At 62.8% G+C, this 111,281-nt stretch carries 111 protein-coding genes and 2 tRNA genes (2 of these 113 cut by a window edge); 63 read left to right on the top strand and 50 right to left on the bottom strand.

What is annotated here, in order from left to right; genetic code table 11:
• The 7 genes from I2H36_RS06845 to I2H36_RS06815 form a co-directional block, all read left to right on the top strand.
• On the top strand, positions 1–1,782 hold the 3' portion of the coding sequence (locus tag I2H36_RS06845; protein ID WP_196263104.1) for an acyl-CoA dehydrogenase C-terminal domain-containing protein. It extends 12 nt beyond the left edge of the window; the window shows 1,782 of its 1,794 coding nt (coding positions 13–1,794); its start codon lies off the left edge, out of view; it ends in the stop codon at positions 1,780–1,782.
• Positions 1,783–1,901: 119 nt separating this feature from the next.
• Positions 1,902–3,110, top strand: a complete 1,209-nt coding sequence (locus tag I2H36_RS06840; protein ID WP_196263103.1) for an acetyl-CoA C-acetyltransferase — start codon at positions 1,902–1,904, stop codon at positions 3,108–3,110.
• Between the two features lie 124 nt (positions 3,111–3,234).
• Positions 3,235–5,442, top strand: a complete 2,208-nt coding sequence (locus I2H36_RS06835) for an FAD-dependent oxidoreductase (RefSeq protein WP_196263102.1) — start codon at positions 3,235–3,237, stop codon at positions 5,440–5,442.
• A gap of 156 nt (positions 5,443–5,598) precedes the next feature.
• Positions 5,599–6,108 carry a DinB family protein gene (locus I2H36_RS06830; protein WP_196263101.1) on the top strand — a complete coding sequence of 170 codons (510 nt, stop codon included), beginning with the start codon at positions 5,599–5,601 and terminating at the stop codon, positions 6,106–6,108.
• Positions 6,105–6,653 carry an acyl-CoA thioesterase gene (locus I2H36_RS06825; protein WP_196263100.1) on the top strand — a complete coding sequence of 183 codons (549 nt, stop codon included), beginning with the start codon at positions 6,105–6,107 and terminating at the stop codon, positions 6,651–6,653. The genes I2H36_RS06830 and I2H36_RS06825 overlap by 4 nt, the downstream gene beginning before the upstream one ends.
• Before the next feature lie 54 nt (positions 6,654–6,707).
• Positions 6,708–7,331, top strand: coding sequence for a 2-hydroxychromene-2-carboxylate isomerase (locus I2H36_RS06820; protein ID WP_196263099.1), 624 nt, complete (start codon positions 6,708–6,710; stop codon positions 7,329–7,331).
• A 9-nt stretch (positions 7,332–7,340) separates the two neighbouring features.
• On the top strand, positions 7,341–8,039 hold the full coding sequence (locus tag I2H36_RS06815; protein WP_196263098.1) for an aspartate/glutamate racemase family protein: 699 nt from the start codon (positions 7,341–7,343) through the stop codon (positions 8,037–8,039).
• 106 nt (positions 8,040–8,145) lie between these two features.
• Here I2H36_RS06815 and I2H36_RS06810 read toward each other — a convergent pair whose 3' ends face one another.
• A complete protein-coding gene (locus I2H36_RS06810) occupies positions 8,146–11,655 on the bottom strand; it encodes a PAS domain-containing hybrid sensor histidine kinase/response regulator (RefSeq protein ID WP_196263097.1) in 3,510 nt (1,169 codons plus the stop codon).
• Positions 11,656–11,727: 72 nt separating this feature from the next.
• A complete protein-coding gene (locus tag I2H36_RS06805; RefSeq protein WP_196263096.1) occupies positions 11,728–12,642 on the bottom strand; it encodes a LysR family transcriptional regulator in 915 nt (304 codons plus the stop codon).
• A 100-nt stretch (positions 12,643–12,742) separates the two neighbouring features.
• Here I2H36_RS06805 and I2H36_RS06800 point away from each other — a divergent pair, with 100 nt between their 5' ends.
• From I2H36_RS06800 to I2H36_RS06780, 5 genes are all read left to right on the top strand, one after another.
• The gene (locus I2H36_RS06800) at positions 12,743–13,177 is read left to right on the top strand and encodes a DoxX family protein (protein WP_196263095.1); all 435 of its coding nucleotides are present in this window, start codon (positions 12,743–12,745) and stop codon (positions 13,175–13,177) included.
• A gap of 23 nt (positions 13,178–13,200) precedes the next feature.
• Positions 13,201–13,713, top strand: coding sequence for a VOC family protein (locus tag I2H36_RS06795; protein WP_246718675.1), 513 nt, complete (start codon positions 13,201–13,203; stop codon positions 13,711–13,713).
• 57 nt (positions 13,714–13,770) lie between these two features.
• Positions 13,771–14,205 (top strand): large conductance mechanosensitive channel protein MscL, encoded by a 435-nt coding sequence (mscL, locus tag I2H36_RS06790; RefSeq protein WP_196263093.1) that lies wholly within the window; start codon positions 13,771–13,773, stop codon positions 14,203–14,205.
• 114 nt (positions 14,206–14,319) lie between these two features.
• Positions 14,320–15,522 (top strand): pyridoxal phosphate-dependent aminotransferase, encoded by a 1,203-nt coding sequence (locus I2H36_RS06785; RefSeq protein ID WP_196263092.1) that lies wholly within the window; start codon positions 14,320–14,322, stop codon positions 15,520–15,522.
• A gap of 127 nt (positions 15,523–15,649) precedes the next feature.
• Positions 15,650–16,699: an AbrB family transcriptional regulator gene (locus I2H36_RS06780; protein ID WP_196263091.1), complete on the top strand. Its 1,050-nt coding sequence runs from the start codon at positions 15,650–15,652 to the stop codon at positions 16,697–16,699.
• A 3-nt stretch (positions 16,700–16,702) separates the two neighbouring features.
• Here I2H36_RS06780 and I2H36_RS06775 read toward each other — a convergent pair whose 3' ends face one another.
• Positions 16,703–17,590: a MurR/RpiR family transcriptional regulator gene (locus I2H36_RS06775; RefSeq protein WP_343234408.1), complete on the bottom strand. Its 888-nt coding sequence runs from the start codon at positions 17,588–17,590 to the stop codon at positions 16,703–16,705.
• A gap of 125 nt (positions 17,591–17,715) precedes the next feature.
• On the opposite strand from I2H36_RS06775, the gene I2H36_RS06770 reads away from it, so the two are divergent.
• The 5 genes from I2H36_RS06770 to I2H36_RS06750 all read left to right on the top strand — a co-directional run bounded on the left by I2H36_RS06770 (position 17,716) and on the right by I2H36_RS06750 (position 24,170).
• Positions 17,716–18,504: an N-formylglutamate amidohydrolase gene (locus tag I2H36_RS06770; RefSeq protein WP_196263090.1), complete on the top strand. Its 789-nt coding sequence runs from the start codon at positions 17,716–17,718 to the stop codon at positions 18,502–18,504.
• Between the two features lie 64 nt (positions 18,505–18,568).
• Positions 18,569–20,101 (top strand): amino acid permease, encoded by a 1,533-nt coding sequence (locus I2H36_RS06765; protein WP_196263089.1) that lies wholly within the window; start codon positions 18,569–18,571, stop codon positions 20,099–20,101.
• Between the two features lie 59 nt (positions 20,102–20,160).
• Complete coding sequence (locus I2H36_RS06760; RefSeq protein ID WP_196263088.1) at positions 20,161–21,531, top strand: glutamine synthetase family protein; 1,371 nt, start codon at positions 20,161–20,163, stop codon at positions 21,529–21,531.
• Between the two features lie 72 nt (positions 21,532–21,603).
• A complete protein-coding gene (locus I2H36_RS06755) occupies positions 21,604–22,995 on the top strand; it encodes an aldehyde dehydrogenase family protein (protein ID WP_196263087.1) in 1,392 nt (463 codons plus the stop codon).
• Positions 22,996–23,006: 11 nt separating this feature from the next.
• Positions 23,007–24,170: an iron-containing alcohol dehydrogenase gene (locus tag I2H36_RS06750; protein WP_196263086.1), complete on the top strand. Its 1,164-nt coding sequence runs from the start codon at positions 23,007–23,009 to the stop codon at positions 24,168–24,170.
• Here I2H36_RS06750 and I2H36_RS06745 read toward each other — a convergent pair.
• Both I2H36_RS06745 and I2H36_RS06740 read right to left on the bottom strand, forming a co-directional pair.
• On the bottom strand, positions 24,167–24,538 hold the full coding sequence (locus I2H36_RS06745; RefSeq protein WP_196263085.1) for an MmcQ/YjbR family DNA-binding protein: 372 nt from the start codon (positions 24,536–24,538) through the stop codon (positions 24,167–24,169). The genes I2H36_RS06750 and I2H36_RS06745 overlap by 4 nt on opposite strands.
• Positions 24,539–24,689: 151 nt before the next feature.
• Positions 24,690–25,286: an NADPH-dependent FMN reductase gene (locus tag I2H36_RS06740; RefSeq protein ID WP_196263084.1), complete on the bottom strand. Its 597-nt coding sequence runs from the start codon at positions 25,284–25,286 to the stop codon at positions 24,690–24,692.
• 103 nt (positions 25,287–25,389) lie between these two features.
• On the opposite strand from I2H36_RS06740, the gene I2H36_RS06735 reads away from it, so the two are divergent.
• Positions 25,390–25,788 (top strand): winged helix-turn-helix transcriptional regulator, encoded by a 399-nt coding sequence (locus I2H36_RS06735; protein WP_196263083.1) that lies wholly within the window; start codon positions 25,390–25,392, stop codon positions 25,786–25,788.
• Between the two features lie 3 nt (positions 25,789–25,791).
• Here I2H36_RS06735 and I2H36_RS06730 read toward each other — a convergent pair whose 3' ends face one another.
• Positions 25,792–26,451 carry an HAD family hydrolase gene (locus I2H36_RS06730; protein ID WP_196263082.1) on the bottom strand — a complete coding sequence of 220 codons (660 nt, stop codon included), beginning with the start codon at positions 26,449–26,451 and terminating at the stop codon, positions 25,792–25,794.
• 177 nt (positions 26,452–26,628) lie between these two features.
• On the opposite strand from I2H36_RS06730, the gene I2H36_RS06725 reads away from it, so the two are divergent.
• Positions 26,629–27,396, top strand: a complete 768-nt coding sequence (locus I2H36_RS06725; protein ID WP_196263081.1) for a potassium channel family protein — start codon at positions 26,629–26,631, stop codon at positions 27,394–27,396.
• A 5-nt stretch (positions 27,397–27,401) separates the two neighbouring features.
• On the opposite strand, the gene I2H36_RS06720 is transcribed toward I2H36_RS06725, so the two are convergent.
• The 4 genes from I2H36_RS06720 to I2H36_RS06705 form a co-directional block, all read right to left on the bottom strand.
• A complete protein-coding gene (locus tag I2H36_RS06720) occupies positions 27,402–28,505 on the bottom strand; it encodes an ABC transporter ATP-binding protein (RefSeq protein ID WP_196263179.1) in 1,104 nt (367 codons plus the stop codon).
• 5 nt (positions 28,506–28,510) lie between these two features.
• The gene (locus I2H36_RS06715; protein WP_196263080.1) at positions 28,511–30,697 is read right to left on the bottom strand and encodes an ABC transporter permease; all 2,187 of its coding nucleotides are present in this window, start codon (positions 30,695–30,697) and stop codon (positions 28,511–28,513) included.
• 104 nt (positions 30,698–30,801) lie between these two features.
• Positions 30,802–31,854 carry an ABC transporter substrate-binding protein gene (locus I2H36_RS06710; protein WP_196263079.1) on the bottom strand — a complete coding sequence of 351 codons (1,053 nt, stop codon included), beginning with the start codon at positions 31,852–31,854 and terminating at the stop codon, positions 30,802–30,804.
• 116 nt (positions 31,855–31,970) lie between these two features.
• Complete coding sequence (locus I2H36_RS06705; protein ID WP_196263078.1) at positions 31,971–32,765, bottom strand: inositol monophosphatase family protein; 795 nt, start codon at positions 32,763–32,765, stop codon at positions 31,971–31,973.
• A gap of 269 nt (positions 32,766–33,034) precedes the next feature.
• Here I2H36_RS06705 and I2H36_RS06700 point away from each other — a divergent pair, with 269 nt between their 5' ends.
• The 8 genes from I2H36_RS06700 (at position 33,035) to I2H36_RS06665 (ending at position 40,282) form a co-directional block, all read left to right on the top strand.
• The gene (locus tag I2H36_RS06700; protein WP_343234407.1) at positions 33,035–33,406 is read left to right on the top strand and encodes an NUDIX hydrolase; all 372 of its coding nucleotides are present in this window, start codon (positions 33,035–33,037) and stop codon (positions 33,404–33,406) included.
• A 115-nt stretch (positions 33,407–33,521) separates the two neighbouring features.
• Entirely contained in the window at positions 33,522–34,694 is a 1,173-nt protein-coding gene (locus tag I2H36_RS06695; RefSeq protein ID WP_196263076.1) for a zinc-dependent alcohol dehydrogenase, read from the top strand.
• 11 nt (positions 34,695–34,705) lie between these two features.
• The gene (locus I2H36_RS06690) at positions 34,706–35,281 is read left to right on the top strand and encodes a cyclase dehydrase (protein ID WP_196263075.1); all 576 of its coding nucleotides are present in this window, start codon (positions 34,706–34,708) and stop codon (positions 35,279–35,281) included.
• Between the two features lie 8 nt (positions 35,282–35,289).
• On the top strand, positions 35,290–35,739 hold the full coding sequence (locus tag I2H36_RS06685) for a DUF488 domain-containing protein (protein WP_196263074.1): 450 nt from the start codon (positions 35,290–35,292) through the stop codon (positions 35,737–35,739).
• Between the two features lie 38 nt (positions 35,740–35,777).
• The gene (locus I2H36_RS06680; protein ID WP_196263073.1) at positions 35,778–36,320 is read left to right on the top strand and encodes an MOSC domain-containing protein; all 543 of its coding nucleotides are present in this window, start codon (positions 35,778–35,780) and stop codon (positions 36,318–36,320) included.
• 308 nt (positions 36,321–36,628) lie between these two features.
• Positions 36,629–38,440 (top strand): ABC transporter ATP-binding protein, encoded by a 1,812-nt coding sequence (locus I2H36_RS06675; protein WP_196263178.1) that lies wholly within the window; start codon positions 36,629–36,631, stop codon positions 38,438–38,440.
• Positions 38,441–38,483: 43 nt separating this feature from the next.
• Positions 38,484–38,981, top strand: coding sequence for a GAF domain-containing protein (locus tag I2H36_RS06670; RefSeq protein ID WP_196263072.1), 498 nt, complete (start codon positions 38,484–38,486; stop codon positions 38,979–38,981).
• 11 nt (positions 38,982–38,992) lie between these two features.
• On the top strand, positions 38,993–40,282 hold the full coding sequence (locus tag I2H36_RS06665; RefSeq protein ID WP_196263071.1) for an NAD(P)/FAD-dependent oxidoreductase: 1,290 nt from the start codon (positions 38,993–38,995) through the stop codon (positions 40,280–40,282).
• 303 nt (positions 40,283–40,585) lie between these two features.
• On the opposite strand, the gene I2H36_RS06660 is transcribed toward I2H36_RS06665, so the two are convergent.
• The 4 genes from I2H36_RS06660 to hemA form a co-directional block, all read right to left on the bottom strand.
• The gene (locus tag I2H36_RS06660) at positions 40,586–42,265 is read right to left on the bottom strand and encodes a M10 family metallopeptidase (protein WP_196263070.1); all 1,680 of its coding nucleotides are present in this window, start codon (positions 42,263–42,265) and stop codon (positions 40,586–40,588) included.
• Between the two features lie 442 nt (positions 42,266–42,707).
• The gene (locus I2H36_RS06655) at positions 42,708–43,022 is read right to left on the bottom strand and encodes a hypothetical protein (protein ID WP_196263069.1); all 315 of its coding nucleotides are present in this window, start codon (positions 43,020–43,022) and stop codon (positions 42,708–42,710) included.
• A 185-nt stretch (positions 43,023–43,207) separates the two neighbouring features.
• Positions 43,208–43,282 (bottom strand) — tRNA-Thr (locus I2H36_RS06650).
• Between the two features lie 64 nt (positions 43,283–43,346).
• On the bottom strand, positions 43,347–44,573 hold the full coding sequence (gene hemA / locus I2H36_RS06645) for a 5-aminolevulinate synthase (RefSeq protein ID WP_196263177.1): 1,227 nt from the start codon (positions 44,571–44,573) through the stop codon (positions 43,347–43,349).
• A 156-nt stretch (positions 44,574–44,729) separates the two neighbouring features.
• On the opposite strand from hemA, the gene I2H36_RS06640 reads away from it, so the two are divergent.
• From I2H36_RS06640 to I2H36_RS06615, 6 genes are all read left to right on the top strand, one after another.
• A complete protein-coding gene (locus I2H36_RS06640; RefSeq protein ID WP_196263068.1) occupies positions 44,730–44,897 on the top strand; it encodes a hypothetical protein in 168 nt (55 codons plus the stop codon).
• Positions 44,898–44,958: 61 nt separating this feature from the next.
• Positions 44,959–46,248 carry a UDP-N-acetylglucosamine 1-carboxyvinyltransferase gene (gene murA, locus I2H36_RS06635; RefSeq protein WP_196263067.1) on the top strand — a complete coding sequence of 430 codons (1,290 nt, stop codon included), beginning with the start codon at positions 44,959–44,961 and terminating at the stop codon, positions 46,246–46,248.
• Positions 46,249–46,378: 130 nt separating this feature from the next.
• Positions 46,379–46,819 (top strand): DUF2948 family protein, encoded by a 441-nt coding sequence (locus I2H36_RS06630; RefSeq protein WP_196263066.1) that lies wholly within the window; start codon positions 46,379–46,381, stop codon positions 46,817–46,819.
• A complete protein-coding gene (gene hisD / locus I2H36_RS06625) occupies positions 46,820–48,112 on the top strand; it encodes a histidinol dehydrogenase (RefSeq protein WP_196263065.1) in 1,293 nt (430 codons plus the stop codon).
• Positions 48,113–48,245: 133 nt separating this feature from the next.
• Complete coding sequence (locus I2H36_RS06620; RefSeq protein ID WP_196263064.1) at positions 48,246–48,731, top strand: UPF0262 family protein; 486 nt, start codon at positions 48,246–48,248, stop codon at positions 48,729–48,731.
• A gap of 3 nt (positions 48,732–48,734) precedes the next feature.
• Positions 48,735–49,241 (top strand): arsenate-mycothiol transferase ArsC, encoded by a 507-nt coding sequence (locus tag I2H36_RS06615; protein ID WP_425523277.1) that lies wholly within the window; start codon positions 48,735–48,737, stop codon positions 49,239–49,241.
• Here I2H36_RS06615 and I2H36_RS06610 read toward each other — a convergent pair.
• From I2H36_RS06610 to I2H36_RS06600, 3 genes are all read right to left on the bottom strand, one after another.
• The gene (locus I2H36_RS06610; protein WP_196263063.1) at positions 49,206–49,529 is read right to left on the bottom strand and encodes an AzlD family protein; all 324 of its coding nucleotides are present in this window, start codon (positions 49,527–49,529) and stop codon (positions 49,206–49,208) included. The two genes, I2H36_RS06615 and I2H36_RS06610, sit on opposite strands and share 36 nt — an antisense overlap.
• Complete coding sequence (locus I2H36_RS06605) at positions 49,526–50,236, bottom strand: AzlC family ABC transporter permease (protein WP_246718674.1); 711 nt, start codon at positions 50,234–50,236, stop codon at positions 49,526–49,528. The genes I2H36_RS06610 and I2H36_RS06605 overlap by 4 nt, the downstream gene beginning before the upstream one ends.
• Positions 50,237–50,301: 65 nt before the next feature.
• Positions 50,302–50,973: a TerC family protein gene (locus tag I2H36_RS06600; RefSeq protein ID WP_196263062.1), complete on the bottom strand. Its 672-nt coding sequence runs from the start codon at positions 50,971–50,973 to the stop codon at positions 50,302–50,304.
• Between the two features lie 434 nt (positions 50,974–51,407).
• On the opposite strand from I2H36_RS06600, the gene I2H36_RS06595 reads away from it, so the two are divergent.
• The 5 genes from I2H36_RS06595 (at position 51,408) to rarD (ending at position 55,924) form a co-directional block, all read left to right on the top strand.
• Positions 51,408–52,076 (top strand): tripartite tricarboxylate transporter TctB family protein, encoded by a 669-nt coding sequence (locus I2H36_RS06595; protein ID WP_196263061.1) that lies wholly within the window; start codon positions 51,408–51,410, stop codon positions 52,074–52,076.
• Positions 52,076–53,578, top strand: a complete 1,503-nt coding sequence (locus tag I2H36_RS06590; protein WP_196263060.1) for a tripartite tricarboxylate transporter permease — start codon at positions 52,076–52,078, stop codon at positions 53,576–53,578. Before I2H36_RS06595 ends, I2H36_RS06590 begins: the two co-directional genes overlap by 1 nt.
• Positions 53,579–53,640: 62 nt before the next feature.
• Complete coding sequence (locus tag I2H36_RS06585; RefSeq protein WP_196263059.1) at positions 53,641–54,615, top strand: tripartite tricarboxylate transporter substrate-binding protein; 975 nt, start codon at positions 53,641–53,643, stop codon at positions 54,613–54,615.
• A 122-nt stretch (positions 54,616–54,737) separates the two neighbouring features.
• A tRNA-His gene (locus tag I2H36_RS06580) sits at positions 54,738–54,814 on the top strand.
• Between the two features lie 198 nt (positions 54,815–55,012).
• Positions 55,013–55,924 (top strand): EamA family transporter RarD, encoded by a 912-nt coding sequence (gene rarD, locus I2H36_RS06575; protein WP_196263058.1) that lies wholly within the window; start codon positions 55,013–55,015, stop codon positions 55,922–55,924.
• A 126-nt stretch (positions 55,925–56,050) separates the two neighbouring features.
• Here the strand turns inward: rarD and I2H36_RS06570 are convergent, their stop codons facing one another.
• From I2H36_RS06570 to I2H36_RS06550, 5 genes are all read right to left on the bottom strand, one after another.
• Positions 56,051–57,631, bottom strand: a complete 1,581-nt coding sequence (locus I2H36_RS06570) for a polysaccharide lyase family 7 protein (protein WP_196263057.1) — start codon at positions 57,629–57,631, stop codon at positions 56,051–56,053.
• A gap of 756 nt (positions 57,632–58,387) precedes the next feature.
• On the bottom strand, positions 58,388–58,639 hold the full coding sequence (locus tag I2H36_RS06565) for a hypothetical protein (protein ID WP_196263056.1): 252 nt from the start codon (positions 58,637–58,639) through the stop codon (positions 58,388–58,390).
• Positions 58,640–58,860: 221 nt separating this feature from the next.
• Positions 58,861–59,646: a phasin family protein gene (locus tag I2H36_RS06560; RefSeq protein WP_196263055.1), complete on the bottom strand. Its 786-nt coding sequence runs from the start codon at positions 59,644–59,646 to the stop codon at positions 58,861–58,863.
• A gap of 421 nt (positions 59,647–60,067) precedes the next feature.
• A complete protein-coding gene (locus I2H36_RS06555; RefSeq protein ID WP_196263054.1) occupies positions 60,068–60,376 on the bottom strand; it encodes a hypothetical protein in 309 nt (102 codons plus the stop codon).
• Between the two features lie 215 nt (positions 60,377–60,591).
• The gene (locus I2H36_RS06550; RefSeq protein ID WP_196263053.1) at positions 60,592–60,765 is read right to left on the bottom strand and encodes a hypothetical protein; all 174 of its coding nucleotides are present in this window, start codon (positions 60,763–60,765) and stop codon (positions 60,592–60,594) included.
• A 345-nt stretch (positions 60,766–61,110) separates the two neighbouring features.
• Here I2H36_RS06550 and I2H36_RS06545 point away from each other — a divergent pair, with 345 nt between their 5' ends.
• Positions 61,111–61,332, top strand: a complete 222-nt coding sequence (locus I2H36_RS06545; protein ID WP_196263052.1) for a hypothetical protein — start codon at positions 61,111–61,113, stop codon at positions 61,330–61,332.
• A gap of 78 nt (positions 61,333–61,410) precedes the next feature.
• Here the strand turns inward: I2H36_RS06545 and I2H36_RS06540 are convergent, their stop codons facing one another.
• From I2H36_RS06540 to I2H36_RS06525, 4 genes are all read right to left on the bottom strand, one after another.
• The gene (locus tag I2H36_RS06540; RefSeq protein WP_196263051.1) at positions 61,411–62,118 is read right to left on the bottom strand and encodes an outer membrane protein; all 708 of its coding nucleotides are present in this window, start codon (positions 62,116–62,118) and stop codon (positions 61,411–61,413) included.
• Between the two features lie 318 nt (positions 62,119–62,436).
• Positions 62,437–62,868 (bottom strand): NUDIX hydrolase, encoded by a 432-nt coding sequence (locus I2H36_RS06535; RefSeq protein ID WP_196263050.1) that lies wholly within the window; start codon positions 62,866–62,868, stop codon positions 62,437–62,439.
• 61 nt (positions 62,869–62,929) lie between these two features.
• Entirely contained in the window at positions 62,930–63,433 is a 504-nt protein-coding gene (locus I2H36_RS06530) for a phasin family protein (RefSeq protein WP_196263049.1), read from the bottom strand.
• 33 nt (positions 63,434–63,466) lie between these two features.
• On the bottom strand, positions 63,467–63,847 hold the full coding sequence (locus I2H36_RS06525; RefSeq protein ID WP_196263048.1) for a phasin: 381 nt from the start codon (positions 63,845–63,847) through the stop codon (positions 63,467–63,469).
• Positions 63,848–64,046: 199 nt separating this feature from the next.
• Here I2H36_RS06525 and I2H36_RS06520 point away from each other — a divergent pair, with 199 nt between their 5' ends.
• The 3 genes from I2H36_RS06520 to I2H36_RS06510 all read left to right on the top strand — a co-directional run bounded on the left by I2H36_RS06520 (position 64,047) and on the right by I2H36_RS06510 (position 70,044).
• Positions 64,047–66,746 (top strand): sensor histidine kinase, encoded by a 2,700-nt coding sequence (locus I2H36_RS06520; RefSeq protein WP_196263047.1) that lies wholly within the window; start codon positions 64,047–64,049, stop codon positions 66,744–66,746.
• Positions 66,746–67,213: a GNAT family N-acetyltransferase gene (locus I2H36_RS06515; protein ID WP_210330960.1), complete on the top strand. Its 468-nt coding sequence runs from the start codon at positions 66,746–66,748 to the stop codon at positions 67,211–67,213. Before I2H36_RS06520 ends, I2H36_RS06515 begins: the two co-directional genes overlap by 1 nt.
• A 107-nt stretch (positions 67,214–67,320) precedes the next feature.
• Positions 67,321–70,044 (top strand): bifunctional acetate--CoA ligase family protein/GNAT family N-acetyltransferase, encoded by a 2,724-nt coding sequence (locus tag I2H36_RS06510; protein ID WP_196263046.1) that lies wholly within the window; start codon positions 67,321–67,323, stop codon positions 70,042–70,044.
• A 193-nt stretch (positions 70,045–70,237) separates the two neighbouring features.
• On the opposite strand, the gene bfr is transcribed toward I2H36_RS06510, so the two are convergent.
• The 7 genes from bfr to I2H36_RS06475 form a co-directional block, all read right to left on the bottom strand.
• Positions 70,238–70,723, bottom strand: coding sequence for a bacterioferritin (bfr, locus tag I2H36_RS06505; protein WP_196263173.1), 486 nt, complete (start codon positions 70,721–70,723; stop codon positions 70,238–70,240).
• Positions 70,724–70,941: 218 nt separating this feature from the next.
• Positions 70,942–71,199 (bottom strand): (2Fe-2S)-binding protein, encoded by a 258-nt coding sequence (locus tag I2H36_RS06500; protein WP_196263045.1) that lies wholly within the window; start codon positions 71,197–71,199, stop codon positions 70,942–70,944.
• 118 nt (positions 71,200–71,317) lie between these two features.
• Positions 71,318–71,887 carry a putative glycolipid-binding domain-containing protein gene (locus I2H36_RS06495; RefSeq protein WP_196263044.1) on the bottom strand — a complete coding sequence of 190 codons (570 nt, stop codon included), beginning with the start codon at positions 71,885–71,887 and terminating at the stop codon, positions 71,318–71,320.
• A 77-nt stretch (positions 71,888–71,964) separates the two neighbouring features.
• On the bottom strand, positions 71,965–72,636 hold the full coding sequence (locus tag I2H36_RS06490) for a LutC/YkgG family protein (protein WP_196263043.1): 672 nt from the start codon (positions 72,634–72,636) through the stop codon (positions 71,965–71,967).
• Positions 72,633–74,066 (bottom strand): LutB/LldF family L-lactate oxidation iron-sulfur protein, encoded by a 1,434-nt coding sequence (locus tag I2H36_RS06485; RefSeq protein WP_196263042.1) that lies wholly within the window; start codon positions 74,064–74,066, stop codon positions 72,633–72,635. Before I2H36_RS06485 ends, I2H36_RS06490 begins: the two co-directional genes overlap by 4 nt.
• Before the next feature lie 9 nt (positions 74,067–74,075).
• Positions 74,076–74,873: a (Fe-S)-binding protein gene (locus I2H36_RS06480; protein WP_196263041.1), complete on the bottom strand. Its 798-nt coding sequence runs from the start codon at positions 74,871–74,873 to the stop codon at positions 74,076–74,078.
• A complete protein-coding gene (locus I2H36_RS06475) occupies positions 74,870–75,259 on the bottom strand; it encodes a c-type cytochrome (RefSeq protein ID WP_196263040.1) in 390 nt (129 codons plus the stop codon). The genes I2H36_RS06480 and I2H36_RS06475 overlap by 4 nt, the downstream gene beginning before the upstream one ends.
• A gap of 135 nt (positions 75,260–75,394) precedes the next feature.
• Between I2H36_RS06475 and I2H36_RS06470 the strand changes: the two genes are divergently transcribed.
• The 8 genes from I2H36_RS06470 to I2H36_RS06435 all read left to right on the top strand — a co-directional run bounded on the left by I2H36_RS06470 (position 75,395) and on the right by I2H36_RS06435 (position 83,990).
• Positions 75,395–76,828, top strand: coding sequence for an FAD-linked oxidase C-terminal domain-containing protein (locus tag I2H36_RS06470; RefSeq protein WP_196263039.1), 1,434 nt, complete (start codon positions 75,395–75,397; stop codon positions 76,826–76,828).
• Positions 76,825–78,009 (top strand): glycolate oxidase subunit GlcE, encoded by a 1,185-nt coding sequence (gene glcE / locus I2H36_RS06465; protein ID WP_196263038.1) that lies wholly within the window; start codon positions 76,825–76,827, stop codon positions 78,007–78,009. The genes I2H36_RS06470 and glcE overlap by 4 nt, the downstream gene beginning before the upstream one ends.
• Before the next feature lies 1 nt (position 78,010).
• Positions 78,011–78,628, top strand: coding sequence for a DUF2585 domain-containing protein (locus tag I2H36_RS06460; RefSeq protein ID WP_196263037.1), 618 nt, complete (start codon positions 78,011–78,013; stop codon positions 78,626–78,628).
• A gap of 9 nt (positions 78,629–78,637) precedes the next feature.
• Positions 78,638–79,993: a glycolate oxidase subunit GlcF gene (gene glcF, locus I2H36_RS06455; RefSeq protein ID WP_196263036.1), complete on the top strand. Its 1,356-nt coding sequence runs from the start codon at positions 78,638–78,640 to the stop codon at positions 79,991–79,993.
• Positions 79,994–80,093: 100 nt separating this feature from the next.
• The gene (locus I2H36_RS06450) at positions 80,094–81,614 is read left to right on the top strand and encodes a chromosome partitioning protein ParA (RefSeq protein ID WP_196263035.1); all 1,521 of its coding nucleotides are present in this window, start codon (positions 80,094–80,096) and stop codon (positions 81,612–81,614) included.
• A gap of 161 nt (positions 81,615–81,775) precedes the next feature.
• Entirely contained in the window at positions 81,776–82,627 is an 852-nt protein-coding gene (locus I2H36_RS06445; RefSeq protein ID WP_196263034.1) for an SDR family NAD(P)-dependent oxidoreductase, read from the top strand.
• A 6-nt stretch (positions 82,628–82,633) separates the two neighbouring features.
• Complete coding sequence (locus I2H36_RS06440) at positions 82,634–83,230, top strand: NUDIX hydrolase (protein WP_210330959.1); 597 nt, start codon at positions 82,634–82,636, stop codon at positions 83,228–83,230.
• Between the two features lie 55 nt (positions 83,231–83,285).
• The gene (locus I2H36_RS06435; RefSeq protein ID WP_196263033.1) at positions 83,286–83,990 is read left to right on the top strand and encodes a DUF2076 domain-containing protein; all 705 of its coding nucleotides are present in this window, start codon (positions 83,286–83,288) and stop codon (positions 83,988–83,990) included.
• 100 nt (positions 83,991–84,090) lie between these two features.
• On the opposite strand, the gene I2H36_RS06430 is transcribed toward I2H36_RS06435, so the two are convergent.
• Positions 84,091–84,825 (bottom strand): L,D-transpeptidase, encoded by a 735-nt coding sequence (locus tag I2H36_RS06430; RefSeq protein ID WP_246718672.1) that lies wholly within the window; start codon positions 84,823–84,825, stop codon positions 84,091–84,093.
• A 237-nt stretch (positions 84,826–85,062) separates the two neighbouring features.
• On the opposite strand from I2H36_RS06430, the gene I2H36_RS06425 reads away from it, so the two are divergent.
• Entirely contained in the window at positions 85,063–85,908 is an 846-nt protein-coding gene (locus tag I2H36_RS06425; RefSeq protein WP_196263032.1) for a DMT family transporter, read from the top strand.
• Here I2H36_RS06425 and I2H36_RS06420 read toward each other — a convergent pair.
• The gene (locus I2H36_RS06420; RefSeq protein ID WP_246718671.1) at positions 85,905–86,393 is read right to left on the bottom strand and encodes a PaaI family thioesterase; all 489 of its coding nucleotides are present in this window, start codon (positions 86,391–86,393) and stop codon (positions 85,905–85,907) included. The genes I2H36_RS06425 and I2H36_RS06420 overlap by 4 nt on opposite strands.
• 60 nt (positions 86,394–86,453) lie before the next feature.
• Complete coding sequence (locus I2H36_RS06415; protein ID WP_196263030.1) at positions 86,454–86,888, bottom strand: MarR family winged helix-turn-helix transcriptional regulator; 435 nt, start codon at positions 86,886–86,888, stop codon at positions 86,454–86,456.
• A 194-nt stretch (positions 86,889–87,082) separates the two neighbouring features.
• Between I2H36_RS06415 and groES the strand changes: the two genes are divergently transcribed.
• Positions 87,083–87,370, top strand: coding sequence for a co-chaperone GroES (gene groES / locus I2H36_RS06410; RefSeq protein WP_196263029.1), 288 nt, complete (start codon positions 87,083–87,085; stop codon positions 87,368–87,370).
• Positions 87,371–87,422: 52 nt separating this feature from the next.
• Positions 87,423–89,072: a chaperonin GroEL gene (groL, locus tag I2H36_RS06405; RefSeq protein WP_196263028.1), complete on the top strand. Its 1,650-nt coding sequence runs from the start codon at positions 87,423–87,425 to the stop codon at positions 89,070–89,072.
• 88 nt (positions 89,073–89,160) lie between these two features.
• Here groL and gstA read toward each other — a convergent pair whose 3' ends face one another.
• Together gstA and I2H36_RS06395 are read right to left on the bottom strand one after the other, a co-directional pair.
• Entirely contained in the window at positions 89,161–89,778 is a 618-nt protein-coding gene (gene gstA, locus I2H36_RS06400; RefSeq protein WP_196263027.1) for a glutathione transferase GstA, read from the bottom strand.
• Positions 89,779–89,804: 26 nt separating this feature from the next.
• Positions 89,805–90,254 (bottom strand): DoxX family protein, encoded by a 450-nt coding sequence (locus I2H36_RS06395; protein ID WP_196263026.1) that lies wholly within the window; start codon positions 90,252–90,254, stop codon positions 89,805–89,807.
• Positions 90,255–90,350: 96 nt separating this feature from the next.
• On the opposite strand from I2H36_RS06395, the gene I2H36_RS06390 reads away from it, so the two are divergent.
• From I2H36_RS06390 to I2H36_RS06370, 5 genes are all read left to right on the top strand, one after another.
• Positions 90,351–90,812: a MarR family winged helix-turn-helix transcriptional regulator gene (locus tag I2H36_RS06390; RefSeq protein WP_196263025.1), complete on the top strand. Its 462-nt coding sequence runs from the start codon at positions 90,351–90,353 to the stop codon at positions 90,810–90,812.
• A 96-nt stretch (positions 90,813–90,908) separates the two neighbouring features.
• On the top strand, positions 90,909–91,439 hold the full coding sequence (locus I2H36_RS06385; RefSeq protein WP_196263024.1) for a VOC family protein: 531 nt from the start codon (positions 90,909–90,911) through the stop codon (positions 91,437–91,439).
• A gap of 90 nt (positions 91,440–91,529) precedes the next feature.
• A complete protein-coding gene (locus tag I2H36_RS06380) occupies positions 91,530–91,916 on the top strand; it encodes a COG4315 family predicted lipoprotein (RefSeq protein WP_196263023.1) in 387 nt (128 codons plus the stop codon).
• Positions 91,917–91,972: 56 nt separating this feature from the next.
• Positions 91,973–92,482, top strand: coding sequence for an RNA polymerase sigma factor (locus I2H36_RS06375; protein ID WP_196263022.1), 510 nt, complete (start codon positions 91,973–91,975; stop codon positions 92,480–92,482).
• Positions 92,479–93,282: an anti-sigma factor gene (locus I2H36_RS06370; RefSeq protein WP_196263021.1), complete on the top strand. Its 804-nt coding sequence runs from the start codon at positions 92,479–92,481 to the stop codon at positions 93,280–93,282. The genes I2H36_RS06375 and I2H36_RS06370 overlap by 4 nt, the downstream gene beginning before the upstream one ends.
• Positions 93,283–93,298: 16 nt before the next feature.
• Here the strand turns inward: I2H36_RS06370 and I2H36_RS06365 are convergent, their stop codons facing one another.
• Positions 93,299–94,126 (bottom strand): aldo/keto reductase, encoded by an 828-nt coding sequence (locus tag I2H36_RS06365; protein ID WP_196263020.1) that lies wholly within the window; start codon positions 94,124–94,126, stop codon positions 93,299–93,301.
• Between the two features lie 125 nt (positions 94,127–94,251).
• On the opposite strand from I2H36_RS06365, the gene I2H36_RS06360 reads away from it, so the two are divergent.
• Complete coding sequence (locus I2H36_RS06360) at positions 94,252–95,355, top strand: flavodoxin family protein (RefSeq protein WP_196263019.1); 1,104 nt, start codon at positions 94,252–94,254, stop codon at positions 95,353–95,355.
• 62 nt (positions 95,356–95,417) lie between these two features.
• On the opposite strand, the gene I2H36_RS06355 is transcribed toward I2H36_RS06360, so the two are convergent.
• The 4 genes from I2H36_RS06355 to I2H36_RS06340 all read right to left on the bottom strand — a co-directional run bounded on the left by I2H36_RS06355 (position 95,418) and on the right by I2H36_RS06340 (position 99,184).
• A complete protein-coding gene (locus tag I2H36_RS06355) occupies positions 95,418–96,446 on the bottom strand; it encodes an ABC transporter substrate-binding protein (protein WP_196263018.1) in 1,029 nt (342 codons plus the stop codon).
• 166 nt (positions 96,447–96,612) lie between these two features.
• Entirely contained in the window at positions 96,613–97,401 is a 789-nt protein-coding gene (locus tag I2H36_RS06350) for a MetQ/NlpA family ABC transporter substrate-binding protein (protein WP_196263017.1), read from the bottom strand.
• Between the two features lie 33 nt (positions 97,402–97,434).
• Positions 97,435–98,100 (bottom strand): methionine ABC transporter permease, encoded by a 666-nt coding sequence (locus I2H36_RS06345; RefSeq protein WP_196263016.1) that lies wholly within the window; start codon positions 98,098–98,100, stop codon positions 97,435–97,437.
• The gene (locus tag I2H36_RS06340) at positions 98,090–99,184 is read right to left on the bottom strand and encodes a methionine ABC transporter ATP-binding protein (RefSeq protein ID WP_246718670.1); all 1,095 of its coding nucleotides are present in this window, start codon (positions 99,182–99,184) and stop codon (positions 98,090–98,092) included. Before I2H36_RS06340 ends, I2H36_RS06345 begins: the two co-directional genes overlap by 11 nt.
• 260 nt (positions 99,185–99,444) lie before the next feature.
• Between I2H36_RS06340 and I2H36_RS06335 the strand changes: the two genes are divergently transcribed.
• A complete protein-coding gene (locus I2H36_RS06335; RefSeq protein WP_196263015.1) occupies positions 99,445–101,541 on the top strand; it encodes an ABC transporter ATP-binding protein/permease in 2,097 nt (698 codons plus the stop codon).
• Between the two features lie 70 nt (positions 101,542–101,611).
• Here the strand turns inward: I2H36_RS06335 and I2H36_RS06330 are convergent, their stop codons facing one another.
• The 6 genes from I2H36_RS06330 to aptA all read right to left on the bottom strand — a co-directional run bounded on the left by I2H36_RS06330 (position 101,612) and on the right by aptA (position 108,814).
• Positions 101,612–102,094, bottom strand: coding sequence for an META domain-containing protein (locus I2H36_RS06330; RefSeq protein ID WP_196263014.1), 483 nt, complete (start codon positions 102,092–102,094; stop codon positions 101,612–101,614).
• 112 nt (positions 102,095–102,206) lie between these two features.
• Complete coding sequence (gene hisG / locus I2H36_RS06325) at positions 102,207–103,181, bottom strand: ATP phosphoribosyltransferase (protein ID WP_196263013.1); 975 nt, start codon at positions 103,179–103,181, stop codon at positions 102,207–102,209.
• Positions 103,181–104,275 carry an ATP phosphoribosyltransferase regulatory subunit gene (locus tag I2H36_RS06320; RefSeq protein WP_196263012.1) on the bottom strand — a complete coding sequence of 365 codons (1,095 nt, stop codon included), beginning with the start codon at positions 104,273–104,275 and terminating at the stop codon, positions 103,181–103,183. Before I2H36_RS06320 ends, hisG begins: the two co-directional genes overlap by 1 nt.
• 756 nt (positions 104,276–105,031) lie before the next feature.
• Complete coding sequence (locus I2H36_RS06315; protein ID WP_196263011.1) at positions 105,032–105,481, bottom strand: hypothetical protein; 450 nt, start codon at positions 105,479–105,481, stop codon at positions 105,032–105,034.
• Positions 105,482–105,551: 70 nt separating this feature from the next.
• The gene (gene hisS / locus I2H36_RS06310) at positions 105,552–107,138 is read right to left on the bottom strand and encodes a histidine--tRNA ligase (protein ID WP_196263010.1); all 1,587 of its coding nucleotides are present in this window, start codon (positions 107,136–107,138) and stop codon (positions 105,552–105,554) included.
• A gap of 338 nt (positions 107,139–107,476) precedes the next feature.
• Positions 107,477–108,814 (bottom strand): omega-aminotransferase AptA, encoded by a 1,338-nt coding sequence (gene aptA, locus I2H36_RS06305; protein WP_425523285.1) that lies wholly within the window; start codon positions 108,812–108,814, stop codon positions 107,477–107,479.
• On the opposite strand from aptA, the gene I2H36_RS20480 reads away from it, so the two are divergent.
• On the top strand, positions 108,784–108,861 hold the full coding sequence (locus I2H36_RS20480) for a KxYKxGKxW signal peptide domain-containing protein (RefSeq protein WP_425523284.1): 78 nt from the start codon (positions 108,784–108,786) through the stop codon (positions 108,859–108,861). The genes aptA and I2H36_RS20480 overlap by 31 nt on opposite strands.
• A 66-nt stretch (positions 108,862–108,927) precedes the next feature.
• Here the strand turns inward: I2H36_RS20480 and I2H36_RS06300 are convergent, their stop codons facing one another.
• Entirely contained in the window at positions 108,928–109,149 is a 222-nt protein-coding gene (locus I2H36_RS06300; protein WP_196263008.1) for a heavy-metal-associated domain-containing protein, read from the bottom strand.
• Positions 109,150–109,317: 168 nt separating this feature from the next.
• Here I2H36_RS06300 and I2H36_RS06295 point away from each other — a divergent pair, with 168 nt between their 5' ends.
• Together I2H36_RS06295 and I2H36_RS06290 are read left to right on the top strand one after the other, a co-directional pair.
• Positions 109,318–110,589, top strand: a complete 1,272-nt coding sequence (locus I2H36_RS06295; protein ID WP_196263007.1) for an EAL domain-containing protein — start codon at positions 109,318–109,320, stop codon at positions 110,587–110,589.
• A 50-nt stretch (positions 110,590–110,639) separates the two neighbouring features.
• Positions 110,640–111,281, top strand: the 5' portion of a protein-coding gene (locus I2H36_RS06290; protein WP_196263006.1) for a TIGR01459 family HAD-type hydrolase. Its footprint extends 234 nt past the window's final position; the window shows 642 of its 876 coding nt (coding positions 1–642); the start codon lies at positions 110,640–110,642; its stop codon lies beyond the right edge, outside the window.

Here is a 111,281-nt window from a genome sequence, read left to right as displayed (position 1 = left end):
AAGGCCCCCGTCGAAGACGTCATGTTCCTTTTGAACGACGTGTTCCCGATTGAGCGCCACAACAACCTTCCTGGTTTCGCCGATGCGACGCCCGATACGGTGGAGGCGATCCTGGCCGAGGGCGCCAAGCTCTGCGAGGAGGTGTTCGCGCCCCTGAACCTTTCCGGCGATCAGGAGGGCTGCACCCGCAATCCGGACGGATCGGTCACTACGCCCAAGGGCTTCAGGGAAGCTTACGAGGCCTACGCTGCCGGCGGCTGGATGGGTCTTGCCGCGCCTGAGGAGTTCGGCGGCCAGGGCCTGCCGTCCGTCCTCAACACGATCATGCAGGAATTCGTCTCCTCGTCGAACCTGGCGCTCGGCATGTATCCAGGCCTGACTCAAGGGGCCATCGCGGCGCTGATCGAGCATGGCACCGAGGAGCAGAAGCGCACCTACCTGCCTAAGATGATCGAGGGTACATGGACCGGCACCATGAACCTCACCGAGCCTCATTGCGGCACGGATCTGGGCCTGCTCAAGACCAAGGCCGTGCCGAACGGCGACGGCTCCTATGCCATCTCCGGCACCAAGATCTTCATCTCCGCCGGCGAGCACGACATGGCGGAGAACATCGTCCACCTGGTGCTCGCCCGCATCGACGGGGCGCCCGCCGGCACCAAGGGCATCTCGCTCTTCGTGGTGCCGAAGTTCCTCGTGAAAGAGGACGGATCGCTGGGTGAGCGCAACGGCGTGTCCTGCGGCTCGCTCGAGCACAAGATGGGCATCCACGGCAACGCCACTGCCGTCATGAACTACGACGGCGCCAGGGGCTGGCTCGTGGGTGAGGCGAACCGCGGGCTCAACGCCATGTTCGTGATGATGAACGAGGCGCGTCTTGCCGTGGGCGTGCAGGGACTGGCGCAGTCCGAGGTCGCCTACCAGAATGCGGTGGCCTATGCGAAGGACCGCCTCCAGGGCCGTTCGCTCACCGGCGCGAAGTTCCCCGACAAGCCCGCCGATCCGATCATCGTGCACCCGGACGTGCGCCGCACGCTCCTGTCCATCAAGGCGTTCAATGAGGCGGGCCGCGCCTTCATCGTCTGGACGGGGCTGAACAACGACATCGCGCACCGCTCCTCAGACGAGGCGCAGCGCCAAGTCGCCGAGGATTACATGGGCCTCATGACGCCGGTGGCGAAGGGCGTGCTCACCGATCTCGGCTTCGACAACGCCGTCAAGGCGCAGCAGATGTTCGGCGGCCACGGCTATATCGAGGAATGGGGCATGTCGCAGTTCGTGCGCGATGCCCGCATCGCCATGATCTATGAAGGCGCCAACGGCATCCAGGCCATGGACCTCGTCGGCCGCAAGCTCGGCAAGGATGGCGGCCGCGCCGTCATGACCTTCTTCAACGAGGTCGGCGCCTTCTGCCAGGAAAATGCCGGCGACGAGAGTCTCAAGGCTTACATCGCGCCCCTGCAACAGGGCCTCGGTCATCTGCAGCAGGCCACCATGTGGTTCATGCAGAACGCCATGGCAAAGCCCGACAACGCGGGCGCCGGCGCCACCGACTACATGCACCTCTTCGGCCTCGTGGTTCTGGGCTATATGTGGGCGAGGATGGCGAAGGCCGCGCAAGTGAAGAAGGCGGAAGGCAACGGCGTCGCCGAGAAGATGGACGCCAAGCTCCTGACAGGGCGCTTCTTCATGGAGCGCATGATGCCCGAGACCGCCACGCGCCTCGCCCTCATCACGACGGGTGCGGATACGACCATGGCGATGCCGGTGGAAGCGTTCTGATTGTACTAAGCGTCATCCCGGCCGAAAAGCCGGGATCGCATGACGAGTGAAGCACTCTATTCTGATAACGGTCCCGGATCGCTTTCAGCGTCCGGGATGACAGAGACCAGGAGGCCTCCATGGCTGAAGCCTATATCTACGATGCCGTCCGCACCCCGCGCGGACGCGGCAAGCCGGATGGTTCGCTGCACGAGGTTCCTGCGGTGGACCTCGCCGTGACCGCGCTCGACGCCATCCGCCGCCGCAACAACCTCGACCCGAAGCTAGTGGAAGACGTGGTGCTCGGCTGCGTCGACCCGGTCGGTGAGGCCGGTGGCGACATCGCGCGTGCGGCGGCGTTGAAGGCGGGCTTCGGCAAGGAAGTGCCGGGCGTGCAAATAAACCGCTTCTGCGCCTCGGGGCTCGATGCGGTGGCGCTTGCAGCCGCGCAGGTCATGTCGGGCATGAAGGACATCACCATCGGGGGCGGCGTCGAATCCATGAGCCGCGTCGGCATGGGCGCATCCGGGGGCGCGTGGCCGGTCGATCCGGGCATCGCCATCGACAACTACTTCCTGCCCCAGGGCATCTCGGCGGATCTCATCGCCACCAAGTATGGCTTCTCGCGTGACGACGTCGACGCCTATGCGGTCGAGTCGCAGAAGCGTGCCGGGAAGGCCTGGGACGAAGGACGGTTCACCAAGTCCGTGGTGCCGGTGAAGGACATCAACGGCCTCACAATCCTCGCCAAGGACGAGCATATGCGGCCGCAGACCGACATGCAGTCGCTCGGCCAGCTCAAGGCCGCCTTCGTGCAGATGGGTGAGATGGGCGGCTTCGACGCGGTGGCGATTGCAGCCCACCCGGACGTGGAGTTCGTCAACCACGTGCATCACGCGGGCAACTCCTCGGGCATTGTCGACGGCGCGGCTGCCGTGCTCGTCGGCAACAAGGAGGGCGGCACGAAGGCGGGCTTGAAGCCGCGTGCGCGCATCAAGGGCTTCGCCTCCATCGGGTCCGATCTCGCGCTTATGCTCACCGGTCCCATCGACGTGTCGGAGCTGGCGCTTCGCAAGGCCGGCATGACCAAGGACGACATCGACCTCTTCGAGATCAACGAGGCCTTCTCGTCGGTCGTGCTGCGCTACATCCAGGCCATGGATCTCGATCCGGCGAAGGTCAACGTGAATGGCGGCGCCATCGCCATGGGCCATCCGCTCGGCGCTACCGGCGCCATGATTCTGGGCACGGTGCTCGACGAGTTGGAGCGTACGAACAAGCAGACGGCTCTCGTGACGCTGTGCGTGGCTGCCGGCATGGGTACGGCCGCGATCATCGAGCGGGTTTGATCTTTCACTGTCATCCCGGGGCCGCGGAGCGGAACCCGGGATCGTAAGACCAGAAATCGGATAGCGATCCCGGCTCTTCGCTTCGCTGCGGCCGGGATGACGGGAACCCTCCCGGGAGGACACCATGACGAACTTCACCAATTTCCGCTTCGAGACCGACGCCGACGGCATTGCGCTCGTCACATGGGATATGCCGGGCCGCTCCATGAACGTGATCACCCCCGAGGTGATGGGCGAACTGGAGCGTATCATCGAGACGGTCGTGGGCGACGAGGCCATCAAGGGCTGTGTCATCACCTCGGGCAAGGAGGCCTTCTCGGGCGGCGCGGACCTCACCATGCTCCAGGGGCTGGGCAGCGAGTATGCCAAGCTCGCGAAGGAGAAGGGCGAGGAGGCTGCCATGCAGTTCTTCTTCGACGAGTCGCGCAAGCTCTCGCTGCTCTATCGCCGGCTCGAGACCTGCGGCAAGCCGTTCGCCGCGGCCGTACATGGCGTGTGTCTCGGCGGTGCCTTCGAGCTCGCGCTCGCCTGCCATTTCCGCGTGCTGTCGGACGTGGACTCCACCCGCGTCGGCCTACCCGAGGTGAAGGTCGGGCTCTTCCCCGGCGCCGGCGGCACGCAGCGCGTGGCGCGTCTCATGCAGACAGGCGATGCCCTGCAGATGCTGTTCAAGGGCGAACAGATCCGTCCGCTCATGGCGCGCAACATGGGTCTCGTGCACACCGTAGCGCCGCGTGACGGGATCGTGCAGGCGGCCAAGGATTGGATCAAGCAAGGCGGATCGGCCGTCGCGCCCTGGGACCAGAAGGGTTACAAGCTGCCCTCCAACAAGGTGTTCTCCGCTGCCGGCATGCAGATCTGGCCGCCGGCGAATGCCATCTACCGCCGCGAGACGCAGGACAACTACCCGGCGATCCGTGCCATTCTCGAATCTGTTTATCAGGGCCTTCAGCTGCCGATGGATCTGGCCCTCAAGGTGGAGTCGCGCTGGTTCGCCAAGATCCTGCGCTCGAAGGAGGCAGCGGCGATGATCCGCACGCTCTTCATCTCCATGCAGGATCTCAACAAGGGCGCGCGCCGTCCAAAGGATGTGCCGGCCACAAGCCTGAAGAAGGTGGGCGTCATCGGCGCAGGCTTCATGGGTGCGAGCGTCGCCTATGTCACGGCGAATGCCGGCCTCGAGGTCGTGCTCATCGACCGCGATGTGGAAGCGGCCGAGAAGGGCAAGGCGCATTCGCACAAGCTCATGAGCGACCAGATCATGAAGGGCCGCGCCAAGACGGCGGATCGCGATGCGCTGCTTGCACGCATCACCGCGTCTGCCGACTACAATGATCTGAAGGATTGCGATCTCGTCATCGAGGCGGTGTTCGAGGACCCGAAGGTCAAGGCCGAGGTAATCCGACAAGTCGAGGCGGCGATCCGGCCCGATTGCATCTTCGCTTCCAACACCTCGACCCTGCCGATTTCAGGATTGGCCCAGCAATCGAAGAACGCCGCACAATTCATCGGCATCCACTTCTTCTCGCCGGTCGAGAAGATGATGCTGGTCGAGATCATCATGGGCAAGGAGACGGGCGACAAGGCGCTCGCCACCGCGCTCGACTATGTGCGCCTGATTAAGAAGACACCGATTGTCGTCAATGATTCCCGCGGCTTCTTCGCCAATCGCTGCGTGCTGGCCTATATCCTCGAAGGTCATCTCATGCTGACGGCTGGCGTGCCGGCACCGATGATCGAGCAGGCGGGCAAGCAGGTCGGCATGCCGGTCGGTCCGCTTTCGCTCAACGACGAGGTCGGCGTCGATCTCGGCCTCAAGATCTTGCGCGCCACCAAGGCGCAGCTGGGCGATGCCGTGATCATTCCGGAGCAGGAGCAACTGCTCACCACGCTGGTGGAGAAGGAGGGCCGCTTCGGCCGCAAGAACCGGAAAGGGTTCTATGATTATCCGGAAGGTGCTCCGAAGCGTCTCTGGCCGGGCCTGAAGGACCTGCAGGTGAATCCGGCTGCGGCCGAGCTCATCGACATGGACGAGTTGAAGCAGCGTCTGCTCGTCACGCAGGCTCTGGAGGCTGCGCGCACCGTCGAGGAGGGCGTGGTCACCGATCCGCGCGAGGCGGATGTGGGCTCGATCCTCGGCTTCGGTTTCGCGCCCTATACGGGCGGTGCGCTTTCCTACATCGACTTCATGGGCGCGAAAGCCTTCGTGGAATTGTGCCGGAAGCTTCAGGCCAAACACGGCGACCGCTTCGCACCGCCGAACCTTCTTCTCGACATGGCGTCAAGCGGCGAGACGTTCTATGGACGCGCTGCGGCGAAGAAAGCGGCTTAGGATCAGCAGTCATCCCGGGGCTGCGGAGCAGAACCCGGGATCGTCTGACGAGAAGAGTGCCATATTCTTGGAACGATCTCGGATCTCCGCTGCGCTTCGTCCGGGATGACGCTAGTGTGCCGGTGTTACGAATCGCGCCGACCTGAAGGGAACTCCATGAAACAGCACTTCGCCATGATGGCGGGCTACAACGCCTGGTGCAACGAGCGCCTTTATGATGCGGCCGCGCAATTGTCCGATCCGGATTACCGCGCCGATCGCGGTGCGTTCTTCAAGTCGGTGCACGGTACGCTCAACCACATTCTCGTGGCCGACCGCATCTGGATGAGGCGGTTCACGGGAGAAGGGGAGGCGCCGAACCGGCTGGATGCTATTCTCTTCGAGGGCTTCGATCAACTTCGAGCTGCGCGCCAGAAGGAAGACGAGCGGATCGTCGCCTATTTCGACAGTCTGTCCGAAGCCGATCTCGCGGGGCGTTTCCGCTTTCGGACCATCACGAATCCCATCGATGTCGAGCAGTCTTTGGCGCCGGCGCTGCTGCATTTCTTCAATCACCAGACCCACCACCGCGGCCAGGTTCACTGCCTACTGACGGGCTTCGGCCGTGAAGCGCCCTCTCTCGATCTTATGCTGTTCCAGCGCCAGACCGGGATCGGCCTCACATGAATCTCTGGCTGCGCCTGCTGCACCTGATCATCGCCTCGTTTGTGCGGCCGAAGCTCGATCCGGTGCGGGACGTCTCGCGTCTGACGTTCCGCGTGTGGCCGCACGATCTCGATACGTCGCTGCACTTGAACAATGGGCGCTACTGGACGCTCATGGATCTCGGGCGCACCGACATGATGATCCGCTCCGGGCTCTGGCGGCCCATCCTCAGGCATGGCTGGGTGCCTGTGGTAGGCGCGGGACAGATCCGGTTCCGTCGGGAGCTCAAACCGTTTCGCGCCTTCACCTTGGAGACGCGCATCCTCACCTGGTCCGACAGTCATGTGGTGATGGAGCATCGGCTAGTTTCCCAGTCCAAGGACGGCAGCTTGATCCTCAATGCCATCGCTCTCGTGAGGGCAGGGCTCTACGACCGCAGGGAGCGGCGCTTCATCCCTATGGATCGCCTGCTGAGCGAGATCGGCCTGCGGGCGGAAGTCCCTGAGGTCGCCCCGGAGGTCGAGGCTTTCCTGAGGGCAGAAGAGACGTTGAAGAGCGCGGCCTGATGGTCCAAGCTGGGGGCATCGCCGCTTAAAGCCCGCCAACTTCGAATCGGACCCATGCCTCGCATCATCGACTACTACTTCTCCCTCGTGAGCCCTTGGGCCTATATCGGCCACGCACCCTTCATGGATATCGTCCAGAGACACGGGGCCGAGGTCAATTACAAGCCGGTGTTCCTGGGCCGGGTCTTTGCGGAGACCGGCGGCCTGCCGCTCGCCCAGCGCCACCCGGCCCGGCAGCGCTACCGGATCCTTGAACTCCAGCGCTGGCGCGACAAGCGGGGCCTTGCCTTCAACATCACCCCGAAGCACTGGCCCTTCGACGTGAATCTCGCCGATCGGTTCGTGATCGCCATCAACGCTTCCGGTAAGAGCCCGGATGCCTTCCTGCGCCGGGCCTACGCGGCCGTATGGGAGGAGGAGCGCAACCTTGCCGATCCGCTTGTGCTCGCGGAGCTGGCGGAGCTGGCTGGTCTCGATTCATCCGCACTCATGGATGTGGCGACCGGCAGCACCACCGAGGCCATCTATGCCCTCAACCTCGAGAATGCGGTAGCGGGCGATGTCTTCGGTTCCCCGGCCTATGTGCTCGACGGCGAGGTGTTCTGGGGGCAGGACAGGCTCGACCTGCTTGCCGACGCGCTGGCAAGCGGCCGCGCTCCCTACACGCCGAATCCATAAAGGCTCATCATGAAGACCATCGGGCTCATCGGCGGAATGAGCTGGGAAAGCTCGGCCGAATACTACCGCATTGTCAATCAGGAGACGAACCGGCGGCTCGGCGGCGTGCACTCGGCTCAATGCCTGATGTGGTCGTTCGACTTCGACGCGATCAAGCACCTCCAGCATGAGGGCGAATGGGACAAGCTCGCAGAGGTGATGAAGGAGGCAGCCCTCCGACTGGAGCGCGGCGGCGCCGACTTCCTCGTCATCTGCACCAACACCATGCATCGCCTGGCTGACGCGGTCTCGTCGGCTGTCGGCATTCCGTTGATTCACATCAGCGATCCTACGGCCGAGAAGATCAAGGCTTCGGGCTTCGAACGGGTCGGCCTGCTCGGCACCGCCTTCACCATGGAACAGGATTTCTACAAAGGCCGCCTGCAGCAGCGTCATGGGCTCGATATCATCGTGCCGGACGAGGACGACCGCCGGGTCGTGCACGAGATCATCTACAAGGAGCTCGTGCTCGGGCAGGTCAGGCCGGAGTCCCGTCAGGCCTATCGCGAAATCATCGCCCGCCTGATCGAACGCGGCGCTCAATGCATCATCCTCGGCTGCACGGAGATCATGCTGCTGGTTAGGCAAGAAGACAGCGCCGTGCCGCTGTTCGATACGACGACAATCCATGCTGTGGCGGCAGTCGATGAGGCACTGAAACCTGTCTAACACGCTCGTCATGGCCGGGCCTGTCCCGGCCATCTCAATGCGGAAAAGCGCTGCGCTTCATATGATCGAGATCACCGGCACAAGGCCGGTGATGACATGAGAGTTGCTACTCCGCCGCCACCTTCGTCGCGCGCCACTGCGTCAGCAACGCGCGCAGGGCTGCGGGCTTCAGCGGCTTGTTGAGGACGTGGATGTTCATTGCGGCCGCAGCATCCCGCACGACAGGCGTACGGTCGGCGGTGACGAGCAGGGCCGGCATATCGACCTGGGTCTTCCAGCGCAGGGCCTTGATGACCTCAAGCCCGTCGGTCTCGTCCAGGTGGTAATCGGCAATGATCACCTCAGGCAGGCCCTTGTTCGTGCGCAGCGCCTGATGGGCGCTTTCCAGGTCGGAAGCGGTCCAGACGTCACAACCCCATCCCGTGAGGAGGAGACGCATGCCCTCGAGGATTGCCGGCTCGTTGTCGATGACGAGCACGCGTAGGCCTGAGAGCACGGTCGCGGGCGCTTTCGGCGGCTCGGGCGCTGCGGCCGTTGCCGGAAGAGCCGCGACCACAGGCACCTCCAACCGGAACACGGAGCCGCGCCCGACTTCGGAGCTTAGCGTGATCGGGTGCTTGAGCACGCGGCCGATGCGCTCGACGATGGAGAGGCCGAGGCCTAAGCCCCGCGCCACCTTCATGCCTTGATCAAGGCGCTGGAACTCGCGGAAGACGACACGCTGCTTGGACGCCGGGATGCCGAGGCCGGTATCCAAAACTTCGAGAACGAGATGCCCGGCGCGTCTGCGCCCGCCGACGAGCACGCGCCCGGACGGCGTGTACTTGATCGCGTTGGAGATCAAATTCTGCAGAAGACGGCGCATGAGACGCCGGTCCGAACGCACCGTCAGGGAGGAGGGGACGAAGGTGAGCTTCAGGTTCTTGGCCCGGGCGACCGGCTCAAACTCCCTCTGCAACTGGCGGAACATCTCGTCGATGCGGAAGCTCGACCATTGCGGCTTCATGGCGCCCGTATCGAGGCGCGAGATGTCGAGAATGGCGGTGAGGATCTCCTCGACCGCGTCGAGCGATGCGTCGATATTCTCGGCGAGCGTTCCATCGCCTGCCTCGCGATCGCGCTCCACGAGCGACGTGGCATAAAGGCGGGCCGCGTTCAGCGGCTGCAGGATGTCGTGCGAGGCCGCAGCGAGAAAGCGCGTCTTGGAGATGTTGGCCTCATCGGCCTCCGCCTTGGCGCTCCTGAGCGCTTCGTTGAGGCGCGTGAGTTCTTCGGTTCTCTCTCGCACCCGCTGCTCCAGGGTCTCGTTGGCGCGACGGCTCGCTTCCTCAGCCAGAACGGTTTCGGTGACGTCCGTATAGGTGGTCACATGGCCGCCATCGGGCAGAAGGTTCGAGCGGATCTCGATCACCTTGCCCGACGGATAAAGCCTGAGGCGCACCGGCTCCACATCGTGCCGGAAGGAGTGGAGGCGGGCCTCCACGAGATCCTCGATCTTGCCGGGTCCATAGGAGCCGCGCGAGGCGTTGTAGCGCACGATCTGCTCCATGCCGATCCCGACCTGCACGAAATTGGGCGGCATATCGTAGAGGTCGAGAAAGGCCTGATTCCAGGCGAGCAGCCGCAGATCTCCGTCGATCACCGTGATGCCCTGCTTGGCGTAGTTCAGCGCATGCTGGAGAAGATCGCGGCTGTGCTGGATCGCCGCCGATGCATCATCGAGCAGCTTGAGGGCCGCTTCCGTGGAGACGGTGCGGCGGCGCAGCAGCAGCGACAGGGCCAATCGTGAGGACGCAGTCCCGATGGCCGATGCCAGAAGGTGCTCCGCATAGCGCAGGAGATGGATGTCAGCCTCAGCACGCGTTTCCAGATTTTGTCCGCGGCTGTGAGCGAACCCTTCGAAGGACCGGACTGTTCGTTCCTCGCCCAGATAGCGGGCGACGGTGGCGCGCAACTCGCCTACGCTCACGCTGGCGCGGAACAGGCGAAAGCTCGGTGTTGCCGATGTCGCGGCCTCCCCAAGGAAGACATTGGCCTGGATCTGCTCCATAGCCGTGACCGGTCGCCACAGGGAGAAGGCGATGTAGCACAGGATGTTGAGCGTGAGGCTCCAGATGACGCCATGGGTCAGCTGGGGCAGGTCCACTCCGAACAGGGACGTGGGCTTCAGCACCGTGATGCCAAAGGGGCCGGTGACGACGACATCCGACCAGAACACGCCGTCCCAGACAAGGCTCGGCAGAAGGAGCGTGTAGGCCCAGGTGATGAAGCCGACGACCAGGCCGACGCTGGCGCCGAGCGCCGTGCCGCGCGACCAGATGAGGCCGCCGAGAAAGGCCGGGGCAACCTGGGCGATGGCGGCGAATGACAGAAGCCCGATGGCCGCGAGCGCCGCCTCGCCGGAGGCGCGATAGTAGACATAGCCGAGCAGGATGACCACGACGATGGAGATCCGCCGCACGCCGATCACGAAGCTGCCTGGATCGATGCCCGCGAAGGCGCGCCGTCGCAGCACGATGGGCATGACCAGATGGTTCGAGATCATCACAGCTACGGCGACGGAATCGACGATCACCATGGCGGTGGCCGCCGAGAAGCCGCCGAGGAATGCGATCACCGCGAGGGTGCCGGCCTTGTCCATCAAAGGCAGGGCGAGCACGGTCATGTCCCGGTCGACGGCTCCTTCGGGAAAGGACGCGAGGCCTGCCAGCGCGACCGGGATGACGAAAAGATTGATGAGGATGAGATAGACCGGAAACAGCCAGGCGGCACGCTTCAGATCCGAGATGTCGTGGTTCTCGACCACCGTCACGTGAAACTGGCGCGGCAGGAGAATGGTGGCGCAGGCTGAAAGCAGAATGAGGGTGATGTAGCTGCCGAAGCCGGAGGTCAGCCCCATCAGGTCGGAGCTTGTGCCCTGGGCGTTGAGGCGCTCCAGGATCCCATCATAGCCGTTGAACATCACGAAGGTGATGTAGCCGCCGATGATCAGGAAGGCGATGAGCTTCACCAGGGACTCGATGGAAATGGCGAGCAGAAGTCCGTTCTGGTGCGCTGTGGCATCGGTGTGTCGCGTGCCGAAAGCGACGGCAAAGCCCGCCAGCACGAGAGCGGCCACGAGGGCCAGATCTCCGATGAACGGCAGTTGCGACAGGGATGCTCCGTCCGCATCGGACAGGAACACGTCGAGGGATGACGATACGGCCTTCAACTGCAGGGCGATGTAGGGAACCGAGCCAACGAGGGCGATCAAGCTCACGAGGGCTGCCACCGGCTCGCTCTTGCCGTAGCGGGCTGCCACGAAGTCGGCGATCGATGAAATGTTCTGGGTCTTTGCGATCCGCACGATCCGGGCGACCAGCGGGTAGCCCAGTCCGATCACCAGGATCGGACCGATGTAGATGGCCAGGAAGTCGAAGCCCGAGCGGCTGGCGAGCCCGACCGATCCGAAGAAGGTCCAGGAGGTGCAATAGACGGCGAGCGCCAGGGCCGCAATCGTGGAGCGAGCCGGCCCCTGAACGAAGCGCCGCCCCCAGTTGTCGCCCCAATAGGCCACCGTGAACAGGAAGCAGAGATAGACCAGTGCCGACAACACGACGGCCCAGGTGGCGACCATAGGCGTGAACCCTCGAAAACAAGCGTGGAGTAGCTTTAGCCGGTTAGGGATGCGAAGGCCACTGCCGGCGCATCACAGGCCCTGGTCCCATTCGGGCTCTGGTGCGAAGCGCTGTGCCAGAAACGCGATGAAGGCGCGCACCTTCGCCGGAGCCTGTCGTCCGGAGGGCAGGATGGCATGGATGCCGGGCTGATAGGTCGGGTAGCTGCCGAGCACCGCCACGAGGCTGCCGTCGCGCAGGCAATCGCCTACGATGAAGGTGGGCTGGTAGATCAGGCCCTGCCCGGCGACGGCCGCGGCCAGCAGGGCATCGCCGTTATTGGCCCGCAGATTGCCCTGCACCGGCACGACGATCTCGCCGTCCGTGCCGAAGGTCCAGCGGTTTGCCCCGATGGCGCTGGGCAGGGTGTAGCCGAGGCAATTGTGCTGGGCGAGATCGTCCAGCGTCTCAGGGGTGCCGTGCTCCTTCAGGTAGGAGGGGGCGGCGCAGACGGCGGTGCGGCAGGGAGCAAGGCGCCGGGCCACGAGGCTCGAATCCTTCAGCCGCCCGATCCGGATCGCCAGATCCCAGCCTTCCTCGATCAGGTCCACGTAACGGTCGGCGAGGCCGAGATCGAAGGAAACGGCCGGATGCAGGCGGTTGAATGCAGGCAGCGCAGGAGCAATGTGCCGGAAGCCGAAGGTGAGGGGGACGTTGAGCCGCAGCGTTCCCCTCGGCTCGATCCGGTCGAGGCTGGCGGACGCCTCCGCCTCCTCGATCTCGGTCAGGATTCGCTCGCAGGCTGCGAGATAGGTCCGCCCGCCTTCGGTCAGCACAAGCTTGCGGGTGGACCGGTGCAGAAGCTTGACCCCGAGCCTCTCTTCCAGCGCGGCTACATGCTTCGTCACCATGGTCTGGGACAGATTGAGCGCTCGCCCTGCTGCCGAGAAGCTGCCCAGGGCAGCCACACGGACGAAAACCTGCATGCTGGTAACCCGGTCGAGCATGAGGCAGTCTCACTCTCCTGGTGTGAATAGATATCCTGAATTAGGCATTATCATATCAACAGTTTGAGCTCATATCGAGAGACCATTCAGGAGATCCTCGATGATTGACACCCGCACTGCTCCCTACGCCGCGCTGATCCTGCGCATCGCTCTCGGCGTCCTGTTCCTGGCCCATGCCGGCCTGAAGTTCTTTGTGTTCACCCCCGCAGGTGCCGCCCAGTTCTTCGGCAGCCTCGGGCTGCCGCCGGCTCTGGCCTATCTCACGATCGCGGTCGAAGCGGCCGGCGGTGTCGCCCTGATCCTCGGCCTCTTCACCCGCTGGGTGTCGCTGGCCCTGATCCCGATCCTGCTCGGCGCCATCGTGTTCGTCCACGGCCCTGCCGGCTTCTTCTTCAACAATCCGAACGGCGGCTGGGAATATCTCGCGTTCTGGATCGTGGCTCTCGTGGCTCAGGCTCTGCTGGGGGACGGCGCTCTTGCGGTGCGGGCCGGATCGGTGAAGGCGGCTCCCACGTTGTCCACACGGTCGGCTTGAAGGGTATAGAGATGTTGAAACCCATGTCCCATGACGCCGGGACACCGGTGGCGCGGCCCATCGATCCCGGGGTCAGGATCGGCCACGTTCACCTGAAGGTGGCCGATCTCGACCGCGCGCTCGCCTTCTATTGCGGCGTGCTCGGCTTCGAGTTGATGCAGCGCTACGGCGCCCAAGCCGCCTTCGTCTCGGCCGGGGGCTATCACCACCACATCGGCCTGAACACTTGGGAAAGCCAGGGCGGTTCGCCTCCGCCTCCCGGCACCACGGGGCTTTACCATGTGGCGATCCTCTACCCCACGCGGGCAGCCCTGGCCGATGCGCTTTATCGGCTCGCCGAGGCTGGCATACCGCTGCAGGGCGCAAGCGATCATGGGGTCAGCGAGGCTCTGTACCTGAGCGATCCAGATGGCAACGGTATCGAGCTCTATGTGGATCGCCCTGAGGACCAATGGCCGAGAACGCCGGACGGAGAACTCCAAATGGTCACCCGCCGTCTCGACCTGCAGGACCTGCTCGCGAGCCGCAACCCTTGACGAAATTCCCAGATCGGGCAGCTTGAAGCTTGGGGGCAGGCTACAGGAGGTCCGGTCATGTGGAACGAGTTCAAGCAGTTTGCCCTTCGAGGCAATGTGGTCGATCTGGCGATCGGCATCATCATCGGAGCCGCTTTCAGCAAGATCGTGGATTCGCTCGTGGGCGACATCTTCATGCCCATTGTCGGAGCCATCACCGGCGGCCTCGATTTCTCGAACTACTTCACGCCGCTGGCTGAATCCGTTACGGCAACGGGGCTGGCGGAGGCTAAGAACCAGGGGGCCGTGCTCGCCTGGGGCAGCTTCATCACGGCTGCCATCAACTTCACCATCATCGCCTGGATCTTGTTCCTGCTGGTCAAGGGCATGAACCGCCTGCGTCGCAAGGAGGATGCCAAGACCGGCACAGCCGACAAGCCTGCGGAACTCCCGGCCGACGTCAAGCTGCTGACGGAAATCCGCGATCTCATGAAGACGGGCAGGACGCTCTGATTCATCACCGGTTTCGATCGGATCCTTCGCCTTTTGTCATGCGACGCATTCAACGCTTGCCTTGCACCGGTGAACGGGTCATCCCTGTTCGCCGAATTTCCAAGGAACTCTCCCATGAATGCGTCCGTGTCGATCCCGTCCGTTCTCAATCTGCGCCCTGAAGCGGAGCAGGCACCGACCAGCGGCATTGTCGATGTGTTCAGCTATGGCCGGCTGAAGCCCGGCATCATCCCGCTCTGGGTGGGCGAGGGGGATCTGGCGACGCCGCCCTTCATTTGCGAGTCGGCGGCGCAATCCCTCGCGAAGGGCGAGACGTTCTACACCTATCAGCGCGGCATCCCCGAGTTGCGCCAAGCCATTGCCCGGTATCATGAGCAGGTTTACCGCAAGGCCTTCGATCCCGAGCGCTTCTTCGTCACCTCCGGCGGCATGCCAGCCATGCAGCTTGCCTTCCGCATGCTCGCGGGCAACGGCGACGAGGTGCTGATCCCCACGCCTGCATGGCCGAACTTCGCCGGCGCTATCACCGTCGCGGGCGCGCGTCCTGTCCCCGTGTCGATGGCCATCGACGCACAAGGCTGGCATCTCGATTTCGAGCGTCTCGAAAGAGCGATCACGCCGCGCACCCGGGTGCTCGTCATCAACTCGCCGTCGAACCCGACAGGTTGGGTGGCGAGCCACGCCGATCTTCGCGCTGCGCTCGATCTTGCCCGCCGTCATGGCCTCTGGATCGTGGCGGACGAGATCTACAGCCGCTTCATCCACGAGCCGGCGCTCACCGTCGACGGGCGCACGCCGTCCTTCCGCGACGTGATGGAGCCGGAGGACAAGATCATCTTCGTCCAGACCTTCTCGAAGAATTGGGCGATGACCGGCTGGCGCCTCGGCTGGCTGGAAGCCCCGCATGCTTTGGGACAGGTCATCGAAAACCTGATTCAGTATCAAACCTCGGGCACCCCGACCTTCATCCAGCGCGCCGGCGTCGCCGCCATCGAGCAGGGCGAGAGCTTCCTCGCGGACCAGATCGTCCGCGCCCGTCAGGGCCGGGAGATTGTTGCCCGGCTTGCCGAAACCGGTCTCGTCGAACTGCCGCCGCCGAGCGGCGCCTTCTACGCCTTCCTGAAGATCAAGGGTGCCAAGAGCTCCAAGGACATTGCCTTCCGCTTGATCGATGAGGCGAATGTGGGCCTGGCGCCGGGCTCGGCCTTCGGCGAGGCGGGCGAGGGGTATCTGCGCCTCTGTTATCTTCGCAAGCCCGAGGATGTGGAAGAGGCTGTCCGTCGCATCAGCGAGGCTCTGCCGCGGCTCGTGGCTTAAGCGGCCACGCTTGCTGCCGACATCGCCGAGGATGTGCGGCTTGCATCGACAGGCACTGATCGCATGGCCTGTGCGCGTCATCGGCATTTGACGGGAGAGGATCGGGCGTTCATTGACCAGAGCCGTGATGCGTCTCGTCCTCGCCCATCTCGTCCAGATCCTGATCGCCGCTCTCGGCGGTCTTGTATTCCACTGGCTCGGCGTGCCGGCCGCATGGTTGTCCGGCGCTGCCATTGCGGCCACCTTGTGGGGCCTCTCGGGTCGCGCCTTGCCGATGCCTCGCGCTTTGGCCGATGCCGCGATGCTCATCTCGGGAGCGGCCATGGGCGCAGCGGTCACGCCGGCTGCTATTGCTGCCATAGGCCGCTATCCGGGCAGCCTGATCCTGCTGGTCATTGGCGTGTTCGCGATTTCCGCGGCATCCACAATCTGGCTCATGCGGATGTCAGGCTGGCGCATCGCCGATGCGGTGCTGGCTTCCGTGCCCGGCGCGCTCTCCACCGTTCTCGCCGTTGCCGCTGACCGGAAGGCGGAGGTTGCCTCCATCGCCATCGTGCAGAACTTTCGGCTGTTCGTGCTGATCGCGCTGCTGCCGAGCGTGGTTGTTCTGACCGGGGATGGAGGCAATACCGGCGCGCTCATCGGGGAAGGCCTCCCGGTCGAGAGCCCCGGCGGCATGGCCTTCATCCTCCTCGGTGGGCTGGTCTTGGGAGCCGTCTTCAAGACGCTGAAGGTGGCCGCTCCGATCCTGCTCGGCGCAACGATGGTGAGCTCCATCAGCCATGGTACCGAGTTCGTCACCGGCGTCATTCCTCCGCTGATTGCAACAGGAGGCTTGGTGCTGATCGGCCTCTTCATCGCTGAGCGCTTCCGCAATGTTCAGCGCTCCACCCTGAAGCGGGCTCTCATGTCGGCGCTTGGATCCTTCACGATCGGCATGATCGTGGCTGCGCTCTTTGCGTGTGTTGCTGCGTGGCTCGCCGGCGTGAGCTTCGCCAATGGACTCGTCGCCTTCGCGCCGGGTGGGCTCGAGGCGATGACGGTGCTCGCCCTCATCCTGGGACTCGATCCGCTCTATGTCGGCATTCACCATCTCGTGCGATTTCTCGGCATCGGCCTCGTACTGCCGTTCCTGATCGGCTGGCTGCAGCGGGACAAAATCTCAGCTGCGGAATAAGGCTCAGGATCTTTCGTTTCGCAGGCGCTCCACCGCTTCCATGCGCGGTTTGGCCGTGTCCCACAGACGCTTGGTGACCGAAGCGACGAGAGCCTCGGTCAACAGCAGAAGGCCTGCCGAGGAATCCCAGTTGGACGGAGCGACGATGTGGGCGGGCAGCACGTGCCGCGCGACGCGCGCGATGGGAGACAGCCAGGGGTCGGTGAGCAGGACCACCGTTGCCCCCTGTCTCGATGCCGTTTCACAGAGCGCCGTGACATCCTCCTGATAACGACGGATGTCGAAGGCGACGATCACGTCCCTGCGCCCGATCTCGACCATCCGGTCGCGCCACAGGGCCGGCTGCCCCTCGATGAAATCCACATGGCTGCGCACGATGCGGAAGTGGCTCTCCGCGTAGCGCGCGAGCGCGCCGGTGAAGCGCCCGCCGGTAAAGTGGATGTGACGGCGCGGATCGGACAGGAGCGTCACAACCGCCTCGAATTCGGCCGGCGCGATGTTCTCCACCGTCGCCCTCAAATTCCCGATCACCGCCTCTGCGAAGGAGGCAAGGGCCGGGGCACCTTGGCCCTTGTCGGACGGGCTAGCCTTCGCGAGCGGCGAGAGCAGCTGGGCCTCCAACTCCTCCCGCAGGTGCTTTTGGAAATCCGGAAATCCGCTGAACCCGAGCCGGGTGACGAAGCGCAGCACCGATGGCGCCGAGATGCCGGCCCGGGAGGCGAATTCAGCCACCGTATCGAGACCGGCAAAGGGGTAATGGCTCAGGAGCAGGTGGGCGGCGCGCTTCTCGCTGGGCGTGAAGGATTCCATCTCGCTCCGGATGCGCTCGGCGAGGCTCGGTGCGTCTGTTGAAGGGAGGCGACGGTCGCCATGCATGCCGGATTGATCCACAGCCCCTCCTTGACGCTTCTCAAAAGCTGTATCAGAAATTTCAGAACCTGAGAATTCCATAAGAAACGTATCAAGCGTTCAACCGGGGACAATCCCTGCTTTTGGGCAGGTTGACGGAGAACCGCATGACGCAGGCGAGTCGGGTGAATGCCGATGGATCCTCTGCCGCAACGGCAGGGCAGCCGATCGCCGCCATTGAGAACCCGAAAGGGCGCTCGCCCATCCTTCTCATCTGCGAACATGCCTCCAATCACCTACCAGCCCGTTACGGTACTTTGGGGCTCGGACCCTTGGAACTGGAAAGCCACATCGCCTGGGATCCCGGTGCGCTTGGGGTCGCCAAGGAGCTTTCGCGGCTGCTCGATGCACCTCTGGCTCACGCCACGGTCTCGCGCCTTGTGCTCGACCTCAACCGCGACCCGTCCGCGTCGGATTCGATCTGGACCCTGAGCGAGCGCACCACGATTACCGGAAATCTCGACCTCGACGAGGAGGAGCGGGCTTATCGTGTACGTGAGGTCTACGATGCGTTTCATGATGCGGTCGATGCTTTCGTGACCTCGCGCATGGAGGCAGGCGAACTCGGGGCTGTCGTGTCGATCCATTCCTTCACGCCTGTCTATCGCGATGTCCCGCGGCCTTGGCAGATCGGCCTGATCTTCAACCGAGACGAGCGCTATGCCCGCCATGTGGAGGCTGGCCTGAAACATGGTCCGGCGCTCACCGTCGGCATGAACGAACCCTATTCGCCAGCGGACCGGGTGTTCCACACCCTGGAGCGCCACGCCGAGAAGCGTGGTCTGCCACCGCTGATGATCGAAATCCGCAACGACCTGATCCGCACAGAAGACGGACAGGCGTCGTGGGCCAACCGTCTGGCGCCGCTTTTGAGGGAGGGGGCACGGACGCTCTGATGACGGGCATGGCGCACACATGTGCCGTGACCCGAAACGCAGAACTTCTTGGAGGATCAACTCAATGTCAGTCGGACAAGGAAATCCCGGGGTTCACGCCCCGACAGCCGGTGTGCAGAACGCCGGCGTGACCTACACCACGGTGGATCAGAACTATTTCGAAGCCAGGCGCCTCAAGCGCCACGCACGGGTCTGGTCGCTCTGGGCGCTCGGCGTCGGCGCGGTGATCTCAGGCCATTACTCGGGCTGGAATCTCGGCCTCGCCAATGGTTTCGGGGCGATGTTCTTCGCCACCATCATCATCGCCATCATGTATCTCGGCCTGACCTTCTCGCTCGCCGAGATGTCGCCGGCCCTGCCGCATACGGGCGGCGCCTACTCATTTGCCCGGACTTCCATGGGCCCTTGGGCGGGCTACATCACCGGCATTGCCGAGAACATCGAGTTTGTGCTCACGCCGGCGGTGATCGTGTTCTTCATCAGCTCGTATCTCTCAGCGATCTTCGAGACAGCGCCGGCATTCCAGCCCGTGTACTGGGTGCTGTGCTACGCGCTTTTCGTCGGCCTCAACATCATCGGCGTCGAACTGTCGTTCAGGGTCACCGTGGGCGTCACGTTGGCAGCCCTTGCCGTACTCGCGGCTTTTTACCTGTCGGTTCTGTTCTCCGGCCAGTTCGACTTCTCGCGCTGGGCGCTGAACATCGGGCCTGACGGCACAGAGCTGCCAAGCGGCAACGGTCCCTTCCTGCCTATGGGCATCGGCAGCATCCTGGCCTCGCTGCCCTTCGCGGTCTGGCTGTTCCTCGCCATCGAGCAGTTGCCGCTTGCAGCCGAAGAGTCGCACGATCCGCAGACGGACATGCCCAAAGGCATCATCGCCGGGATCCTGACCCTGATTGCCTCCGCGTTCCTCGTGCTTTTCCTGAACACGAGCATCGCGCCGGGCGCCGTGGGCCTCGGCAAGTCGGGCGAGCCCCTGCTCGACGGGTTCCGCACCCTGTTCGGAACGGATATCGCGAAGATCCTGGCGGCGATTGCCGTGATTGGGCTCATTGCCTCGTTCCACACCATCATCTTCGCGTTCGGACGGCAGATCTACTCGCTCTCGCGGGCAGGCTATTTCCCTAGCTTCCTGTCGGTCACGCACGGCGCACGCAAGACGCCGCACGTGGCGCTGATCGCGGGTGCGGTACTTGGCCTTCTGGTGATGATGATTATCTGGTTCTCGGTGGGCGCCGAGTCCGGTGCGAGCATCATCGGCGGCACGTTGCTCAACATGGCGGTGGCTGGCGCGATGCTGGCCTACTTCATGCAGGGCATGTCCTACATCGTGCTCAAGAGGAAGTACCCGAACCTGCATCGACCCTATAGGAGCCCATTCGGGATCGCCGGTGCGGTTATCTGCATGATGATCGCGGCGGTGACGCTCTACTTCCAGTTCACTGACTCTGTGTTTAAGACAGCTGTCATCGGTGTCGCGGTCTATTATGCCGTGATGATGGCCTACTTCCTGCTTATCGGACGGCATAAGCTCATCCTCTCCCCGGAGGAGGAATTCGCGCTCACCAAGGGCGAGAGCGAGTACAAGTCCTACTAATCCCTTCGGGAGCGCGTAAGCCGCGCTCCCTTTCTCCTTTTGCGGTCAAGGTCATTCGTATGGACGCTCCCAAGATCAAGAACGCCGCCGATGCGCTCGAATATGTGCGCAGCCGCGACCTGCCCTTCGTGAAGATCGGCCTCACCGATGTGGACGGCATCATGCGCGGCAAGTACATGGCCCGCGACAAGTTCGAGTCCGCGCTCGAAAAAGGCTTCGGCTTCTGCGACGTGGTGCTGGGTTGGGACTCCAACGATCAGCTCTACGACAACACCACGCTGACCGGCTGGCATACGGCCTACCCCGACGCCACGGCGCGCGTGATCCCCGAATCCATGCGGCTCGTGCCGTTCGAGAACGACCTGCCGTTCTTCCTGGCCGAGTTCGAAGGTTACGCGGAGGCGGCCTGTCCGCGGGGCGTGCTGCGGCGGGTGCTTAAAAAAGCAGAAGACATGGGCTTCGCGGTCTCGGCCGCGGCCGAGTTCGAGTTTTTCCTGTTCGAGGAGACGCCGCATTCCGTGCGCGAGAAGAGCTATCGCGATCTGAAAAACATCACGCCCGGCTTCTTCGGCTACTCGGTGCTCCGCTCCGGCGTGCACGCGGATTTCTACCACGAGCTTCTCGACCTCGGAAAGACGATGGATTTCGAGATCGAGGGCCTGCACACGGAGACCGGCCCCGGCGTGCTGGAGGCGGCGATCCGCGTTGATGACGCGTTGAAGGCCGCCGATAAGGCGGCGCTCTTCAAGACCTATACCAAGATCCTGGCTCAGCGCCGCGGCTGGATGGCCACATTCATGGCCAAGTGGTCGCGCGACTGGCCCGGCCAGTCCGGTCACCTGCACTCATCCTTGCGCGATCTGCGCACCGGCAAGGGTGCGTTCTACGACGCCCAGGCCAAGCACAACATGTCGGAGACCATGCGTTGGTATGTGGGCGGTCAGCAGCAGCTGATGCCCGAGTTTCTCGCCATGGTCGCCTGCACGGTGAACAGCTACACGCGGCTCATCCCCGGCTTCTGGGCCCCCACCGATTCCGCCTGGGGTGTGGAGAACCGCACCACGGCACTGCGCGTCATTCCAGGTTCTGAGAAGTCGCAGCGGGTGGAGTACCGGGTCGCGGCCGCCGACATCAACCCCTATATCGCCCTTGCCGCCGCCATCGGCTCTGGCCTCTGGGGCATCGAGAACCGGATCGATCCGGGCGAGCCGATCCAGGGCAATGCCTATGCGGTCGAGCACCCGAAGGATCGGGCACTGCCGCGCTCCCTCGGCGAGGCCGCCGAGCGGCTGAAAGGGTCGCAAGCCGCCCGTCAGCTCTTCGGTGACACCTTCGTCGACCATTACGCTGCAACCCGAGAATGGGAGGAGCGCGAGGCGCGCAAGGCTATCACCGATTGGCAGCTCGCCCGTTACTTCGAGATCATCTAAAAGCCTTTTCAGGACTCAATCACAGGAGAAGGCCATGGTCCTCGCGGATCATGGTCTTTCAGGCATCACACCATGGTCGATACCGACATCGTCTGCATTTCCCCCATCGACGGACGCGAACTCGTCCGCCGCCCCATCCTGTCCGAGGCCGCCATCGATGCGGCGATCGCTTCCGCCCGCGAGGCGCAAAAGGCATGGCGCAACACGACCATCGCCGAGCGCGCGAGCAGGGTCTCGGCCTTCCTCGACGCGCTGCTCGCCATGAACCAGGAGGTGGTTCCCGAGATCGCCCAGCAGATGGGCCGCCCGGTGCGCTATGGAGGCGAGTTCCGCGGCGTCGAGGAGCGGGCGCGCCACATGATCGGCATTGCCGAGAAGAGCCTGCAGCCCATCCCGGCCGACGACGAGAAGCCGGGCTTCCGTCGCATGATCAAGCGTGAGCCGGTCGGCCTTGTGCTCGTGATCGCGCCGTGGAACTACCCCTATCTCACGGCCATCAACACCATCGTGCCGGCGCTCATGGCCGGCAACGCAGTGCTCCTGAAGCACGCCTCGCAGACGGTGCTGGCGGGCGAGCGCTTCCAGATGGCCATGGACCGGGCGGGCATGCCGAAGGGCCTGTTCCAGAACCTGTATCTGAGCCACGACCAGACGGGCGGGATCCTTGGCGGCGGTCTGGTCGATCACTGCAATTTCACCGGTTCCGTCTCCGGCGGGCGCTCCATCGAGCGTGCGGCGGCAGGCTCCTTCACTTCCCTTGGGCTCGAGCTCGGCGGCAAGGATCCAGCCTATGTGCGGCAGGATGCCAATCTCGACCATGCCATCGAGAATCTCGTGGACGGCGCCTTTTTCAACTCGGGCCAGTGCTGCTGCGGCATCGAGCGCATCTATGTGCACGAGAAGCATTATGATCGCTTCGTCGAAGGCGCGGTCGATCTCGTGAACAAGTACGTGCTCGGCAATCCGCTCGACGAGGCGACGACGCTTGGTCCCATGGCCCACAAGCGCTTCGCCGACCTCGTACGTGGGCAGAATGCGGAAGCGGTGGCGAAGGGCGCGAAGGCGCATATCGATACCAGGAAGTTTGCGGCAGATACCGGAAACACCGCCTATCTCGCGCCGCAGGTGCTGACCAACGTGGATCATTCCATGAGCGTGATGCGCGAGGAGAGCTTCGGCCCCACGGTCGGCATCATGAAGGTGAGCGGCGACGAGGAGGCGATCCGCCTGATGAACGACTCGCCCTATGGCCTCTCGGCCGCCATCTGGACGTCTGACGTCGATGCGGCGGAAGCCATCGGCGAGAAGCTCGAGACCGGCACCGTGTTCATGAACCGCTGCGACTATCTCGATCCCGCGCTCGCCTGGACCGGCGTGAAGGACACCGGCCGTGGCGCGAGCCTGTCGCGGCTGGCCTACGAGTCGCTTACCCGTCCGAAATCCTATCACCTCCGTCAGATCTGATTGAAAGCATCATGACCCCGTCACCCCGCTCCAACTGGAACTACCCCACCGCCATCCGCTTCGGCGCAGGCCGCATCTCGGAACTGGCGGAAGCCTGCAAGTCGGTCGGCATGCAGGCACCGCTCATCGTGACGGACCCGTTTCTGGCCACACAACCGATGACGAAGGCGGCGCTCGATCAACTGATGTCCGCCGGCCTCAAAGCGGCGATCTTCTCCGACATCAAGCCGAACCCTGTCGAGACCAACGTGTACAAGGGACTTGAAGCCCTAAAAGCCGGCAAACATGATGGTGTTGTCGCCTTCGGCGGCGGCTCGGCGCTAGATGCCGGCAAGGTCATCGCCTTCATGGCGGGCCAGACCCGGCCCATGTGGGACTTCGAGGATATCGGCGATTGGTGGACCCGCGCCGACCCGAACGGCATCCAGCCGATTATCGCCGTGCCAACGACCGCCGGCACGGGCTCGGAAGTGGGCCGCGCCGGCGTGATCACGCAGGAGGCCACGCACACCAAGAAGGTGATCTTCCATCCGCTGATGATGCCGAAGATCGTCATCTGCGATCCGGAGCTGACGGTGGGCATGCCGCCCCACATCACGGCGGGCACGGGCTTGGACGCGCTGGCGCATTGCCTGGAAGCCTATTGCGCGCCGGGCTATCACCCTATGGCCGACGGCATCGCGGTGGAAGGCATCCGCCTCGTGAAGGAATTCCTGCCGCGCGCGTACAAGGACGGCAAGGATATCGAAGCCCGCGCGCAGCTGATGTCGGCGGCCGCCATGGGGGCCACCGCCTTCCAGAAAGGGCTTGGCGCGATCCATGCCCTGTCGCACCCGACCGGTGCGCTCTACGACACCCATCACGGCCTGACCAATGCGGTCTTCATGCCCTACGTGCTGGTCTATAACCGCAAGGCTATTGAAGAGCGGATCGAGCGGCTCGCTGCCTATATCGGTCTCGAGCCCTCGTTCCAGGCCTTCCTCGATTGGGTGCTGCAGCTGCGCAAGGATCTCGGCGTGCCGCATACGCTGGAAGGATTGAAGGTCGACAGCGCCCGCTTCGACGAGATGTCCGAGATGGCGCCCAACGACCCAACCGCCGGGGGCAACCCGGTGCCGATCACCAAGGAGAGCGCTCGCAAGCTCTTCGAGGATGCGCTGACTGGGCGTGTTTAAGTCAGATCCTGGTTCGTCGAGGCGGTTGGCCCTGTGCCAACCGCTTCGGCGACAAGGCGTTTGGGCGCGACCGCACACCAAGCGGCGAGCAGGGCGCTTCGCAATGTCACCTCGTCGCTGTGTGCGAGATCGACATTCGTCCAGCCCTGAAGGCCCCATTTGCCGGCTACGGGAGAAAAGACGAGAGGCTCCGACTCGACACGCATCTGTTGATCTTCTGGGGCGAGCTTCACGACGGCGCGCTGCTCGTCCGGATGGAGCGTCGCAAAGATTCTGCTCCGCACACGAAAATCCGGACGGTTCATGTGAGTGCTCGCGCTGGCCGCCGGCAGAGCAAGGGCCAGACGTCGAACGTCGTCCGGTGTCATGTCGTTCTCATCGAGATGCCTGTTGCATCCTGAACCGCAATACTCTCGGTTTCAAGCTTCGCAGGTCAGGTGTCTCTGATCCCTCAGAGCATATAAAAAGGCACCGCTGGAATCCGCCGCGGTGCCTTTTGTTTTGATTGGACTGGGTGCCTTAAGCAGCAGCCTTCAGAGGAGTTTTGCGATCAGCCCGCAGTGACTTGAGGGCCTCGGTCCAGCGGAGGAGTTCGTCCAGCATCGTGGCGGCCGACGTCCTATAGATATCGACGGGCTTGAGCTTGCCGCTCTCGTCCAGGTTCTGGAACACCATCGGCATGGGCACGCCTTCCGGAATCGGCATCATCTTCAAGGTCGTGACGATCTGCTTCGCCACCTGGACCGACCGCAGGCCGCCGGAGATGCCGCCATAGCTCACGAAGCCGGCAGGCGCATAGTTCCATTCGCGCGACAGGTAGTTCAGCGCATTCACCAGCGCCGGCGGCGGAGCGTAGTTGTACTCGGGCGTGACGAACACGAAGGCATCGGCCGCCGACACGCTTTCAGCCCATGCCTTGGTGTGGGCATGGTGGTAATTCTGCTTCATCGGGTGCTCCGGCTCGTCGAAGAGCGGCAGGTTGAACTCTGCGAGATCCACCAGCACAGGTTCGAACTTGCCATGCTCAGCTGTGTATTCGCTGAACCATTGAGCAACGCTTGGGCCGACCCGGCCGGGGCGCGTGCTGGCGATGATGATGTGAAGCTTGGGCTTCATGGGGCGTCCTTCATTTGCATTCGGCGGCGGGAGCACTTAAGTTCCCTTTTGTTACCGAGGCTCATTAAGTAACTTCTGCGGCCTTTCGCAAGGAGGCACTTTTATGTCACCCAGTCACATCCATGTGCCCACCGATTGTCGGACCGTGACGGAGATCCTGTCCCGGGTCGGCGATAAGTGGAGCGTCCAAGTGGTGGTCCAGCTCGGCGACAGCCCCAAGAGATTCAATGAGTTGCGACGTCTTGTGAGCGGCATTTCCCAACGGATGCTCACCCTGACACTGCGTGGATTGGAACGTGACGGGCTCGTCACGCGTACTGTCTACCCCACCATTCCGCCTCGGGTGGATTACCAGCTCACAGGGCTGGGTTGCTCCCTGCTCAAGACTGTGCGGGGCTTGGGCGACTGGGCCATCCAGAACAGGGACGAGATTCTGAGGGCCCGTCGTCGCTTTGACGCGGCAGGTGACGAGCTCGATCGGCAACAATCCGATGCGGCTTGAGGGTTAAGCCGCGATCCTGCGTTCTAGGACTTCCCAAAGTGCACTGTCCCGGAAGGTTGCGATCGTTCCGTCGGCGCCGACTTTGCTGAGTTCCGCTGCGCTGAGTCCGGTGAGGACGCCGAAGGAGAACAATCCCGCCGCTTTCGCCGCTCTCATGCCCGAGGGGGAATCCTCGAAGGCGATGGCCTCTTCGGCCCGAATACCCAGACGCTCGACCGCCGTGAGGTAGGGCAGGGGATCGGGTTTGCCGCGCTCGACCTGATCGATGGTGACCTTGACCTCGAACCGGTTGGTGATGCCGAGAATATCGAGAACATGGGTCGCGTTCAGCAGCGGCGCATTGGTAACAAGGGCAAGTCTGATGCCACGGGCATCCGCCCAGTCAAACAATTCGAGCAGGCCCTCCAGGGGCTTGAGGTCGAGCGCGAGGCGCCTGAATGCGGCTTCTTTGCGCTCGGCATAGACTTCATGCTCCTCGACCGGCAGGTGGGGCAGGAGTGCCGCGAAGATCGACTCGTTGGTGTGGCCGATGATCGAGGTGCGATACAGATCCTCATCGATCACGACGCCCTGAGGGCCTAAAGTCTGGGCAAAAGCCTCCAGGTGGGTCGGGTCGCTATGCACCAGGGTGCCGTCCATATCGAAGATCAAGGCTTTAAGCATTGCGTCGTCTCTAGAATGGGTCAGAACTTCAGCAGGGACTAAAGCCCTGCGGCTCGGAATGCACCCCGTTGGAAATGTAACCCTGCTCTATAGATATTCTTGAGCCTGATAAACCCAATAAAGCACGCCCCCGCATATGATCCTTCATCCCTTCCTGTGTAACGACGAGATGTCCCGATGCGGGTAAAGGACAAGCTTAGGCTTCTCTACGAGGGCGACAGTCTGGAAGCTCATCGCTTCCGCTATGGGCTGCTTATCTTCGATATCTCGACGGTCGTCTTCATCGTCGCTTCCTCTTTCCTGCCGCACTCCCTCCTGGTGCAGATCATCGATGTCATCATTGGCCTTGTCGTCCTGGCTGACTTCTCGGCCCGTCTGGCGATCAGCCCGACGCCTTGGCGGGATCTTCTGCATCCAACAACCCTGGCCGATGTGGCGGCGATCGCGTCGTTTCTGGCGCCGGTGGTCGGCGAGGGCATAGGCTTCTTACGCATTCTCCGGACCCTGCGACTGCTGCATACCTATCAGCTTCTTGGACGCTTGCGCGCCGATAGCGTGTTCTTCCGCCGGAACGAGGAATTGATCATCGCGTCCGTCAACCTTGGCGTCTTCGTCTTCATCATGACCGGCTTCGTGTATGAGACGCAGCACAGAGCCAACGACAAGATCAACAACTACGTCGATGCGCTCTACTTCACGATGGCGGCGCTGACCACGACGGGGTTCGGCGATATTACGCTGACTGGAACCCTTGGCCATCTCATCTCTGTGGTCATCATGATCTTTGGCGTGACGCTGTTCCTGCGCCTCGTGCAGGTTCTGCTGAGGCCGAACAAGATCAAATACGCCTGTCCCGCGTGCGGGCTGCAGCGGCATGACAGGGATGCCGTTCACTGCAAGGCCTGCGGCACCATCCTCAACATACCCGACGAAGGTGCCGTCTGACTATTTCAAGCGTCGGGAATGATGGCCACGCCACGCTGATTTGAGAAGGAGATCGCAACCGGAGTGCCCGGAGCAATGGCCTCCTTGCGGCCGTATTGGACGACGAACAGGTTTCCGATCGGGCTTTCCACGTCGTATTCCACCTGCGTGCCGAGATAGGATGTCTTGCGCACGGTGCCGGCCAGGGCTCCTGCCTGTACGGCCTCGTCAAGGAAAATGGCATCGGGCCGGGCAGCCAGCTTCACGGGGCCTTGGCCGGCACCACGGTGAGGCAGCTGAAGGTTCAGGCCGCCGATCCTGACCTGGGCCATCGGTCCGGCAATGCTGGCGAGATCTCCGGTGATGATGTTGGCATCGCCGATGAAGTCGGCAACGAACAGGTTCGCCGGCTCCTCGTAGAGTTCGTGCGGTGTGCCGGTCTGGGCGATGCGGGCATTCGACATGACGATGATGTGGTCAGAGACCGCAAGCGCCTCTTCCTGGTCGTGCGTTACATACGCCACGGTGAGATTGAGGTTCTGCTGCAGCTCGCGGATATCCTCGCGGACGCGCCGCCGCAGCTTGGCGTCAAGGTTCGACAAGGGCTCATCGAAGAGCAGGACCTGCGGCTCCAGCACCAGGGCGCGGGCCACCGCCACACGCTGCTGCTGCCCGCCTGAGAGTTCCGACGGCGCACGCTTCTCGAGACCTTTCAGGCCGATGATCTCGAGCTTCTCCATTGCCATTGCGTAAGCGTCCTTCTTCGGGACGCCCTGTACACTCGGGCCATAGGCGACATTCTCCAGCACGGACATGTGCGGGAAGAGCGCATAGGACTGGAACACCATGCTCACATCGCGATCGGCGGCGGAGAGGTTGGTCACGTCACGGTCACCAATCAATATCTGGCCTTCGCTCGCCATCTCCAGCCCGGCAATCATGCGCAGGGTCGTGGTTTTGCCGCAGCCGGAGGGGCCAAGCAGGGTGACGAGCTGGCCGGGCTCAATGGTGAAGGACACGTTGTCCACGGCCGTGACGCTGCCATAGCGCTTCGTCACATTGCGGAATTCCACCGAAGCGGCCTGCTTCTTGGACGTGGGGGAGCGGGAGAGGGAGTGGACGGAGGACATTTTGTTCATGGGATCGCCTGCACGGCAATGGGGGAGGGGGCGCCGCTCGCACTGCGGCGCCCGAGGCGCCGCTCGCCGACCACGAGCTGGATCGCCACGATGGCAAGCAGCATGACCAGGATGAGAGCGGTGGAATAGGCAATGGCGAGGCCGAACTCGCCTGCCTCGACGCGGCCGACGATATAGGTCGTCGCCATGTTGTACTCGGCGGTGACGAGGAAGATCACGGCGCTCACGGCCGTCATGGCGCGTACGAAGGAATAGACCAGCGAGGCGACGATGGCCGGCCGCAGCAGCGGCAGCACCACGCGGCGCATCGTGGTAAATGAGCGGGCGCCCAGGGTTAGGGAAGCCTCGTCGAGACTCTTGTCGATCTGGCTCAAGGTCGCGATGCCCGAGCGCACGCCCACGGGCATGTTGCGGAACACGAAGCACATCACGAGGATGAAGCCAGTACCGGTGATCTCGATCGGCGGCACGTTGAAGGCGAGGATGTAGGACACACCCACCACGGTCCCGGGAATGGCGAAGCTGAGCAGCGTGCCGAACTCGAAGGAGCGTTGGCCGGAGAAGCGTTGGCGCGTGAGAAGATAGGCCGTGAGAAGGCCGATGGCGGCGGTCAGCGGCGCCGACAGCGCCGCTACCTTCACGGTGGCAAAGAACGAGTTCCAGGCCGAGCCGGAGAAATAGAGGCCCCAATCGGCACGCTCGACGCGGAAGGCCGTGATGAAATGCTCGAAGGTGGGCGTGTAGTCACGGCCCATGGAGCGCACGAACGCACCCACGATGATGATCGCATAGACGGCAACCGTGAACAGCGCCCAGGGGATGGCGGTGAAGTAGGAAGCCAGCGCGACCCGCCGCGGCAGCGGCAGCGGAATGCCTGAATCACCCTTGCCGGTCACCGTGGTGTAGACCTTCTTGCCGAGCCATGCATGCTGCAGCCAGAAGGCCCCGAGCGTGAATGCGAGCAGGATGATGGAAAGCACGGCGGCTCGGCCCTGATCCTGCTGCGCGCCCACGACCGCGAAGAAAATCTTCGTGGAGAGCACCTCGTAATTACCGGCAAGCACCAGCGGATTGCCGAAATCGGCCAAACTCTCGACGAAGCCGAGCAGGAACGCATTGGCGAGGCCCGGTCGCATAAGCGGCAGTGTGACGGTCCAGAAAGTCGTCCAGCTCTTGGCGCGCAGGGTCTGAGAGGCCTCTTCCAACGTCGGGCTGATTCCCTGGACGACGCCGATAAGCACGAGAAAGGCGATGGGCGTGAATGCCAGGAGCTGGGCGATCAGCACGCCGGGAAGACCGTAGATCCAGCGCGAGCGCGGCACGCCGAACCACTCCCATAGAACCGCAGAGAGGGCGCCGGAGCGGCCAAAGAGCAGGATCAGGGCAAGGCCGATGACGAAGGGCGGCGTGATGATGGGCAGGATGCTCATCACGCGCAGGAGCTTCTTGTAGCGGAATTCGGTGCGGGTCGCGATGAGCGCGAAGGCGAGGCCCAGAGCCGTGGTGCCGAAGGCGACGAGCAGTCCGAGGAACAGGGTGTTCCATGCCACGCCGCAGCGCAGGTCACTCGACAGGCAGTCGAGGCCCCAGATCGACTTGTCCATGAACTTGGCGACGAACTCGGATGGCGCGAAATTGCCGCTGTTGTCAGCGAAGGCGCTTGCCAGGATCGTGGTGACCGGGAAGAAGACGAAGACGATGATCAGCGCGATCACAACACCGATCGACGAGGTGACGAAGGTATCGCCACGGCACCAGCCGCGGGCCGCAAGGCCATGGCAGAGAACGATGAGGAATGAGGCGGACGTGAGCGCCGCGCCGTAACCCATGCCTGCCTGGTTCGGACCCGGTTCACCGAAGAGAGCTCTCAGGATGTCGAGCGTCCAGCCATTGAGGCCGATGGTAAAACCCTGCAGAACGATTAGGGCAAGGCCGAGAAGTCCCGACGCAACGAGCCACGTGCCGGGCCGAGCCGAGGATCGGGCGACCGGGATGAGGGCCATGCCGAGCGGCACGAGAATTGGCAGGAGCCACCAAGCTCCTCTCAGCCCATGAACGAGGCCGGAGCCGCTGATGAAGTAATCGGCCAGGGTCGGTGCCGCCGAACGGTCGAATCCGTACCAGGGCAGGAGGGCAAAGCCGACCCAGCTCAGAACGATCCAGCCAAGGGTTGCCCGTGACATCGTTGTATTCCCGCCTCATGGCCGGCGAAGAAACCGGCCTGCCATACAAAAAATAAAGCCTTCGGCGAGACGTGAGCCGCCCCGCCGAAGGCGATCCGGGCCGACTATTTCGGCAGGTTCTTCACCTCGTTGTCCCACTTGGACAGGAGGCGCTTACGCTCTGCCGAGGAGCCGTATTTCGCGAAGTCGAAGTTGATCAGCTTGATGTCGCTGAGCTTCGGAGATTGTGGCGGGATCGGCGTGCTCTTGTTCGAAGGAACCTGATAGGACTTGGCGTCTGCGCCGAGCTTCTGCGCATCTGCCGTCAGCGCCCAGTCGTAGAACTTCTTGGCGTTGTCCATGTTCTTGGCGCCTTTGATGAGCGACATGGAGCCGATCTCGTAGCCCGTGCCTTCGCAGGGAGCCACGACCTTCACCGGTGCCTTGTCGACCACCATCGTCACGATGTCGTGCATGAAGGCGATGCCGGCGGTCGTCTCGCCGAGCGCCATGGCCTTGGCGGGAGCCGCGCCAGACTTGGTGTACTGGTTCACGTTCTTGTGCAGGGCCTTGAGATACTCGAAGCCTTTGTCCTCGCCCATGATCTGAACGATCGTGGCAAGAAGCGTGTAGGCCGTGCCGGATGAGTTCGGGTCGGCGACTTGCACTTCGTCCTTGAACTCAGCCTTGAGCAGGTCCGCCCAGCATTTTGGCTCCGCGATATTGTTGGATTTAGCCAGATCGGTGTTGTAGCCGAAGCCAAGGGCGCCGGAATAGATCCCGACTGTGCGTTGCTTGGACTGCTCCCACTGGCGTACGGCCCAATCCTGCAACTCGCCCAGCTTGGGAGATTTATACTCCACGGTGAGGCCTTCTTCAGCCGCCTGCATATGGGGGTCGCCTGTGCCGCCCCACCAAATGTCGGCCCGGGGGTTGGCGGCTTCCGCCTTCACCTGGGCATAAACCTCGCCTGCGCTCTTGCGGGTCATGGAGACCTTGATGCCGGTCTCACGCTCGAACGCGGTGGTCATGGCGCGGCACCATTCTTCCTGCACGCCGCAATACATGACGAGTTCACCCTGGGCCTGAGCCTGGGCCGCTCCGGCAGACATAAAGGACAGGGCCGTCATGGTGCCTGCCAGCATGGTCGCCGCAGCGAAGGTCTTCTTAAGTTCCATTTATATCCTCCCGTGTTGTCATTTTTGATTGGCCGGCTAAGCTCCCCCCATTGCAGCGGCGGGTCAAGAGCCTTGCCGATCATTCAAATGTGAATCTTTAGAATAACATGACTGGCTCACGGCTCTTTCGAGATGCCGGTGGCAGCCATCAGGGCCGGCGCCAGTTCTGGCGTGCAGGCGAGAACCGAATTGCCCTTTCTCAGGCCATCCTTGGCCAGGAAGTTGTTGGTCCAGCCACCCGCTTCCTCGATGATCAGGAGACCGGCAAGGACGTCCCAGGAATTGATGTGGAGCTCGCAATAGGCATCGATGCGCCCATCGGCGACATAGGCCAAGCCGAGCGTGCCCGAGCCGGCGCGGCGCACATTGGCCCCGGCGGCCTTCAGCTTATCGACGGCGGCGATGTAGGGCTCGGGTGGCAGGCGGGACGACCAGCCTGCCTCCACGGTCGCCTGGTTCATGTCGGACAGGCCACTCACCCGGATCGGCTCACCGTTCAGGATGGCGCCGCGCCCGCGCTGGGCGGTGTAGAGCTCCGCATGCATCACGTCGTAGATCACGCCGATCTCGACGCGGCCGTCGCGCACGAACGCGATGGAGATGGCGAAATGTGGGATGCCGCGCGCGAAGTTTGCCGTGCCGTCGATGGGATCCACCACCCACACGTCGCGCTCGAACGAGCCGCCGCCTTCCTCGCCGAAGAATGAATCCTCCGGAAACAGGGTGCTCAAACGGGTGCGGATCAGCTCTTCCACCTCCGCATCCGTTGCCGTGAGAAAGTCCTGAGGGCCCTTGAAGTCAGGCCGTTGCGAGCGCGGACGCTCTAGAAAGCGCTTGCGCGCCAGCACGCCCGCTTCCCGCGCAATGGCGCAGGCGGCGGCAAATCTCACGTCCAGACCGTTGGTCGTCATCGGGGCAAGGTGTCCTTCTGGATCAAAAGCGGGGCCTTCATTGTTATGAGCCCATCATAGAGCTTTGAGAGGATAGAGAATCGTATGAGGTCGAAGGCAACAATGTCCTCATATCTTTTCGCCTTAGTCCTTTCTTAGCCGGCTCAAATCATCTACGTTACAATTTTACCCGATAGGAATCCTACTCTCGTCGAATGCCTCAGATCTCCAAAGACAAACTCAGCCAAGTTGCAGCGTTGCCCTTTCGCATCAGGGATGGAAGGGTCGAGGTGCTTCTCGTTACGTCACGCGAGACCAAGCGCTGGCTGATCCCCAAGGGCTGGCCCATGAAAGGCAAGAAGCCCCACAAGGCGGCCGCGCAGGAGGCGGAGGAGGAGGCGGGCGTCAAGGGCGAGATCAAGAACAAGCCCCTTGGCTCCTACGATTACTGGAAGCGCCGGGCCGCGCATTTCGACCTATGCCAGGTCAATGTCTACCCGCTCGAGGTGTCCAAACAGCTCAAGTCCTGGCGCGAGAAGGGCCAGCGTCAGGCGCAATGGTTCGACGTCGAGGAGGCGGCCCACCAAGTGCTGGAGCCGGCGCTTGCCGACCTCATCCGATCCCTGCCGGAGCACGTCCAGCTTCTCGCCGCGGCGGAGTGACAAGCAGTTTTTGAAGTCCTTTAGGGAACGCAAAGCCCACCAAGAAGTCTTTCCAGTAACGAGAGCAGTCAAGCGGTGAAGCTTGGCCATTTTCCAGCTAGTGATGGAGACTTCGATGAAGGCGCTTGTTTGGCATGGCACCACCGATATCCGCTGCGATTCGGTTCCCGATCCCCAGATCGAGCATCCGCGCGACGCGATCATCAAGGTGACGAGCTGCGCCATCTGCGGCTCGGATCTCCATCTCTACGACCATTTCATGCCCGGCATGAAGTCCGGCGACATCATGGGCCACGAGACCATGGGCGAGGTGGTCGAGGTCGGGGCGGAATCGAAGGGCAAGCTGAAGGTCGGCGACCGGGTGGTGATTCCGTTCACCATTATCTGCGGCGAGTGCGACCAGTGCAAGCGCGGCAACTTCTCGGTCTGCGAGCGGACGAACCGGAACGGCCATATCGCCGCCAAGGCCTTCGGACACACCACGGCGGGGCTGTTCGGCTACACGCATCTGACCGGCGGCTATCCTGGCGGGCAGGCTGAATATCTGCGCGTTCCCTTTGCCGATGCCACGCATATCAAAGTGCCGAACGGCATTCCTGACGAAAAGCTGCTGTTCCTCAGCGACATTTTCCCGACCGGTTGGCAGGCCGCGGTGCAATGTGACATCGAGCCGACCGACACGGTGGCAATCTGGGGTGCCGGCCCTGTCGGCCAGATGGCCATCCGCAGTGCCATCCTGCTCGGTGCGAAGCAGGTGATCGCCATCGACCGCGTTCCCGAACGTCTCGACATGGCAAGGGCCGGCGGCGCCATCACCATCAACTTCGACGAAGAGAGCGTGATCGAGCGGCTCAACGAACTCACCAACGGCAAGGGGCCTGAGAAGTGCATCGACGCCGTCGGCATGGAGGCTCATGCGGCCGGCACGGTCGATGCCATGTATGATCGCGTTAAGCAGGCAACCATGATGGAGACGGACCGTCCGCATGTCTTGCGCGAGATGGCTTATGTCTGCCGCCCGGCTGGAACGCTTTCGATTCCCGGTGTCTATGGCGGCCTTCTCGACAAGATCCCGTTCGGTGCGATCATGAACAAGGGTCTCACTATCCGGACCGGTCAGACGCACGTCAATCGCTGGACCGACGATCTCCTGCGCCGCATCGAGGAGGGGCAGATCGACCCGTCCTTCGTCATTACTCACACGGTGGGGCTCAATGAGGGTCCCGACATGTATAAGATATTCCGCGACAAGCAGGACGGCTGCATCAAGGTCGTTCTCAAACCCTGATAGGTGAGATCATGCGCTACGAAACCGAAAGAACACGCCGTCGCGGCCATGCCGACACCGCCACCGACACACTCGCCCGAGGTCTTGGAATCTTCTCCATCGCCCTGGGCATCGCCGAGATTGCGGCCCCGCGTGCCTTGGCGCGGGCGCTCGGCATGAAGGGGCAGGAAGGTTTGATCGCAGGCTACGGCGTGCGCGAGATCGCGACCGGCATCGGCATCCTGGCCTCGAAGGATCCGACGCCATGGATCTGGGGACGCGTGGCAGGCGACGGGCTGGATTTGGCAACACTCGCAACGGCGCTCGAGGGCAGGAACCCGAAAAAGGGCAATGTCGGGATCGCCATGGCGGCCGTGGCCGGCATGACGGCGCTCGACGTGTACTGCGCTCAGACGCTTAGCCGCGAGACCCCGCACCCGCTGCCGCCGATGCAGGATTATTCCGATCGCACGGGATATCCAGGTGGGATCGAGCAGAGCCACGGCGCAGCGCGGGATTTCGAGGTGCCACGGGATTTCCGCGCGCCCGAAGCCATGAGGCCCTACACCCAGCCGCAGACGCCGCAGCGGCCAATGCCATCCATGTAATCTAAGGCATGGCAAGGCCACAGGTTTTCACCATCGGGTACGAGGGAGCGGACGTAGACCGCTTCCTCACCACCTTGAAGGATGCAAGCGTCGCGACGCTTGCCGACGTGCGTGCCGTCGCGCTCTCCCGCAAGCGCGGCTTCTCGAAATCCGCCCTGCGCGATGCCCTGTCCCACCAGGGCATCGGCTATGAGCACTTCATCAAGCTCGGGACCCCTAAAGAGGGTCGCCAGGCAGCCCGCGCCGGCGACGGCGATCTAATGCGCCGGATCTATTGCGACGAGGTTCTCGCGACCGAGCCAGCTCAGGCCGCTTTCCGCGATCTGGAAGCGCTGGCCAGCGCCCGGCCCATCTGTCTCCTGTGCTTCGAACGGGATCCCGCCAACTGCCATCGTACCGTGCTGGCGCAACGATTGGCCGAACGCGGCTTTGAGACGGTGGATCTCATGGTTGTCTGACGCTACAAGGCAGGAAAGCGCAGGAGAGCGGGGCAATCATGAACGCAATCGTCACGGCCGTGAGCCGCAGCTCCAGTCACAGCTTCAGCAAGCCTACCCAGGATTCCGTTCGCCTGCTGGCCGGACTCGGGATCGAAGGCGACGCTCATCTCGGCACCACGGTCAAGCACCGTTCGCGGGTGGCCAAGGATCCCAATCAGCCGAACCTGCGGCAGGTTCATCTCATTCATTCGGAGCTTTTCGACGAACTCGCGGGCAAAGGCTTTGCCGTTGCGGCTGGCGAGATGGGCGAGAACGTCACGACCCGCGGCATCGATCTTTTGAGCCTGCCCGCTGGAGCGCGCCTGTATCTTGGCGAGAGCGCCGTCATCGAGGTGACAGGCCTGCGCAACCCTTGCGTCCAGATCGACCGGTTCCAGAAAGGACTCATGAAAGCGGTGCTGGGCAAGGGCGAGCAGGGCAAGGTCATCCGCAAGTCCGGCATCATGGGCATAGTGCTTGAGGGGGGAGAGATCCGGCCTGGCGATGCCATTCGGGTAGAGTTGCCGCCTCAGCCGCACCGGCCACTCGGGGTCGTGTAAATCCCTTATAGAACGGTGAAACAAAAGTGCGGTTGCCAAGTTGAACGAACTGCACTACTTTGCATTCAGGCTTTTATTCCAGAGAGGGAGGACTGCATGGCTTTTGTGTGCTTGCTGAACGTTCCTCCCGCGTCCCGCCCGAAATCCTAGGCTGGACTAGGCGGGGCTCCAAGGCCCGGCAAACCTTATCGAATTCTCAATATCCATGACCTTCGAGCGACGTCGAACGCGGTAAGCCGCCGTTCCTGCTGTCGCTCCTCAAAATTCCGGGAGAGGTGCGCGCTCTTAAGCGTCACCTGTTCGTTGCTATGAACCAGCAGAAGAAGGGCGGGGATGCGACCCGCGACGTCTTACAATTCACGTTCCGCCATTGGCGCGAAGAGCCACGCTATGTGGTGCTGATAGTCGCCACCATGATGGTCTCGACGCTCGCCGACGTGTTCATGCCGGTCTTTGCTGGCCAGCTCGTCGATGCCATTGCTGCGGGCGGTGACAACCGCGAGGCTGCCTTGCATTCAGCTCTCATGGCGTTCGCGTTCATGACGGGGCTCGGCCTGCTCATGATCGTCATGCGCCATCTCGCGTTCTACGGCATCGTGGAGCTGACGCTGCGGGTCATGGGCCGCGTGGCGCAGGATGCCTTCGCGCGCGTGCAGCGCTTCTCCACGGACTGGCACGCCAATTCCTTCGCCGGGTCGACGGTGCGCAAGATCACCCGTGGCATGTGGGCGCTCGACCTGATGCATGACACGCTGCTGCTGGCCCTGCTGCCCTCGCTCACTGTGCTTGCGGGCTCGATGATCGTGCTGGGGCTGCGCTGGCCTGTTATGGGGCTCGTCATCGGTGCGAGCGCGCTGATCTACATCGTCATGACGGCTCTGCTCTCGACCCGCTATGTCGCTCCGGCGGCGCGGCTTGCCAATGCCTGGGACACGCGCGTCGGCGGCACCCTGGCCGACGCCTTGAGCTGCAACGCCGTGGTGAAGGCCTTCGGCGCGGAAACACGCGAGGATACGCGTCTCACCTGGGTGCTGTACAAGTGGCAGAAGCGCACGAGCCGCCTCTGGCAGCGCGGAACCAACAGCGGCACGGTGCAGTTCATCGCGCTGCTCGGCATCCGTGCGGCCATCATCGGCACGGCGATCTGGCTGTGGTGGGATAACCGTGCGACGCCGGGCGATCTCGCCTATGTGCTCACGACCTATTTCGTGATCCATGGCTATCTGCGCGACATCGGCATGCACATCAACAACCTGCGCCGCTCCGTGAACGATATGGAGGAACTCATCGAGATCCACCGAGAGCGCATCGGCGTGCCGGATCGTCCCGGCGCAAAGCTCATCCGCATCGACCGCGGTGAGGTCACGTTCGACCGCGTGACCTTCCATTATGCCGGACATGACACGCCGCTCTACAGGAATCTGTCGCTCACCGTCCGTGCCGGCGAGCGGGTGGGTCTCGTGGGGCCGTCCGGATCGGGCAAGACGACCCTCGTCAAGCTGATCCAGCGGCTCTACGACGTGACGGGCGGTGAGATCCGCATCGACGGCCAGAGCATCGCCGAGGCACAGCAGGCGTCACTGCGTTCGCAGATCGCTATCGTGCAACAGGAGCCGATCCTGTTCCACCGCACGTTGGCCGAGAACATCGCCTATGCGCGGCCTGGAGTTCGCATGGCGGAGATAGAGCGTGCGGCACGGCTCGCCAATGCGCATGAGTTCATCATGAGCCTGCCGAAGGGCTATTCCACGCTGGTGGGGGAGCGTGGGGTGAAGCTCTCGGGCGGCGAGCGCCAGCGTGTAGCCATTGCCCGTGCCTTCCTGGCCGATGCGCCGATCCTGATCCTGGACGAGGCCACGTCCGCCCTCGACTCGGAATCGGAGGTGTTGATCCAGCAAGCCATGGAACGGCTCATGGTGGGGCGCACTTCCATCGTGATCGCGCACCGCCTCTCGACGGTGCGCGCCCTCGACCGCATCCTTGTGTTCGACAAGGGCCGGATCGTGGAGGAGGGGAATCACCACAGCCTTTACCGCAAGGGTGGTCTCTACCGCCGCCTCTGCGACCACCAGGGGCTGGACTTTGCCAAGGCTCACCGGCCCGACATGGCAGCCGAATAGGCCGGCCTGGACAAGAAAGCCTCAGACTCATAAGGAAAACCGCATGTTCGAAGTCAAAGATATCCCCATCTCCGACAGCAAGCGGGACTTCTATGCCTCGCTTGCCCAGCAACTCACCGGCCTTCTGGAAGGCGAGCAGGACATGATCGCCAACACGGCCAACATGTCCGCGCTGATCTATCAGTTCCTGCCGGATCTCAACTGGGCCGGGTTCTACTTCATGCGTGAGGGCGAGCTCGTGCTTGGTCCCTTCCAGGGCAAGACGGCCTGCGTGCGCATCGCGGTCGGGCGCGGGGTCTGCGGCACGGCGGTGGAGCGCAAGGAATCCATCGTAGTGCCGGACGTTCATGCCTTTCCGGGGCATATCGCTTGCGACAGCGCCTCCCGGTCGGAACTGGTCGTACCGCTTATCAAGGATGGACGCGTTCTCGGCGTGCTCGATCTCGACAGCCCCAACCCGAACCGTTTCGACGATGAGGACCGCGAGGGTTGCGAGAGGATGGTGCAGATCCTCATCGCGGCCACCGATATGACGCTCTAAGCGAGTCCCGCATGTCGTCCGCCTATATCGACACTTACTACAGTCGGACCGTCGCCACGTCGGAGACCTATCCGGCCGCGACTGGCCGGATTCAGGCGGATGTCTGCGTTGTTGGTGGCGGGCTCGCAGGGTTGACCGCAGCGTTGAAGCTCGCCCGAAGCGGGCGCAAGGTCGTGCTGCTCGAAGGGCAGCGTGTGGCGTGGGGTGCCTCGGGGCGCAACGGCGGCTTCGTCTCGGCGGGTTATGCCACGGGGCTGTCATCGATTGAGCGGCGGGTGGGAAAAGACCAAGCGAAAGAGCTCTTTCGCCTGTCGATGGAAGGCGTCGAAATCATCCGGCGCAATATCGACGATCTCGACACTGAGGATGTCATGCCGGTTCCCGGCATTGCAAAGGCGTTGCGCTACGACTCACGGGGTGCCCTGCAGGCTGGGTGCGAGGCCCAGCGGCGCGCGTTCGGGTTGAACCTGCGCTACCTGCCCCGTGATGAGGTGAGAAGCCTCTTCGTCTCGCCTAAATACCATGAAGCCATTCTTGACGAGAGTGCGTTTCATTTCCATCCCCTGAACTACGGGCGTGCGCTCGCCCGCGAAGCAGGTCGCCTGGGCGCTTCAATTCATGAGAACTCCCCTGTCATCTCCGCCGATTTGGACGGTGCTCAAAAGACCGTTCGAACGAAGAATGCCGAGATTGCGGCCGAGCATGTGGTGTTCACGACAGGCGGATATACGGGCGCCGTGCTGCCCGCACTAAAACGCGCCTTCCTGCCGATTGCCACTTACGTCCTGCTGACGGAGGACGCGCCTGAACTGGTGCAGAGCGCGATCCGCACACGCGCTGCGATCCTCGACGACCGCCGGGCCGGAGATTACTACCGCCTCGTTGATGATGGTAGCCGCATCCTCTGGGGCGGGCGCATTACCACGCGCACGACGGATCCACGCGATATCGCGACCCTGCTGCGGCGCGAAATGGTAACGACCTACCCGCAACTTGCCGCCCTGAAGGTCGAGATCGCCTGGTCGGGGCTCATGGCCTACGCCCGGCATCTGATGCCTCAGATCGGACAGCTGAGGCCGGGTGTCTGGTACTGTACGGCGTTCGGTGGCCACGGGATAAACACCACCGCCATCGGCGGCACGGTGATTGCGCAAGGCATAACAGGCGAGAGTGACCGCTATCGCCTCTTTGCGCCTTTCGGTCTTGTGTGGAATGGGGGAATTCTGGGGCGGGCCGCGGCTCAACTCACCTACTGGAGCTATCAGGCCACTGACGTGGCCAAGGAGTTCCGCTCCCGCTGAAGCAACGAAAGCCAGGCAGCCTCACATCTTGGCCGCAGAAGCGACAACCCAAAGGCAGCTAATGCTGAAGGCGAGCCCGATCAGGTTCATCAGATAGGCCAATGCGTCATTGGCCGGATGGCGTTTTCCTAAGCGATCCATCGCGCTTCCCCAACAGCCGCAAGATGTTTCACTGGGGAATATGCCCAAGCTTGAGGCTTGTCCAGATGGTTAACAGGGAGTTTTTGTGCATCTGGCCTCAGCCTATTGGCTGAGGCCTATGACAATCCTACAGTCGGCATGATACTTTGTATCGTGAGCAGATCAGAGGTAGAAGTCACCTTTGGAGAGCGATAGAAGTCCGATGACGCGAATGCCGAAGTCGGCAATCGCGTCACCATTCGTATCGCCCGATGCAATGCCATCGGCAAAGCGCAGTTCTCCGGCTTTACCGTGAAAGGCGTTATGGCCGATGAAATTGAACGCCTGATTGCCTGCAATTTTCGTATTGGCATCGATGCCGCGCAGATCGATGTGGTCGGAGCTACGGCGGAAATCCTTGATCGTGTCGGCCGAGGACATCCGCGAGTGAGCGGACGAGGAGAAGACGAATACATCCGCGCCGCTCCCGCCGGTCAGCATGTCCTTTCCGCTTTCTCCATAAAGCTTGTCGCTGCCTGTGCCGCCATCCAGAACGTCATTGCTGCTTCGGCCATAGAGTGTGTCGCTGCCGGCGCCGCCCTTGATCTGGTTGGCCGATCCACTGCCACGGAGAGTGTCGCTGTAGGAACTGCCGGTGACCCACTCGATGCTGGAATACGAGTCGCCGGCAGCATCGCCGCGATTGTTGGACTTCGTTACGAGGTCCGCCACTACGCCGGTTTTCGCCGTGCTATAGCTGACCGTATCCGCGCCGGCTCCTCCGCTCAGCGCGTCACTCCCGCTGCCGCCAATCAGCACGTCGTTGCCGTTCAAGCCGTAAAGTCTATCGTTGCCACCATTGCCGCGCAGGGCGTTGCCGGCAATGTTGCCCTTGATGATGTCGTTGGCGGAGCCGCCATAGGCATTCTCGATCAAGGGCCGGGTGTCGCCCTGATACAGAAGCGCATTGGCGATGTTGCCGGCGGCGAGCTTGGATCCATCCCAGTGGAGTTTGGCGCGCTGCTCCTGCGAGGTGGTGGTCCACGCGCCGGGCTGCAGGTCGATTGTCAAAGCCGTCGTGTAATTGGCGAAGTTGTACGTGTCTGTGCCGCCGCCATCCCAAATGGTGAGAAAAATCTGGTTACCGCCGGGCGCTCCCTGGCCAACGCCGTTGACGAACATCTCGCCGGTGGTCGGGCTCCATGAATACGTCGTGCTGCCGCTGTTCGTCTGATAATTCGCGCCGTAGATATGCTGGAGAGCGGCGATGTCGTACATCATCAGCGACTGCGCATAGCCCCAGGTCTCGTTCATGTAGCCCGTGCTGGCCGAGGCACCGGAATACGAGCGGTAGCTCATGACAGTATACTCGATGCTGTCACGATCGAGCGGCATGTTGCGCTCATGCGCATGCTCAAGCCCAAGAGCATGCCCGATCTCATGCATGATGGTGAGATAAGCGTAGTTGCCCTTGGCGGGGCTTGCGTAGTTACGGCTGGAATTGTTGACCCAGACATCGCCGCCGGTTGCGTCAGTCGTCGGGAAGTACGCCCAAGCGGTTCCCGGCACATCCGATTGTGCGAAGCGCAGATCGGCTGACGATGCGCTCGCCTCAGGTACCTCCTGGAATGTCAGGTTGCTGACGGATGAGAACAGCTTCAGGGCCGAACGCGTAATGGCCTGCTGCGTGCCGTTGAAGGAGCCAAAGCCCTTGGCTGCCTCGCCGTCTCCATAGACATTGCCATAGGCACCGGCAGTGGAGGGGAAGCTGTATGTCAGATCGCTTGGCACCCATTTCAGGTTGCCCAGGATGGGATCGATGTAAGCATTACCAGTGGAGCTATAGGCCTCGACAGCAGGCATTTTTCAGATGACTCTAAGAATAGAATAAGAGATGCGATGTCTCGCGCTTGAGCTGATGCGAAATGCAAGCCGAGATGCCCTATGAAGAATGACTTAAGCTTCAGAGAGATCACGCGATTGCTGCACTACGATGTGCAATACGAAGCGCTACAGTAGATTTTTGTATGTCATTGAATTTTGCCCCACAGCGAGACTGTTATGTTTGATTTGTCTCGTCACAATCGATAACGTTGGGTAAGTTATTAAAAGATTAGCGGCAGGACTAAAAGCAGATTGGCTTGAAATTCATCTCAATAGACAATGTGCCGCATGGCTGACCTTTGCAGCCTAATACGCGCTACAACGAAAGCTGCTCAAAAGCAGAGGTTCAGGTGAAGGAGTGACTTAGGAGATGATGTCTTAGCTGGGCATGTCTATTCATCGGCTTGACCCATCAATCTTCTTAGGTCGGAAGTCCCTGGTTACGCTGTGGGGAAAGCGGCGCCTCTGAATTTGCCTTCATGCGAAGCCGAGTCTGGATGATCGCCTTGGCGCGCTCTGCATCGTCTAAGCTGCCCCGTTTCGTGAGCGTCTCCTGGGTCAGGAGTCGAATGTCCTCAAGCCGCCATTCTTCGCTCAGCCACGATCTGCCGATGATTTTGAGAATCGTCTCGAGAGTCGCATATAGATCCGCGATCTCAGGCGCTATGGCCGAGTCTTTCATAACCCTCATCCCCCTTATCCAAGCCAGAGGTTCTCCTCCGGTCATGTTCTTCACGAGGGCTGCGTCCCAATGGCGAAAGCCTCTCCCGATGCAGGATTATTGCAAGGCTTTGCGGAGAAAGACAACTGCACCTTTGGACAGGACGTGTTGGCACGATCTCGGCCGGACGAGCATTCAGGTGCAGGAAAAGGCATATCTCGCCGCCGTGACTTCGAACTCTTGAGCCACATGGCGGGTGATGGTGCTGCCAGAGAGGATCGAACTCTCGACCTCTCCCTTACCAAGGGAGTGCTCTACCACTGAGCTACGGCAGCGCGCCAACGGGGAGGGCCGCTTACTGCCACAGGGCTGCCCTCCATGCAAGCTTGAAAATGATCTTTATTCCGCAGCCTGCACTTTCGACTCCAGGGGGAGCCCGAGCGCGGTCCAGACCTCGACTAGGGCCGCGGCCAGGGCGTCGATATGGGCGTTGGTGTGGGAGGGACCGGGCGTGATGCGCAGCCGTTCCGTGCCTCGGGGCACGGTGGGGTAGTTGATCGGCTGGATGTAGATGCCGTGCTTCTCCAGTAGCCGGTCGGAGGCCGCCTTGCAGGCCTCTGCATCGCCCACCATCACCGGCACGATATGCGTGGGCGTGTCGATGACCGGCAGGCCGACGCTGCTCAAGACCGCCTTCGTGCGGGCGGCCTGGCGCTGCTGCTGCTGGCGCTCGCTGGAGGAAGCCTTGAGGTGCCGGATCGACGCCATGGCGGCGGCGGCGACCGCCGGGGGCAGGGCCGTGCTGAAGATGAAGCCCGGGGCGAAGCTGCGAATGGCGTCCATCACCGCCTTGGTGCCGGTGAGATACCCGCCCATGACGCCGAAGGCCTTGGCCATCGTGCCCTCGATCACGTCGATCCGGTGCATGGCGCCCTCGCGCTCGGCAATGCCGCCGCCGCGGGGACCGTACATGCCCACCGCATGAACCTCGTCGATATAGGTCATGGCGCCGTAGCGCTCGGCGAGATCGCAGATGGCATGGATCGGGGAGATGTCGCCGTCCATGGAATAGACGCTCTCGAACACGATCAGCTTGGGCCTGTCGCCGGCGGCTTGGAGCAGTTCCTCCAGGTGTTCGAGATCGTTGTGGCGGAAGACCGCCTTATCGCATCCGGACTGGCGCACGCCCTCGATCATGGAGTTGTGGTTGAGCGCATCCGACAGGATCAGGCAGTTCGGGATCAGCTTGGCCAGGGTGGAGATGCCCGTCTGGTTCGACACATAGCCCGAGGTGAAGACCAGGGCGGCTTCCTTGCTGTGCAGGTCGGCCAGCTCCGCCTCCAGCTCGACGATGGGGTGGCTGTTGCCCGAGATGTTGCGCGTGCCGCCGGCCCCGGTGCCGAGGCGCCAGGCCGTCTCCACCATGGCGCGGGTCACGTCCCGGTTCTGGCCCATCCCGAGATAATCGTTGGAGCACCAGACCGTGATGGGGCGCGGCCCCTCCGGGGAGTGCCAAAGCGCCTGGGGGTAACGCCCGGCCAGGCGCTCGATCTCGGCAAAGACGCGGTAACGCCGCTCCGCCTGGAGGCGATCGAGGGCTGACGTGAAGAAGTTTTGATAATCCATCATCTCACCGGGTGGGCAATGCAAACTGCCCGGGGATACTGATCCCATTATGTCAGATCACATTGATCCGGGTCAAAGTCCGCAAACGTGATATTGCGGTTGAGGGCCGCGTGCGAAGCCTTTATTGGGTAAAGGCGACGATGGGTCGCGTGAACCATGACTGACGTGAAATCGCAACAGAAGGCTGACCGGCTCAAGGCCGCCTTGAAGGAAAACCTCAAGCGGCGCAAGGCGCAGGCCCGCGGGCGGCAGGCCGCTAACGGGCCCGGAAACGAAAGCGGCAGCTTGAGCGTTGCAGCAGAGCGCGACAAGCCGTCCGACTAGCTTTGAGAGCTCGAGGCGCGCATAGCGCATGGCTGACTGAACAATTTACAAGGGGATATTGATGGATCGCATTCGCATCCGGGGCGGCGCGCCCCTCAACGGCCTGATTCCGATCTCAGGCGCCAAGAATGCGGCCTTGCCCCTCATGATCGCGAGCCTGCTCACGGCCGATACGCTCGAGCTCGGCAACGTGCCGCGGCTTGCCGATATCTCGTCCCTGCTGCGGATCATGAGCAACTTCGGCGTCGACCACTCGATCGCCGGCCGCCGTCCCGGTCAGTCCTCCGAGACGGGCCAGACCATCCGCCTGTCGGCCAAAAACGTCATCGACACCTCGGCCCCCTACGAACTCGTCTCGACCATGCGGGCGAGCTTCTGGGTCATCGCTCCCCTGGTGGCCCGCTTCGGCCATGCCAAGGTGTCCATGCCCGGCGGCTGCGCCATCGGCACCCGACCGGTGGACCTGCTCATCATGGCCCTGGCCAAGCTGGGCGCCGCCATCGAGATCGAGGCTGGCTACGTGGTGGCGACGGCGCCAAAAGGGCTTCGCGGCGCTGAGATCGACTTTCCGAAGGTGACGGTGGGCGGCACCCATGTGGCCCTCATGGCGGCGACCCTCGCGCAGGGCACCACCGTGATCCGCAACGCCGCCCGCGAGCCGGAGGTGGTGGATCTCGCCGAATGCCTCATCAAGATGGGTGCCAAGATCCAGGGCGCCGGCACCTCCGAGATCGTGATCGAGGGTGTTCCCAGCCTGAACGGCGCCTCCCACGACGTCATGCCGGACCGCATCGAGACGGGCACCTATGCCATGGCGGTGGCCATGACCGGCGGTGATCTGGTGCTCGACAATACCCGTCCCGACTATCTCCAGGCCGCCCTCGACGTTTTGGGCCAGGCTGGAGCCGAGGTCACCGCGACCCATGGGGGCATCCGCGTCCGCCGCAACGGCAACGGCCTTCAGCCGGTCGACGTGACCACCGATCCGTTCCCGGGCTTCCCCACGGATCTCCAGGCTCAGTTCATGGCCCTCATGACCCGGGCGAACGGCACTTCGCGCATCCGCGAGACGATCTTCGAGAACCGCTTCATGCACGTGCAGGAGCTGGCGCGCCTCGGTGCCCATATCCGCCTCGACGGCGACAGCGCCTATGTAGATGGCGTTCCGGGCCTGAAAGGGGCTCCGGTCATGGCCACCGACCTGCGCGCTTCGGTGTCCCTGGTGATCGCCGGCCTCGTGGCGGATGGCGAGACCACCATCAACCGCGTCTACCACCTGGATCGCGGCTTCGAGGCACTGGAGGCCAAACTCGCCCGATGCGGCGCGCTCATCGAGCGCGTCAGGGGCTGAAGGATGGAAGGCCGGCTTTACCGCCGGCCTTTTTCTTTTCAGGTTCAGGCGGCAAGCCAGGGCGAAAGGTTGCGCCGGGGCAGGGGGCTCTCTACCTAAAGATCAAAGTTCAACAACAGGTTGGTGGGCCATGGATCTCCTGAGACTCGTCGCGTTCGACCCTGAAGACCTTTCCGTCATCTCCGCTCACTTGCAGGATTCGCTGCTGCAGGTCGGGGATATCGCCTATTTGCCCAAGGAGCGGCGCTTCGCCATCCAGGTCCGCCGCTACGATTGGGAGGCAGCCACGCCTCAGCGTCGGCTGACCTGCATGCATTTCGAGAATGTGACGGGTGTGCGCGTCCGCGGCATCGACCGGAGCAACAAGGACGCGGTTCTTAACCTTCTCGCCATTGCGTTCGAGGAGAAGGACGCCCCTTCGGGCACCGCCACCTTGATCTTTGCCGAAGGCGGAGCCATCCAGGTGGATCTGGAGTGCATCGAAATGCAGATGAAAGATACCGGCCCGGTCTGGGCTGCCGAAAGCCGCCCCTCCCACGAGGACCAGTTTCAAACGGCGGAGCGCCCATAAATGGCGCAGAGGCTCGATGCGCGGGACGCCTCTTTCCCGCAGGCGTTTGCTGCCCTGCTCTCTGCCAAGCGCGAGGTCTCGGAGGATGTGGACCAGGCGGTGCGTGCCATCATCGAGGATGTGGTTGTGCGCGGCGACGAGGCGCTGATCGATTTCACCCTCCGTTTCGATGGATTGGCGCTTCAGCCCGAGACCCTGCGGGTGTCCGATGCCGAGATCGACGCTGCCGAGGCCCAGTGTTCCAAGGAAGCCCTGGAGGCCTTGGCGCTCGCCAAGGAGCGCATCGAGACCTATCACCGGGAGCAGCGCCCTAAGGACTTCAGGACCACGGATTCCGTCGGCGTCACCCTGGGCTGGCGCTGGACGGCGATTGAATCCGTGGGTCTCTACGTTCCCGGCGGCCTTGCGAGCTATCCGTCCTCCGTTCTGATGAATGCCGTACCGGCGAAGGTGGCGGGGGTTCCGCGCATCGCCATGGTGGTGCCGACCCCGCGCGGCGATACGAACCCGCTCGTGCTGGCGGCGGCGCGTCTTGCTGGCGTCGACGAGGTCTTCCGCATCGGCGGCGCCCAGGCTGTGGCTGCGCTCGCCTATGGCACCGAAAGCGTCAAACCTGTCGCCAAGATCGTCGGCCCCGGCAATGCCTATGTGGCGGCCGCCAAGCGCCGGGTCTTCGGCCAGGTCGGCATCGACATGATCGCAGGGCCCTCCGAAGTGCTCATCCTCGCCGATGCTAATAGTAATCCGGACTGGATCGCCGCCGATCTCATGGCCCAAGCCGAGCACGATACGGCTGCGCAATCGATCCTGATCACGGACAGTCCGGCATTGGCCGATGCGGTGGAAAAGGCCGTCGAGCGCCAGCTCCAGACCCTTCCCAAGGCAAAGATCGCCGGCGCGAGCTGGCGCGATTATGGGGCGATCATCCTGATCGACCGGCTGGAAAACGCCATTCCCCTCGTGGATCGGCTGGCCCCCGAACACCTCGAAATCGAGACGGAGAACGCGGAAGAGCTTGCAGCCAAAGTCCGCAATGCGGGTTCCATCTTCCTCGGCAGCCACACGCCGGAGGCCATCGGCGATTATGTAGGCGGCCCCAACCACGTTCTGCCCACGGCGCGCTCGGCCCGGTTCTCATCGGGTCTCGGCGTGCTTGACTTCATGAAGCGAACCTCGATCCTGAAATGCGATGCGAACGCTCTGCGGGCGCTCGGCCCGGCGGCCATTGCGCTCGGGCGTTCGGAGGGTCTGGAGGGCCATGCGCGGTCGGTCGCGATCCGCCTGAACCTCTAGCGCATCGTGCGAAAAGGTGGTTCCGGTTTTTCGTACTCAACGATGCGCTCTTTTATAGAGTGGAGCATCGGAAAAGCCCCAAAAGTGCAAATCCACTTTTGGGGCCGATGCTCTAAGGTTAACCGGAGGCGGGATGGCGAGTGAAGCGAAGGAGCGGACCCGGCTGGTCGCCGTCACCCTCGACGAGGCCTCCATCGGCCGTGGCAACCCGGATCAGGAGCATGAACGGGCCATCGCCATCTACGATATCCTCGAAGAGAACACCTTCGCGCTGCCGAACTACGATGGCGGACCCTATGCCTTGCGCATCTCGCTCATCGACAAAAAGCTCTGCTTCGAAGTGACCACGCAGGACGGCGCGCATCTCATCTCGCACCACCTGTCGCTGACGCCGTTCCGCAAGGCCATCCGCGAATACGAGATGATCTGCGACAGCTATTACCAGGCGATCCGTTCCGCCTCGCCGGCACAGATCGAGGCCATCGACATGGGGCGGCGCGGTCTGCACAACGAGGCGGCCGAACTGCTGATGAAGCGGTTAGAGGGCAAGCTCATCCTGGATTTCGGCACGGCGCGGCGCATCTTCACGCTCATCTTCGCGCTTCACTGGAAGGGCTGACGCTTGGAGGAGCGCCTGGATGAGCCTCTGGACGAGCCCCGCCCGAAACGGATCCACTCGGTTCTGTTCGTCTGCGCAATGAATGCGGTGCGCTCGCCCATGGCGGAAGCGATTGCGCGCCATTACTTCGGCAAGTCGATCTATGTGCAGTCCGCCGGCGTGCGCAAAGGCGAGCCGGACGGCTTTGTGTCGTCGATCCTGTCCGAGATCGGCATCGACGCCTCCAAGCACAAGCCGCGCACCCTCGATGAACTCGAGGAGTGGGAAGGGTTGAACTTCGACCTCATCATTTCGCTTTCGCCGGAAGCCCATCACGCGGCGCTCGAACTCACGCGCACCATCGCGGCGGATGTAGAGTATTGGCCGACGCCGGACCCGACGATCACGCAGGGCTCGCGCGACCAAGTGCTCGATGCCTATCGCAACATCCGTGACGGCTTGATGTACCGCATCCGCCTGCGGCTCAAGCAGACCTCATCCAAAAGCCCGAATGACGGCGAGGGTGCCTAGGCCGGCTACAAGGCCGACGATGTCGATCCGCGTCACCGCCATGGCGATGATGGCGGCGGCTAATGCAATCATGGCGGGCCAGCCGTTGTCGATCACCACAGGCAGGATCGTCGCCAGGATGATGGAGCCGGGAAGGGCGCGCAGGCCCCGTTCGATGCGCGGCGTAATGCGCACACGGCTCATGACCACGACGCCTGCGATGCGACACAGGAACGTCACCAGCGTCATGCCCGCAATGGCGAGAACCGAACCCCACGGGCTCGCGATGAAGCTGGCGAACCCGTTCATTCGATCAGCATCCCGGCAACGACGCCCGCGAGCGCACCGGCGATGATGAAGAGATAGCCCGGCACCAGCGCATGGACGATGAGCGAGACGAGCCCTGCTACCAACCAGGGGAGGGCTGGCTTGAACCCTTTCCAAAGGGGCACGAGCATCACGCCGAAGAAGATCGGCATCACGAGATCGAGGCCGAAGCGCCTGGGCTCAGGCACGAGGGCACCCGCGAAGAAGCCGGCGAAGGTCGCCACCAGCCAGACCAGCCAGAGGATGAGCGCGCAGCCCAGCAGCACTCCCACATCCCGGCCGCCCTCAGTGTGATACCGGGTGCCGATGAGCCAGCCAGCCTCCGTGAGGAGGAAGAGGTTGAGTGCCGTGCGTGGGAGAGGCTCGTGCTTGAGCCATGGCTGGAGGGTTGCCCCGAGCATGATCATGCGTGCGTTCACCACGGCGGTGACCGTCATGATCGTGAGGATCGTCGCAGGCGTCCAGACCTGCTGCCAGATCTCAAGCCCCACCATCTGCGAGGCACCGGCATAGACGAAGCCTGAGAGGCCCAAGGTTTCACCGAGGGACAGGCCCTTCTGCGCCGCGGCCGTGCCGAAGGCCAGGGCGAACATGATGAAGCCTGGAAAGGCCGGAAGCGCGGCGCGCGCACCGTGGCGCAAGCCTGAATAAGAAAAATGAGGGCGGAGAGCGGGGGGCATGAGCGTCATGCTCTGTGCCCTCCCACATCTCCGCCGTCAATTGGAGATTGGGGATCCCGGATGGCTGTTCCGCCTCAGCCGACAGCGCCATTAACGAAGGGTGCCACCTCGACATAGCCTTCGTAAATCATCTTGAGAGCCACATAGAGGATGATCGCCAAGCCTACATAGGCGATCCAGCGATAGCGCTGGAGCAGACGGGCAATGTAGGAGGCTGCAACGCCCATGAGGGCGATCGACAGCAGGAGGCCGAAGGCCAGGATGTAGGGATGCTCGCGCGCCGCGCCGGCCACGGCGAGCACGTTGTCGAGGGACATGGACACGTCGGCGATGACGATCTGCCAGGCTGCCTGGGCGAAGGTCTTGCGCGGGACTCCGCCGGCAATGGTGCCATCCTGGTTGATGTCACGGCCTTCCAGGGCCTCTTCAGCCGCGTGCTGCTCTGCCTCGTGTCCTGCGCGCAATTCGCGCCACATCTTCCAGCACACCCACAACAGCAGAATGCCACCGGCGAGCAGGAGGCCCACGATCTGAAGAAGCTGGGTCGTGAGCAGGGCAAAGATGATACGCAGGACCGTGGCGGCCAGGACGCCGAGCAGAATGGCCTTGTTGCGCTGCTCCTTGGGGAGACCGGCGGCGGCCAGACCGATGACGATGGCATTGTCACCGGCAAGCGCCAGATCGATTCCGACCACCATCAGGAAGGCGACGACCTCAGGTCCGAAAAACTGCGAGAGATCAAACATGCAGTGCCTCATATGTCGGTTTGCGGGCAGCGCATGCGAAACGTTCAAAGAGACGCATCTGGCACCGTCCTGATCCGAAAATCTTCGAGGCAGGAGCCGAAATGCAGGCAAAACCGTCTGTTTGAACGAACCCAGGCCGTCCTGGTTTTCATCCAGTCCGACATCGCCGCTCCTTTAGGGAGCGACCAGAGGGGCCCGGCCTGGCTACCGGGTCCATCTAGACAACCCAGGTCCAGGGATCAAGTCACCTCTCATGGAAGGCAGCGCCTTATCCTAAGGATGATAGGCGGTTTCCCTTCTGTCCCCTAGTTCCCAAGACGTATTGTTGAGAAGGCCTGCTTCAGGGAAACAGAAGCTTGATCCGGGTTGGTGCCTCAGGCCATATCGATTTGAAAGAACATGGGGCGCTCAAGGCGTCTGTCGGGAGGTCGTTCATGTCCACTCTTCACGAAGGCTCAGGGCCCGCGAGGCCCGGCGGGCCGGTCCGCGCGCCCCAAAACATCGCGGGCGGATTGGTCCTGCTGGCGCTGGCGGCCCTGGCGCTGTGGCTCACGCAGGATCTCGACCAGGGCACTCTTAATGCCATGGGGCCGGCCATGCTGCCCCGATGGCTCGCCATCGCGGTCGGCCTGTCGGGGCTTGCCCTACTCGCCTTCGCCTTCATTAAGCACGGCGATGCCCTGGAGCGCTGGAACCTGCGCGGGCCGGTCTTCGTGATCGGCGGCATCCTGGCCTTCGCGCTCACTATCCGCCCCTTCTCGTTCGGAACCCTGACGACCCCAGGTTTGGGGATGTTGTTCGCAGGTCCGCTCGCCATCATCATCGGCGGGTATGCTACGCCCGAGGCGCGCCTGCGCGATCTCGTCATCCTCAGCTTGAGCCTCACGCCGTTCTGCATGGTGCTGTTCGGCGATCTCCTGAACCTGCCGATTCCGGTCTTCCCCCAGGCGCTCACGGGCCTGTTCCCCTCCGACTGGTCGCAGAAAGCGGTGCTGCGGGCGACCGCCGCCATCCTGGCCGTGGCGGCCGTGATCGTTTTCCTTGCAACCCGTAGTCGGCATCGCGGTCCGATTGACGTGGCCGACCACAGCGGGAGGATCTGATGGGTGACTTTTTCTCCAATCTCAGCCTCGGCTTCGGGGTCGCCCTGACCCTGCAGAACCTCGGCTTGGCCTTCCTTGGTTGCCTTGTGGGCACCCTCATCGGCGTGCTGCCGGGCGTCGGCCCGATCGCCACCATTGCCATGCTGCTGCCTATCACCTTCGGGCTCGACCCGACCGGCGCGCTCATCATGCTGGCCGGCATCTATTACGGCGCTCAATACGGGGGCTCGACCACCGCGATCCTCGTCAACATCCCGGGTGAGGCCACCTCCGTGGTCACGGCGCTCGATGGTCACCAGATGGCCCGCCAGGGCCGCGCCGGCGTGGCGCTCGGCATCGCCGCCATCGGCTCTTTCTTCGCCGGCACGGTGGCAACCCTGGTCATCGCCGCCCTGGGGGCCCCGCTCACCAGGCTTGCGCTGATCTTCGGCCCGACCGAGTACTTCTCCCTCATGGTCATGGGCTTGGTTTTCGCGGTCGTGCTGGCGCGTGGCTCGATCCTCAAGGCCATCGCCATGATCCTCGTGGGCGTGCTGCTCTCCACTGTAGGCACCGATCTGGAGACGGGCGAGGAGCGCATGACCTTCGGGCTACCGTTCCTGGCCGACGGCATCGACTTTGCGGTGCTGGCCATGGGCATCTTCGGCATCGCCGAAATCATGCGCAATCTCGATCATACCGAGACGCGCGACGTGGTGCAGCAGGCCATCGGCCGGCTTCTGCCGAACCTGGATGACTTCAAGCAGGCATATAAACCCGTCCTGCGCGGCACCTTCATCGGGGCGATCCTCGGCATTCTGCCCGGCAACGGCGCAGTGCTGGGGCCTTTCGCTTCCTATACGCTCGAGAAGAAGATCGCCAAGGATCCGCGCCGCTTCGGCCGCGGCGCCATTGAGGGCGTGGCAGGACCCGAGAGCGCCAACAACGCCGGTGCGCAGACCTCCTTCATCCCGCTGCTGACGCTGGGCATCCCGCCAAATGCCGTGATGGCCCTGATGGTCGGCGCCATGACCATCCACGGCATCATCCCCGGTCCTCAGGTGATGACCAAGAACCCGACCCTGTTCTGGGGTATGATCGCCTCGATGTGGGTGGGCAACCTGATGCTGCTCGTCATCAACCTGCCGCTGGTCGGCATGTGGGTGCGGCTGCTGAAGGTGCCCTACCGGCTGCTGTTCCCGGCGATCCTGATGTTCTGCTGCATCGGCATCTACTCGATCAACTCGCTGCCCACCGACGTGATGTTCATCGGGTTCTTCGGACTGGTGGGCTACATGCTGATCAAGTTCGGTTTCGAACCAGCGCCGATGCTGCTCGGCTTCGTGCTCGGCAGGCTGATGGAGGAAAACCTCAGGCGCGCCCTCATCATCTCGCGCGGCTCTCTGGAGACCTTCATCGAGCGTCCGGTCAGCGCGGGGCTGCTCGCGGTGGCCGCTATCCTCCTTGTGATCGCCCTCCTGCCCTCCATCCGGAAGGGGAGGGACGAGGTCTTCACCGAGTAGCTTGCCTTCAGCTCCGTCTTGCCCACATGGTAGGCCATAACTTTTCCAAGGGAGGAAAATTGATGAAGAAGGTTGTACTGGCTCTGGCCGCAGTCGCCGGCTTGGCCGCAACGGGCGTCCAGGCCCAAGGCTATCCCACTCGCCCGATCACGATGATCGTTCCGTTTGCGGCCGGCGGCCCGACGGACGTGGTGGCCCGCATCGTGACCGACAACATGAGCCGTACCCTGGGCCAGCAGATCGTGATCGAGAACGTGGCCGGCGCCGGAGGCACCACCGGCATCACCCGGGCGGCCCAGTCCCAGCCCGATGGCTATACTATCATGATGGGTCATATGGGCACGCACGGCGCCGCGCCGGCCCTTTACCCGAACCTGAAATACGACCCGACCAAGGATTTCGCACCCATCGGCCTGGCCGCCGGAACCCCGATCGTGATCGTGGCCAAGAAGGATTTTCCGGCCAACGACCTGAAGGGCTTCCTCGATTACCTGTCGAAGAACGCCGACAAGGTGAACATGGCCCATGCGGGTGTGGGCTCCGTCTCCCACTCCACGGGCATCTTCTTCAACTCCGTCGTCAAGGCGAAGCCCACCATGGTGGCCTATCGCGGCACCGGTCCGGCTCTGAACGACCTGATGGCCAATACGGTCGACTTCATGACCGACCAAATCGTCAACGTGGCCCCCCAGATCCAAGGCGGCAACATCAAGGCTTTCGCTATTGCGACCCCTGAGCGTTCACCGGTTCTGCCGAACGTGCCGACCACCAAAGAGGCCGGTCTCGAAGGCTACGAGGTGAGCGCCTGGAACGCCATCTTCGCTCCCAAGGGCACTCCGCTGGATGTGGTCAAGAAGCTCAGCGACGCCCTCATGAAGTCCCTGGACGACGAGAACACCAAAAAGCGCCTGCTTGAGCTGGGCGGTGTGATCCCGAGCAACACTGAGCGGACTCCGGAAGCCCTGCAGAAGCTCGTCGAGAGCGAGGTCGCCCGCTGGACCCCGGTTCTTAAGGCTGCCGGCGCAACGGCGGAATAACCGTTCCCAAGCTTAAGCATGTCATACGGCGGGCCTTGGGCCCGCCGTATTCATTTCCGGGCCGTCCGGCCTCAATCAGGTCTTGAAATTGCTCGTCCGGGCTATTACACCCTGCCTCACGTGCAGCCGTAGCTCAGTTGGTTAGAGCACCAGATTGTGGATCTGGGGGTCCCCCGTTCGAGCCGGGGCGGCTGTACCACCTTAAAGCCAGTGTGCTTAGACCTCGCAGGTTCGAGGCATTATCCTCAGTCTGAAGTGCATTCCAGAGGCGTAGCGGCACGTTGTGTTCCGCTTCTGAGCGGAGCACAGGCGGCTATGCCATCTCTGGGATTTGGACTATGACGCAGACAGGACCGTCGAGGTTGGCGGCACTCTAACTGTCCAGCAGGTCATATCGATGGAACCGGAACACGATGTCGCTGAGGCGCGGCGGACGAGGGCTGGCGTTCTCTATGCGCTCGCGGCGTTCTTCATGTGGGGCTTGGTGGTGCCGCTGCACTTCAAGCTTCTTTCGTCCATACCGCCGCTTCAAATTCTTGCGCACCGCATCGTGTGGGCGAGCCTGTTTGCCCTTGGGTTGATATTCGTCTTCAGGCAAAGGGAAAAGCTCGTCGAGGCTCTCTCCTCTAGCCGTCACCTGCTCCTGCTTGGTGTTTCGGCAGGTCTGGTTGCGATCAACTGGTTGATCTACATCTGGGCCGTGAATTCCGGGCATTTGGTCCAGACGAGCCTCGGGTATTTCATCAACCCACTCCTGAATGTGGTGCTGGGGGTGCTCTTCCTCCGAGAGCGGCTTCGTCCTGCCCAGGTGGCAGCCTGCCTGCTCGCCGGTGCGGGTGTTCTCGTTCTCGGCGTGTCTTCCGGCGAGATGCCGTGGGTCGCGCTGGCCCTGGCATGTAGCTTCGGCTTCTACGGTCTGGTTCGGAAGATCGTACCGGTGCCTCCACTCGTCGGCTTCTGCATCGAATCCCTTTTGCTCACGCCCCTGGCGCTGGGCTACTTGGCTGTAACGTTCGCCGATGGCAGCGCTGCGGCGTTCCAAGGGCATGCCGGTCTTGATCTGCTTCTCGTGCTCACGGGGTTCAGCACAGCGGCGCCACTGATCTGGTTTGCTGCGGCAGCCCATCGACTGAAGCTGTCCACTATTGGCCTCCTGCAATATCTGGCACCGTCAGGGCAACTGGCCCTTGGCGTCCTCGTTTATGGGGAAGCTTTCGGATGGGTGGACGCCATCGCCTTTGGTCTGATCTGGATAGCCTTGGCGATCTATACGATGAGCGCCTTGAGGTCTGCATCCGATAAGAGATGAAACGAAGGCTGCTCTCCTGATCCTGTGGTATCCAATCAAACAAGAGCGGGATAGGCACGATACGCAAACGGAAGCGGCCCCGGTCACCCGGGGCCGCGTCACGTCTGATACAATCGGCTACCGACTTCAGATGACGAGGAAGTCGGCCGCTGTAAGCTTGGCGAGATTCTCGATCACGGCGAACTTGACTGCCGCGCCTGAACCCGAGCCATCGGCGTCGTAAGACAGAGAGCCGGTCTTGTTGTCGTAGATGATGCGGTCGTCGGAATCCAAAGCCTTGGTGCCAACCATGAAGCTGCTGGCCGACAGATTGCCCCACTTGAGCTTGGAGAACGCCGAGTCGTTGAGGCGAATTGTGTCATCGACCACATCGAAGTCGACGATCACGTCCACGTTCTTGCTGCTCGGGCTAGTGTCGAAGGTAAACGTGTCCTTGCCCGTGCCCCCGGTCAGCACGTCGCTACCATTCTTGGCCCAGATCATGTCGTCGCCTGCTTTGCCGTCGATCAGATCGTTGCCGGACGTGCCCGTCAGGCGGTCAGCGCTGCTCGTGCCCGACATCGTCTTCGTCGTGCTCGGCCGCGAGGTGGTCGGCATCGGGGACGACGGTGAACCCGTCTCCGCCACATCGGCAACGGCGAGAGTCACGGCGCCGGTATCGGTGTCGCCATCTGCGTCCTTGGCGGTGTAGCTGAAGCTGTCCGAGCCGTAGAAGTTGGCCTTCGGGGTATAGACGAAGGAGCCATCGGCGCTGATCTTCACACTGCCGCCCTGAGCAGTGGCGAACGTGCCGGAGATGGCCACCTTGCCTCCATCGGGGGCGGCGTCGTTGACCAGAACGCCCTGTGACGCACTGACGGTCAGAGCCTGATCCTCAACGGCCGCATACCGGTCGTCGGATGCCATGACCGCATTATCCTTCGAGTCAGGATTCGGGGTAGGAAGCGGAGCCGGTTGAGTTGGCTGCGTCGGCGTCGTCACCGTGCCGTTGTGATTGAAGCTCAGGGCGTAGAATGAGGTCTGGCCGTAGCCTGTGCCATTGGTCTCATTCGCGCCGAGATAGGCGCCAGCCTTGAAGTAGAATGAGTCCGACTGCCACACGCTGTTGATCTTGCTGACTGACTTATAGATCTCGCCGTCAGCAAAGACCGTCACCTCAAGGGTGTCACCCTTGGCGTTGATCGTGTAGGAGAAGCGCTCGTCCAGCGAAACGCTCGGCTGCTGACCAGACGCATTCACGAAGTAGAACTTCGTCTCGCTGTTGCTGGAGCCGGCCTGATCGTTGGCGAAATAGAGCTTGCCATTTTCCCAGTAAAGTCGAACCAGCTCGTCGTTCTTGCCATGGATCTGGCCGACGATGACGCGGCCCCCCATGCCTTCGCGGTTGGGAGCGGCATCGACTTCGAGAGTGGCGCTCATGAAGCCGCCCGTCTGGAGGTTCCATGCAGCGTTGGCGGTGCCGTTCATCTCACGCAATTCGGATCGGGCGTAGGACGAGCCGCTGGTGGTCGCACCCTCAACCGGAGCCATAAAAGTCATGGCGCCATCGGCTGCGGTGTAGAAGTACTTGGAGTTCTGGTAGGTGGAGAGGTTCTTTACCTCGACGGCCGTGCCGCTGATGCCGCCATTGGCATCCACAGGAAGGGTGATCTTCCAATTGGACAAGTCAAAGTTGCCGCCGGGAGCGACCGAAGGATTCAAAGTCATATTGTCTGCCCCAAAAATAAGCGAGCCTCTTATTTGAGGCTTCTGAATAATAGTTATGCAGTTCTATGAAGAACCTGCTGCGACTACGCAGAGATAAAACACTAGGCGACTATCGATACAGGTGAGCACTTCTTGTGGTGCTCATAATACTGCGGATTTCAGAATCGATATCTGTTCGTCCGTTGAAGTCGTTCTGATCGTGGAATAAGGCAACATCGTGGCAGGGCTTGTATTTTTATTCTAGGCTGTTCGAAGCGTAACAATATTGGGAATGCGCCCCAGTGACGTTCGAGAATATATGCGGCCAAAGGGAGCGTAGATAATCCTTTGTTTGCCTAACGATGAGCCCTATTCAGCTCATTCTCTCCAGAGGAATGCAAAGAAAGAGCGCCGTTTCACATGGCGCTCGAGGGGGGTCGCTTTTGCGACCGGGAGGGAGGATCGTGCCAGTCAGGCACTTATTGAGGCTGCGCCTGAAACGTAAATGGTTAGTTACGAAACGGAAGGTATTGCGCCAAATCCTTTGATATGCTTGCCGATCAGAATGCTCTCTCAGGTTTGTGCTGTCGATTGGTAAGCTGATCTTTGCTGCTTCAATGCAGTACGAGCAGCCAACTCACCAGTGCGAGAGGAGCAACAATACCAAGGACGAATGAAACAGCACTGTAAGCCATGAGAGCCTCCTGCTGATTCCCAAAGGTAAACCAAGGCTCATCAGGAAGCCGTGCGCTGCGGCACGTCCGAGAGGGTGAGTTTTCAGCGTTCGGGTTTTTTATCGACCGGCAGAACCGCTGGGGGCGAGGTCACTTCAGGTTGTGCAAGTTCGTCCGACGCATCGCTGCGCGCCTTGCGCTTCCGACCGAGCCATTTGTACAACATCCAGCCTAGTCCCGAGCTTATGGCGGCGATCACGACTAGGCCGGAACTCGGGTAATCACGGAAATTGACGTGGCTTGCGGTGTCAAGCTCGTCCAGATCCTTATCAGTCTGCTGGTCGGTTTCGGGCATGCATGCGCCTCGTCAGGAATACTCCACATATAGACCGCGCAAGCTGCCTGTCCATTGATGGTGAGCTCTGAAGGTTAGAGAGAGCGCTCAAGGCCGTCTTGAGGAGCGGGTAGGAATGGCCCAGGACTAAGTCATCCCGTGGCCATTCCACCTTCGATTGCCATCCTGAGCCAGAGAAGGATGATTTCCATCCGCAGCTGCGGAAAGACGTTATGGGAGGCCTAGCGCCTGATGGCGCCGTGCCACGTTGCTCTTTCGGCGAGCTTTACCGCCAAGTCAGCCAACCGGAAGCTGTTGTGAAGCGTCAGCTCCAAGTTTTCCTGCATGAGAGAGACCTGGGTCTTAGTAAGATCTTGGAGCGACCGGCACTGAGCGAGCTTGGTCCATCCATCCAGATTCGTCTGCAACCGCTTCTGGCTCATGCTCAGGCATTCTTGCGAGAGATCCTGGACGCCGACCGTCATGGTACGCGTGCTATCGGCTCCCAGGCGAACTACTTCATCGACTCCATCCAGACTGCGCTGGACAGCCGCGCCTATATCGGCAGGAGCGCTGGTCTCGACATGCTTCAGGTCATTGAGGTTTGCCAACTCGTCCTCGACCTGGTCTGCAACGGCTTGAGCCTCTTCATCGCTAAGCACCTCGAGAACGGCCGGGAGAAGCTGTTTCCGGTCATCCCGGATATGTTGTTGGAAAGCCTTTCTGAGTTCGGCGACCTTGCCGAGAAACTCGCTGCTGCTCTTTTGCATGCGCTCGAGCTCTCCCAGCAGCAAGGCTGTCTCCTGGTTATCGCTGATGGAGGCGCTGAGCAGCTCCTGCATCCCGTGCTTTTGCAGGATGGGGAAGAGATGCTGCTCCTGCAAGCTGGCAAGAAGCTCCAGTTCGTCCTTCAGATCCGCAAAAAGGCGTTCACGCGTTTTGGTCGCGCTGTCTGAGGTTGCAAGGATTTTGTCGAAAAGGTCATTCGCCTTATCAGGCGGTGTCTGGCTGAAATGTTTTGAAGGCATTGTCTTTCCTCATTGTGTGAAAATGGATCAACTCAAACGCGTTCGGCTCATGCGGCAGAGACTAAATCATCCGGTAGCACGCCGAGTTCCTGGAACTCTATCGTGCAGTCTACAGCTCCATTGCCAAGTATATCGACTTCACCAGCAAACAATGACCTGAATACGACAGGCTCATTAGAAGACTGCAATCAGTGCAGGGCTGCGGCCGAGAAATTCAGAGCGATGCAAAAGGTTTTCTACTGATCGAGAGTTCGGCTGCACCGCATGTTAGCAGCAATCATAGAGACATAGTCTGTTCACAGTCGATGGGGACCAGATGAACTTTATTCTCTTGTAAATGTGTCACTCGCTGCTGGTTATCAGCAGAACAAACGGTCTCAAGCTCACCGTTTTTCGAATGCGGGATTAGTGACAGTTGCGATCAGCGCGCTGCAGTCATTCCGGCGGCTTCCGGAACGGCGCTTTTGGTAAGAGTGATCTTGCTGGCACTCCGATCGCACGAGACAGTGACGAAACCGTCCGAGGCTTGGATGCGAGCTGTCACAACATCGTTCGTGTTGACGAGCTTGACAGGCTCCTGGTCCATCTCCTGTGCAGCTTCGCTGATGATGGAGAGGCACTCGCCGAAAGGCATGGAGGCGATGCGGGTGTCGGCGGATTGAGCCTGAGCGCCACCGATTGCTGCCGTGGTGAGCGTGCCAGCCAGGATTGTCATCAGAAGGGAGCGCATCAACCTATTCTCCAACGCCCAGAAGATCACCACATCCGAGGCTTGCCCGCTGTGCTCTACCGCACAGGGAAGGAACGTGCCGCAGCGTGGGCCGTTCCTCGCTGTCAATGTCGCAGGGAAGTGTATGCCGGTTGCAGTGGAGCTTATGTTGACAGCGTTAGCAGAGATTGAATCCCAGGACCATAAAGCTGAACCGCCTCATTCTTGAGAATGTGTCAGCCGCTCGATTCCTTTTGATTTCCAAGGATCTGGCGCCCGCGCTGCTCCGCTTGTTCCAAGGCTTCGACTAGCAGCCGTCGGCCCTGCAGCAGGGCTTGTTCATCTGAAGCGCTCAGGCTCAGGGCAGAGAGAATTTTGTCTGCTTCCATTTCATGGTGAGTGTCTGGCATGAGGTCGCTCTCTTTTACAAGCTCTGCCGGTGGAACTGCCGAACTTCACTCCCGGTTCCGGTCCGATGAGGGCTGCAGCCTCAAAAGCGCCTACCTTGGCCTTTAGGTCGCGCCCAATGCGCTTGTTCGAGACTTGCCAGTTCCCAGGAATTGTAAGACATTTACATCGATCACAGCAGAGCATCCATGATTGCCCATGCACGAGTCGTCGTTCGGTGTCGTGACAAGTGTTAATTTGCGTATGGCCCTGCCTGCCGGGCTTGTTCGTGGCAGACCCATCCGATTGACGTTCACTCTATTCCGCGTTCAGACATGATTCATCGCGACATTGGCAGTCATGGTTCCATGACAGGCGACGACCCGGATCCCTTAAAGGATGCTCTCGATCTCCAAATTCGGGTGAGGTCTTTAAGAGCATTGCTCGAGTTGCAACGCTGGCAGATCGAAGTGCTCAATGACAGGCTCTACGCCTCCGATCCAGGCGGGGTTGCCGCCAGGCGGCTGCTCGCTCTCAAGCGCGTGGAGATGCAGGGGCTTCAAACGCCTCTGGCGGTGAACGACCCCTGATCCGGCAGCAGGCCCATGCCGAAACGAAAAAGCTCGGTGCTGCCACCGGGCCTTCGTGTTTCGAGAAGTGTCGGATGATCAATTGAACTTGTAGTTCACGCCCGCACGCAGCACGCCGAACTCGGCATCGCGGTTGACGCTGACGCGGCCGCCTTGGTCGAAATTGTCCTTTGTGTCGATATCTACATAAAGGCCTTCGACCTTGGCGGTGAAGTTGTTGGTGATCGCGTATTCGACGCCGCCGCCGATGGTCCAACCCCAATTGACCTCATCGCCGGAATGATGCCCGAGGATCGGATCGATGCCCCTGTTTCCGCCCACATCGCCATAGGCGAAGCCGGCCGTGCCGTAGACCAGAGCGCGGTCGAGGGCCACGCCGGCGCGGGCCCGGATGGTGCCGAAGAAGCCATCGGAGTCACCCGGGTAATAGGTCGTGCCATAGGATGCGCCCTTGTTGCCGACGGCAGCATACTGGAGATCCGTCTCCACACCGGCCACGAACATGCCGAACTGATAATTGTAGCCGGCCTGTGCGCCGCCGACGAAGCCGCCGTGGCGCCGGCCGGGAATGCTGCCGAAAGTCGGATCGTAGAAGCGGCTGTCACCCATGTTCCAGGCATAGCCTGCGTTGAGGCCCGCATAGAAGCCGGTCCAGGTGAAGACCGGAAGTGCATTGTAGGAAGTCGCAGGGGAATAGCGGGACGGAAGATCGGCCGCATGGGCGTTCGAAACCGCAAGGCCGAGAGCCGCTGTGGCAGCGAGCAGTCCAAGAGCAGATTTACGCATGATTGTATTCCGTACGTGTGAGCCAGAAATCGCGAGGCATGAATTGCCTGTCGCTGAGGTCATAAAATAATGTGAGAGAATGTTGCAATATGCTTGGATGTAACCACTGGAAACATGATTGATGCTTTATAAATTTTTACTTTTCATCAACCATGATGCCGGGGTGCGGGTTGAGATCCTCTGGCGGTTATGTGCACATCAGCCCGTGACGTTAGGCTTTCCAGCCTCAAGTTAAGAGACAACGACTTGGCCTCATCCGCACAGGGTGAGGCCTTTTTCTTGACGCGGGCAGTTGCTGGTTCGACAGGCGGAAACCGTTCAGGGCGAGTTCGCCGCGAGGGCTTGAGCACGCCGGGCAATCGCGCCGACATCGGCGCTCATGGCAAGCTTGTCATGTTCGAGGTCAGTCACTGGAAACCAGCCGGCTTCAAGCGCATCGTCGCCCGCGACAGGCTCTCCGGAGATCCAGCGGCAGCAGACGGCGATCAGGATGTAATGTTGTCGAACCGCTCCGTAAGGATCAGGCACCAGGATGTCGAGCGTGGTGATGACATCCTGGGCGTCCGCATGGACGCCTGTCTCCTCCAGGAGTTCCCGGGTGGCTGCTGCCCGGACCGTCTCGCCGAACTCGATCTTGCCTCCGGGGAAACCCCAAAGGCCGGCATCGGGCGGATTGGCCCGGCGGACCAGCAGAGCCCGATCCTCATGGATGACGACGGCGATAACGGCTGGAACGGGTGATGGAGACATGAAAAAGGCTCGGCTAATGTGGCCGAGCCTTAACGCATGATCATGCGGTCGGATAGATCGCTTAGCGCGCCGAACGCTGAAAGGCCGAGTGCAGGGGCTCTAGGCTCTTGGTGAACCAGAGCGCCGTCGACTCCGCGATGGCCTTCCATTGGGCAGAAGCTGACTCATAGGCTTGGCGCGTCGCTTGGCTCTGCGCCTTGAGGGCCTCGGGGAGGGGAGCCGAGCTGATTGCCGAGCGCCAGAGGTCGAGAGCCGTGCTGCTCTGGATGGTCAGGGCATCGATGATCTTGCCGTTGACCTCCAGGGCGCCCTCGGCGGATGCGGTGACCGCCTCGCTGACGGCTTGGCGGAAGGCGTCGCCCTGCTTCTTCGCCGAAGAGAAGACAGCCTCAGCTGCGACAGGCAGCACCTCGGGCACTTTCGGCTGCGTCGCAGGCTTTGTAGCCTTGACCGTCTCCAGGGCCGTGACGGCTGGAATAGCCGCCAGCTCGATGAGATCGGCCTTCAGCTCAAGGCTGGCGGCCTTCGTTGGTCTCTTGGCTCGTGGCTTCTTCGCTTCCACCATCGTGAGGTCCTCGCGGGGCTGTTGGAGAGTGGCTTACTTCTTGGAGCCCGGCTGCTTCATGGCCGACTGTGCCATGGCGCCGAATTCCTTCATCTGGGTCTGCATGGCCTCGAACTGGCTGCGCGCGAACTCAGCTTGGATCTGCATCGCTTCCTGCATATCCTTGGCACGAACCATCCTCTGGGCGAGGTCGAAGGCTGCGTTCAGGTTCTGCTCAGTATACGTGAAGGTCTTACGCGCCGCGTCGCGGGCGCTGGTCTGGACCGTCGCGGCAGAGCCTTCGAAGGTGTCAGCCGTCTTCTGAGCCGCGGTCATGAAGCCGTCGATGGCCTTGCGGGCCTGCTCAACGCTCTTCTCCGCGAAATCGCGCATCTCCGGGGGGATTTCGTAACCTTGGGGTTGGTTCGTGGCCATGACATGCTCCTTGTTGTAAGGCATTTGTGCAGTGCAATATCACATTGTGCGCTGCAAAATCAACTGCTTTGTGCCTCACGTTATTAAGGTTACCTCAAAGTAAACGGATTCAAGGGTTCCGCCTTGCATGCTTGACCACAGATATTAGTCTAAAGCTCAGCCAGAAGCATTTCTGTAACATCCGTGGCAAGGACCGTTGATGACGGGTGGCCCCAATTCCTTTGAACATCTGATCGACCGGCTTGCCGCCGAGCCCGCCCTTCGCCTGCTCGCCGAGCCGAGCGCAGTCGTGCTCATCTGGGATCGAGAAGGTGAGCAACTTCTCTGGAGGTCATCTGGCGCCGAAGGGTTGAGGAATGCCTTCACCGAAGGCTTCGAGCGGGTAACCCGCGATATTCGCACCCGTGAACGCATCAAGGCTCTCGCTGGCGGCCTCGCTCCCAGTGAGGGTGTCCGTATGGAGCGTCTGAGACTCAACCCGGCTCGCCCTTGGCTCCCGATGGCCTGTGCCTGCCGCTTGGCGGCCTTGGACAACGGCGAGGCCGTGCTGGTGACAGCATTCACCGGATCGGCAAACAGGGCCGGACGTCCTCGCGCTGTTCAAGCCGGCGGCGAGGTTTCATCGTCTCACAAATATGCACCTGAGATCCCCGGCGACTCCACTTCTCAAGGGGATCAGCCTCGCGGCACCATCCGTTTTGTCTGGCGGGCGGATGCACAGACCCGCTTCACGGAGGTCTCTCGGGAGCTTGCCCAAGCGGTCGGACTCAATGCAGCGGACATCGTCGGGCGGACTTGGCAGGAGGTGGCCCGTTCGGTAGCCGAGGATCCGGACGGCGTCGTCGCGACACTGTTTGCTCGCCAGGACACTTGGAGCGGACGAACCGTTTTCTGGAACATCGACAATGCACCGTTGCAGGTGCCTGTAGAATGGGCCGGTATGCCTGTCTTCAGCACCGACCGGGAGCTGATCGGATTCCGGGGCTTCGGCCTGCTGCGCATGGACGAGGCACGCGAGCGGGAGATCCTTGAGAAGCCGACAGAGAACGGTGGTAGCAGTCAGGCCGACCTGATCGCCCAAAGCCTCGTCCCTGATGACACCTTTCCGTTCCGTCCTCCGGAGGAGTTGCCTGCACAGGAGCCGGAGGCGGAAAGTGATGTGTCCGACGAGGAAAACTGGTTCACCAATCTTCGGGAGCAGGTCGCAGAAGCTCTCTCCAGCAACGCACCGCCGGAACCTGCGCCTCCACGCAAACTCGTCGAAAGGCAGCTGCCAGGCTCGACCCTTTCCGACACTGAGCGAAACGCCTTCCGGGAAATTGCGCGGGCGCTCGGCGCCCGGTTGGAAGACGCGTCGTCTCAGGACAAAGCCGCGGATCAGCCCGGCGCCCCTGAGGAGAGCGCACCGACCGCCGAGAGGGATATTCCTTCCAGGCCAGTCGGCCTTCCGGCCAGCGGTGATCCCATCCTTGACCGGCTGCCCATCGGCATCCTGATCCATCGTGGAGAGCACATCCTCTTCACCAACCGTTTCCTGCTCGATCTCACCGGCTATGAGACTATCGAGCAGATCTGGGCCGAGGGCGGCCTCGTGCATCTGTTCCGCGGGTCACCCGCTCTCGGAGGTTCGGGCGAGGACGACACGGCCCTTGTTCTGACAACCCGCAGCAACGGGAACATCGCCGTCACGGTACGCGCCTCGTCGGCCGAGTGGGAGGGCGGCGAGGCGGACCTTCTGGTGATCCGCAGGGCTTTCAACGCAGATGCTCGGCCCCCGATAGCGGACAGCCGTGTGCATGAGTTGGAGTCAATCCTCGATACGGCCACGGACGGCGTGATCGTGCTCAACGAGACCGGGCGCATCCTCTCCCTCAACCGCTCGGCCGAGGCGCTCTTCGGCTATGACGAGCGGGCGGTGGCGGGCGATGCCATCACGGTTCTGCTGGCGCCCGAGAGCCACATCGTTGCCCTCGACTACCTTGAGCGCCTGCGCTCGCCGGGTGTCGGCAGCCTGCTCAACGACGGGCGCGAAGTGCTCGGCCGGGAGCGCCAGGGCGGCTCGATCCCGCTCTTCATGACTATGGGCCGCCTGGGCGATGGTCCGGAGCGCCGGTTCTGCGCGGTGCTGCGCGACATCACGGCTTTCAAGAAGACCGAAGGCGAGCTGATCGGCGCCAAGCATGCGGCCGAAGAAGCAAGCGCACAGAAGTCCGATCTTCTGGCCAAGATCAGCCATGAGATCCGCACGCCTCTGAACGCCATCCTGGGGTTTGCCGAAGTCATGCTTGAAGAGCGCTTCGGTCCGGTCGGCAACGACCGCTATAAGGAATACCTCAAGGACGTCCACGCCTCCGGCTCCCATGTGATCAGCCTCGTGAACGATCTTCTGGATCTCGCCAAGATCGAGGCGGGGCGCCTCGAGCTCTCCTTTACGGGGGTAGGCCTGAACGATCTTGTCTCCAGCTGTGTCGCCCTGCTTCAGCCGCAGGCCGCCCGCGACCGCATCGTGATGCGCATGAGCTTCGCGCCCAAGCTGCCGCCGGTGGTGGCCGATGAGCGCTCCATGCGCCAGATCGTGCTCAATCTCGTGTCGAACGCCATCAAGTTCACCGATGCAGGTGGACAGGTGATCGTCTCCACGGCCATGACGGACCGGGGCGAGGTAGCCTTCCGGGTGCGTGACACTGGTATAGGCATGACACCTGAGGAGGTCGAGGCTGCCCTCGAACCCTTCCGGCAGCTCGCCACGTCGCGTAAGCGCGGCGGTACGGGTCTCGGACTGCCTCTCACGAAGGCCCTGGTCGAGGCGAACAAGGGAGCGCTGCAGATCTCAAGCCAGCCGAATGAGGGTACCCTGGTCGAGGTGATCTTCCCGCCGACGCGGGTTTGGGCGGAATAGTGCGCAGCTTTGCTCTGCGACACGCCGCCCGTGCCGACATGGAGGCTGTCGCCCGATTGCACCGCCACGTGCGCAAAACCTGCCTTCCTTATCTGCCCGAGCTTCACACGCCGCAGCAGGATCTGGCATTCTTCGAGGAACACGTCTTCCCATCGTCCACGATCTGGCTGGCCGAGGATGAAGGCCGGTTGATCGGGTTTGCAGTCTTGAAGCAGGATTGGCTCGATCACCTCTATGTGGATCCGGATTGGCATGGCCGTGGCGTGGGAACAGCTCTTCTGACAGCTGTTCGGGAAGAGACCGAGGAGCTGAACCTTTGGACATTCCAGGCGAACGGGCAGGCGCGCCGGTTCTATGAGCGCCACGGTTTCAGGCTTGTCGAGATGACGGAAGGCTCCGGGAACGAAGAGCGCACTCCGGACGCGCATTATCGGTGGACACGAACCCAGGCTGACACTCGCTCGTGATCCTGTGCGATGGATCAAAGCCGCCCGGGTGACTTGCGCTTAGAGCCAGCCGCAATAGGTTGTGTTGGGCTCACCCGCCCCGGAATGCCACGAGACGACGGATCCTCATGTCTACCTATCGCCTCGACAAGCTGCTTGCTCCGCGCTCGATTGCGGTCGTCGGCGCGAGCCCGCGTCCCGGCTCCCTCGGCCTGACCTTCCTGCGCAATCTCATTGCCGGCGGTTTCGAGGGAGACATCGTGTCCGTCAATCCGCACCATGTGGAGATCGAGGGGAGGGCATGCTTCCCGTCTCTGGCCGAGCTGCCGGAGGTTCCTGATCTCATCGTCGTTGCGGTGCCGCCGGAGAGGGTGCTCGGCGTCATCGAGGAGGCCGGGCGTGTCGGAGTGAGTGTCGCCGTCGTGGCAACGGCCGGCATGGGCTATGGCGAGGGCTCCTTAAGCGAACAGGTCCGGCTGGCGGCGCGCGTCCACGGGCTGCGCGTCGTCGGCCCAAACTGCATCGGCGTGCTCGCACCCCGGGCCAAGATGAACGCGAGCTTTGCGGCGCACAGCGCCAAGCCTGGCGATCTGGCGCTCGTGTCCCAGTCGGGCGCCATCGCGGCTGGCCTCGTCGAATGGGCGGCGCAGAGGAATGTGGGCTTCTCGGCCATCGTGTCGCTTGGCGATAAGGTCGATGTCGACTTCAGCGACTGCCTCGACTTCTTCTCCGCCGACAGCGGCACGCGCGCGATCCTGCTCTACATCGAGTCCATCGATAACGCGAAGAAGTTCATGTCTGCGGCCCGTGCTGCGGCGCGCGTCAAGCCCGTGGTGGTGATCAAGGCCGGGCGGCATGCGCAGGGAGCGAAGGCTGCCGCCACGCATACGGGGGCGCTGGCGGGTTCTGACGCGGTCTATGACGCGGCCTTCCGCCGGGCGGGGCTGCTGCGCGTGCTCGATCTCGACCAGCTCTTTGCGGCCGCCGAGACACTGGGACGGCAGAAGCCCTTTCCTGGCAATCGACTGGCAGTTCTTACCAATGGAGGTGGTATCGGTGTGTTGGCGGTGGATCGTCTGGTGGATCTCGGCGGAACGCTGGCCACCATCTCGGAGACGACCCGCAATTCGCTCGATGCCATCCTGCCGCCCACATGGTCGCATGCAAACCCGATCGACATCATCGGCGATGCGAACCCTGAGCGCTATGCGGGCGCCCTGGAGGCATTGCTGGCGGACTCCGAAAACGACGCCGTTCTCATCCTCAGCGTACCGACGGCCGTGGCCGGCGCCTCGGATGTGGCCGCTGCCGTCGTGAACGTGGTGAAGAAGGATAGGGCGAGGGGCTACCGGCAGAAACCCGTGTTTGCCGCCTGGATCGGCGAGGATCCGGAATCGGCCCGCGTGTTCGAGGAGGCCCGCATTCCGCATTTTGCCACGGAGGCCGATGCGGTGCGCGGGTTCATGCAGCTCGTGCGCTACCGTGAGGCGCAGAACCAGCTGATGGAGACGCCCGATGACCTTCCGGGCGATTTCTCGCCGGATACGGAAGCTGCCCGCGCCATCGTCGATCACGTGCTTTCGCAGAACCGCCGCTGGCTCGATCCGCTCGAAGTCAATGCGCTGTTGAGAGCCTATGACATTCCGACCGCCCCGGTCCTGCTTGCGACAACGCCGGAAGAGGCTGCGGAGGCGGCACGATCGATCCTCGCCGAGGGTGGAACGGTCGCCGTCAAAATTCTCTCGCCGGACATCGTGCACAAATCCGACATCGGGGGTGTGAAGCTCGATCTCACCACCGAGGAGGCGGTGAGCAGGGCTGCCGCCGACATCTTCGAGCGCGCGGCGCGCCTGAGGCCGGAGGCGAATGTGGCCGGCGTCACGGTGCAGCCGATGGTGCGCCGAACCAAGGCCCGCGAGCTGATCATGGGCATCGCCGACAATCCGTCCTTCGGCCCCGTCGTGCTCTTCGGGCGCGGCGGCACGGCCGTGGAGGTGATCAACGACAAGGCGCTGGCCCTGCCGCCCCTCGACCTGAAGCTCGCCCATGATCTCATCGCCCGCACCCGCGTGTCGCGTCGCCTCAAGGCCTATCGCGACGTTCCGGCAGCCGACGAGGGAGCGATTGCCCTCACGCTTGTGAAGCTCGCCCAGATGGCGGCTGACTTGCCCGATCTCCGCGAACTCGACATCAATCCGCTGTTGGCCGATGAGACCGGCGTGATCGCGGTCGATGCCCGCGTGGCGGTTGCGCCCGAGACCCGCAAGGGCAGCGGACATCCGCGCTTTGCGGTGCGGCCCTATCCGAAGGAGTGGGAGCGCACCATCGGGCTGCGCAACGGCAAAAATGCCTTCGTGCGGCCCGTGCGCCCGGAGGACGAGGAAGAGTTCCGGCGCTTTTTCGAGAAGATCACTCCGGAGGATCTGCGCCTGCGCTTCTTCGCGCCGGTGCGTGACTTCAGCCACACCTTCTTGGCGCGCCTGACCCAGCTCGACTATGCCCGCGCCATCGCCTTCGTGGCCTTCGACGGGGAGACGGGCGAGATGATGGGGGCGGTCCGCCTCCATGCGGATGCCAACCATGAGACCGGGGAATACGGCATCCTGCTCCGCTCGGACCTGAAGGGGCTTGGTCTCGGCTGGGAGCTGATGCGGCTCATGATCGAGTGGGCGAAGGTGGAGGGCCTGCGCGAGGTCGAGGGGCAGGTGCTGCGCGAGAATTCCACCATGCTCGACATGTGCCGCAGCCTCGGTTTCTCGATCCGCATCGACTCAGACGATCCGGAACTGCGCCTCGTGACCCTGCCGATCGCCTCCATCGAGGAACCCGGCAAGCTCGCCAAGTCGACCTGAAGAAGCCGATCTGACAAGCAAAAGGCCCGCCGTGGGGCGGGCCGCAATCCTTACCGAAGCCTCATCCTGAGGAGGATTGCCTGAGCAAGCCGTCTCGAAGGACGAGGCGTCTCCAGTTCTCTCTGGAATCTCCTTCGAGACGCCTGCTTCGCAGGCTCCTCAGGATGAGGTTGGTTCCATGGAGCACAATCGCTTAGTGATCGTCGCTAAGCCCACCGATATGCTTCTGGGCATAGAGTTCGACGCCGATCTGCTCGACGAGGTTGATCTGGGTTTCGAGGAAGTCGATATGGCCTTCCTCGTCCGTCATCAGCTCTTCGAACAGGTTCTTCGACACCCGGTCGCCGATGCTGTCGCAATAGGCGGCGGCCTCGCCGTAGAGATTGCGGGCTTCGTATTCCGCCGCGAGGTCGGATTCGAGGATTTCCTGGATGTTCTGGCCGATGCGCAGGGGGTCGAGCACCTGCAGGTTCGCAAAGCCCTCAAGGAAGATGATGCGTTCGATGAAGCGATCCGCGTGGTGCATCTCCTCGATGGATTCCTTGCGCCAGGTCTTCGCAAGCTCCTTATAGCCCCAGTCGTCCAGGAGCCGGTAGTGCAGCCAGTACTGGTTGACCGCCGTCAGCTCGCTGCGCAGGCCGCGATTGAGATACTCGATTACCTTGGGATCACCCTTCATCCTAACCCTCTCGTCCATGTGGCGCCGGATGCGCCGGGCCATTCCTTAGCGCATCGTGCGGAAAAGTGGAGCCGATTTTCGCTGGCGCGGCCCGCTGGGTCCGGTCCACACGATGCGCAAGTTTAAAACATGAGCATCGGATGGATCCCAAAAGTGCAAATCCACTCTTGGGTCCGATGCTCCGGAGGATTTATGAACTAGGGTGGAAGTCCCTTTGTTCAAAGGGTGGGTTCGGCGGCCGCTTTTTCGAGGGTCATCGGGCAGCAGCCGCGATTGCAGGCGGCAATGGGCTCCACGCCCGCCGCGGTCAGGGCCTGGTCCATGATGGCGCGGATCGTCCGGGCGCAGCGCCCGCAACTGGGGCTGCAGCCAAGGCAGCGATAGACCTGCGCCGGGGTGCGGGGGCATTCCGGTCCCGGCTTGAGGCAGGCTTTGACATCACAGTCGGAGAGGATGTTGCAGGAACAGACGATCATTTGTTGTTCTAGTTTAGAATGACTAAAAAATACATGGGATTTCAAAGACTTAGCCGAAATGAAAGACGGGCGCCAGCGCTATCTCCTGTGCCCAGATGTCACGGCTGACACAATCGGGTCAGTCCAGGCGCTTGAACAAGCCCGGGTAGTCGAGCACGAACCCGTCCTCGTCGACAGGCAAGTCTGCAGTGAACCCGTCCTCCAGGCCGTCGAAGCGATAAAGCGAGCCTGCTTCAAGCGCGGTGTAACGCTGGCTCGACGCAAAGACAGTCAGATCGGGCACGGTGATGTAGCCCAGGCGGATCTCCATGCTCTCGCCGGTCTCGAGATCGAGGCGCCGAATGGGCAGGGTGTTCGTGATCGGCGTGGCCTGGATGTCGACGTCGATGCAGCCCTGAAGGTCCGGCCGGTCCTTGCCGTTCTCCTGCCAGTGTCCCCGGCCATCGCTCTCCAGGTGAACCACATGGCCTGAGGTGGTTCTTAACTGAACCCTCTTGGTGTGCCACAAGGCATCGAGCTTCAGGCGATAGGAGAGGCCGAACCGGTCGTCGCCCTCCCGGGCGATGACGACCCCGGAAATGTCGAGCCCGCCATCAGCCGGGCGCACGTCCACATGCTCCAGTCCCGCCTCGCAGCCCTCCCAGGCCGACCAGCGGATGGTGCGGAAGATCAAGGTCGGGATGGACATGCCGAGGCTCCGAGCTGTGCAGCTGTCTTGCCAAGGGATTATGGCCGAGCCGGAACGCTTGTCGACTAGAGGATGAGCTACTCCCGCACCACGATCACATGCAGGCGCCGCGGCCCGTGGGCACCCAGCAGCAGGGTTTGCTCGATGTCGCCCGAGCGGGACGGGCCGGTGATCCAGTTGACCGTGCGCGGCATGCTGCCCTTGCCATAGGCGAAGCGCACACGATTCCAGACGGATTCGTAGTCGCTTGCGATGTCCTTGGCCGAGACCACGATGATGTGGTTGTCGGGCAGGAAGTTGAGGGTGGAAGGATTGTCGGCGCTCGACACCATCGCGAGCGTGCCGGATTCGGCGATGCCCCCGAAGGCGTGGCTCACCGCGTTGAGATCGCGGCCCTCGCTTGGGCCGTGGGCGATCTCGAGCGTAGTGTCGGACCAGGGCATGGACTTCAGGCGTGGATCGTCGCCCATGCGTAAGCTAGCCGGAAGGTTGTGGTTGCGCAGGAAGAGCGCGATGGATTGCGGCACTTCCGCTGCGGAGGCGACTTCCGTCACCGTCGCCAGCGAGGTCTCGACCATGGTCTTGAACAGGGCGATCCGCTCCTCGCCTGAGACCTGTCCGCGCTTGGGGATCACGCCCTTGGGCGAACGCTCCAGGCGATCGGTCACGATCTGCTGCCGGATCGTCTCGCTGCCCTTTACGCCGAGGGAGCGGCGGATATTGGCGAAGATGTCGTCGCGGGCGCTCATGCGCGGGCTCCCTTGCGCTCGCGTTTCCAGCGCTGCTGGAACGTCTCGCCCTGCGGAGCCGGGAAGTCGCGGTATTTCGTCCAGCCCTTGGCCATGGGCAGCCAGGAGAAGCGGCCGCGCTGGCGGCCGGCGAATCCTAAGGCTCCCATCGCCGCGCGGGTCGCGAACCGGTAGAGGGTTGGGCGCTTGGCGAAGAAGCCCCAGAGCTGGAGGCCGGAGCGCACGGTGGCGGGCGTCAGGTGCCGCTCGAATTCCCGCTCGCGCCAGTGTCGCATGAGCTTGGGCAGCGGAATGCGCACCGGGCACACGCTTTCGCAGCGCCCGCAGAAGGTGGAGGCGTTGGGCAGGTGGCCTGCCTTGTCGACACCGATCAGCGAGGGCGTGAGTACCGCGCCCATGGGGCCGGGATAGACCCAGCCGTAGGCGTGTCCGCCGACTGCGTGATAGACCGGGCAATGGTTCATGCAGGCGCCGCAGCGGATGCAGCGCAGCATCTCCTCGAAGGCCGTGCCGAGCATGGAGGAGCGGCCGTTGTCGAGAATGACGACGTGGTAGTTCTCCGGCCCATCCGCATCCGTGCTGCGGCGGGGGCCGGTGGAGAAGGTGGTGTAGACCGAAAGCTCCTGACCGGTGGCCGAGCGGGCGAGCACGCGCAGCAGCTGGCTCACATCCTCCAGCGTCGGCACGAGTTTCTCGATGGAAGCGAGCACGATATGGGTCTTCGGCAGGATCTGGGTGAGGTCGCCGTTGCCTTCATTCGTCACGATGATCGAGGTGCCGGTCTCGGCGACCAAGAAATTGGCGCCCGTGATGCCCACATCGGCCGCGAGGAAGCGCTCGCGCAGCACGGCGCGGGCCTCGGTGAGCAGCTGCACGGGCTCGGAGAGATCGCGCTTGGCATCGAGATGGGTGTGAACGCGCCGGAAATCCTCCTCCACCTGCGTGGCATTCAGATGCACGGCGGGCGCGATGATGTGGCTCGGCAGCTCGTTGCGGAGCTGAATGATGTATTCGCCGAGATCGGTCTCGACGGGCGTGATGCCGTTCGCTTCGAGATGATGGTTGATCTCGATCTCTTCCGAGATCATGGACTTGCCCTTCGTGACCGTCCTGGCGTTGGTCTCGCGGCAGATGTTCAGGATGATGTCGCGGGCCTCCGCCGCATCGCGGGCGAAATGCACATGCCCGCCGGACGCCTTCACCTTCTCCTCGTAAGACTCGAGATAGAGGTCGAGATGTTCCAGCGTGTGGTTCTTGATGTCGCGCGCCGAGTCCCGCAGCGCCTCGAATTCCGGCAGCTTGTCGGCGGCCATCTGGCGCTTGTCGATGAAGCCCTGCTTCACGTTGCCGAGCGCCTTCTGCAGCTGAACGTCGTTCAGCGCCCGCGCGGCATTCTGCTTGAACTGAGGGGAAGTGGAATGAACGGTCATGAATGATGTCTACTTGATCGCGTTGGCTTTTGCAGCACCGATCGGCGGCTCGTCGGTCATGCCGGCCAGCACTTCGGCCACGTGACGCACCTGGATGGGCCTGCCGTCACGGCTCAGCTTGCCGGCCATGTTCATGAGGCAGCCGAGATCGCCCGCGAGCACGGTCGGCGCGTGGGCCTCATCGATGTTCCGGGTCTTAGCCTCCACGATAGCGCCTGAGATGTCGCTGTACTTGACCGCGAAGGTGCCGCCGAAGCCGCAGCAGACGTCGCTGTCCTTCATCTCGACGAGGGTGAGGCCTTCGACACTGGCGAGCAGCCTGCGCGGCTGGGTTTTCACGCCGAGTTCCCGCAGGCCCGAGCAGGAATCGTGGTAGGTGACGGCGCCGTCGAAGCTCGCATCGACTTTCGTGACGCCCAGCACATCCACCAGAAAACTCGTGAGTTCATGGGTCTTGGCCGCCAGCGCATCGGCCTTGGCGCGCCAGTTCGGGTCTTCCTCGAACAGCTCCGGGTAATGGGCCTTGATCATGCCGGCGCAGGAGCCGGAGGGTGCGACCACGTAATCGTAGCCCTGGAACGCCTCGATCACCTGCATCGCCAGATCCCGCGTCGTGCCCCGGTCGCCCGAGTTGTAGGCGGGCTGGCCGCAGCAGGTCTGAATGGGGACGTCGACAATGCAGCCGGCATCCTCCAGAAGCTTCACGGCCGCGAAGCCCACCGAGGGTCGCATCAGGTCGACGAGGCAGGTGACGAACAGGCCCACCCGGGGCTTTTCCGGGCGGGCTGAGGACGGCGTGGCGTTCATTGGCTGGCCTTCTGGCCCTGTGCATCGAACTGCTTCAGGTAAGCAACGAGATCATTGACCTTCTGCTCATCCTTGATTCCAGCAAAGATCATCTTGGTGCCGGGAATCTTGGCCTTCGGGTCCTTGATGTATTCGCGGAACGTGGCCTCATCCCAGGTAATGCCGGAATTCTTGTTGGCCGGGGAGTAATTGTAGCCTTCGACCGAGCCCGAATGGCGGCCGAAGAGGCCGTTCAGGACAGGGCCCACAGCGTTCTTCGCATTCGGTCCAACCTGATGACAGGCCCGGCATTGTGCAAAAACCTTCTCGCCGGCGGCGGCATCCTGAGCTTGGGCCTGAGTGAGACCAAGGATGACCAGGGCGGCGGATAGAACGAAGGAACGCATCAAAAACTCCTTTGCTGGACACCTGTCGCATCTTAGAGAGATTCTACATTATTGGAAAAGGCTCACAGGGAAAGCCGCCTTATTGTTAAGGTAGCTATTCCTCGAGCGCAGGCGATGATCCTCAAGGAGGGTTCCATGACCATTGCATTTCCCAAACCGGACCAGGCTGTTGTGGCGCGCCGAAGGGACATCATCGAGGGGCTGGGGCGCCTTGTCGCGTCGGAGGCCCTGATCGTCTCCGAGGATGAACGCCGGGCCTTCGAGACGGATGGCCTGACGGCGTATCGGCAGATGCCACTCGCGGTTGTGCTGCCCTCCACCACGCAGGAGGTCTCGGCCATCATGCGCTTCTGTAACGACCAAGGGGTCAAGGTGGTGCCGCGCGGGGCCGGAACCTCGCTGTGCGGCGGGGCAATCCCTCAAGCAGACGCCATCGTGCTCGGCGTTGCCAAGATGAACCAGGTGCTGGATGTGAGCTTCGAGGGCCGCACCGCCCGGGTCCAGGCCGGGATCACCAATCTCGGCATCAGCCAGGCGGTGGCCCATGAAAACTTCTTCTACGCCCCCGATCCGTCGAGCCAGCTCGCCTGCACGATTGCCGGCAACATCGCGATGAATTCCGGCGGCGCCCATTGCCTGAAATACGGCGTGACCACCAACAACCTTCTGGGCGTCACCCTCGTGATGCTCGACGGCACGGTGGTGGAGATCGGCGGCGAGCATCTCGATGCCGCAGGCTACGACATCCTCGGTCTTGTCTGCGGCTCGGAGGGGCAACTCGGCGTGGTCACGGAAGCCGTGGTGCGGATCCTGCGCGCAGCGGAAGGCGCGCGGCCTGCGCTCTTCGGCTTTGAGAAGGCGGAGGATGCCGGCGCCTGCGTAGCGGCGATCATCGGCGCGGGCATCATCCCGGTGGCGCTCGAATATATGGACAAGCCCGCGATCCAGATCTGCGAGGCCTTCGCCCATGCAGGCTACCCGCTCGACGTGGAGGCCATGCTGATCGTTGAGGTCGAGGGTTCGGACCAGGAGATCGACGACATGCTCCGCCGCATCGTCGCCATTTCTGAACCGTTCAAGCCCAAGACCATGAAGGTGTCGCAGTCGGAGGCCGAGAGCGCGGCGATCTGGAAGGGTCGCAAATCCGCTTTCGGCGCTACGGGCCGCGTGGCCGACTACATCTGCATGGACGGCACGATCCCAACCGGGCAGCTGCCTTATGTGCTTAACCGCATCGACGAGATCGTGAAGTCCTACGGGCTCGGCGTCGCTAACGTGTTCCATGCCGGCGACGGCAACCTGCATCCGCTCGTGATGTTCAACACCAACGTGCCGGGCGAGATGGAGAAGGCCGAGAAGGCGGGTGAGGATATCCTCAAGCTCTGCGTCGAGGTCGGCGGTTGTCTGACCGGTGAGCACGGCGTGGGCATCGAGAAGCGCGATCTGATGACCTACCAGTTCAATCCCGTCGATCTGGAGCAGCAGATGCGCGTGCGCGGCGTGTTCGATCCCGGCTGGCTGCTCAACCCCGCGAAAGTGTTTCCGCTCGAAGGAAGGTTCGCCGCGTGACCACTCACACTCCCCGCGACGAGCAGGACACCTCCATCATCATCCGCGAGGCTGCCAAGAAGGGCACGCTGCTGAATGTTGCCGGCAATGGCACCAAGGCGCCGATGGGGCGCCCGAACCAGACCGATGCCTCGATCTCGTCCGCTGCCATGTCGGGCATCACCCTCTACGAGCCGGCCGAGCTGGTGATCTCGGCGCGTAGCGGCACGCCGGTGCTGGAGGTCATGCGCGTCCTTGCCGCAAAGGGACAAGAGCTGCCCTTCGAGCCGATGGATTATCGTTCGATTCTCGGCACCAGGGGCAATCCGACCATCGGGGCGATCGCTGCCATGAACATCTCCGGCCCACGCCGGATCATGGCGGGGGCTGCGCGTGACAGCCTCATCGGCGTGCGCTTCGTCAACGGGCGCGGCGAGGTGGTGAAATCCGGCGGGCGCGTGATGAAGAACGTCACGGGGCTCGATCTCGTGAAGCTCATGGCGGGCTCCTGGGGGACGCTAGGCTTTCTCACGGAAGTCACCTTCAAGGTGCTGCCCAAACCGGAGCGCATGGCAACGCTGGTCATCCGCGGCCTCGACGACAGCCAGGCCATCGAGGCCCTGTCGATGGCGCTTGGTTCGCCCTTTGACGTGACGGGCGCGGCGCATCTGCCCGACCGGGACCGGCGCGGCGGCAGCACGCTGATCCGGCTCGAAGGATTCCGGGTCTCGGTCGATTACCGCATGAACGAGCTCAAGCGCCTGTTCAAGCGCTTCCGGTTCATGGACATTCTCGAAGGCGTGGGCGCCGAGGCGCTCTGGCAATCGGTGCGCGATGTAACGATTTTGACCGATCAGGGCCAACGCGCGATCTGGCGCGTCTCCACCGCGCCGACCAAGGGACCCGATGTTGCCGCGCATGTGGCGCAGGCTCTCGACGCGCAATGGTTCTACGACTGGGGGGGCGGCCTCCTCTGGATCTCGACCCCGGCCAACGGCGATGCCGGTGCCTCCGTCTTGCGCGAAGCCACCAGAACCTACGGCGGCCATGCAACCCTCGTGCGTGCGCCCGTAGAGGTTCGCTCGACCCTCGACGTGTTCGAGCCGCAGTCCGACGCGCTGATGACGCTGACCCGCGGCATCAAGGCGTCCTTCGATCCGGCCGGGATTCTCAATCCGGGCCGGATGTATGCGGGGATCTGACATGGCAGGGACGGCTTCACTAGCTCTTCGATCTAAAGCCTCGCAAGGTATGCGGCCCCCGCTGGTGATCGGGCTCGCCCTTGGGCTCATTGCGGTGACTGCCGCCATTCTTCTGGCAATGGGCCGCACCCCGATCTGTACCTGCGGCACGGTCGAGTTGTGGCATGGGACCGTGAAGGATTCCGGCAACTCGCAGCACTTGACAGATTGGTACACGCCATCCCATGTCATTCATGGTTTTCTGTTCTATTGCGGCGCCTGGCTGTTCGGTCTCCTGAGGGGCAGGGCGCTGCCCTTCGGCATCGCACTCCTGCTCGCCATCGGGCTGGAAGCGGCGTGGGAGATCGCCGAGAACACTAACGTTATCATTGATCGCTATCGTGCGACGACCATCGCCCTCGATTATTACGGCGACAGCGTCATCAATTCCGTGTCGGACATTGTCGCCATGATCGCCGGGTTCGTGCTGGCGCGGCTCTGGCCCGTCTGGCTGACGGTTCTCGTGGCAGTGATCATGGAGGCCTTCGTGGGCTACTGGATCCGCGACAACCTGATCCTGAACATCATCATGCTGATCCAGCCCATTGATGCTATCAATCAATGGCAAGGGGCGTTGTGAGTTAAAATCATGCAAACCAATTTCACGCCCGATCAATTGAAAGATCCCGCCATGGCGGCGTCGGAGAAGATCCTCCGCACCTGTGTCCATTGCGGCTTCTGCACCGCCACCTGCCCGACCTACCTGCTGCTCGGGGACGAGCTCGACTCGCCGCGCGGGCGCATCTACCTGATGAAGGACATGCTGGAGAGCGGTAAGCCCGCCTCGCCTGAGGTGGTCAAGCACATCGACCGGTGCCTCTCGTGCCTTTCCTGCATGACCACCTGTCCGTCCGGCGTGCATTACATGCATCTGGTCGACCATGCCCGCGCCTATATCGAGGCCACCTACACGCGGCCGTGGCATGACCGGCTCCTGCGCTGGATTCTCGCTAGCGTGCTGCCCTATCCGAACCGTTTCCGCGTCGCGCTTGGCGCCGCGATGCTGGCAAAGCCCCTCAAAGGCCTCATCGGTGCGCTGCCGCTGCTGGGCAATCGCCTTCAGGCCATGATCGAGCTGGCGCCCGTGCGGGTGCCGCCCCGCACGCCCTTCGATCAACCCGGCACCTACAAGGCGCATGGGGAGCGGCGGGGCCGCGTTGCCATCCTGTCCGGCTGCGCCCAGCCGGTGCTCAAGCCCGGCTTCAACGAGGCCGCCATCCGCCTCCTCAACCGCCATGGCGTCGATGTAGTCCAGCCGAAGGGGGAGGGGTGCTGCGGCGCTCTCGTCCACCATATGGGCCGGGACGAGCAAAGCCACGACTTTGCCAAGCGCAACATCGACGCGTGGATCGCCGAGATGGACGGGGAGGGGCTGGATACCATCGTCATCACGGCGTCCGGCTGCGGCACCACGATCAAGGATTACGGCTTCATGTTCCGGGAGGACCCGAACTACGCCGAGAAGGCGGCCCGTGTTTCCGCCATCGCCAAGGATATTACCGAATACGTCACCTCCCTGACGCTCATGGAGCCGGTGCGCGAGACGGATCTCGTGGTGGCCTATCATTCCGCCTGCTCCATGCAGCACGGCCAGGCCATCCGCACCGAGCCGAAGACCCTGCTGAAAAAAGCGGGCTTCACCGTGAAGGACGTGCCGGAGGGGCATATCTGCTGCGGCTCGGCCGGCACCTACAACCTGCTCCAGCCGGAGATCGCCGCCCAGCTCCGGGCCCGCAAGGTCGCCAATATCGAGCGCACCAAGCCCGACCTCATCGCCACCGGCAATATCGGCTGCATGACCCAGATCGGCCAGGGGACCGGGATCCCCATCGTCCATACGGTCGAGCTTCTCGACTGGGCGACTGGCGGCCCCATCCCGGAAACGCTGGAGGAGGCCGGCTTCGGCAAGCGCTTCGAGCAGCCGTTAACCATCGCGGCAGAGTAAGGCTGCTACACTCTTACGCAACGAAATTTTATTTCCAAACTGGCCCGGCCTGGGTTAAAAGTTAGGAAAGTATGAATTTCAGGACGTAAGGGCCGGCATCATGTCTTCGGGGTGGACGTCTTTCAGGAACCGTTTTGGCAAAAAGCAGGATGAGGCCGAGTCCGCCTCTCTCCTGGCGCAGCCGCAGGGCGGCGGAGCCGCGGCTGCCCCGGCGCTCCCGGCACCGGCTGCGCCGGAAAAGGCCGAGCCGGTCATGGTCCGGCCCAACGGCATGCTCGATTCGGTCGGCCAGAAGAACGAGCTGATCCGCGTTCGGTTCGCCAACATGATCGACCGGCTGGAGGAGCTTCGCAGCCTCAAAGAGGACTTCGCCCTCCTGAACGAGCCGGTGACCGAGCTCATTCGCAGCTATCCGCAGCTCCAGTCGCGGCTGCTCGAGACCGAGGCGGTGCTCAAGCAGGAAACCGAGAACGCTCAGGCCCTGCGCCGGGAGCTGGGGGATATCGGCAGCGTTCATGCTCGGACGGTGGACGATCTCAACGCCGCCGTATCCCAGTTGCGTAAGGCGGAGTCCAAGCTCCGCGAGCAGGACAGCTTCATCGAGGACCTGCGCCTGAACGTGAAGGACAAGGAGGCGATCGTCGCCGACTTGGAGAATCAGCTCGCCATCGAGACTGAGCGCGCCCGCAACATCACGGAAGAGAACCAGGCCCTGCGCCTGGAAGCCCAGGAAGCGGACCAGACGGTGGCCCGGGCCGAGCGGGAGCTCATCGAGACCCGCGAGCGCAACGGGCTGCTCGATCACGAAGTCAAACGACTGCAGAAGGTGGCCGAGGAGCAGAACTACCGCCTCTCCAGCCTGACCAACCGCTACGGCGAGCTGGAGACGCAGCTCGAATCCACACGCCAGCGCGCCTCCGAACTCGAGACCAAGCTCATGGCCGAGCAGGTGCTGCGCCAGCGCCTCGAAACGCAGATCGATTCCGAGCGTTCGGCCCACCAGACCGATCTCTCCTCGCTCGACATGAAGATCGAGGGACTGACCTCGCGTCTCTCGGCCACCGACAAGATCCTGGCCCATACCCGCGACCAGCTCCGCGACAAGAACGAGGCCCTTCGCGGCGTCGAGCGCAATCTGAAAGAGACCACCATCGAGAAGAACACCCTCGACCGTCGCCTGGAGGCAACGCAGCAGGAGGTCGAGCGTCAGGTGGCCATGGTCAACGAACTCCAGCGCTCGCGTATCGAGCTGCAGGAGCGCGTGGAGATGCTGGGCAAGGCCATTGCGGCCAAGGACTTCCAGATCGAAAGCTCCGACAACAAGGTGGCAAGCCTCTCCGAGCGCATCGATCAGCTCACCAAGCGCTTCGAGCAGGATCGCAGCGCGCTCGAGGCCGCCAACCGGCGCCTCACGGAGGAGCTGCAGAACGAGAAGGCTGAGCGCTCCCTCGTGCAGGGCGCCCTCGAAATCGCCCGCGAGAGCCGCACCAAGATCCAGAAGAAATACGTGGCCCTGCGCAAGAAGACCCGCCTCGACACGCAGGAGGACGATCCGTCCCTCTTCGACGAGGAGGAGGCCGAGACCAATGTCCGGCCCCTCAAGTCGCCGGACGCAGAGTAAGGCGCCTACCTCCACAGCCCCGCAGCGATGCGGGGCTTTTCTTTTTTCTCAGCCGCATAACGTCCATTCGCGATGCGCCTTGGCGAATGATCTTAGGCGCCCCAGTTTGGGTCCATCACGGAATCGCATCGGCTTCGAGGCCGAACCCAAGGATCGTCACGATGGCGCAGCACCCAGCAATCACCCCCAACCGCGTTGCCGTCATCACCGGAGCCGCCAGCGGCATCGGGCTTGCGGCCGCGAAGCGCTTCGCGGGTTTCGGAATGAAGGTCTGCCTGGCGGACCTCGAAGGCGAGGCACTCGAACGAAGCGCTGAAGAGGTGGCAGGCGTTGCCGGCAATCGGGACAACGTTCTGGCCGTCGCAGCCGACGTGAGCCGGCGCGAAGATGTCGAGCGCCTGAAAGACACGGTCTATGCGGCTTTCGGCGACGTCGCTGTGCTGATGAACAATGCCGGCACCGAGGGCGGTGGACAGATCTTCGGCGATCCGCAGCGCTGGCGGGCCATTCTGGAAACGAATCTCTGGGGCGTGATCAACGGCGTGCAGACTTTCGCTCCTGCCATGATCGAGCAGGGGAGCCCGTGCGCCATCATCAACACCGGTTCGAAGCAGGGCATCACCACACCGCCGGGTGACACGGCCTACAATGTATCGAAGGCCGGCGTGAAGGTTTTGACCGAGGCGCTGGCGTATGAGCTGCGCAACGCGCCCGAGGCCCAAGTGACGGCGCACCTGCTCATCCCGGGCTTCGTCTATACGGGCTTCACCAAGGCCAGAGGCGTCGCCGAGAAGCCTCCCGGCGCCTGGACTCCCGAACAGGTCATCGATTTCCTGCTGCAGGCCTTGGAGCGGGGCGATTTCTATATGCTGTGCCCGGACAACGAGACTACGCGGGAGATGGACGAGAAGCGCATCCGCTGGGCCGCCGAGGACATCATCGAGAACCGTCCGCCCCTGTCGCGCTGGCATCCTGACTACAAGGATGCTTTCGCCAAGGTTATGCAAGGTTAGGCGGCAGTGGTTGCCTCATCTTCGAGCTTCGACGCTGCAGCCTTCAGGGAGCAGGTGAAGACGATGCTGGACCGGCATGCGAATGCGTTCGACGGGCCTGAGGAAGGCCATGCTCTCCTGCGGGAGCAGATCGCAAACGGGGATGACATTCATTCCCGTCGCACCTTTCCGGGCCATGTCACCACATCGGCTTTCATCCTCGACGCAACGGGCAAAAGAATCCTGCTGATCCATCACCGATCTCTCGATCGCTGGCTGCAGCCCGGTGGGCATTACGAGGCACCAGAGGATCTGGCAGCCTCGGCCCTGCGCGAAGCCCGGGAGGAGACCGGCATGGAGGGGCTTGTGATCGATCCCTGGCATCGCATGTCCGGTCTGCCCATCGACATCGACAGCCACCGCATTCCCGCCCGTCCTAAGCGCGGCGAGCCCGAGCACTGGCACCACGATATCCGCTATGTAGTGAGAGCCCGGGAGAGCGCGGCCCTCCGGCCCGACCTGACCGAGGTGCATGGGGCCGAGTGGCGTGAACTCCAGGAATTGGAAGCCATTGCACCGCAGGCCCTGCGGAATATGCGCAGGCTCGGCCTCGCACACCCCTAACAAACCTGATGGCCATGCTTACATCTGTCTCCAACGGTCACTCAGGAGGCTTGCCATGAACGATCAGGAACGTCAGGTCATCAGCGACATCTTCCGACGGCTCGAACAGGTGGCGAACCAGCCGCGCGATCCTGAGGCCGAGCGCCTCATCGCTGAGAAGCTGCGCGAGCAGCCCTATGCGCCCTACGCGATGGCGCAGGCGGTTTATGTGCAGGAGCAGGCGCTCGCCAATCTTCAGGCTGAGAACGAGCACCTGCGCACTGAGCTCAATCAGGCAAGCCGGCGGCCCCAACAGGGCGGTTTCCTTTCCAGCATCTTCGGCGGCGGCGCCCGCCCGCCGGAGCCGGCCTATAACACCCCGCCGGCCCGTCAGGCTTCGCCCTGGGGACAGCCGCAGCACCATCCGCAACAGCAATATGGCGCGCCTCAGGGCGGCATGATGGGTGCACCTGGCCCATGGGGCGGTGGCATGATGCAGCGCGGCGGCGGAGGCGGCTTCCTAGGCACGGCTCTCTCCACAGCGGCCGGCGTTGCCGGCGGCATGATGATCGCCAACGCTCTGACGAGCGCCTTCAGCGGCGGCGACAATCCAGCGAGCAATGTGGCGTCTGCGGCCGGCCTCGGAGGCGCCGATCAGGCCGCTGACACCGGCAATGCAGGCATCACGGATTCGCTCTATCCGGATCAGGGCAACCAGGATTCCAGTCAGGACTTCGCCGATTTCGGCGGCGATGGCGGAGACGAGGGCGACTGGGCGTAATCACGTCAAGGCATTCGCCATCCAAAGATGCACTCTTCAAAAGCAAATGGCCGGGCAAGCCCGGCCATCGCGAGGGAATTGTGACTCCGTCTTCGTGCGATCAGAGCACGATCACATTCGCGCCGACCTTCACGCGGTTGTAGAGGTCGACCACGTCATCGTTGAGCATACGGATGCAGCCCGAGGAGACAGCCTGCCCGATGGTGTGGGGCTCGTTGGTGCCGTGAATGCGGTAGAGCGAGGAGCCGAGGTACAGAGCGCGTGCGCCGAGCGGATTGTCAGGGCCGCCTTCCATAAATCGGGGAAGGTCGGGGCGGCGGCGAATCATCTCTGCCGGCGGACGCCAGGACGGCCATTCGCGCTTCATGGAGATAGTTTGGCGTCCGCTCCACTCGAAGCCTTCGCGACCGACGCCAATGCCATAGCGGATGGCACGGCCACCGTCCTGCACGAGATAGAGGAACTTGTTGCTGGTATCGACCACGATCGTGCCAGGGCGTTCTCTGCCCTGATAGGACACGATCTGGCGCTGGAATTCCGGCGAGATGGCGTAATCGATGCTGTTGTCGTAGCCGGTCCCGTTGCCGTAATCCTGGGGCAGGGAAGCGACGACGCTGCCGGTAGAGCGGACGTCATACGGGTAGCCGCTGCGATAGACCTGGGTCCGGGACGACGGGTGCGTAACGAGCGGATAATCCTCCACGTATCCGTCCTGGGACCGAGCATAGGGATAGCTATCGTATTCCGACGAGATGTAGGTGTTGCCGTAGAACTGGCCGGCGCGGCCCATCGGCTGGGCCGAGGCCGTGGCCGGAAGGAGAGCGGCCAAAAGCATTGCAGAGCAAGGGATCCAAGCACGCATTGAGGTGTCCTATCGCTGTGTTTTGCTTAAATAACGACAAGCGCGGCTTTTGTTTCCGCCAAGCTCGCATGAATTTAAGTGCGATCCTTCAGGACCGCTTTCCTGTCGATCCGGCGCGAAAGAAGCGTGAAGCGGTGATGAAAGTGCTGTAAGAGCCTTCGCTTCGGCTGCGCTCATCCCGGACGCTGCTCTTCACATCGTCGTGGCATCATGAAATTCGGTCCTGCTCTGCGGGCGGCCTCAGGCATCGCAGTTCTGTCCATCATGGATGCGGTCATCAAGGGAATGGCCGCCTATTACCCTATCTTCCAGGTGGCCTTCCTGCGCTTCGCCTGCGGCTCGCTCATCGTGGCCGCCGTCGTGTCCGTCATGCGGCCCGGCTGGCCGAGCCGCGAGACGGTGATCGCCAACGCGTTCCGGTCCGTCATCGCCGTGGTCACGGCCGTCAGCTTCTTCTATGCGCTGGGCCAGTTGCCCCTGGCCGAGACCCTCGTCCTGTCCTTCCTCTCGCCCATGTTCATCGCCCTTTTCGGGCTCCTGATGCTGAAGGAGCGGGTGGATATCCGGATCATCGGGGCCATCGCCATCGGGTTCGCCGGAACGCTCGTGGTCGTTCTGGGCCAGACGGGGGAGGCAGACGCGGCGCGGTCCTGGACAGGGGTCGGCGCAGCGCTGACATCGGCCGTTACCTATGCGCTCAGCCTCGTGCTGCTGCGCCAGCGCGCCCAGCGCGACAAGTTCCTCCACATCGTGGTCTTCCAGAACATCGGTCCGGCCGTTCTCGTGGCGCCCTTCGCGCTCTTCGTGTGGCAGCCGCTCGACCTCATGCACCTGGGCTGGTTCATGCTCATGGGCCTGTTGGGCTTCATGGGCCACATGCTGATGGTTACGGCCTATGCCAAGGCCGAGGCGGCGCGTCTGGCCCCGCTCGAATATACCGCGCTGATCTGGGCGGTGCTGATCGGCTACGGGGTGTTCAGCGAGATCCCCACCTGGGCGACGCTCGGCGGCGGTCTTCTCATCGTGGCCGCGGCTGCGATGACATCGAAGCGCTAGGCAGCTTTCTGCGCTGCCGCACCGAAGATCATGCAGGTCTCGGTGCCGTGGGCGATAAGCCGTCCCTTGGCGTCGAACAGCTTCCCCTCGGAGGTCGCAAGCGTCCCTCCGCGATGAATCAAAACACCCTCGCAGGTGACCTTGCCCATATTCGGCAGGATCGGGCGGACGAAGTTGAGCTTCATCTCGACCGTCGTATAGCCCTGGCCTGCGGCGAGGGTCGTGTGGACGGCGCACGCCATGGCGCTGTCGAGAATGGCGGATGTCCAGCCGCCATGAATGGTGCCGAGCGGGTTGAAGAAGCTTTCAGTCGGCTCCCCTTCGAAAACCACCCGGCCTTCCTCGGCTTGGATCATGTAAACGTTGGTCGAGCGTGAGAAGGGAGGCGCCGGATGGCGGCCCTCCAGCATCCCGCGCAGGAAGGCGAGGCCCGGCTCGGCCGTCAGCACATCCCGCGATACGATTCCATGAACCCGCTCAAGCATCGCTCTCTCCCATCTGTGCATATACACGGTACGGGAAGGGGCGAGATCCTGCAATGGCTTTTAAGGAGAATAAGAGGCTTTTCTCAGGGCCCGCATGGCCCTGCGGGCTTCGTCCCCCTCTACGTCCTTGAGGCGGGCTTCTACTTGGGACTGAGCCTGCTGCCAGAGGGGAATGGCAGCCTCCAGGATGGCCTGTCCCGCAGGGGTCAGCCGGTGCCGCAAGCCGCGTCCCGCGCCGGGAATAGGCTCGATCCAGCCGTTTTGGTTCAGAAGCTTCAGGTTGCGCACAAGGGTGGTGCGTTCCAGTCCCAACCGCTCGGCCAGGACGGTCTCGGATGCCGTCGTTCCATGCCCGATGGCCCCCAGGATGCCGAACTGGGGCAGCTTGAGGCCCAAAGGACGCAGGGCGACCTCGTAGGTGCGGCTCAGGAGCCGCGCCGTCATACGGGCGTGAAGGGCAAAGCAGCTTCTGCCGATGGCTTCCAAGTCGGTCATGAAATGATCATGACCCGGCTCTATAGAGCGTCAAGGCCTCTTTCTGAGCCTGACCTTGAGGCAGATGTCTTGACTCCCTCTCAGCATATGCCTATCTCGCGGCTAGCGTTAGCACTCACCAAGAGACAGTGCTAACAGCCGACAGACCAGGGTGCGGCCAGAGGGGCTGCACCAACAGTCAAAGGGGAAGTTCCATGAAGTTCCGTCCGCTGCACGACCGCGTTGTCGTCCGCCGCATCGAAGCCGAAGAGAAGACGGCCGGCGGCATCATCATCCCGGATACCGCCAAGGAGAAGCCGCAAGAGGGCGAAATCGTCGCCGTCGGCCCCGGCGCCCGTGACGAGAGCGGCAAGGTTGTTGCCCTCGACGTGAAGGCTGGCGACCGCGTCCTGTTCGGCAAGTGGTCCGGCACCGAAGTGCGTGTCGACGGTCAGGATCTCCTGATCATGAAGGAATCCGACATCATGGGCATCGTCGGCTAAGCAAGCCCACGAACCCATTACAAATTTTCCAATTTAACTGGAGGCTAAGCCCATGGCTGCCAAAGACGTTAAGTTTTCTTCCGATGCTCGCGACAAGATGCTGCGCGGCGTCGACATTCTCGCCGATGCGGTGAAGGTCACGCTGGGTCCCAAGGGCCGCAACGTGGTGATCGAGAAGAGCTTCGGGGCTCCGCGCATCACCAAGGACGGCGTCACTGTCGCCAAGGAGATCGAGCTCGCCGACAAGTTCGAGAACATGGGCGCCCAGATGGTGCGCGAAGTGGCCTCGAAGACCAACGACATCGCCGGTGACGGCACCACCACCGCGACGGTCCTGGCTCAGTCCATCGTCCGCGAGGGCGCCAAGGCGGTTGCCGCCGGCATGAACCCGATGGACCTCAAGCGCGGCATCGACATGGCCACTGCCGAGGCCGTGAAGGATATCCAGTCCCGCGCCAAGAAGGTGAAGTCCTCCGATGAGGTCGCCCAGGTCGGCACGATCTCGGCCAACGGCGACAAGGACATCGGCGAGATGATCGCCCATGCCATGCAGAAGGTCGGCAACGAGGGCGTCATCACGGTCGAGGAAGCCAAGACCGCCGAGACCGAGCTCGATGTCGTGGAAGGCATGCAGTTCGACCGCGGCTACCTCTCGCCGTACTTCATCACCAACGCCGAGAAGATGGTGGCCGAGCTTGAGGATCCCTACATCCTCATCCACGAGAAGAAGCTCTCCTCGCTGCAGCCCATGCTGCCGATCCTCGAGGCTGTCGTTCAGACCGGCAAGCCGCTCCTCATCATCGCTGAGGATGTGGAAGGCGAGGCTCTCGCCACCCTCGTAGTCAACAAGCTCCGTGGCGGCCTCAAGATCGCTGCCGTCAAGGCTCCGGGCTTCGGCGACCGCCGGAAAGCCATGCTGGAAGACATCGCCGTCCTGACTGCTGGTCAGACGATCTCGGAAGACCTCGGCATCAAGCTCGAGACCGTGCAGCTCCCGATGCTCGGCCGCGCCAAGCGCGTCCGCATCGAGAAGGAGAACACCACGATCATCGACGGCGCCGGCCAGAAGGCCGACATCGAGGCTCGCGTGTCGCAGATCAAGGCGCAGATCGAGGAGACCACCTCGGACTACGACCGTGAGAAGCTGCAGGAGCGTCTGGCCAAGCTCGCAGGCGGCGTCGCGGTGATCCGCGTCGGCGGCGCGACCGAGGTCGAGGTGAAGGAGAAGAAGGACCGCGTGGACGACGCTCTGAACGCCACCCGCGCTGCGGTGGAAGAAGGCATCGTCCCCGGCGGCGGCACGGCACTGCTGCGCGCCAAGGGCGCTGTTGCGAAGCTCACCACCGACAACCCGGACGTCCAGGCCGGCATCAAGATCGTGCTGCGCGCGCTTGAGGCTCCGATCCGCCAGATCGCCGAGAACGCCGGCGTCGAAGGCTCCATCGTTGTCGGCAAGATCAACGACAACAAGGGCTCCGACACCTTCGGCTTCAACGCTCAGACGGAAGAGTTCGTGGACATGCTCCAGGCCGGTATCGTCGATCCGGCGAAGGTGGTCCGCACCGCTCTGCAGGACGCAGCTTCGGTTGCCGGCCTGCTCGTGACGACCGAGGCCATGGTTGCCGAGGCTCCCAAGCGCGACAGCGGTCCGGCGATGCCGGGCGGCGGCGGCATGGGCGGCATGGGCGGCATGGACTTCTAAGAAGTCCAAGCACCACAAGCCTGAGAATAAGAAGCCCCGGAGTTTCCTCCGGGGCTTTTTTGTTGCTCGGTAGAAGGTTCGCTGGAGCTTAAGCGGCCTTCTTCACCAAGCCTTCGGCCTCAAGCGCCTGCTGCACGGCCGGGCGGGAGGCGACCCGTGCCTGGAAGGCCTGCAGGTTCGGGAACGACGAGATGTCGATGTTGTGGACGTTCGTCCAGTTCACCACCGTGAAGAGATACGCATCGGCAATGGTGAACGTGTCGCCCATGAGGAAGGGCTGCTTGCCCAGCGCTTCGTCGAGATAGGCGAAGCGGCTGGCGAGACGCTCCTTGGTGGCAGCCTTCACGGCATCCGGGGTGGCCGGGTTCCACAACGGCCCGAAGCCCTTGTGGATCTCGGTGCTGATGAAGCCGAGCCATTCCAGCAGTCGGTAGCGCTCCATGCTGCCCGGGGCGGGGGCAAGGTTCTTCCCGGGCTGGCTGTCAGCCATGTACTGGATGATGGCGCTGGCCTCGGTCAGCACGGAATTATCCTGAAGGCCGAGGGCCGGAACATAGCCCTTCGGGTTGACGGCGAGAAAGCTCGCGCCGGTCTCGGTGGTGCGGTTGGCGAGATCCACCTTCTCGAGGGCGATGGCAATGCCGGCTTCCCGGGCGACGATGTGCGGGGCGAGCGAGCAGGCGCCCGGATAGTAATAGAGCTTCATGAGTTTTCTCCAGGGTTGACGAGGGTTCAGGCTGCGGGCTTGAGGGATGCGGGAGCAGTGGTGAGCACCAACGGGCGGGAGGGCTTCAGGGCATAGGCCCCGTCGCCGAGAAGGGCTTGTGCAACGGAGAGCACGATCAGGTAAAGCGGATACTCCCAGCCGCCGCCTGTACCTGAGAAGACCCAGCCATTGCCGATATGGACCCAGGTAGCGCCGAACAGGACCGGCAGCAGGGCAAGGGCAACCCAACGGCTCTGCACGCCGAGGACGAGCAGGACGCCGCCGATGAGCTCGGCCCAGAAGGTGGCATAGGCGAGGGCACCCGGTAGCCCTAAGGATTCGAAGTACTGCGCCGTGCCGGCGAGGGTGAAAGTCATCCACTTCAGGATGAGGCTGTGGGCGATATACATGATGCCGAGCGACACCCTGAGAAGCAGGGCGGCGTAGTCGGAATTGGTCGGTTGAGCGGTAGACATTGCAAATCTCCATGCAAGTGCATATACATTTGATGCAGATGCATGGACCTGTCAATGTCAATGCAATTGCATTAAAAACAGGGGAGCTTTGCCGTAATGCAAGAACCGCCTCAAGAACCAATTTCGGAGCCGTCCGCCTCCGTCATCAGAGCCTGGGGCCGCCTGATCCGGGCCGAGCGCACCGTCGTGGGGCGGATCGAGGCGGAGATGAAGAGCGCCGGCTTCCCATCCCTGCACTGGTACGATGTGCTGCTCGAACTGAAGCGAGGGCCGGAAGGCCGGCTCACGCCGCGCGAGATTGAGGAGGCCGTCCTTTTCGAGCAATATAACCTTTCCAGGCTTCTCGACCGCATGGAGAGCGAAGGGCTGGTGCGTCGCATCCCCTTCCCGGGCGACAAGCGGCGCCAGCTGATCGAGATCACCGAGGAGGGCAAGGCCCTTCAATGGCGGATGTGGAGCGTCTACGGCGCGGCGATCAACCGGTTCATCAGCGCGAAGCTCACCGACAAGGAAGCCGGGCAATTATCGGCTCTGCTACTCAAGCTCATTCAGGAATGATCTGACTGCATAGCCAGCCCGTCATTAAACGATCTGCCGCGCTATGCGTTCATCTGTATACGGCTAAGCGATAGCTGGCTAAGCGAGGATTGAGACGTGAGCACAGGACAATCCATTTTCTCGAGGAGGCGGCAGGTTCTTCTCGCAGCACAGCTGATTATCGCCTGCGCGCTCTCGACCCTGTCACCGGCAGCAGCCGACACTGAGCCGCGTCCGAGCTCGGCCTCGATCCGCACGCCTGATTACGACGAAAGCGTCCGTTGGTATCAGAGCAAGCTGGGCTTCCGGCTGCTCGACAGCGAGAACCTCGTGCAGGGGCGCAAGGCCGTGCTGGAGCGAAGCGGCTTCCTGCTGGAGATTGCCGAGGCGGATCACATCCTGCAGCAGGAGCCTGAGGCGACGGCCGCCGTGCAGGTGACTAAGGTGCCCATCGTCAGCCTGCTCGTGCCGGATGTCGATCGTGAGGTGAGGCGCCTCGAAGAGGCTGGAATCGACATTCTCCAGCCGCCGCAAGACGAATTGGACGGATCCTACCGGACCGCGCAGATCCGCGACAACGGCCGCCATCGAATCGAGCTGCGCGAGCCCCTCGGCGATCCGTCGAGGTATCATCCCATGGGTCGGTGAGACGCGAAGAATATTCTCGCGCTTTCGGGAATAAGCGGCTCCGCCCCGTGTCTTAGAGGTTGTGGTCACACATGACCTCGGAGGACACCCATGAAACAGATCCTGCGCCCTGCCATCCTGGCAGGAGCCCTTATCGCCGCATCCGTGGCTCTTGCTCAAACGGCGGCCCCCGCGAAAGTGGCGGATACGAGCAAGGGCAAGGCCCTAGTCGATGCCAAGGGCATGACCCTCTACACCTTTGATCGCGATGCGGCCGGCAAATCGGCCTGCAACGGCCAATGCGCCCAGAACTGGCCGCCGCTGATGGCTGCTGCGAACGCTTCCGCGTCGGGCGACTGGAGCGTGGTCACCCGCGACGACGGCTCCAAACAATGGGCCTACAAGGGCAAGCCGCTCTATCTGTGGGTGAAGGACACGAAGCCCGGCGAGGTCACGGGCGATGGGGTCAACAACGTCTGGCATGTGGCGATGCCTTGAGGCTTGTCGAGACCGGCGGTTCATCCTTGAATGATGCCGCAATCTGAGAGCTGACCTTGGACGAGATCGCCTCCCTGCTCGAACCGCAGATCCCGGCCCTGAGGCGTTACGCCTGGGCCTTGCTGCGCGATCACGAGGCTGCGGACGATCTCGTTCAGGACACCTTGGAGAGGGCGATCAGCCGGTGGGGCCAGCGCCGCCAGGAAGGTGATTTGAGAGCCTGGCTCTTCACTATTCAGCGCAACCTGTTCCTCAACGGCCTGAGGCAACGCAAGGTGCGCGGGGCCCAGGTGGGCGAGGAGGCTCTAAACGACGTTCAGGCTTTCGGGACGAACCCTGAGAGCCATGCCGGCCTGCGCGACGTTCTCAACGGGCTTGATGCCTTGTCGGAGGAGCAGCGCTCGCTTCTGCTACTGGTCGGCGTCGAGGACCTATCCTACGAACAGGCCGCAAAGGTTTTGGGAATTCCCCTCGGCACCGTCATGTCGCGCCTGAGCCGGGCACGGGCGCGGCTGCGGGAATTCATGGAGAACGGGCGTAGCACCGTCTTGAGGAGAGTGAAGTGACGGGCGAGCGACCCATCGGAGAGGACGATCTGCAGGCCTATGTGGATGGCAGGCTCGCGTCGTCACGGCGCGAGGCGGTCAAAACCTATCTGGACGACCATCCCACCCTGGCCGATCAGGTGAAGCAGGAAATCGACCTGCGCGAGGCCCTGCGCGCAAGGCTGGCCTTCAAGGCAGCGGAGCCTGTTCCCTCAAGCCTGCGCATTGCCAACCTCATGGCCGGGCGGCGCCGTCCAGGATGGGGCCGCCCTGCAGCCGTTGCGGCTGCGGCCGTGGGTCTTCTCATCGGCAGCGTCCTGGGAGCGGCAGGTGGGATCTGGTGGTCCGGCGCAGGCCATGTGGCGGAAGCGAGCATTGCGGGCAATGCCATTGCGGCGCATCGAATCTATGTCAGCGAGCGCTTGCACCCGGTCGAAGTGCCGGCCGAGCAGGAGGCGCATCTCGTGCAATGGCTGTCCCGTCGCGTCGGGAAGCCGCTCACGGCTCCGAACCTGACGGCCCAAGGCTATCGGCTCATCGGCGGGCGGCTTCTCCCGGACAGCGGCGAGGCGGCCGCTCTGTTCATGTACGAGAATACGGACGGAAACCGCCTCACGCTTTATGCGCGCTCCGGCGGAACCGAAGCGCAGACGTCATTCCGCTTCGAGTCTCGCGACGACGTGTCCGCCTTCTCCTGGCTCGACAACGGCCTGTCCTACGTGGTCACCGCAAAAGCGGAGCGCGCGCAGCTGCTGCCCATCGCAGAGACGATCTACAGGCAGTTCGAGACGACAGGCGGCCCGGCGAAAGGCCACCTGTAGTACGCATTCCTGACAATCAGGCGAACACAGCCGGGTCCGGGCCGACGCGGCCCGAGGCGCTGTCGAGACGCTCGATGACCTGCATGTCGTCCGCATCGAGCTTGAAGTCGAAGACGTCCATGTTTTCGCGAATGCGCGACGGCGTCACGGATTTCGGAATCACCACGAAGCCGTGATCGAGGTGCCAGCGCAGGATGACCTGCGCGGGAGTCTTGCCGTATTTGCGGCCGATGGCCGCGAAGGCTTCGTCGGACAGGATCTTGCCCTGGCCGAGCGGGCCCCAGCATTCCGTCACGATGCCGTTCGCTTTGTGGAAGGCGCTCAGTTCTTTCTGCTGAAATCGCGGATGCAGCTCGATCTGATTGACGGCAGGTGTCACGCCGGTCTCATCGATCACGCGCTGCAGGTGCGGCACCATGAAATTCGAGACGCCGATGGATTTCGCACGTCCATCCTGCTGCAGCTTGATCAGCGCCCGCCACGTGTCGCGATAGACCTCGCTGCCCACCATCGGCCAATGAATGAGGTAGAGGTCAACATGTTCGAGCTTCAGGCGCGCCAGACTCTCGTCGAAGGCGCGCAGGGTGCTGTCGTAGCCCTGACGGTCGTTCCAGACCTTGGTGGTGATGAACAGCTCTTCTCGTGCAACGGGTGTCGAGCGGATGGCCTCTCCCACACCCTCTTCGTTGCCGTAGATGGAAGCGGTGTCGATCAAGCGGTAGCCTGCCTCGATGGCTCCGGCGACGGCGCTCTTGGCTTCCTCGTTGGAGACCCGCCAGACGCCGAAGCCCACTTGCGGCATCGCATTTCCATCGTTCAGGCGGATCATGGGTGAGGTCGGCATTGGCGGCTCCGTTGGTCGTGCGGCAGGGAGGTAGGGCTTCGGAAGCGATAAGCAAATAGTGATGATTCGACACCAGCGACGGACCGGAACCGGCATCGATACCCCGCGTTCCAAGCTTGGCAACCATGCCGCGACGCAGGAGCTGCACCTTGTCCACGCCAGAAGCACGGAAGGGCACGCCCGATCCGACCCTCGACGAAAGTGAATTCCGGAGGCGTTTCCTCCAGCAGTTCCAGGATCCGGCCTATGAACCGCTCGGGCGCGAGCTGCAGCGGATTGCGGACGCGGCCTGGGATGCCTACAGCCATCATCGCAAGAGCCCGAAGACCCGCAAGGCGGGACCGGGCTTTGCCGATCCGGATTACGATCTCGCCGTCGACTGGATCGCCGCGAAGGACGCCATCAACCTGGCGCAGAAGCGGCATGAGGATCCGAACGGCCCGGCTCGGTTCCTGCTGATCTCGGCCTCATCCCGCAGCGAGCATACATGTCCGGGCGAGATGTCCAAGAGCTATCGTCTCGTGGACATCGCCCGCCAAGTCCTTGCGAGCGCGAAGAACGCGGAGGTCGAGGTGCTGGAACTCAGCCGGCTGACCTCGGAATACGGGCGCCACATCCATCCCTGCAAGGCCTGCTTCTCGACGGCGGCGGCTTTGTGCCATTGGCCCTGCTCCTGCTATCCCAACTATTCGCTGGGTCAGACTCATGACTGGATGAACGACATCTACCCGAAGTGGGTGGCAGCACACGGAGTGATGATCGTCACGCCGGTCAATTGGTATCAGGTCTCATCGCCCCTGAAGCTGATGATGGATCGGCTCGTCTGCGCCGATGGCGGCAACCCGGATCCGACCTCGACCCAGGGCAAGAAGACCGACATCGCGAAGGCTATGGAGCTCAAGGGCTGGGATTATCCCAAGCACCTCGAAGGCCGGCTGTTCTCCGTCATTGTCCACGGCGACGCGGAGGGCGCGGGCGATGTGCGCCGCAGCCTGTCCGACTGGCTGCGCGCCATGGATCTCATCCCGGCCGGCAGCGCCGCGGAACTCGACCGCTACATCGGCTACTGGAAGCCCTATGCCACGAGCCACGAGGAGCTCGATCAAGACCAGGCGGTGCAGGACGAAGTGCGCAACGCCGCCTGGACGCTGCTCGAAGCCGTGCAGGCCAAAAGGGCAGGGAGGCTCGTGACGGCCGGAGAAAACCTGAAGGAGCCACGGCAGAAATAATTGGCAAGAGAAAAGGCCGGGCTCTTCACCCGGCCTTTCTACGAAACGCTATCCTTTCAAGACTATCTCGGCGCCGACTTGACCTCGGCGTCCCATTTCTTGAGCAGGCGTGTACGCTCGGCGACCGAGCCATACTTGGCCGTGTCGTAGTTGATCAGCTTCATCTCGGAGAGCTTCGGAGCATCCGGCGAAACGGGCGCGTTTTTGTTAGACGCTATGGAGTAGATCTTCATGTCGGCGCCGACCAGCTTCTGTGCCTCCGCCGAGAGTGCCCAATCCACGAACTTCTGTGCTGTCTCCATGTTCTTGCTGCCCTTCACGAGCGAGATGGAGCCGGTCTCGTAGCCTGTGCCTTCGCATGGCGCGAGAGTTTTGACGGGAGCCCCCTCGGCGATCATCGTCACCATGTCGTGCATGAACGCGATAGCGATCCCGGTCTCGCCCAGGGCCACGGCCTTCACGGGAGCGGCGCCCGATTTGGTGTATTGATTGACGTTCTTGTGCAGGGCTTTCATGTAGTCGAAGGCCTTGTCCTCACCCATGAGCTGCACGAGGGACGCCAGGAAGACATAAGCGGTGCCGGAGGAGTTCGGATCCGACACCTGCACTTCGTCGCGGTATTTCGGATCGAGCAGATCGGCCCAGCATTTCGGCTCCTGCAGGCCGCGGCTTGCGAGCACTTTGGTGTTGTAGCCGATGCCGAGAGCGCCGAGATAGGTGCCGGTCGCACGATACTTCGCCTGCTCGGCGAAGCGCTGAGCCCAGTCGTGCAGCTCGGAAATCTTCGGCGACTTGTACTCGACCGTCAGCCCTTCTTCCGCCGCCTGTATATGGGAATCGCCGGGTCCGCCCCACCACACGTCGGCGCGCGGGTTCGATGCCTCGGCCCTGATCTGCGCCAGGGTCTCGCCGGTGCTCTTGCGCACCATCGTGGCCTTGGCGCCTGTCGCCTTCTCGAAGGCCGCCACGCCTGCACGGCACTGCTCCTCCAAGATCGAGCAGTAGATGGTGATCGGTGCCTGAGCCTGCACGGCAAGCGGTGCCGCGCACAGCGCCGATGTGAAGGCCAAGCCAATCAATGTAAGTCGCATGCAATTCCTCCCGAAGCATCGGCTTTTCTGAGCCGACTTTTTGAAGACCATGCGATTGGGAAGCTTAGCCGACTTATTTGTCAAGATTGATGCGGCCGGATCGTGGAAAACGAAAAGGCCGGGCACATGGCCCGACCTTGCGGTAAAAACAGTAAGCAGACGGTTCTTACCAGGATGTCAGAACCGAGCCCTTGAACTTCTCTTCGATGAACGCCTTCACCTCGGGGGTGTGATAGGATTCGACGAGGGTCTTCACCCAGGGCTTGTTCTTGTCCTCGCTACGCACGGCGATGATGTTCACGTAGGGACCCTTCGGGTTCTCGCGGGCGATGGGATCCTTCACCGGGTCGAGGCCGCCCGATGTCGCGTAGTTGGTGTTGATGACCGCGGCGTCCACGTCTGCGAGCACACGCGGTCCCTGAGCCGCTTCGATCTCGACGAATTTGATCTTCTTCGGGTTGTCGGTCACGTCGAGAGGCGTAGGCTTGTAGCCCGTGCCTTCCTTGAGCTTGATCAGGCCCTTGTCCTGCAGGAGGATGAGGGCGCGGCCGCCATTGGTGGGATCGTTCGGGATCGAGATCGTCGCGCCATTCGGCAGCGCCTCGAGGCTCTTGTGCTTCTTGGAGTAGATGCCGATCGGGAAGTTCACGGTGAGCCCTACGCTCTCGATCTTGTAGCCGCGGTCGGCCACCTGATTGTCGAGATAGGGCTGGTTCTGGAACGAGTTCGCCTCGATGTCACCACCGGCCAGAGCCGTGTTCGGCACCACGTAGTCCGAGAACTCGACGATTTTGATATCGAGGCCCTTCTTGGCGGCGATTGGCTTCACAGCCTCCAGAATCTGCGCGTGCGGACCGGGTGTCGCGGCGATGCGGATGGTCTGCGTCGGCTGTGCCAGAGCCGGCAAAGCGGCGAGAGAAAGGATGGTCGCGAGGCCGAGTTTCTTCAGAGACATTCTTGGTACTCCTTGTGCGAACTTTTGGAATGGTCAGGCGTGGCGGATGCGCTTGTTGAGGCGGCGGGCGAGGCGGTCGCCGATGCTCTGCACCGCCTGGACGAGGACGATGAGCACGACCACAACGGCGAGCATCATCTCGGGCATGAAGCGCTGGTAGCCATAGCGGATGCCGAGATCCCCGAGACCGCCGCCGCCGACTGCGCCCACCATGGCCGAGAAGCCGAGCAGCGACACGATGGCGAGCGTCAGGCCGAGCACGATGCCAGGGAGGGCCTCCGGGATTAGAACTTTCAGCACGATCTGAAGCGGGGTCGCACCGAAGGCACGGGCCGCTTCAATGAGGCCCTGATCCACTTCGCGGATCGCGCCCTCGATCAGGCGCGCGATGAACGGCGTTGCGGCGATGGTCAGCGGCACGATGGCGGCGTTGGTGCCAATCGACGTGCCGGCGATCAGGCGCGTGAAGGGAATGATTGCCACCACGAGGATGATGAAGGGAGTCGAGCGCGTGGCGTTGACGATGACGCCGAGCACGCGGTTGATCCAAGGGGCCGCGAACAGCTCGCCCTTGGCCGAAGTGGCGAGAAAGACGCCGAGCGGCAGCCCTAAGAGGGTCGCGATCAGAGCAGAGACCGCAACCATGTAGAGGGTTTCGCCGGTGGAGGCGGCGATGAGTTTGATCATCTCAGGCGACATAGCCGAGGACCTCCGTGTCGAGACCGTGCTTCTTCAGAAAATCGACCGTGGTGGAAACCGACGTTTCCGGCACGCCGACCACCAGAGTGCCGAAGGGGCGACCTGCGATCTCATCGACCGAGCCCGACAGGATGTTGGCTTCGATGTTGAGATCGCGGGCGAGCCGAGCCAGCACTGGATCGGTGGCGTGGGGACCGCGGAAGCCGATGCGAATCACGGCTTGGCTGCCGGGTATCGCATCAGACCGTAGCCTGTTCTGCACATAGGGCGGCAACGCGCGGCCGGATTCATCGGCGAGGAACGAGCGGGTGACCTCGTGCTGCGGCCGGGTGAAGACCTCGAACACGTCGCCCTGCTCGACGATGCGGCCGCCCTCGATCACCGCGACCTCGCGGGCGATGTTGCGGATCACCGCCATCTCATGGGTGATGAGCAGGATGGTGAGACCGAGCTCCTCGTTGATACGTGCGAGCAGATCGAGGATCGACCGGGTGGTCTCCGGGTCGAGGGCCGAGGTCGCCTCATCCGACAGGAGAACCTTGGGCTTGGTGGCGAGCGCGCGGGCGATGCCGACGCGCTGCTTCTGGCCGCCGGAGAGTTCGGACGGATAGCGGTTGCGCTTGTCGGTGAGGCCGACGAGGGCGAGAAGCTCCTCGACCCGCGTCCGGATCTCTGGCCTATCATAGCCTGCTACCTCAAGCGGCAGGGCGATGTTCTGGGCGGCCGTACGTGAGGAGAGCAGGTTGAAGTGCTGGAAGATCATGCCGATGGAGCGGCGCGCATGGCGCAGGGCCGTCTCCGGCAGGGCGGCAATATCGGCGCCGTCCACGATCACCTTGCCGGAGGATGGCTTCTCCAAACCGTTCACGAGGCGGATCAGGGTCGACTTGCCTGCACCGGAGCGGCCGATGACACCAAGGATGGAGCCTTGCGGTACGGCAAGATCGATCTCACGCAACGCTGTCACGGGCTGGCCGTCCCGTCCGGGAAAAGTCTTCGAGACCTTTTCCAATCGAACAATGGATTGCGCTGGGATCAGGCGCTGCGCCGGCGTATCGCCGATATAGCCAAGAGGGGCGTTCATGAACTCGCCTTTGGAAACTTTCGTCTGAGGTCGATAGGACACATGAGCCATCCCGTTCTCTAAGTCAACGGTTTCGTTCTTTAAACAGGACAATTTGATTTGAAGAACGGTTGCAGGATTTAAGCGCCTGTTGCCGTTGTCACAAGGCTGCTATCGCTTGCCGCAAGAGGAAGTTCCTCCTTTCTTTCGCCACAAGGGCCATTGATCCGGCTTCCTTGTGTTTCTAAGAGCCGGGTCAGGGACTCTGGCAGGAGATGCGTATGGTCAAGGCGAGCCTCGTGCTGGCACTTTTAGGATTCGTGGTGCTCGCGGCTTCGGTGTCGGGAGCCGTCGCCGTTCCGTTCTACCTGCCCCTCTCCACCCTGGTCTTGGCTGGGGTGATGTATATCGGGCGTAATATCCCAAAATTCCTGCGCATCTTCCTCGTGATGCTCTCGGGTACGCATCTGGTGCTCCTCGCACTAGTCCTGGGCGCCCGGGCCGGCGTCATCACAGGCGATTACACGGGCTACGTTCCGCCACCGTCTGCTGCTCTCGGCGCGACCGCGTTCGGAGCGCTCATCTTCGGGCTCTCCTATGTGCCCGTGGTGCGTACCATTTGCCGCATCGCCGATCGCTATCTCGAATCCCAGGCCAACAGCGTCATCCGTATCCCGTTCATCGGCCTCGTGCGGGCACGGGAGGGTACCATCGGCACTTGGATGATCGGAATCCTTATCGCGATCAACCTCGCCCAAGTCGCACTTAATGTTCGCCTCAGCTTCTTCTCGCGCGACATGTTCAATGCGCTTGAAGCTAAGGATGCGGCGGCTTTCTGGTATCAGCTCTTCGTCATCTTCACGCCGCTCGCTGCCGTCTTCGTGGCCATCGCGCTCACCGAGGTGCTGCTGCAGAACGTGCTCACCATCCGCTGGCGCGCCTATCTCAACACTTATTACGTTGGCGAGTGGCTGGGCGACGGTGCTCATTACCGGATGCAGCTTCTCGGCCGTGGTGCGGACAACCCGGACCAGCGCATCTCGGAAGACCTGCGCAAGTTCGTCGAGAGCACCTACTCACTCTCCCTCGGTCTTATGAACCAGGCTGCGACCCTGGTCTCCTTCGTGGCGATCCTCTGGACTATTTCAGCCGGTTTCACCTTTCCAGGCACGAACGTGGAGGTTCCAGGCCTTCTGGTGTGGGTCTGCGCCGGCTACGCCATTCTCGGCACATGGGTGACGCATCTGATCGGCCGTCCGCTCATCGCCCTCAACTTCGAGCAGGAGCGGGTGGAGGCAAACTACCGCTTCTCCTTAGCGCGCCTGCGCGAATATACCGAGCAGGTGGCGCTACTGTCCGGCGAACCGGCCGAGCGGGAGGGCATCGCCCGGCGGTTCGGCCAGATCGTCGACAACTACATGCGAATCGTCGTCCGCCTCATCAAGCTTAACACCTTCACATCGGCTTATTTCCAAGCCAACGTGGTGGTGCCTTACATTCTCACTGCGCCTTACTACTTCGTCGGCAAGATCTCGCTTGGCCAGATGCAGCAGGTGGTCGGTGCCTTCTCGCGGGTGGAATCTGCTCTCACCTACTTCATCACCATCTATACGACGCTCGCCGACTACAAGGCCGTGCTCGACCGTCTCACCACCTTCGAGGGCGCCATCGCGTCGGCCCAGCGGGTCGGCGGCGAGAGCAAGCTTGCCATCACGGAAGCACCTGACCGCGAACTGCGCCTGAAGGGGCTCGACGTGCGTCTGCCCGACGGCAGTGCCCTGCTGCACACGGATGCGCTCACCTTCCGTCCGGGCGAGCGTACGCTGATGACCGGGCCATCGGGCTCGGGCAAATCAACCCTGTTCCGTGCCATCGCCGGCATCTGGCCCTTCGGCGAGGGGCAGATCCTCGTGCCGGAGGGGCAGACCATGATGCTCCTGCCGCAGCGGCCTTATATCCCGATCGGCACGCTGCGCGATGCGGTGACCTATCCGGGCAAAGTCGACGCTTACACGGATAACGAGATGGCCGATGCCCTGCGCACCGCGAAGCTCCCGCAGATCGCGGAGCGCCTCGACGAGGAGCGGGCCTGGGCCCAGACCCTGTCGCTGGGCGAGCAGCAGCGCCTCGCGGTCGCCCGTGCGCTCCTCACCAAGCCGGACTGGCTGTTCCTGGACGAGGCGACGGCTGCCCTGGACGAGCCGACCGAGGCGGACATCTACCGCATCATCCAGGAGAAGCTGCCGAACACGACCGTCGTGTCCATCGGCCACCGCTCGACGCTGGCGGCCTATCACGACCGGCGCATCGACCTGAAGAAGACGGAGAGCGGCCTGTCCACTCCCGTCGACCTGCGTCAGGCCGAGCCCGCGGAATAAGGCTCAGGCACGATCAACAAACAAAAGGCCGGCGTGAAGCCGGCCTTTTTCCGTTCAAGTCAAGTAAGCCTTAGAGCGCGCGCTCTAGGACCAGCTGGCCGCCGTTCTGGGTGCGGATGATCAGGTTGCGGCCTTCGATGTCCCACTTGCCCGAGGCGCGGAGCGCCACGAGGAAGGACTGCTCGATGGCCATGGCGGACTTGTCGCAGCTCTTCTTCGTGAGGGCGAAGGGGCCGACGGCCAAGACTTGCTCGCGCAGCGGGTAGGCCGCGGTCGCATAGGTGTTGCAGCCGGCAAAGCCGGTGGCGCGCATCTGGTCATCGAGCCTGAAGCTCGGACGCTCGCCGGTGAAGGGCCTACCGTTCAGGCTGACGGCCACCCAGGACGAATTCAGCGGGAAGACCTTGCCTGTCTGGCCGGGCTGCGGAACCTTGGTGTCCACCTGGCGGGTCGGGCCAACCGGGCGGCCGAGGGTTGCAGCGGCTGACTGGGCATGAGCTCCCGAGACGGTGGTCAATGCCACCAGAAATGTCGCAAATCGAAGCGCGTTCATCGGAACCTCTACAACGGAAAAACGCCCGGACCATAAGGGGCCTTGGGCTTTGAGGCAACGCCCAAGGTGCTCCAGCGGCAATGTTGTCCTATCCTCGCGTGCGGAAATGCACCTAACCAATTCGCCGCAGGAGGCGTTCGGTGAGAGCGTTCGTGGGGCGGAACAGATAATCGAAGGCCCGGACGGAGATGTCCTGGGCGCCGAGGCTCTGCAGGGCCGTCACGATGTCGAACACGGTCGCGGTCCGGCAATGGAGCACGATCTCGCGCCCCAGGGCGCTGCCATAGGGGAGGGTCGCGCCATGCTCCCTGGCGAGCGGCGCTAGGCCTGAGGCTTTCGCCGGATCGAGCGACGCGCGGATCTCGCGGCTGGTGCGCGCTTCCTCCTCGGCGGCGATGCGCGTCAGCACGGCCGTCGCGGCGGCCTTGGCCCGGTCCGTCCAGGGCGCTCGGGTGGAGGCGACGAGATTGGCCTCGGAGCGCAGCATCACGCCATCGTCGAGGATTTTCAGGGCGTTGGCTGCAAGCGTCGCGCCGGTGGTGGTGATGTCGACGATCAGCTCCGCCGAGCCGGCGCCCGGCGCGCCTTCCGTGGCGCCCAGGCTCTCGACGATCCGGTAGTCGGACACGCCCTTCTCGGCGAAGAAGCGACGGGTGAGGTTCACGTATTTCGTCGCGACCCGCATCTTGGTGCCGTGGCGGGCGCGGATGTCGGCTGCTACCTCGTCGAGGTCGGCCATGTTGCGCACGTCGATCCAGGCCTGCGGCACGGCGACGACGACGTTGGCGTGGCCGAAGCCCAGCGGCGTCAGCAGCTCGACGGCCGTGTCCGCATCCGGGATCTGCTCGCGGATCAGGTCCTCGCCGGTGATGCCAAGATGGGCCGTACCCGAGCTGAGCTGGCTGACGATCTCGGATGCCGAGAGAAACGCCACTTCCACTTCGGGCACGCCCTTGAGCGTGCCGCGGTAATCACGTGCGCCGCGGGACTGGGTGAAGACGAGCCCGGCGCGGGCGAAGAAGGCGGCTGCGTTTTCCTGCAGGCGTCCCTTGGAGGGAACGGCCAGGATGAGGGGAGTATCGGTCATCAGGGCCTCTCCACGATGCGGTCGAGCCAGAAGGAGCAGCCGACCGCCGGGATCGGCGCCTCGGCGCCCAGATGCTCCAGGAGGCGGTCATAGCGTCCGCCGCCGACAACCGGCTTGCCGTCGCTGCGGCGTGGGTCCTGCACCTCGAAGATGAAGCCCGTGTAATAGTCGAGATTGCGCGCGAAGGTGGCGGCAAACGAGAAGCTGCGGACGTCGAGGCCGCGTGCGGCCATGAAGCCGGTGCGCTCCTCGAACAGGATCAGAGCCGGGCCGATATCGAGGCCCGCGTCCTTGGCCAGGGCCCGCACGGAATGAGCCGCCTGATCCGGATCGCCCGCGATGGCGAGGTAGCGCTCCAGAACCTGCCGGGCCTCGTCGGCCAGGCCGGTGCGGTTGGCGGCACGGGCCAGGAAGCGCTCGGCGATCTCGCCCGCGCTACGCCCGCCGACCCGAGCGATGCCCGCGATCGACAGGATGTCCTCGACGAAGGCTTTTGCCGCTTGAGGCGCCTGCCCCTCGATGGCGGCGAGAAGGCCCGCGTGCTCCTGGGCGCCCGGACCCTCGGGCTCGGTGAGGCTCCACAGGCCCTGGCCCGACACGATGGCGCGGATCACCCGCCGCTTGGCGGCCGGTGCTACCCCGAGGGCATCGATCAGGGCATGGAGAAGGCCCATGTCGCCGAGCTTCACCACCGGGGAGGGGCCGCCGATCCGGGCCAGCCCTTCCAGGGCAAGGGCCAGGATCTCGGCGTCCACGGCCGACACGTCCGTCCGGCCGATGGATTCCAATCCGGCCTGCAAGAACTCGCCGCTTTCACCTGTTCGCATGCGGAAGACCGGGCCGCCATAGGCATAGCCGAGGGGTTCGGCGCCGCGCTGGGCGAGATGCTGGAGGCAGACGGGAATGGTGTATTCGGGCCTGAGGCACAGCTCGGTGCCGGCAGCATCCTGCGTCACGAACATGCGCCGCCGGATATCCTCGCCCGACAGGTCGATGAACACGTCCGCCGGCTGGAGCACCGGCGGCTCGACACGCGCATAACCCTCGCGCTCGAACAGCGCGATCAGCGCAACAATGGCATCCGTCTCCGTCACTGGCTTGGCTCAATCCTTATGCTGGCATGCTCTCTAGCAATGCCCGGGCCCGAAGGCGATTGTTTTTGACTGGAAGGGTGAACGGAGGAGGACCCGAACCTCCCCGCTGTAATCCCCGCGCAGGCGGGGATCCATAACTGCCGACGTCTTAGAGAGGGCGAGCAGCGTCGTGCCTCGTTCTGCACTGTCGTGGTTGTGGATCCCGGGCTCTGCTGCGCAGCCCCGGGATGACAGGGCGGGACTGGTTTGTACGATCCCGGATCGGCTGCGCCGTCCGGGATGACGGTGATGGTGTCATTCCCGGTTGGAGCGTCAACGGAGGGGATGGAATCGATGGCGCCCCGCGTGCTCGTGGATCCCCTTCCCGGCCTGCGGCCGCCGGGGATGACACCCTCTCACGTCATCACCGGCCTTGTGCCGGTGATCCCGATGGCTTGAAGCGCTGTGCTCCACAGCATCGGGATGGCCGGGACGAGCCCGGCCATGACGTAGAGGGTCTAGGAACCGGAGAGACGGCTTAACAGCGGCATCATCCCGGACGGCGCAGCCGATCGGGATGACTATGGTGGGGATGAGTGAAGGAGTGACAGTGATGACCTGTCATTCCTGCCGAAAGCGGAGGGGGAGGGAATTCATGGTTCAGCACATGCAAGCGGATCCCCGTCCCGGCCCTACGGTGGCCGGGGATAGCACCCGAGCGTCTATAACCGGGGCGCGCCCGGCCATAACGATGACAGTCGGGTGAGGAGTGAAACCTCAGCGCTTCGTGGCCGTGTCGCTCTTGGCCTTCGTCGTTTTGCGCTTGCTGTGATCGCTCGAGCGGTTCACGTATTTGACCTTCTTGGGCTCCGCCTTGCCCTTGCCCGAGCCGCCCTCTTCGCCCATGAGGCTCGGGGGCAGGAAGTGGCGGGCGGCTTCGGACACGACATTCGCGACAGCGCCGGCGGCGGTCTGGCTCAGGTCCGCCGTCTGGGAGCCGGCATCGGCAGCAGCCGCGCCCGCCTTCTTGGCCATCCGGGTCCGGGTGAGGACGGTCGCGGCCGCACCGGCTGCAGCGATTAGGGCGTCGGCCAGAATTTCGCGGCCCAGATCCGAGTTGATGAGGTCCATGAGACCCGACTTCTTGGCCGTTTTCGCCAGCTTCGCGCCCGTGCTCTTGCCAGTGCCTTTCTTCGCTTTGCTGCTGCTCTTCTTGTCCTTCGGCATGTTCATCTCCTGATGGTCAAGCTTCCGAGACAACCCGAAGGTTACCATCGGGGTTCCCGAATGGCCAAGCTTATCCGAAGTGCGAGGGGAAGTGTCTGGCCAGAACCTCGCGCACGGCCTCGACCAGCTTGGCCTCAGCCACCGAGAACTGCGCCGGGCGGGCGGCCTTCCACTCCTCGTTGGAGGCAATGGCCTGAGCCGCCTTGGCGCCTTCGATCAGGTCCTTGATCTCGACCTCGCCGCGCTCGCGCTCGTTCGAGCCTTGAATGATCACGCAGGGGCTCTGCCGCTTATCGGCATACTTCATCTGGGCCTTCATGCCCGAGGAGCCGAGATAAAGCTCGGCCCGGATGCCGGCCTGGCGCAAGGCGGAGACCATGCGCTGGTAGGCGGCGATCTGGTCCTTGTCCATCACGAGCACCACCACCGGGCCAGGCTTTTCGGAGCCGGACACGATGGGACTCTTGACCATCTGCAGGGCCGAGAGCAGGCGCGAGACGCCGATGGAAAAGCCGGTGGCGGGAACGGGCTCGGAGCGGAAGCGGCCCACGAGTCCATCATAACGCCCGCCGCCGCCCACCGAGCCGAAGCGGACGGGACGCCCATCCTCGTCCTGCACCTGGAACGTCAGCTCGGCCTCGTAGACGGGGCCGGTGTAGTATTCGAGGCCGCGCACGACGGAGGGGTCCATCATAACTTTTGTGTCATACCCTGCCGAGGCAAGGATGTTGCCGATTTCTTTTAGCTCCTGAATGCCAGAGCTAAAAGTTTGGCTACCTTTTAAAGATTGAGATTCGGAACCGTACGCAGCATCCATCGCGGATAGCATATCCATAGGTTCTTGATGGCCCGAGATCTCCAGAAGGGGATTGAAATTGTTTCTGGTCTCAGGAACAAGAGCTCCAGCACCCGTTCCACTTCGCAGCGTCACAAACCAGATTAAGCGATCGATTTGCCAGTCTAGAAGGCCTGCTCCCTGTGTGACATCTCCGCTCTCATCAACACGTTTTTCCCCGAGCAGGGCACGGACACCGGCCTCTCCTAGGCGGTCAAATTTGTCTAAGGCGCGTAACACAATTAGTCGCTGAGCGGCCTTATCATCGCCGCCGAGATCAATGGCTTCCATTAGGCCATCAAGGATTTTCCGATTATTGACCTTGATGACGTACTGTCCCCTAAGCCCAAGCCGCTCCATCGTATCGGCGGCCATCATGCAAATTTCCGCGTCCGCCGCGACGGAGGCGGCGCCCACGGTGTCGGCGTCGAACTGCATGAACTGGCGGAAGCGGCCGGGGCCCGGCTTCTCGTTGCGGAACACCCAGCCGGACCGGTAGCTGCGATAGGGCTTGGGCAGGGCGTCGAAGTTCTCGGCCACGTAGCGGGCGAGCGGCGCGGTCAGGTCGTAGCGCAGCGACAGCCACTGCTCATCATCGTCCTGGAACGAGAACACGCCTTCGTTCGGCCGGTCCTGATCGGGCAGGAACTTGCCGAGCGAGTCCGTATATTCGACGAAGGGTGTCTCCACGCCCTCGAAGCCGTAGAGCTCATAGGATTCGCGGATCGCCGCCAGCATGCGCTCGGTGGCGGCGAGGTCGGCGGGGTTGCGATCGGCAAAGCCGCGCGGCGCGCGGGCCTTGATCTTGTCGGCCTTGGACATGGTTTCTTACAGCAGCCGTTGGATTGGGGAAACGTGCTGCGGTCCTACTCCCTGCGGCGGGGAGGGGCAAGGTGTAGTAGCGATTTCCGCTACACCACCCGTCATCCCGGACGAAGCGTCAGCGGAGATCCGGGAACATCGGATGAGTATGGCGCGAGAACTCTCCTCCCCCTTGTGGGGAGGAGTTGGAGGTGGGGGTGTGAGCGCTGAACTGGACCAGCGTGGCGCTGGCACCCCCACCCTGGCCCTCCCCACAAGGGGGAGGGAAACACGCGCTCTATCCTGCACCCGATCCCGGATCGGCTGCGCCGTCCGGGATGACGCTTGCTATGGGAGGGTTACGCCACCGCCTTGATCACCTTCGTGAGCTTGTCGACGATCTCGCCGATCTGCTCCTCGGTGATGATCAGCGGCGGCGACAGGGCGATGGTGTCGCCGGTGACGCGCATCATGATGCCATGCTCCTGGAAGCCACGGTCCATGGCCTCGAAGGCGCGGGCGCCCACCGCGTCGGGGCGTGAGGCAAGATCGATGGCGCCGACGATGCCGATTGTGCGGATGTCGAGCACGTTCGGCAGGCTCTTGAGGCCGTGGATCGCATCGGCCCAGACCGGCTCCATGGCCTTGGCCCGTTCGAACAGCTTCTCGTCCCGGTAGATGTCCTGGGCGGCGAGCGCTGCCGCGCAGGCGAGCGGATGCCCGGAATAGGTGTAGCCGTGGAACAGCTCGATCATGTGCTCCGGACCCTTCATGAAGGTGTCGTAGAGCCCTTGGCGCACCATCACGCCGCCCATGGGCACGGCGCCGGAATTCACCCCCTTGGCGAAGGTGATCATGTCCGGGATGACGCCGTAGCGCTCGGCGGCAAAGGCCGTGCCGAGGCGGCCGAAGCCCGTGATGACCTCGTCGAAGATCAGCAGGATTCCGTGCTTGTCGCAGATCTCGCGCAGGCGCTTGAGATAGCCCTTGGGAGGAGCCAGCACGCCCGTGGAGCCGGCCATCGGCTCGACGATCACGGCCGCGATCGTGGACGCGTCATGCAGCGCCACGATGCGCTCCAGCTCGTCCGCGAGATGCGCACCCCATTCGGGCTCGCCACGCGAGAAGGCCTGCTGTTCCCGATTGTAGGTGTGGGGCAGGTGGTCGACGCCAGCAAGAAGCGAGCCGAAGAACTGGCGGTTCTTGACGATACCGCCCACCGAGATACCACCGAAGCCGACGCCGTGATAGCCGCGCTCGCGGCCGATCAGGCGCGTCTTGCTGCCCTGGCCTTTGGCGTTCCAGTAGGCGAGGGCCACTTTCAGCGCCGTGTCCACGGCCTCGGAGCCCGAGTTGCAGAAGAACACGTGGTTCAGGTCGCCGGGGGCGAGCTGGGCGAGGCGGGACGCCAGCGCGAAGCCGCCCGCATGGCCGAACTGGAAGGCCGGCGAGTAGTCGAGCTCCGCGGCCTGGGCCTGGATGGCCTGGGTGATCTCGTCCCGGTTATGGCCGGCGTTGCAGCACCAGAGGCCGGCGGCGCCGTCGATCACCTCGCGGCCTTCCGGCGTGTAGTAATACATGTCCTTCGCGCGGGCGATCATGCGTGGCCGCTGCTTGAAGGAGCGGTTGGCCGTGAACGGAAGCCACCACGCCTCGAGGTCGTTGGGTGCGAGGGAGTCGTTGGCGGCTCTGGAAATCTGGGCGGTCATGGCTTTTCCCCGGAAATGGCTGGCGGGGAGCCTAGCAGCCGTTTCCGGGCGCGGCAAAAGGATCTTTGCGCCAAGCCATGAGCAGGGCGCAAGTCTTAGCCCTACATCGTCATGCCAGTCGCCTCATAGCCGGCGGCGTTGAGGGCCTGGGTCACTTCGAGGGCCTGCGCCGTGGTGACCACATGCACGCGTCCATGATCGAGATCCACCTCGACCTTGGCGCCGGGATCCAGCCGCTGGATGGTCTTGGTGACCGCGTTGACGCAGCCCTGGCAGGTCATTCCGTCAACCTGCATGAGCAGGTCTTTGCGAGGCTCTTCCATCGATATGCCCTTTCCAAACTGCCTGACAGGCCTTGAGCGAGCAACGCGCGGTTGCGCAAAAATGTCCATTGCGGGAATGCGAAACTTGCATGGCGATTCGCCGTGATTCACATTCGGTTAAGACACTGATTCGGGCATCAGCCCCGAGCCAGGGGAGCGGGGGCACCCATGGTCATAACCAATAAAACAACTCTGGTCCTACGGGGCCGGAAGGCGGCTTTGCTCGCCTTCACGCCGGCCTTTATCACGGCATCCGCTTCGGCCTATGTGCCGATCGAGGCGGGGCTCGTCATGCCGGCCTTTGCCGTTCTGATCACGATGGTGATCGGCGGTCTCCTCATTCTTCGGCAGCAGGCTGAGACGAGCGGGCATGAGCAGATGGGAAACTCTACCGTTCCGCTCGCGCCGCGACCAGTCAAGGCTGCGGGGGGATGTCCGGCGGGTCTTCTTCGCGAACTCGCCAAAACTGCGCATGCGCCGGAGAGCGCCGCGCAGGCTGTTCCTACGCTGCGCGCCAAGCCATCCCTGACGCTCGTGGGCGGGTCCGCTGCCGGCTCCGACAGCTTCCCCGAACCGTCCCTGCTGCCTTCCATCCGCCGGCTCTCGGCCGACGAGACGAGCCGGATCAGGCTTGTCACCCAGGCCTTCGAGGCGGACCGGATCGAGCTGCACCTGCAGCCCATCGTGTCGCTGCCGCAGGGCAGGATCCGCTTCTATGAGACCCTGGCGCGGCTGCGTCTGGCGGACGGGACCCTCCTGGCTCCGGTCGAGTTCCTGCCCATCCTGGAATGCTCAGGCCGCGCGGCCGATTTCGACCGGCGCATCCTGATCCGCGCCATGGCGGTCGCCCGCCATCTCATGGCCCGCGGCAGCGAGGCCATCGTGGGGGTGAACCTGTCGGCGCATGCCATTGTGGAGCCCGGCTTCCTGTGGTCGCTGGCCGGCCTGCTGGATTCCTCGCCGGAGATTCTCGGCAGGATCGTCCTGGAGCTGCCCCAGCACAGCTGGCGCCATCTCGATGCCGATCTTAAAAGCGCGCTGGCAACCCGGCGGGAGCGCGGCGTGCCGTTCTCCCTCGACCGCGCGGCCGATCTCCGCTTCGACCCGCAAGCACTTTCGGATCTGGGTGTCCGCTTCATGAAGCTGCCGGCCGATCTGCTGATCAAGGCCGCCGAGCAGCAGGACGGGCGCTATGCGGGACCGGAGCTCGACGTGCGGGATTTCGCCCCCACGCTGCGCCGCCACGGCATCCGTCTGATCGCCGAGCGGGTGGACCGGGACGACATGGTGCCGGTTCTCGGCGACCTCGGCGTTCAGCTTGCGCAGGGCTTCGCCTTCGCGGCGCCGCGCCCAGTCAAGCCGGAGATCGCCGGCGAACAGGATCTGCCGCGACCCTTCGGCCTGGAGGATGCGCCAACACGTCTGCAGCGCGCCGGTTGACTTGAGACGCGCAAGGTCCTACCCGCCGGTCTCCTGATAAGTGAGACCCTATGACCGCTCTGACCCGTCCCCTTCACGTCGAAGGGCTGCAACCTCTCGCCGAGAATTACGATCTCATCCTCTGCGATGTTTGGGGCGTGCTGCACAACGGCGTCAAAGCCTATGAAGCCGCGAGCGATGCGCTCACGCGCTTCCGGGCCAAAGGCGGACGAGTGGTTCTCGTGTCGAACGCGCCGCGCCCCGGCGCGTCGGTGGGAACGCAGCTCGACGGGTTCCAGGTGCCCCGCTCGGCCTATGACGCCATCGTCACCTCGGGCGACCTGACTCAACTTGCCATCCGGGAGCGCCTCGACAGGGTGGTGCACCATATCGGCCCGCCGCGGGACATGCCGATCTATAGCGGTCTCGACGTGTGCTTCGGCTCCATCGCGGAGGCGGATTACGTGGTCTGCTCCGGCTTCGACAACGATGAGGAAGAGACGGTCGAGGATTACCGCCCGCAGCTCGAGGCCATGCGCCGGCGCAACCTGCTGATGATCTGCGCCAATCCCGATCTCGTCGTCGAGCGCGGTCACATGATCCTGCCCTGCGCGGGCACCATCGCGCTCGCCTATGAGGAGATGGGCGGCGAAGTCTTCTATGCGGGAAAGCCGCACCGGCCGGTCTACGAGCGAGCTCTTACTGTCGCGTCC

Source organism: Microvirga terrestris (assembly GCF_015694425.1).
In the GTDB taxonomy this organism is placed as follows: Bacteria; Pseudomonadota; Alphaproteobacteria; order Rhizobiales; family Beijerinckiaceae; genus Microvirga; species Microvirga terrestris.
This window is presented reverse-complemented; position numbering and strand designations above follow the sequence as displayed.

Bases quoted from the DNA above. Each gene is read 5' to 3' on its own strand.
- I2H36_RS06840 (WP_196263103.1), top strand. From the start codon at position 1,902: ATGGCTGAAGCCTATATCTACGATGCCGTCCGCACCCCGCGCGGACGC.
- I2H36_RS06835 (WP_196263102.1), top strand. From the start codon at position 3,235: ATGACGAACTTCACCAATTTCCGCTTCGAGACCGACGCCGACGGCATT.
- I2H36_RS06830 (WP_196263101.1), top strand. From the start codon at position 5,599: ATGAAACAGCACTTCGCCATGATGGCGGGCTACAACGCCTGGTGCAAC.
- I2H36_RS06825 (WP_196263100.1), top strand. From the start codon at position 6,105: ATGAATCTCTGGCTGCGCCTGCTGCACCTGATCATCGCCTCGTTTGTG.
- I2H36_RS06820 (WP_196263099.1), top strand. From the start codon at position 6,708: ATGCCTCGCATCATCGACTACTACTTCTCCCTCGTGAGCCCTTGGGCC.
- I2H36_RS06815 (WP_196263098.1), top strand. From the start codon at position 7,341: ATGAAGACCATCGGGCTCATCGGCGGAATGAGCTGGGAAAGCTCGGCC.
- I2H36_RS06810 (WP_196263097.1), bottom strand. From the start codon at position 11,655: ATGGTCGCCACCTGGGCCGTCGTGTTGTCGGCACTGGTCTATCTCTGC.
- I2H36_RS06805 (WP_196263096.1), bottom strand. From the start codon at position 12,642: ATGCTCGACCGGGTTACCAGCATGCAGGTTTTCGTCCGTGTGGCTGCC.
- I2H36_RS06800 (WP_196263095.1), top strand. From the start codon at position 12,743: ATGATTGACACCCGCACTGCTCCCTACGCCGCGCTGATCCTGCGCATC.
- I2H36_RS06795 (WP_246718675.1), top strand. From the start codon at position 13,201: ATGTCCCATGACGCCGGGACACCGGTGGCGCGGCCCATCGATCCCGGG.
- mscL (WP_196263093.1), top strand. From the start codon at position 13,771: ATGTGGAACGAGTTCAAGCAGTTTGCCCTTCGAGGCAATGTGGTCGAT.
- I2H36_RS06785 (WP_196263092.1), top strand. From the start codon at position 14,320: ATGAATGCGTCCGTGTCGATCCCGTCCGTTCTCAATCTGCGCCCTGAA.
- I2H36_RS06780 (WP_196263091.1), top strand. From the start codon at position 15,650: ATGCGTCTCGTCCTCGCCCATCTCGTCCAGATCCTGATCGCCGCTCTC.
- I2H36_RS06770 (WP_196263090.1), top strand. From the start codon at position 17,716: ATGACGCAGGCGAGTCGGGTGAATGCCGATGGATCCTCTGCCGCAACG.
- I2H36_RS06765 (WP_196263089.1), top strand. From the start codon at position 18,569: ATGTCAGTCGGACAAGGAAATCCCGGGGTTCACGCCCCGACAGCCGGT.
- I2H36_RS06760 (WP_196263088.1), top strand. From the start codon at position 20,161: ATGGACGCTCCCAAGATCAAGAACGCCGCCGATGCGCTCGAATATGTG.
- I2H36_RS06755 (WP_196263087.1), top strand. From the start codon at position 21,604: ATGGTCGATACCGACATCGTCTGCATTTCCCCCATCGACGGACGCGAA.
- I2H36_RS06750 (WP_196263086.1), top strand. From the start codon at position 23,007: ATGACCCCGTCACCCCGCTCCAACTGGAACTACCCCACCGCCATCCGC.
- I2H36_RS06745 (WP_196263085.1), bottom strand. From the start codon at position 24,538: ATGACACCGGACGACGTTCGACGTCTGGCCCTTGCTCTGCCGGCGGCC.
- I2H36_RS06740 (WP_196263084.1), bottom strand. From the start codon at position 25,286: ATGAAGCCCAAGCTTCACATCATCATCGCCAGCACGCGCCCCGGCCGG.
- I2H36_RS06735 (WP_196263083.1), top strand. From the start codon at position 25,390: ATGTCACCCAGTCACATCCATGTGCCCACCGATTGTCGGACCGTGACG.
- I2H36_RS06730 (WP_196263082.1), bottom strand. From the start codon at position 26,451: ATGCTTAAAGCCTTGATCTTCGATATGGACGGCACCCTGGTGCATAGC.
- I2H36_RS06725 (WP_196263081.1), top strand. From the start codon at position 26,629: ATGCGGGTAAAGGACAAGCTTAGGCTTCTCTACGAGGGCGACAGTCTG.
- I2H36_RS06720 (WP_196263179.1), bottom strand. From the start codon at position 28,505: ATGTCCTCCGTCCACTCCCTCTCCCGCTCCCCCACGTCCAAGAAGCAG.
- I2H36_RS06715 (WP_196263080.1), bottom strand. From the start codon at position 30,697: ATGTCACGGGCAACCCTTGGCTGGATCGTTCTGAGCTGGGTCGGCTTT.
- I2H36_RS06710 (WP_196263079.1), bottom strand. From the start codon at position 31,854: ATGGAACTTAAGAAGACCTTCGCTGCGGCGACCATGCTGGCAGGCACC.
- I2H36_RS06705 (WP_196263078.1), bottom strand. From the start codon at position 32,765: ATGACGACCAACGGTCTGGACGTGAGATTTGCCGCCGCCTGCGCCATT.
- I2H36_RS06695 (WP_196263076.1), top strand. From the start codon at position 33,522: ATGAAGGCGCTTGTTTGGCATGGCACCACCGATATCCGCTGCGATTCG.
- I2H36_RS06690 (WP_196263075.1), top strand. From the start codon at position 34,706: ATGCGCTACGAAACCGAAAGAACACGCCGTCGCGGCCATGCCGACACC.
- I2H36_RS06685 (WP_196263074.1), top strand. From the start codon at position 35,290: ATGGCAAGGCCACAGGTTTTCACCATCGGGTACGAGGGAGCGGACGTA.
- I2H36_RS06680 (WP_196263073.1), top strand. From the start codon at position 35,778: ATGAACGCAATCGTCACGGCCGTGAGCCGCAGCTCCAGTCACAGCTTC.
- I2H36_RS06675 (WP_196263178.1), top strand. From the start codon at position 36,629: ATGAACCAGCAGAAGAAGGGCGGGGATGCGACCCGCGACGTCTTACAA.
- I2H36_RS06670 (WP_196263072.1), top strand. From the start codon at position 38,484: ATGTTCGAAGTCAAAGATATCCCCATCTCCGACAGCAAGCGGGACTTC.
- I2H36_RS06665 (WP_196263071.1), top strand. From the start codon at position 38,993: ATGTCGTCCGCCTATATCGACACTTACTACAGTCGGACCGTCGCCACG.
- I2H36_RS06660 (WP_196263070.1), bottom strand. From the start codon at position 42,265: ATGCCTGCTGTCGAGGCCTATAGCTCCACTGGTAATGCTTACATCGAT.
- hemA (WP_196263177.1), bottom strand. From the start codon at position 44,573: ATGGATTATCAAAACTTCTTCACGTCAGCCCTCGATCGCCTCCAGGCG.
- I2H36_RS06640 (WP_196263068.1), top strand. From the start codon at position 44,730: ATGACTGACGTGAAATCGCAACAGAAGGCTGACCGGCTCAAGGCCGCC.
- murA (WP_196263067.1), top strand. From the start codon at position 44,959: ATGGATCGCATTCGCATCCGGGGCGGCGCGCCCCTCAACGGCCTGATT.
- I2H36_RS06630 (WP_196263066.1), top strand. From the start codon at position 46,379: ATGGATCTCCTGAGACTCGTCGCGTTCGACCCTGAAGACCTTTCCGTC.
- hisD (WP_196263065.1), top strand. From the start codon at position 46,820: ATGGCGCAGAGGCTCGATGCGCGGGACGCCTCTTTCCCGCAGGCGTTT.
- I2H36_RS06620 (WP_196263064.1), top strand. From the start codon at position 48,246: ATGGCGAGTGAAGCGAAGGAGCGGACCCGGCTGGTCGCCGTCACCCTC.
- I2H36_RS06610 (WP_196263063.1), bottom strand. From the start codon at position 49,529: ATGAACGGGTTCGCCAGCTTCATCGCGAGCCCGTGGGGTTCGGTTCTC.
- I2H36_RS06605 (WP_246718674.1), bottom strand. From the start codon at position 50,236: ATGACGCTCATGCCCCCCGCTCTCCGCCCTCATTTTTCTTATTCAGGC.
- I2H36_RS06600 (WP_196263062.1), bottom strand. From the start codon at position 50,973: ATGTTTGATCTCTCGCAGTTTTTCGGACCTGAGGTCGTCGCCTTCCTG.
- I2H36_RS06595 (WP_196263061.1), top strand. From the start codon at position 51,408: ATGTCCACTCTTCACGAAGGCTCAGGGCCCGCGAGGCCCGGCGGGCCG.
- I2H36_RS06590 (WP_196263060.1), top strand. From the start codon at position 52,076: ATGGGTGACTTTTTCTCCAATCTCAGCCTCGGCTTCGGGGTCGCCCTG.
- I2H36_RS06585 (WP_196263059.1), top strand. From the start codon at position 53,641: ATGAAGAAGGTTGTACTGGCTCTGGCCGCAGTCGCCGGCTTGGCCGCA.
- rarD (WP_196263058.1), top strand. From the start codon at position 55,013: ATGGAACCGGAACACGATGTCGCTGAGGCGCGGCGGACGAGGGCTGGC.
- I2H36_RS06570 (WP_196263057.1), bottom strand. From the start codon at position 57,631: ATGACTTTGAATCCTTCGGTCGCTCCCGGCGGCAACTTTGACTTGTCC.
- I2H36_RS06565 (WP_196263056.1), bottom strand. From the start codon at position 58,639: ATGCCCGAAACCGACCAGCAGACTGATAAGGATCTGGACGAGCTTGAC.
- I2H36_RS06560 (WP_196263055.1), bottom strand. From the start codon at position 59,646: ATGCCTTCAAAACATTTCAGCCAGACACCGCCTGATAAGGCGAATGAC.
- I2H36_RS06555 (WP_196263054.1), bottom strand. From the start codon at position 60,376: ATGCGCTCCCTTCTGATGACAATCCTGGCTGGCACGCTCACCACGGCA.
- I2H36_RS06550 (WP_196263053.1), bottom strand. From the start codon at position 60,765: ATGCCAGACACTCACCATGAAATGGAAGCAGACAAAATTCTCTCTGCC.
- I2H36_RS06545 (WP_196263052.1), top strand. From the start codon at position 61,111: ATGACAGGCGACGACCCGGATCCCTTAAAGGATGCTCTCGATCTCCAA.
- I2H36_RS06540 (WP_196263051.1), bottom strand. From the start codon at position 62,118: ATGCGTAAATCTGCTCTTGGACTGCTCGCTGCCACAGCGGCTCTCGGC.
- I2H36_RS06535 (WP_196263050.1), bottom strand. From the start codon at position 62,868: ATGTCTCCATCACCCGTTCCAGCCGTTATCGCCGTCGTCATCCATGAG.
- I2H36_RS06530 (WP_196263049.1), bottom strand. From the start codon at position 63,433: ATGGTGGAAGCGAAGAAGCCACGAGCCAAGAGACCAACGAAGGCCGCC.
- I2H36_RS06525 (WP_196263048.1), bottom strand. From the start codon at position 63,847: ATGGCCACGAACCAACCCCAAGGTTACGAAATCCCCCCGGAGATGCGC.
- I2H36_RS06520 (WP_196263047.1), top strand. From the start codon at position 64,047: ATGACGGGTGGCCCCAATTCCTTTGAACATCTGATCGACCGGCTTGCC.
- I2H36_RS06510 (WP_196263046.1), top strand. From the start codon at position 67,321: ATGTCTACCTATCGCCTCGACAAGCTGCTTGCTCCGCGCTCGATTGCG.
- bfr (WP_196263173.1), bottom strand. From the start codon at position 70,723: ATGAAGGGTGATCCCAAGGTAATCGAGTATCTCAATCGCGGCCTGCGC.
- I2H36_RS06500 (WP_196263045.1), bottom strand. From the start codon at position 71,199: ATGATCGTCTGTTCCTGCAACATCCTCTCCGACTGTGATGTCAAAGCC.
- I2H36_RS06495 (WP_196263044.1), bottom strand. From the start codon at position 71,887: ATGTCCATCCCGACCTTGATCTTCCGCACCATCCGCTGGTCGGCCTGG.
- I2H36_RS06490 (WP_196263043.1), bottom strand. From the start codon at position 72,636: ATGAGCGCCCGCGACGACATCTTCGCCAATATCCGCCGCTCCCTCGGC.
- I2H36_RS06485 (WP_196263042.1), bottom strand. From the start codon at position 74,066: ATGACCGTTCATTCCACTTCCCCTCAGTTCAAGCAGAATGCCGCGCGG.
- I2H36_RS06480 (WP_196263041.1), bottom strand. From the start codon at position 74,873: ATGAACGCCACGCCGTCCTCAGCCCGCCCGGAAAAGCCCCGGGTGGGC.
- I2H36_RS06475 (WP_196263040.1), bottom strand. From the start codon at position 75,259: ATGCGTTCCTTCGTTCTATCCGCCGCCCTGGTCATCCTTGGTCTCACT.
- I2H36_RS06470 (WP_196263039.1), top strand. From the start codon at position 75,395: ATGACCATTGCATTTCCCAAACCGGACCAGGCTGTTGTGGCGCGCCGA.
- I2H36_RS06460 (WP_196263037.1), top strand. From the start codon at position 78,011: ATGGCAGGGACGGCTTCACTAGCTCTTCGATCTAAAGCCTCGCAAGGT.
- glcF (WP_196263036.1), top strand. From the start codon at position 78,638: ATGCAAACCAATTTCACGCCCGATCAATTGAAAGATCCCGCCATGGCG.
- I2H36_RS06450 (WP_196263035.1), top strand. From the start codon at position 80,094: ATGTCTTCGGGGTGGACGTCTTTCAGGAACCGTTTTGGCAAAAAGCAG.
- I2H36_RS06445 (WP_196263034.1), top strand. From the start codon at position 81,776: ATGGCGCAGCACCCAGCAATCACCCCCAACCGCGTTGCCGTCATCACC.
- I2H36_RS06435 (WP_196263033.1), top strand. From the start codon at position 83,286: ATGAACGATCAGGAACGTCAGGTCATCAGCGACATCTTCCGACGGCTC.
- I2H36_RS06430 (WP_246718672.1), bottom strand. From the start codon at position 84,825: ATGCTTTTGGCCGCTCTCCTTCCGGCCACGGCCTCGGCCCAGCCGATG.
- I2H36_RS06425 (WP_196263032.1), top strand. From the start codon at position 85,063: ATGAAATTCGGTCCTGCTCTGCGGGCGGCCTCAGGCATCGCAGTTCTG.
- I2H36_RS06420 (WP_246718671.1), bottom strand. From the start codon at position 86,393: ATGCTTGAGCGGGTTCATGGAATCGTATCGCGGGATGTGCTGACGGCC.
- I2H36_RS06415 (WP_196263030.1), bottom strand. From the start codon at position 86,888: ATGACCGACTTGGAAGCCATCGGCAGAAGCTGCTTTGCCCTTCACGCC.
- groES (WP_196263029.1), top strand. From the start codon at position 87,083: ATGAAGTTCCGTCCGCTGCACGACCGCGTTGTCGTCCGCCGCATCGAA.
- groL (WP_196263028.1), top strand. From the start codon at position 87,423: ATGGCTGCCAAAGACGTTAAGTTTTCTTCCGATGCTCGCGACAAGATG.
- gstA (WP_196263027.1), bottom strand. From the start codon at position 89,778: ATGAAGCTCTATTACTATCCGGGCGCCTGCTCGCTCGCCCCGCACATC.
- I2H36_RS06395 (WP_196263026.1), bottom strand. From the start codon at position 90,254: ATGTCTACCGCTCAACCGACCAATTCCGACTACGCCGCCCTGCTTCTC.
- I2H36_RS06390 (WP_196263025.1), top strand. From the start codon at position 90,351: ATGCAAGAACCGCCTCAAGAACCAATTTCGGAGCCGTCCGCCTCCGTC.
- I2H36_RS06380 (WP_196263023.1), top strand. From the start codon at position 91,530: ATGAAACAGATCCTGCGCCCTGCCATCCTGGCAGGAGCCCTTATCGCC.
- I2H36_RS06365 (WP_196263020.1), bottom strand. From the start codon at position 94,126: ATGCCGACCTCACCCATGATCCGCCTGAACGATGGAAATGCGATGCCG.
- I2H36_RS06360 (WP_196263019.1), top strand. From the start codon at position 94,252: ATGCCGCGACGCAGGAGCTGCACCTTGTCCACGCCAGAAGCACGGAAG.
- I2H36_RS06355 (WP_196263018.1), bottom strand. From the start codon at position 96,446: ATGCGACTTACATTGATTGGCTTGGCCTTCACATCGGCGCTGTGCGCG.
- I2H36_RS06350 (WP_196263017.1), bottom strand. From the start codon at position 97,401: ATGTCTCTGAAGAAACTCGGCCTCGCGACCATCCTTTCTCTCGCCGCT.
- I2H36_RS06345 (WP_196263016.1), bottom strand. From the start codon at position 98,100: ATGTCGCCTGAGATGATCAAACTCATCGCCGCCTCCACCGGCGAAACC.
- I2H36_RS06340 (WP_246718670.1), bottom strand. From the start codon at position 99,184: ATGAACGCCCCTCTTGGCTATATCGGCGATACGCCGGCGCAGCGCCTG.
- I2H36_RS06335 (WP_196263015.1), top strand. From the start codon at position 99,445: ATGGTCAAGGCGAGCCTCGTGCTGGCACTTTTAGGATTCGTGGTGCTC.
- I2H36_RS06330 (WP_196263014.1), bottom strand. From the start codon at position 102,094: ATGAACGCGCTTCGATTTGCGACATTTCTGGTGGCATTGACCACCGTC.
- hisG (WP_196263013.1), bottom strand. From the start codon at position 103,181: ATGACCGATACTCCCCTCATCCTGGCCGTTCCCTCCAAGGGACGCCTG.
- I2H36_RS06315 (WP_196263011.1), bottom strand. From the start codon at position 105,481: ATGCCGAAGGACAAGAAGAGCAGCAGCAAAGCGAAGAAAGGCACTGGC.
- hisS (WP_196263010.1), bottom strand. From the start codon at position 107,138: ATGTCCAAGGCCGACAAGATCAAGGCCCGCGCGCCGCGCGGCTTTGCC.
- I2H36_RS06300 (WP_196263008.1), bottom strand. From the start codon at position 109,149: ATGGAAGAGCCTCGCAAAGACCTGCTCATGCAGGTTGACGGAATGACC.
- I2H36_RS06295 (WP_196263007.1), top strand. From the start codon at position 109,318: ATGGTCATAACCAATAAAACAACTCTGGTCCTACGGGGCCGGAAGGCG.